The organism is Paenibacillus agri, from assembly GCF_013359945.1.
GTDB lineage: Bacteria > Bacillota > Bacilli > Paenibacillales > Paenibacillaceae > Paenibacillus_AQ > Paenibacillus_AQ agri.
Window position 1 is genome coordinate 115,343 of sequence record NZ_JABWCS010000213.1, and the last position, 85,168, is coordinate 200,510.

General features: G+C 49.4%; 79 protein-coding genes. 65 read left to right on the forward strand and 14 right to left on the reverse strand.

Going from position 1 to position 85,168, the window contains the following annotated elements; translation table 11 throughout:
* Positions 1 to 98: 98 nt before the first annotated feature.
* From HPT30_RS17805 to HPT30_RS17830, 6 genes are all read left to right on the forward strand, one after another.
* Positions 99 to 1,742, forward strand: coding sequence for an AraC family transcriptional regulator (locus HPT30_RS17805; protein ID WP_175372698.1), 1,644 nt, complete (start codon positions 99 to 101; stop codon positions 1,740 to 1,742).
* A gap of 123 nt (positions 1,743 to 1,865) precedes the next feature.
* Positions 1,866 to 2,870 carry a FecCD family ABC transporter permease gene (locus tag HPT30_RS17810; RefSeq protein ID WP_175372699.1) on the forward strand — a complete coding sequence of 335 codons (1,005 nt, stop codon included), beginning with the start codon at positions 1,866 to 1,868 and terminating at the stop codon, positions 2,868 to 2,870.
* A gap of 1 nt (position 2,871) precedes the next feature.
* Positions 2,872 to 3,900, forward strand: a complete 1,029-nt coding sequence (locus tag HPT30_RS17815; RefSeq protein WP_246317231.1) for a FecCD family ABC transporter permease — start codon at positions 2,872 to 2,874, stop codon at positions 3,898 to 3,900.
* A gap of 32 nt (positions 3,901 to 3,932) precedes the next feature.
* Positions 3,933 to 4,886, forward strand: a complete 954-nt coding sequence (locus HPT30_RS17820; protein WP_175372700.1) for an ABC transporter substrate-binding protein — start codon at positions 3,933 to 3,935, stop codon at positions 4,884 to 4,886.
* A 196-nt stretch (positions 4,887 to 5,082) separates the two neighbouring features.
* Positions 5,083 to 5,592: a sigma-70 family RNA polymerase sigma factor gene (locus tag HPT30_RS17825; RefSeq protein ID WP_175372701.1), complete on the forward strand. Its 510-nt coding sequence runs from the start codon at positions 5,083 to 5,085 to the stop codon at positions 5,590 to 5,592.
* A 20-nt stretch (positions 5,593 to 5,612) separates the two neighbouring features.
* Positions 5,613 to 7,085: a DUF4179 domain-containing protein gene (locus HPT30_RS17830; RefSeq protein WP_175372702.1), complete on the forward strand. Its 1,473-nt coding sequence runs from the start codon at positions 5,613 to 5,615 to the stop codon at positions 7,083 to 7,085.
* A 130-nt stretch (positions 7,086 to 7,215) separates the two neighbouring features.
* On the opposite strand, the gene HPT30_RS17835 is transcribed toward HPT30_RS17830, so the two are convergent.
* From HPT30_RS17835 to HPT30_RS17860, 6 genes are all read right to left on the reverse strand, one after another.
* Positions 7,216 to 7,701 (reverse strand): CcdC protein domain-containing protein, encoded by a 486-nt coding sequence (locus HPT30_RS17835; protein WP_175372703.1) that lies wholly within the window; start codon positions 7,699 to 7,701, stop codon positions 7,216 to 7,218.
* A 174-nt stretch (positions 7,702 to 7,875) separates the two neighbouring features.
* Positions 7,876 to 8,667, reverse strand: coding sequence for an energy-coupling factor transporter transmembrane component T family protein (locus tag HPT30_RS17840; protein WP_175372704.1), 792 nt, complete (start codon positions 8,665 to 8,667; stop codon positions 7,876 to 7,878).
* Between the two features lie 18 nt (positions 8,668 to 8,685).
* Positions 8,686 to 9,558: an ATP-binding cassette domain-containing protein gene (locus tag HPT30_RS17845; protein ID WP_175372705.1), complete on the reverse strand. Its 873-nt coding sequence runs from the start codon at positions 9,556 to 9,558 to the stop codon at positions 8,686 to 8,688.
* The gene (locus HPT30_RS17850; RefSeq protein WP_175372706.1) at positions 9,549 to 10,385 is read right to left on the reverse strand and encodes an ATP-binding cassette domain-containing protein; all 837 of its coding nucleotides are present in this window, start codon (positions 10,383 to 10,385) and stop codon (positions 9,549 to 9,551) included. The genes HPT30_RS17845 and HPT30_RS17850 overlap by 10 nt, the downstream gene beginning before the upstream one ends.
* The gene (locus tag HPT30_RS17855; RefSeq protein WP_175372707.1) at positions 10,378 to 10,896 is read right to left on the reverse strand and encodes a CD3072 family TudS-related putative desulfidase; all 519 of its coding nucleotides are present in this window, start codon (positions 10,894 to 10,896) and stop codon (positions 10,378 to 10,380) included. Before HPT30_RS17855 ends, HPT30_RS17850 begins: the two co-directional genes overlap by 8 nt.
* Positions 10,886 to 11,464, reverse strand: a complete 579-nt coding sequence (locus HPT30_RS17860; protein WP_175372708.1) for a CD3073 family putative ECF transporter S component — start codon at positions 11,462 to 11,464, stop codon at positions 10,886 to 10,888. The genes HPT30_RS17855 and HPT30_RS17860 overlap by 11 nt, the downstream gene beginning before the upstream one ends.
* Positions 11,465 to 11,922: 458 nt before the next feature.
* On the opposite strand from HPT30_RS17860, the gene HPT30_RS17865 reads away from it, so the two are divergent.
* The 10 genes from HPT30_RS17865 (at position 11,923) to HPT30_RS17910 (ending at position 23,245) form a co-directional block, all read left to right on the forward strand.
* Positions 11,923 to 12,663: an IclR family transcriptional regulator gene (locus HPT30_RS17865; RefSeq protein WP_175372773.1), complete on the forward strand. Its 741-nt coding sequence runs from the start codon at positions 11,923 to 11,925 to the stop codon at positions 12,661 to 12,663.
* Between the two features lie 237 nt (positions 12,664 to 12,900).
* Positions 12,901 to 14,040 (forward strand): betaine/proline/choline family ABC transporter ATP-binding protein, encoded by a 1,140-nt coding sequence (locus tag HPT30_RS17870; RefSeq protein WP_175372709.1) that lies wholly within the window; start codon positions 12,901 to 12,903, stop codon positions 14,038 to 14,040.
* A complete protein-coding gene (locus HPT30_RS17875) occupies positions 14,037 to 14,687 on the forward strand; it encodes an ABC transporter permease (protein WP_175372710.1) in 651 nt (216 codons plus the stop codon). The genes HPT30_RS17870 and HPT30_RS17875 overlap by 4 nt, the downstream gene beginning before the upstream one ends.
* A gap of 29 nt (positions 14,688 to 14,716) precedes the next feature.
* Positions 14,717 to 15,655: an ABC transporter substrate-binding protein gene (locus HPT30_RS17880; RefSeq protein ID WP_175372711.1), complete on the forward strand. Its 939-nt coding sequence runs from the start codon at positions 14,717 to 14,719 to the stop codon at positions 15,653 to 15,655.
* Positions 15,656 to 15,729: 74 nt separating this feature from the next.
* A complete protein-coding gene (locus tag HPT30_RS17885; protein ID WP_175372712.1) occupies positions 15,730 to 17,085 on the forward strand; it encodes an LLM class flavin-dependent oxidoreductase in 1,356 nt (451 codons plus the stop codon).
* A gap of 25 nt (positions 17,086 to 17,110) precedes the next feature.
* Positions 17,111 to 18,781 carry a thiourocanate hydratase gene (gene ertB, locus HPT30_RS17890; RefSeq protein WP_175372713.1) on the forward strand — a complete coding sequence of 557 codons (1,671 nt, stop codon included), beginning with the start codon at positions 17,111 to 17,113 and terminating at the stop codon, positions 18,779 to 18,781.
* Between the two features lie 77 nt (positions 18,782 to 18,858).
* Positions 18,859 to 20,001 (forward strand): thiohydantoin desulfurase, encoded by a 1,143-nt coding sequence (gene ertC / locus HPT30_RS17895; protein ID WP_175372714.1) that lies wholly within the window; start codon positions 18,859 to 18,861, stop codon positions 19,999 to 20,001.
* On the forward strand, positions 19,994 to 21,598 hold the full coding sequence (locus HPT30_RS17900; protein WP_175372715.1) for an HAL/PAL/TAL family ammonia-lyase: 1,605 nt from the start codon (positions 19,994 to 19,996) through the stop codon (positions 21,596 to 21,598). The genes ertC and HPT30_RS17900 overlap by 8 nt, the downstream gene beginning before the upstream one ends.
* 349 nt (positions 21,599 to 21,947) lie before the next feature.
* A complete protein-coding gene (locus HPT30_RS17905; protein WP_175372716.1) occupies positions 21,948 to 22,271 on the forward strand; it encodes a hypothetical protein in 324 nt (107 codons plus the stop codon).
* A gap of 452 nt (positions 22,272 to 22,723) precedes the next feature.
* Entirely contained in the window at positions 22,724 to 23,245 is a 522-nt protein-coding gene (locus HPT30_RS17910; RefSeq protein WP_175372774.1) for a hypothetical protein, read from the forward strand.
* 81 nt (positions 23,246 to 23,326) lie between these two features.
* Here the strand turns inward: HPT30_RS17910 and HPT30_RS17915 are convergent, their stop codons facing one another.
* Positions 23,327 to 23,761: a DUF4395 domain-containing protein gene (locus HPT30_RS17915; RefSeq protein ID WP_376767048.1), complete on the reverse strand. Its 435-nt coding sequence runs from the start codon at positions 23,759 to 23,761 to the stop codon at positions 23,327 to 23,329.
* A gap of 310 nt (positions 23,762 to 24,071) precedes the next feature.
* On the opposite strand from HPT30_RS17915, the gene HPT30_RS17920 reads away from it, so the two are divergent.
* The 16 genes from HPT30_RS17920 (at position 24,072) to HPT30_RS17995 (ending at position 43,540) form a co-directional block, all read left to right on the forward strand.
* Entirely contained in the window at positions 24,072 to 25,982 is a 1,911-nt protein-coding gene (locus HPT30_RS17920; protein WP_175372717.1) for a beta-N-acetylhexosaminidase, read from the forward strand.
* A gap of 188 nt (positions 25,983 to 26,170) precedes the next feature.
* Positions 26,171 to 27,937, forward strand: coding sequence for a cache domain-containing sensor histidine kinase (locus HPT30_RS17925; protein WP_175372718.1), 1,767 nt, complete (start codon positions 26,171 to 26,173; stop codon positions 27,935 to 27,937).
* Entirely contained in the window at positions 27,934 to 29,499 is a 1,566-nt protein-coding gene (locus tag HPT30_RS17930; RefSeq protein ID WP_175372719.1) for a response regulator, read from the forward strand. Before HPT30_RS17925 ends, HPT30_RS17930 begins: the two co-directional genes overlap by 4 nt.
* Before the next feature lie 175 nt (positions 29,500 to 29,674).
* Complete coding sequence (locus HPT30_RS17935) at positions 29,675 to 31,015, forward strand: extracellular solute-binding protein (protein WP_175372720.1); 1,341 nt, start codon at positions 29,675 to 29,677, stop codon at positions 31,013 to 31,015.
* Positions 31,016 to 31,141: 126 nt separating this feature from the next.
* A complete protein-coding gene (locus HPT30_RS17940) occupies positions 31,142 to 32,020 on the forward strand; it encodes a carbohydrate ABC transporter permease (RefSeq protein ID WP_175372721.1) in 879 nt (292 codons plus the stop codon).
* Positions 32,017 to 32,898, forward strand: a complete 882-nt coding sequence (locus HPT30_RS17945) for a carbohydrate ABC transporter permease (protein WP_175372722.1) — start codon at positions 32,017 to 32,019, stop codon at positions 32,896 to 32,898. The genes HPT30_RS17940 and HPT30_RS17945 overlap by 4 nt, the downstream gene beginning before the upstream one ends.
* A 258-nt stretch (positions 32,899 to 33,156) precedes the next feature.
* Complete coding sequence (locus tag HPT30_RS17950) at positions 33,157 to 33,741, forward strand: TetR/AcrR family transcriptional regulator (protein ID WP_175372723.1); 585 nt, start codon at positions 33,157 to 33,159, stop codon at positions 33,739 to 33,741.
* Between the two features lie 77 nt (positions 33,742 to 33,818).
* Positions 33,819 to 35,231, forward strand: a complete 1,413-nt coding sequence (locus tag HPT30_RS17955) for a DHA2 family efflux MFS transporter permease subunit (RefSeq protein WP_175372776.1) — start codon at positions 33,819 to 33,821, stop codon at positions 35,229 to 35,231.
* Positions 35,232 to 35,344: 113 nt separating this feature from the next.
* Positions 35,345 to 36,157, forward strand: coding sequence for a DUF2935 domain-containing protein (locus HPT30_RS17960; RefSeq protein WP_175372724.1), 813 nt, complete (start codon positions 35,345 to 35,347; stop codon positions 36,155 to 36,157).
* 199 nt (positions 36,158 to 36,356) lie between these two features.
* On the forward strand, positions 36,357 to 36,689 hold the full coding sequence (locus HPT30_RS17965; RefSeq protein WP_175372725.1) for a PadR family transcriptional regulator: 333 nt from the start codon (positions 36,357 to 36,359) through the stop codon (positions 36,687 to 36,689).
* On the forward strand, positions 36,686 to 38,005 hold the full coding sequence (locus HPT30_RS17970) for an FtsW/RodA/SpoVE family cell cycle protein (protein WP_175372726.1): 1,320 nt from the start codon (positions 36,686 to 36,688) through the stop codon (positions 38,003 to 38,005). Before HPT30_RS17965 ends, HPT30_RS17970 begins: the two co-directional genes overlap by 4 nt.
* Positions 38,006 to 38,074: 69 nt before the next feature.
* A complete protein-coding gene (locus HPT30_RS17975; RefSeq protein WP_175372727.1) occupies positions 38,075 to 39,001 on the forward strand; it encodes a hypothetical protein in 927 nt (308 codons plus the stop codon).
* Between the two features lie 108 nt (positions 39,002 to 39,109).
* Positions 39,110 to 39,910, forward strand: a complete 801-nt coding sequence (locus HPT30_RS17980) for a M15 family metallopeptidase (protein ID WP_217622427.1) — start codon at positions 39,110 to 39,112, stop codon at positions 39,908 to 39,910.
* A 33-nt stretch (positions 39,911 to 39,943) separates the two neighbouring features.
* The gene (locus HPT30_RS17985; protein ID WP_175372728.1) at positions 39,944 to 40,759 is read left to right on the forward strand and encodes a GNAT family N-acetyltransferase; all 816 of its coding nucleotides are present in this window, start codon (positions 39,944 to 39,946) and stop codon (positions 40,757 to 40,759) included.
* Positions 40,760 to 41,405: 646 nt separating this feature from the next.
* Positions 41,406 to 42,029 carry a TetR/AcrR family transcriptional regulator gene (locus HPT30_RS17990; protein WP_175372729.1) on the forward strand — a complete coding sequence of 208 codons (624 nt, stop codon included), beginning with the start codon at positions 41,406 to 41,408 and terminating at the stop codon, positions 42,027 to 42,029.
* 20 nt (positions 42,030 to 42,049) lie between these two features.
* A complete protein-coding gene (locus HPT30_RS17995; RefSeq protein ID WP_175372730.1) occupies positions 42,050 to 43,540 on the forward strand; it encodes an MDR family MFS transporter in 1,491 nt (496 codons plus the stop codon).
* A 141-nt stretch (positions 43,541 to 43,681) separates the two neighbouring features.
* Here the strand turns inward: HPT30_RS17995 and HPT30_RS18000 are convergent, their stop codons facing one another.
* Positions 43,682 to 44,575 carry a DMT family transporter gene (locus tag HPT30_RS18000; RefSeq protein ID WP_175372731.1) on the reverse strand — a complete coding sequence of 298 codons (894 nt, stop codon included), beginning with the start codon at positions 44,573 to 44,575 and terminating at the stop codon, positions 43,682 to 43,684.
* A gap of 126 nt (positions 44,576 to 44,701) precedes the next feature.
* On the opposite strand from HPT30_RS18000, the gene HPT30_RS18005 reads away from it, so the two are divergent.
* The 5 genes from HPT30_RS18005 to HPT30_RS18025 are packed head-to-tail and all read left to right on the forward strand — an operon-like array spanning position 44,702 to position 49,729.
* Positions 44,702 to 45,586 carry a LysR family transcriptional regulator gene (locus HPT30_RS18005; RefSeq protein ID WP_175372732.1) on the forward strand — a complete coding sequence of 295 codons (885 nt, stop codon included), beginning with the start codon at positions 44,702 to 44,704 and terminating at the stop codon, positions 45,584 to 45,586.
* A gap of 52 nt (positions 45,587 to 45,638) precedes the next feature.
* Positions 45,639 to 46,670 (forward strand): LacI family DNA-binding transcriptional regulator, encoded by a 1,032-nt coding sequence (locus HPT30_RS18010; protein WP_175372778.1) that lies wholly within the window; start codon positions 45,639 to 45,641, stop codon positions 46,668 to 46,670.
* A 19-nt stretch (positions 46,671 to 46,689) separates the two neighbouring features.
* Complete coding sequence (locus tag HPT30_RS18015; RefSeq protein ID WP_175372733.1) at positions 46,690 to 47,850, forward strand: Gfo/Idh/MocA family protein; 1,161 nt, start codon at positions 46,690 to 46,692, stop codon at positions 47,848 to 47,850.
* A gap of 26 nt (positions 47,851 to 47,876) precedes the next feature.
* On the forward strand, positions 47,877 to 48,608 hold the full coding sequence (locus HPT30_RS18020; RefSeq protein ID WP_175372734.1) for a ThuA domain-containing protein: 732 nt from the start codon (positions 47,877 to 47,879) through the stop codon (positions 48,606 to 48,608).
* A gap of 17 nt (positions 48,609 to 48,625) precedes the next feature.
* Positions 48,626 to 49,729: a Gfo/Idh/MocA family protein gene (locus HPT30_RS18025; protein WP_175372735.1), complete on the forward strand. Its 1,104-nt coding sequence runs from the start codon at positions 48,626 to 48,628 to the stop codon at positions 49,727 to 49,729.
* Between the two features lie 313 nt (positions 49,730 to 50,042).
* Here HPT30_RS18025 and HPT30_RS18030 read toward each other — a convergent pair whose 3' ends face one another.
* On the reverse strand, positions 50,043 to 50,930 hold the full coding sequence (locus HPT30_RS18030; RefSeq protein WP_175372736.1) for a helix-turn-helix transcriptional regulator: 888 nt from the start codon (positions 50,928 to 50,930) through the stop codon (positions 50,043 to 50,045).
* Between the two features lie 126 nt (positions 50,931 to 51,056).
* Here HPT30_RS18030 and HPT30_RS18035 point away from each other — a divergent pair, with 126 nt between their 5' ends.
* The 4 genes from HPT30_RS18035 (at position 51,057) to HPT30_RS18050 (ending at position 54,069) form a co-directional block, all read left to right on the forward strand.
* Positions 51,057 to 51,944 carry a sugar phosphate isomerase/epimerase family protein gene (locus tag HPT30_RS18035; protein WP_175372737.1) on the forward strand — a complete coding sequence of 296 codons (888 nt, stop codon included), beginning with the start codon at positions 51,057 to 51,059 and terminating at the stop codon, positions 51,942 to 51,944.
* A gap of 16 nt (positions 51,945 to 51,960) precedes the next feature.
* Entirely contained in the window at positions 51,961 to 53,001 is a 1,041-nt protein-coding gene (locus tag HPT30_RS18040; RefSeq protein WP_175372738.1) for a Gfo/Idh/MocA family protein, read from the forward strand.
* Between the two features lie 145 nt (positions 53,002 to 53,146).
* Positions 53,147 to 53,701 carry a TetR/AcrR family transcriptional regulator gene (locus HPT30_RS18045; protein WP_175372739.1) on the forward strand — a complete coding sequence of 185 codons (555 nt, stop codon included), beginning with the start codon at positions 53,147 to 53,149 and terminating at the stop codon, positions 53,699 to 53,701.
* Positions 53,701 to 54,069, forward strand: a complete 369-nt coding sequence (locus HPT30_RS18050; protein ID WP_175372740.1) for a DMT family transporter — start codon at positions 53,701 to 53,703, stop codon at positions 54,067 to 54,069. Before HPT30_RS18045 ends, HPT30_RS18050 begins: the two co-directional genes overlap by 1 nt.
* Positions 54,070 to 54,121: 52 nt before the next feature.
* Here HPT30_RS18050 and HPT30_RS18055 read toward each other — a convergent pair whose 3' ends face one another.
* The 3 genes from HPT30_RS18055 to HPT30_RS18065 all read right to left on the reverse strand — a co-directional run bounded on the left by HPT30_RS18055 (position 54,122) and on the right by HPT30_RS18065 (position 55,661).
* Positions 54,122 to 54,751 (reverse strand): LysE family translocator, encoded by a 630-nt coding sequence (locus HPT30_RS18055; protein WP_175372741.1) that lies wholly within the window; start codon positions 54,749 to 54,751, stop codon positions 54,122 to 54,124.
* A gap of 19 nt (positions 54,752 to 54,770) precedes the next feature.
* Positions 54,771 to 55,202, reverse strand: coding sequence for an Lrp/AsnC family transcriptional regulator (locus tag HPT30_RS18060; protein WP_175372742.1), 432 nt, complete (start codon positions 55,200 to 55,202; stop codon positions 54,771 to 54,773).
* A gap of 252 nt (positions 55,203 to 55,454) precedes the next feature.
* Entirely contained in the window at positions 55,455 to 55,661 is a 207-nt protein-coding gene (locus HPT30_RS18065; protein ID WP_066368813.1) for a DUF1657 domain-containing protein, read from the reverse strand.
* A gap of 166 nt (positions 55,662 to 55,827) precedes the next feature.
* On the opposite strand from HPT30_RS18065, the gene HPT30_RS18070 reads away from it, so the two are divergent.
* Positions 55,828 to 56,688 carry a DUF421 domain-containing protein gene (locus HPT30_RS18070; protein WP_175372743.1) on the forward strand — a complete coding sequence of 287 codons (861 nt, stop codon included), beginning with the start codon at positions 55,828 to 55,830 and terminating at the stop codon, positions 56,686 to 56,688.
* 34 nt (positions 56,689 to 56,722) lie between these two features.
* Here HPT30_RS18070 and HPT30_RS18075 read toward each other — a convergent pair whose 3' ends face one another.
* The gene (locus HPT30_RS18075; RefSeq protein WP_175372744.1) at positions 56,723 to 57,844 is read right to left on the reverse strand and encodes a saccharopine dehydrogenase family protein; all 1,122 of its coding nucleotides are present in this window, start codon (positions 57,842 to 57,844) and stop codon (positions 56,723 to 56,725) included.
* A gap of 115 nt (positions 57,845 to 57,959) precedes the next feature.
* On the opposite strand from HPT30_RS18075, the gene HPT30_RS18080 reads away from it, so the two are divergent.
* The 12 genes from HPT30_RS18080 (at position 57,960) to HPT30_RS18135 (ending at position 73,752) form a co-directional block, all read left to right on the forward strand.
* Positions 57,960 to 59,045, forward strand: a complete 1,086-nt coding sequence (locus HPT30_RS18080) for a helix-turn-helix transcriptional regulator (RefSeq protein WP_175372745.1) — start codon at positions 57,960 to 57,962, stop codon at positions 59,043 to 59,045.
* A 180-nt stretch (positions 59,046 to 59,225) separates the two neighbouring features.
* Positions 59,226 to 60,218 (forward strand): aldo/keto reductase, encoded by a 993-nt coding sequence (locus HPT30_RS18085; protein WP_175372746.1) that lies wholly within the window; start codon positions 59,226 to 59,228, stop codon positions 60,216 to 60,218.
* A gap of 191 nt (positions 60,219 to 60,409) precedes the next feature.
* Entirely contained in the window at positions 60,410 to 61,843 is a 1,434-nt protein-coding gene (locus tag HPT30_RS18090; RefSeq protein WP_175372779.1) for a spore germination protein, read from the forward strand.
* The gene (locus HPT30_RS18095) at positions 61,840 to 62,994 is read left to right on the forward strand and encodes a Ger(x)C family spore germination protein (protein ID WP_175372747.1); all 1,155 of its coding nucleotides are present in this window, start codon (positions 61,840 to 61,842) and stop codon (positions 62,992 to 62,994) included. Before HPT30_RS18090 ends, HPT30_RS18095 begins: the two co-directional genes overlap by 4 nt.
* Before the next feature lie 22 nt (positions 62,995 to 63,016).
* On the forward strand, positions 63,017 to 64,105 hold the full coding sequence (locus tag HPT30_RS18100; protein ID WP_175372748.1) for a GerAB/ArcD/ProY family transporter: 1,089 nt from the start codon (positions 63,017 to 63,019) through the stop codon (positions 64,103 to 64,105).
* Positions 64,106 to 64,191: 86 nt separating this feature from the next.
* Positions 64,192 to 65,172 carry an AAA family ATPase gene (locus HPT30_RS18105; RefSeq protein ID WP_175372749.1) on the forward strand — a complete coding sequence of 327 codons (981 nt, stop codon included), beginning with the start codon at positions 64,192 to 64,194 and terminating at the stop codon, positions 65,170 to 65,172.
* A 3-nt stretch (positions 65,173 to 65,175) separates the two neighbouring features.
* Positions 65,176 to 66,264 carry a DUF58 domain-containing protein gene (locus tag HPT30_RS18110; protein ID WP_175372750.1) on the forward strand — a complete coding sequence of 363 codons (1,089 nt, stop codon included), beginning with the start codon at positions 65,176 to 65,178 and terminating at the stop codon, positions 66,262 to 66,264.
* Positions 66,261 to 67,598 carry a DUF4129 domain-containing protein gene (locus tag HPT30_RS18115; RefSeq protein ID WP_175372751.1) on the forward strand — a complete coding sequence of 446 codons (1,338 nt, stop codon included), beginning with the start codon at positions 66,261 to 66,263 and terminating at the stop codon, positions 67,596 to 67,598. The genes HPT30_RS18110 and HPT30_RS18115 overlap by 4 nt, the downstream gene beginning before the upstream one ends.
* 305 nt (positions 67,599 to 67,903) lie before the next feature.
* Complete coding sequence (locus tag HPT30_RS18120; RefSeq protein WP_175372752.1) at positions 67,904 to 70,510, forward strand: hypothetical protein; 2,607 nt, start codon at positions 67,904 to 67,906, stop codon at positions 70,508 to 70,510.
* Between the two features lie 34 nt (positions 70,511 to 70,544).
* Positions 70,545 to 71,264 carry an ABC transporter ATP-binding protein gene (locus HPT30_RS18125; protein WP_175372753.1) on the forward strand — a complete coding sequence of 240 codons (720 nt, stop codon included), beginning with the start codon at positions 70,545 to 70,547 and terminating at the stop codon, positions 71,262 to 71,264.
* Complete coding sequence (locus tag HPT30_RS18130; RefSeq protein WP_175372754.1) at positions 71,254 to 72,633, forward strand: ABC transporter permease; 1,380 nt, start codon at positions 71,254 to 71,256, stop codon at positions 72,631 to 72,633. The genes HPT30_RS18125 and HPT30_RS18130 overlap by 11 nt, the downstream gene beginning before the upstream one ends.
* A gap of 30 nt (positions 72,634 to 72,663) precedes the next feature.
* Positions 72,664 to 73,752, forward strand: coding sequence for an efflux RND transporter periplasmic adaptor subunit (locus HPT30_RS18135; protein WP_175372755.1), 1,089 nt, complete (start codon positions 72,664 to 72,666; stop codon positions 73,750 to 73,752).
* An 8-nt stretch (positions 73,753 to 73,760) separates the two neighbouring features.
* Here the strand turns inward: HPT30_RS18135 and nagZ are convergent, their stop codons facing one another.
* Entirely contained in the window at positions 73,761 to 75,089 is a 1,329-nt protein-coding gene (gene nagZ, locus HPT30_RS18140; RefSeq protein WP_175372756.1) for a beta-N-acetylhexosaminidase, read from the reverse strand.
* Positions 75,090 to 75,347: 258 nt separating this feature from the next.
* On the opposite strand from nagZ, the gene HPT30_RS18145 reads away from it, so the two are divergent.
* The 11 genes from HPT30_RS18145 to HPT30_RS18195 form a co-directional block, all read left to right on the forward strand.
* Complete coding sequence (locus HPT30_RS18145; protein ID WP_175372757.1) at positions 75,348 to 75,851, forward strand: ferritin; 504 nt, start codon at positions 75,348 to 75,350, stop codon at positions 75,849 to 75,851.
* 246 nt (positions 75,852 to 76,097) lie between these two features.
* A complete protein-coding gene (locus HPT30_RS18150; RefSeq protein WP_175372758.1) occupies positions 76,098 to 76,961 on the forward strand; it encodes a cation diffusion facilitator family transporter in 864 nt (287 codons plus the stop codon).
* A gap of 145 nt (positions 76,962 to 77,106) precedes the next feature.
* A complete protein-coding gene (locus HPT30_RS18155) occupies positions 77,107 to 78,012 on the forward strand; it encodes an NUDIX domain-containing protein (protein ID WP_175372759.1) in 906 nt (301 codons plus the stop codon).
* A 127-nt stretch (positions 78,013 to 78,139) separates the two neighbouring features.
* Positions 78,140 to 78,550, forward strand: coding sequence for a bacteriohemerythrin (locus HPT30_RS18160; RefSeq protein ID WP_083205157.1), 411 nt, complete (start codon positions 78,140 to 78,142; stop codon positions 78,548 to 78,550).
* A 209-nt stretch (positions 78,551 to 78,759) separates the two neighbouring features.
* Positions 78,760 to 79,953, forward strand: a complete 1,194-nt coding sequence (locus HPT30_RS18165; RefSeq protein ID WP_246317234.1) for a metallophosphoesterase — start codon at positions 78,760 to 78,762, stop codon at positions 79,951 to 79,953.
* 197 nt (positions 79,954 to 80,150) lie between these two features.
* Positions 80,151 to 80,597, forward strand: coding sequence for a MarR family winged helix-turn-helix transcriptional regulator (locus tag HPT30_RS18170; RefSeq protein WP_175372760.1), 447 nt, complete (start codon positions 80,151 to 80,153; stop codon positions 80,595 to 80,597).
* 78 nt (positions 80,598 to 80,675) lie between these two features.
* Positions 80,676 to 81,497: an SDR family oxidoreductase gene (locus HPT30_RS18175; RefSeq protein WP_175372761.1), complete on the forward strand. Its 822-nt coding sequence runs from the start codon at positions 80,676 to 80,678 to the stop codon at positions 81,495 to 81,497.
* Positions 81,498 to 81,600: 103 nt separating this feature from the next.
* A complete protein-coding gene (locus HPT30_RS18180) occupies positions 81,601 to 82,278 on the forward strand; it encodes a response regulator transcription factor (RefSeq protein WP_175372762.1) in 678 nt (225 codons plus the stop codon).
* Positions 82,275 to 83,651 (forward strand): sensor histidine kinase, encoded by a 1,377-nt coding sequence (locus HPT30_RS18185; RefSeq protein ID WP_175372763.1) that lies wholly within the window; start codon positions 82,275 to 82,277, stop codon positions 83,649 to 83,651. The genes HPT30_RS18180 and HPT30_RS18185 overlap by 4 nt, the downstream gene beginning before the upstream one ends.
* Positions 83,652 to 83,737: 86 nt before the next feature.
* On the forward strand, positions 83,738 to 84,865 hold the full coding sequence (locus HPT30_RS18190; RefSeq protein ID WP_175372764.1) for an ABC transporter permease: 1,128 nt from the start codon (positions 83,738 to 83,740) through the stop codon (positions 84,863 to 84,865).
* The coding region (locus HPT30_RS18195; protein WP_175372765.1) for an ATP-binding cassette domain-containing protein at positions 84,862 to 85,168 on the forward strand (307 nt) is incomplete at its 3' end. The genes HPT30_RS18190 and HPT30_RS18195, both read left to right, overlap by 4 nt.

Here is an 85,168-nt window from a genome sequence, read left to right on the forward strand (position 1 = left end):
ATTGATACTGATTATCATTATCTTTGTGAAATATCTATTACACAAACACTGCCCAATTGGGTAGTGTTTTTTTCTAGAGAGATGGGAGGAGGCTGTCCATGCTAACACCGGTCAAGGCAAATCATTTTCTTAAAGGTGTACTCTACGAAATCGTGGAGGCGCACCAAGATTCTTCAGTACCGGTCTGGGCGAAGAGCGAACCTTTGGCTCATCATATGCTTTTATATATCGCACGCGGTAAAGGACAATTGTACGTTGATGGGCAGCAGCACCAGTTGGAACGGAACACTCTGCACATGCATCGGCCGGGAACCCGATTACAGCTTACGGCCAGCAACGCAGGGGATGAGCTGCAGTTCTACTGGATTGCTTTTGATATCTATCGATTGATGGAAAAGAACTTGAGCCGAAGAGAATATATGCGAGAGCTTGAATTCCCCCTCCAAGGCCAGATCGCAGTTGGTGGCAGCCAGTTCAAGAGACTCTTTTATCTCATGGCTGCGGAAGGTAAGACTGTGAACGACCGGAATCCGTTCATAAGTCAGCAGTATCTGCACGATATGCTGGATGGAATATTACGTTATGCTGAGCCTCAAGCTCTCAATGATATGGATATCCGGCTGAAGCTGACGCTCGATTATTTGCAGAATCATTACAGTGAGGATATTCGGATTGATAAGCTGGCAGAGATGGCGGAGCTGCATCCGTCTTATTATTCCCAGGTATTCAAGCAGGCTATGGATAAATCCCCGGTGGTTTTCCTTACACATCTGCGGATGAATAAAGCCAAAGAAATGCTGCTTCAATCTGACAAGGCGATTAGGGATATCGCTACGGATGTCGGGTATAAGGATGAATTCTATTTCAGTAGACGATTCAAAGAGTCCAGCGGCTATTCTCCAAGGGTTTTCACGAAGAACAAGGACAAAAAAATCATTTCGCTCTCATCGCCTTATACAGATCATTTATTTACGCTCGGCTTAATTCCTAGTGCAGCTCAATTGCATCGTCACATTCCCTTGATTACGAAAGGTCTCACACTTCCTGAGCATGCCAGAGATCCATGGGGGATTAGCCGGGAAGTCTTTCTGTCTGAACATCCGGACCTGATCTTGTGCAAGGATAATGTACTCTCCAAAGCCCGTGAACACATTAATGATGTCGCCCCGATTATAGCCATTCCGTGGGTAAGCCAGGATATATGCGCTCATCTAATGACCATTGCGGAGTTGGTCAACAGGAAGGCAGAGGCTGTGCGGTGGCTGCATAATCATGAACAGAAGGCTGAAAAAATCCGCAAATCGCTTCGCTCTACTGTTGGTGAGGGCACTGTAGCCATATGCGTATGTCGTGAGTCTGAGCTTCGTATGTACGGGGCAAGGAATATCGGACATGTTTTCTACCGCTCGTTGCAGCTTACTCCTCCTGAGAAAATGCAGAAAGAGATGGAGAGACATCCGATCGGCACAGTACATAGCTGGACTGCGATAACCCCTGATGAGCTGGGGGAGTATGAGTCTGATTTCTTATTTTTTGCGGTGGAGACAGAAGGGGACAAGCGCCGGGTCCTTGATTTGCAGAAAAACAACCCTGTCTGGAGACGGCATGCCGCGGTCAGAAATAGACGGGTCTATTTTATCGACTGGGAGAAGTGGATGATCTATGCTCCTTTTGTCATTAACCAGCAGTTGGAGGAAGCCGCTTCATTACTTACCCAATCTGCAAGTCTTGCAGAAATCTAAAAAAAGTCCATGTTCCAATCTTGGATATTGGCATGTACCTATCCGGGAAGTCAGATATAATTAGAAAATGATAATGATTCTCATGATCATTAGGTGAGGGGGAGGCTTTCTAAGCGCAGTCCTATGAGATTAAATCGGAGTATCTGTACGTATCTATGGTTTATCACTGCGATAGCAGGATTATTGCTGACGATTTTCCTGGCGATTTCCTTTGGCGCCAAAGGAATGACACTGGGCACCGTATGGTTGGCTGTCTTTCAATATGATCCTTCGATAACCAACCACCAAATTGTGCATGAACTGCGGCTTCCCCGGGTTCTTGGAGCAGCTATAACGGGAATGGCCTTTGCCGTAGCAGGTGCAATTATGCAGGGGGTGACGCGTAATCCGCTGGCTGATAGCGGCATCCTCGGAGTCAACGCAGGCTCTGCCTTTGCGGTATGTCTATGTTTTGCTTTTATGCCGGGACTCTCCTATTGGGGACTCATTATCTTTTCATTCATGGGCGCAGCTTTAACGACTTCATTTATCGTGCTGCTCGGTTCCTCAACCCGGGGTGGACTGACTTCCATAAGATTAACCATTGCCGGGGCTGTCGTTGCAGCGATCCTTCATTCACTTAGCACAGGCGTCGCGATTTATTTCGAATTGAGCCAGGATTTAGCCTTTTGGTATGCGGGTGGCGTGGCAGGAGTGAATTGGGAGCATTTGCGGATCCTGACACCGATTGTCCTGATCACGATCCTATGGGCGATTAGTATGGGGCGGCCGATTACCTTTATGTCGCTTGGAGACGAAACCGCCGCTAATCTCGGAATACATACGAAACTAATCCGTATCCTGGGGCTGATTGCAGCAGTAATTCTTGCCGGTTCATCCGTAGCTGTAGCAGGTTCTATAAGCTTCGTAGGCTTGGTTGTGCCGCATATTGCCCGGCGTGCTCTCGGAGTGGATTATCGGCTATTGATTCCGTTCTCCGCCCTACTCGGAGGGATATTACTTGTCTGGGCTGATTTTGCCTCGCGAATGGTCAATCCGCCGCAAGAGTTCGCCATAGGTGCAATGGTAGCAATGGTTGGGGTCCCGTTCTTCCTTTACCTGGCCCGTAAAGAAAGGAGAGATCTCTAGCATGGAACCCAATATGACGTCAGTGGAGGCACAAAGGAACAGACGCACGCTCATAGTGAGCAGTAGCCTGATACTGCTTGCTGTAACCGTAATTATGATTAGTCTCAACACCGGAACAGTTTCTTTAACCCCGCTGACGGTGTGGAAAACGCTACTAGGCTATGGCACCAGCGATGAAAAAATGATTTTATTTGACTACCGTATGCCGCGGATTATCATCACGATGCTAGCCGGAATCGGACTGGGGATAGCTGGTGCGGTATTTCAGGGAACGACGCGGAATACGCTTGCCGATCCAGGTATTCTCGGAATTAATACCGGGGCGGCGCTGGGGCTGATCATCTTCGTTTCCTTTTTTCGGACAATGGAAGGTCCAGCTGCCCTTCTGATTCCGCTATTTACCTTTGTTGGGGGCACGCTGAGCGCACTAATTGTTTTTCTGTTCGCGTATGACCGCCACAGGGGGTTAATGCCGATTCGTTTAATCTTGGTTGGGATTGCCGTAGCTGCCGGGATTAGTGCGGTTACCCTTTTACTATCCTTGAAGCTGGATGATAAGACTTATGCCTTCACAGCGCGCTGGTTAGCAGGAAGTGTCTGGGGAAGGGATTGGATACATGTAGGTGCGCTTTTGCCATGGATTCTTGTACTTGTTCCGTTGATCTATAGCCGCTCTAAAGCGCTGGATCTCTTTGTGCTGGGCGATGAGACCGCCTACAGCGTGGGTAGCCATGTTACCCGGGAACGGCTGTCTTTGCTGGGCATGGCTGTTGCACTCTCTTGCGCCAGTGTGTCGGTTGCAGGCGGGATCGGTTTTATCGGTCTGGTCGCACCCCATATCGCCAAGCGTCTGGTCGGCCCGCAGCACCGTTATTTTCTACCGGTAGCTGCGCTTATCGGTCTGGGGATTCTGGTCACAGCGGATACAATCGGCCGATCAATCTTTCGCCCCAATGCCATTCCGGCCGGTGTAGTGGTTGCTGCAATCGGTGGACCATATTTTCTATACTTATTGTTTAAGACAAAATAAAAGATTGAACGTTCTGGAGGAAATGAATCATCATGAAAAAAATCACTTTAGCTATAATCTCAATGATGCTGCTCGCAATATTGGCTGCCTGCGGGAAGTCTAACGAATCGACAAGCTCCACAACAGCAAATCCTGCAGCTACTTCGGATTCAACGCAATCGGAATCGGCTTCACCGACCCATAGTGCGGACGCCAAAATCGCCTCTATGTCCATTCATATCACCAACAATCTGTTGGCTCTGGGTATTACTCCTGCTGGTTCTGTAATCGGCGGTGATCTGAAAGATTTCCTGCCTCATGTGGCTGACCGATTGGAAGGTGTGACCAAGCTCGGGGTGGTAACAGATCCGGATATGGAAGCGGTTCTAGGGTTAAAGCCGGATGTAATCTATATTGATAAGGTCTATTCCGGCGAGGATTTGCCCAAGTTCGAGAAAATCGCTCCAACCCTGACCATTGATATGGATAGCGGAACCTGGCGCGATCATCTCACACGGATTGCTGAGCATGTCGGACGCGAAAAGGAAGCCCAGGATTTCATTCAGGATTACGATGCCAAGGCCGAGCGGGTCAGTGGCTTGATTAAGGAACAGCTGGGTGAGAATGCGAAGGTTATGGCCATCCGAATGACGGCGAAAGAGCTTCGTGTAATGGGAACAAAACGCCCGCTCGGACCGATCATGTTCGAGGATTTGAAGCTGAAAATGGCAGATGGAGTTGAGAAAATTCCAGCCAGTGATCCATACCAGGTAATTTCCAAGGAAGTACTGCCGGACTTTGATGCTGATGCGATCTTTGTGATTATTAGTAAAGGCAATGAGGCGAAGAGCAATTTTGAAGAGCTGGAGAAAAATCCAGTCTGGAAAAATTTAAAGGCTGTTAAAAACAATCATGTCTATATGCTGGACGGTCAAAAGTGGCTAGATTATTCCTCCATCGGCCAAAGTATGGCACTAGATGATGCTGAGCAGCTGTTTCAAAAGTAATTTTTGAAAAAGAAAAGAAGAGACTGTCCTTTCAATTCATTGAAGGGGCAGTCTCTTTTTCATTGAGGAGAAAAGGTATAATTGAGAAAAAGACTATTTCAGAAAATCAGCGCTTGACGATATGCTGGAGCGTAGTCGAAAAAAATAAATCGTTTTTCGACAGAACTGCGTCTTACTTTTAGAACGAGGGGGAGTGATGGTGGAAAATACAATAGATGAGATCAGAAAAACAGATTTTGCACTGTCAGAAGAAGAGGCCTTTTTTGAACGCTTATACGTTGAACGTCGTAAACTGTACGCGATTGCTTACAGCTACCTTGGAAGTGAAGCGGATGCGCTCGAAGTTGTACAGGAAGCCTCTTGCCGGGCTTGGATGAAGCGTAAGAAGCTGAAGGACGAGCAGGCCTTTACACCTTGGGTGATTCGGATCACGATCAATTGCTGTATGGACGAGCTTCGGCGCAAGAAACGCGTATTCCCGGCGGAGAAGCTGGTAGAGAAGGCAGCGCAAGAGATGCAGAGCAACGAACGAATTGATCTGGAGCGGGCGATGAATCGCATGAAGCCCAAATATCGGCATGCCGTGATCCTGAAATACTACCAGGACATGACTACTGTAGAAATTGCCAAGGTGCTTAAAAAACCGGAAGGTACCATCAAGACCTGGGTACGCGAAGGGCTCAAACAGCTTCGGAGATATCTTTAGAGTGCAGGAGGTGAATGATAGTGATCGACAAAGAGAAAGACATTCTGCTCCGGAATGCTTATGAGGTAAACCAGCATGCCGAAGCGTCCCAGGAAAAGCATCTATATAATGCCATGCGAGGTGGAATCATGACAGGGAGAAAACGAGAGCGAAGACGCAAGTATTCATTGGGTATCGGGATGGCGGCTGCGGCCGTAGCGGTTATACTAATCCTTTCAATCGTGAAAGCCCCGGTGAAAGAGGTTGTTCAGGCTACGGTACGGAGTGAAGTGAACAAGCCCTGGAGCGATTCTGAATTGTTCAGATCATCCAGCGTAAGAGATCAATCCTTTGAAAGCTTGCTGGATCGGAATCTTATAGCCCCTGTATACCATAGCGTAGAAAAAAATGGTTTTCGGGCAGAGGTGATGGGAGCTGTTACGGATGGTCGGAAAGTGTACGTCTTGTACAATGTACAGAATGATTCCGTTCACCCGGTAGTTCATGCCGGTTTTACTCTGGATTATGGTGCTGTTAAAGCGCCTTCCATAGGAACTTCACTGGACATAACTAAAGGTACGAGCGAAATTAAGCCGGGCCAAACTAAAAATTTTATATATTCAGCAAATCTATTACCATCAGTGTCCTATCCAAAAGATGTGAAACTCAGTATTATTCTTACCGAGACTTCAGAGAAGGCCCTTCTATCCAGCAGCAAGAAATATCGGACCGAGCTTGATATCCCGTTCGAGCTTGACTCGGATATGCTCAAAGAGCAATCGCATACAGTCACTGCTAACCGCACTTTGATAGTGGATGGACAAAAAATTAATGTGCAGAAGGTACTCTATACGCCACTCGGGACCTATGTTGATATCGAATATGATAAGAATAATGAGAAGCAAATTTTTCAATTGATAAATCCTGTACTGATGGTTGAAAAAGGTGGGAAAACCGAAAAAACGTATTACCCCTCGCTGATTACATCTTACAACTCTGAAATTTACAAGGATAGTTCCAAGGCTACGCTGGTGTTCAAAAGCAGTGAGTATAATGATCCGGACTCCATCTCGTTGAAGGCTTTTGGGATTTCTGCTGTGGAGAAGGATCAGATGAAGATTGTCGTTGATCTTAATAAGAATCAGATTATTGAAGCCCCGGGAAGTAATCTTGAACTTGTCGAGCCTAAGCCAGAAGATTATGCAGAGCCCGGAGAGATCCTGTTGCGGCATAAGTTTGATAATGCACATTACCTAAGCACAGATAACGCCTTCTCGGAAACGTTCACTGACGCGGAAGGTCAAGTGCATAAAAAAGTCAGTGTGAATAAAACCACTCCAGGAGGGAGTTGGGCTGGCTCTAGTGTGTCTAGGGATGGTACGGCAGAAGATCAGCTTCGTTATCGGTTCGGAGAGAACGCTAAGGATTATCCGCAACCGCTGACAATAACCATTGAGAGATATAAGAATCCGATTATGGATACACAGGCTGTAGAGTTGTACTCGAAAAAGTAAGAGAGGGCCTGCCTTTGAACGGCCTCTAAAATGCTAAAAAGCTGCTACGGAACCAGCAGTTCCGAGCAGCTTTTTAATTTACGCTTATGCTGATCATAGCGGAGCGTAGCTACCTATGGAAGAACTGCAATCAAGCGATTTTACCCCAAGATTTGCTAGTTCTAGACTTGGTATTATGAAATTTAATGAAGCTAGCCATTCGCCAAATGGCAATATAGGTTAGGGTGAATACATTATTCAGGAAACCAAGTGTCTTCGGATCAATGCCGGAAATGAACAAGAAGTCAAGTAAGCGGAGCGAGAAGATAACAATAATTAAAACATAAAGAGACACGTTTCTTTTATAATACATCTTGCCATCCGATTTCCGCTCAAATTGTGTCACCAGAATTAATGGGATCGACAGAATCGCACCTATAACAATCGAGCTAATAATTCTGCCAGATGTAAGCACCAACGAAGGGTCGAACAATTCAAACAAAGATGAAGAGATATAGAGAACCGGAATCAAAAGTTTCCGACCAGATTCGTGCAGTGGCTTCTTACTGCCCTGGATAACGCCCCTCAAAATAAGTACGATAATTAGGAATGAGATTGTTAAAGATAATGGATTCATGGTAGCACCTCGTCTGTTTTTTGTGTAACCTAAGTATCGCGGATATTTAAAATTTTTATAAGTGTACAAAGTAATTCGTTAAGGTGACTTTTGTCATCTTCCCGCAAAAAAACAACGTCAGACGAGGATGTGAAATTACACCCCGATCTGACGCTGTTTTAAGATTAATAACTTCTACCACACAAAAATGAACAGCAGGTTAGCCAATGAAAAGGTGAAGACGGCATAATCACTGAGCCGGAATCGATAGATACGGATCGGTGTACGGCCTTCGTCACCCTGGTAACAGCGGGATTCCATCGCTACGGCCAAGTCCTTGGCACGGAGAATGGACATCACGAACAATGGCATCAGCATTGGCAGTACGCCGCTGAAGCGGGAGGTGATCCCCTTTCGGTGGAAACCGCCTCCGCGGGCCAGCTGTGCCTTGCGAATTTTGTCGAATTCTTCCATAAGGATGGGCAGGAAACGCAGAGCGATGGAGAACATCATCACGGCTTCATGTACGGGGAGCCGCCATTTTTTCAAAGGCTTCAGCAAAATCTCCAGCCCCTCTGCGAGCAGAATAGGGGAAGTCGTCCGCACCAGCAGAGAGAGCAGCAGCACGATCCCCGCAATCTGCTCACACATCATGATTCCTTTGATGGCCCCTGGCCTAGAGAAATGAAGCGGTCCCCAGGTGATCATTACATCCCCTGCGCTCGTCACCAGTAAAGCTTGATAAATCATTGTCGAAGCGAAGAAGAGTGACAACGACAAGAGGGTAAAGACCAATACCCGCCAGGATAACTTAGCAACTCCCCACAGTGCAATAAGAATCAGAAGCTGAGCCGTCTTCAGCTCCGGGCTATGGGTCAGCAGAAGCGCAGCCCCGAACAATAGCACAGCTAATATTTTCATCCGCGGGTCCCAGCGCTCCAGCCAGGAATTGCGTTTCTGATAAAGTAAGAAGCTTTTTCCGGACATACTATTCCCTCATTTTCATTAGACTGATATTTGCCGGCTGCTTAGCAGCTTGGTGATGGTATCTGCTGCTTCCTGCGGGGACAGAATCTCATTGCTGGGTACGGATCCCAGCTTCCGCAGCAACCGCGTTACAGCTAAAGCGGGCGGTTCTTCCCATCCAAAGGCTTCTAGTAATAACGGATCTGACAAAAGATCGGTGGGGTGCCCGTCGGCCAGGAATTGTCCTTCCTTCAGGGCGATGAGACGTGAGGCATGCTCCAGAATTTCCTCCAGCTGATGGCTGACCCACATCACAGTCATTCCCCGTTGCCGGTTCATGGAATGCAATAGATCGAAGAGGGAGGTCCGGGACTGAAGATCCAGTCCAGCTGTTGGCTCATCAAGGATCAACACTTCTGGCTCTAACACGACTACACCGGCGATGGCGACCCGACGTTTCTCACCACCGCTCAGCTCGAACGGACTGCGGTCCTTAAATTGCTCGTAATCCAGCTGCACGGCCTCCATGGCTGCGCGTACTTTGACTTCTTTCTCTTCCGCTGTGAGCTTGGCGCTCTGGAGGCCAAAGGCGATGTCCTCGAACACGGTGGTAGAGAAGAGCTGATGCTCTGGATATTGAAAAATAAATCCGACCCGGTCAAACACCTGGGGTCGGCGGCTAAGATGCGGATCTGTGGCGTCCAGTTCTACCGTACCTTCCGAAGGAGCCAGGAATCCTTTTAGAAGCTGGAGAAAGGTAGACTTGCCTGATCCGGATTTCCCAGCAATGGCAAGCATCTCGCCGCTTTCCACGCTCAGACCCAGATGCTGCAGTACGAACGGACCGGCAAGAGGTTTATTCCTACGGCGTTTGCTGTACGTAAAGGTAACGTCATTCAGCTTTATGTGCATAATAAATCCCTCAATTTCTGTTCGTTCATATCTGCCGGAACAGAGATGCCTTGCTGGCGAAGCAGCCCGGCAAGCCTGTGATAATAAGGCAGCTCCAATCCGCAATTCTCCAGTAACACGGTATCCTGTTCCAGTTTGGCAGGTGTACCTTCAGCTATGATTTCGCCGCTGCGGAACAGCACCCAGCGGTCTGCACCAGTAACCTCTTCCAGATGGTGCGTAATGTAAATAAGGGTGAAGGGCACCTGCTTCCTGACTTCGTGCAGGGTCTCAACGAACTGCCGGCGGGCTACAGGATCGAGCATAGAAGTGGCTTCATCCAGAATGAGACAACGTGGGGCCAGAGCGAGAACCGAGGCTAGAGCCAGCTTCTGCTTTTCGCCACCGGACAAGTTGCTGACAGGACGTTCTTCATCTGCTTCCAGACCAACCAGCTGAATGGCCCAGGCAATACGGCTTGCGATTTCTTCCTGTGGCCAACCGATATTAGAGAGCCCAAAGGCGATGTCTTCTCCGACAGTGATGCCCACCTGCTGGTTCTCAGGATTCTGGAACACGATTTGGACGGCCCGGCGGATCGCTGGAAGGGAGGAACGCTCAGACGTATTATGTCCCTCTACCAGAACCGTTCCTTCGGTTGGTAACTCTATGCCATTTAACAGCCGGGACAAGGAAGATTTGCCGGAGCCATTGCGCCCCAGAAACGCAACAAATTCACCGAAGGGAATGTTAAGGGATACATGAGATAATGCCGGCTTGTGGCCGGCATCCTCATCTTCTTCATCAGGTTCATTGTAATAGAAGGTGGCGTTCCGGATATCAATCATTAATGGTCGCCGCCTTCCCTTCGGGTTTGTCTTGATTTACTGGTCCGAAGACGCTTTTGGCATCATCAGGATTGAAGGTGCCGTCAGCTGTATTCGGGATTTGCCAGAAGAAATCAATCTCCACACCGCCCTCGGCGGCCAGCTCCAGAAAGTCACGCATGAACACGCCTTTACCGGGATCGCAGGAAGGACTGCCTGAAATGCCAAGACCGCCTACAATCGTATATCCGTGATCCTGATAAGTCTTGAGCTGCTCGACCACAGGCAGCAGAATTTTGCGGTTGTGTGCGCGAAACTCCGGTGTATCATATTCTTCTACGGTCATTGGAGGCCGTTCAGGCCCGAGAAATGTGAATTCGGGACAAGGTAATTGGAACATCCCGTATCCTTGCTCGTAGGTCCAGTCGACTGCCGCTTTCATGACGCCTGGACTCCGGGCTTCGCCTTCCACAACGGCATTTTGGTTAATGACGCAGTGGGAGGCGACAACGATACGTTTACTACGCTGCACGGGAAGCCTTCTTTTTCAGGGATGGACGTTTGATCAGGGATTGCGGCAGATTTTTAACTACATAGTAGACAAGGAGTGCAGACAGGATTTTATCGATCAGATTCTCGCCAAGCCGAGGCAGGAAAGCAGCCGCGAAGAGACTAGAACCTGCTTGTTTCAACCAAAGTACGGCAACATCCTGGACGCCTCCGGTCAAACCGCCGAACAAACCAATGGCGATCACGGAGCCGACTGCAGGGCAGAGAATACCAAGTAAGATACCGGAAATTAATGCGGAAGAGAAACGGAAGCCGTTCTTACGCGCCGCGTAACCAACAACAAGTCCTACAATTACGTTAACTAGTGCAAACGGGATAGCAGTGTAGCCGGAGGTTACGCCGAGCACAAGGTTGGTCAGCAGACCGACCAGCGCGCCCCATAACGGTCCAAATACAGCAGCAATAAAGATGGTACCAACTGTGTCGAGGAAAAGAAAAGGGATTTTCAGATTACTGACGACGGTGCCTGCGATGACGTTGATCGCAATCGCGAGCGCGCCCAGTGTGATTACAAGTGTCTTTTGATTCATGTACTTGTTCCTCCTAGGGATTCATAATTTGTCTTATGACTTTACAAATAGATGTGCAATGTAAATATGAACCCTACTCCCCCTTTGTACATAGCGAGCTGTTGAAGGAAAGACCTCTAAGCAGAGACAACAGCTACAGACGAATCAATAAATCCAAGTGTGTATATAGGATTAATAAATTATATTCTAAGTCGAATTCCCTAGATGTCAATGGTATTTTTATTCATTTTTAAGAGAGAAATCGTTTTATTCGCATATAATCCGATAATAATACTAGTTGTTAATATTAGGGTGTCATGATATTATCGTGAAAAAATAAAGGCTTCTCTAATAATGAGAACAAAGGAGATGAATCTTTTTAAACAGATCGAACTGTAATTTTTCCGGAAAATAGGCTAAAATCACAATATTACAAGTCTTCTATTGGATAAAAGAGGAGTCGTTGGCTAGTGCAAAAAATGAACGGAACGCAGACGTTAAGCCGTGCGCTGGATATCTTATTCGCTTTGTCGGAAGAGAGCGGGACGCTGACGGTGAGTGAAATCGCGCAGAAAGTGTCCATTCCGGAGAGTACGACCTATCGTTTTCTGCAGACCTTAGAACAGAATGGAATTATCGAAAGGAGGGGGAAGAACCAGATTGGCCTTGGCCTGCGCATTCTTGATTTGGCGCGTAGTCTGAACATGCAGTTCCAACGTGATTTACTGCCGCTGGCCCTCCCCATTATGGAAGAATTGACGGAGAAGGTACAGGAAACTTCGATTCTGTTTGTCCGGACGGGCAACAATGCGGTATGCATTCAGAATGTGAAGAGCCGTGGCCTGATTCAATTCTCCATCGACAACGGACGGATTCTGCCACTACATATGGGGGCTTCGGGCAAATGCATTCTGGCTTTCGAAAGCGCCAAGGTAACGGAGAGAATCTTGCAGCTGCTTAGCAGTGACAAGGAGAGAGAAGGGCTTATAGCTGAGCTTGCGACCATTCGTGAGCAGAACTACAGCATTACCAAAGGTGAGGTAGACCCTGATGTGTATGCCATAGCTGCACCGATTACGGACGGTCAAGGTCCTGTTATTGCAAGCCTAGCCGTAGCTGGACCTAGCTTCCGTTGTAGCAACGAGCAGGATAAGACAAACATCGAAGCAGTAACCAAAGCGGCAGCGGAGTTGTCACGGCGGATGGGTGGGGGGAATTAGTTTTTAATTCCGATTAGAATAGTTTAATTTATGATTGACAAAAGTGTATCGCACCAATATTATTGTCTTACGGTATCTAATTATCACATGACAATAATATGACTGACCATACCTATGGAGGTCTTGTTTTTCGCTCAGACGAAGAATAAGGCCTCTTTTGCTATTTGGAGGTAAGTTTTTGCATCAAAACCAAGTTTACAAATGAGAATAATACATTTTGAAGGGAGAGGAAGCAGTATGGCTGAGGCAGTAGCGGTTGAGTTCAGGAATGTAAGCAAGGATTACGGTTCGGGTAAAGTGCTGCGTGATTTTAACCTCACGGTACCAAAAGGGCAGATAGTAACGATTATAGGACCTTCCGGCTGCGGTAAGACTACACTGCTTAAAATGATCAACCGGCTAGAGGAGCCCAGTGAGGGAAAGGTTCTTGTTGAAGGAAGGGATATCGGTTCTGTGGACGCTGTGAGTCTGCGACGGGATATTGGATATGTCATTCAACAGATCGGCCTCTTTCCCCACATGACCATCGAAGAGAATATCGGGATTGTTCCAAGACTCAAAGGCGCAGGCAAGGGGGAGCGCAGAGAGCAGGTAACCAAGCTTCTTCAGTTGATCGGTCTTTCCCCGGAGCAGTACCGCAAACGTTATCCCCATGAGTTAAGTGGCGGACAGCAGCAGCGGATAGGGGTGGCCCGTGCTCTGGCATCCGATCCTTCAATTATCCTGATGGATGAACCATTCAGTGCGCTAGATCCGATCAGCCGGGTCCAGCTCCAGAAAGAACTGATCAACCTCAACCAGCGTCTGCACAAGACGATAGTCTTCGTGACACATGACATTGATGAAGCGTTGAAGATCGCTGACCGGGTTATTCTGCTGAGCGAAGGTGAAGTGGTGCAGAGCAGTACGCCCGCTGAACTACTGGCTCACCCGGCCAATGAATTTGTGGTTGAATTTCTGGGTCCTGAACGTTTCCCGAAAGACTTGGCGCCAGGGACGGCTCACCATATCATGATCGATGGTCTGTCTATTGATCATCAGGCTCCAATCGAAGAAGCTCTTGAACTTCTGAGAGCAAACAGCGCCGAAGCTTTGGCTGTAACCGGGACATGGGGTGAGCTGCTGGGAATTGTCGGAATTGAAGAAATCAGCCAGCATCTTCTGCATGACAGCACGCTAAAGGTTGGCGCGATCGTCCAGAGTGATACAAGCTCCCTTTTGGCACACACACCGTTGTCCGAAGTTTTTGAGCAGATTCGCAATCACCGGATCCTGCCTGTCGTGGATGACAGCAACCGGCTGATTGGCACCGTCACCCGTTCCAGCGTTATAGAAGCACTAGGACGACATCTACACAGGGAGGAGCATAGCGCATGAATCATGTATGGGATACGTTAGCCGCCGACTGGCCGATGATACTGAGCAAAACGGGAGAGCACATGTATCTGTCTCTGATTTCCGTTCTCATTGCTGGATTTATCGCGGTTCCCCTCGGGATTTTTCTGACCAGTCACAAGCGGATGGCGAACACGATCATTACCGTTGTCTCGGCCATCCAGACCATTCCAAGCCTGGCGCTGTTCGGGTTCATGATTCCACTGGTAGGTATCGGTACTACCCCGGCCATTATCGCGTTGACCTTATATGCTGTGCTTCCAATGCTTCAGAACACCTACGTTGGTATCAATGGGGTTCAGCCTTCTCTCCTTGAGGCGGGTACCGGAATGGGCATGACCAAATGGCAGATGATGAGTATGGTTCAGCTCCCCATTGCACGCAGTGTCATCATGGCAGGTGTAAGGCTGGTCGCTGTACAGACCATCAGTCTTGCGACGATTGCTACTTACATTGCTGCCGGAGGGCTTGGAGACATCATCACCAGAGGAATTGCCATGATCAACACAGTTACCATTATGGAAGGGGCCATTCCGGTCTCACTGCTCGTAATCTCCGTTAACTTCATATTGCTGCTGCTGAACCGGGCGCTTACCCCGAAAGGCCTGCGGCACTTGAATAAATTTTAAGAATTTACCCAGGGAGAGTGGTATGGATCATGACAACTGTAAACCCAACAAGATGGACGGCAACAAAAGGAAGTAAGCTGCTTATCACCCTAGGGTTAGTACTCACCACTGTGCTTACTGCGGCTGGCTGCTCCAATTCCAAGGCTTCTGAGGGCAAGGATACGATTGTTCTGGCTACCAAAGGATTTGCTGAGTCGGATATTTTGGCGAATGCTTTGAAACTTCTGGTTGAGAATGACACGAAGCTGAAGACAGAGATCAAGAAGCTGGACAACACGTTGCTCTGGAATGCCATTGGCTCAGGAGATGTGGATGCATATGTGGAGTACAGCGGGACGGCACTGATCAATATTTTAAAGCTAGAGCCGGAATTTGATCCGGACAAAGCATTTAAGATCGTTGTGACCCAGCTCAAGGAAAAAAACAAGCTGATCGCACTTGATCCGCTTGGCTTCAATAATACCTATGTCTTTGCTGTACGTAGGGAAACCGCTGAAAAGTATGGCTTAAAGACAGCTTCACAGCTTGCTGAGAAATCGGGCGAATTGGTCTTTGGGGCCAGTGAGGAGTTCCTGAACCGTGCGGATGCCTGGCCATACGTAGAAAGTATTTATAAGCCAAAGTTCAAGGAAACGAAGTCCATTCAAGACAGCTCCTTGCGTTACCAAGCGATCAAGCAGAAGCTGATTGATGTGATGCTCCCATATTCGACAGACAGCCAAATCTTGGCGAACGATCTCGTGGCTTTGGAGGACGACAAGCATGTGTTTATTCCGTATGACGCTTTCCCGGTAGTACGTGAACAGACGCTGGATGAGCATCCCGAACTGAAAGAAACGCTCAACAAACTGGCAGGAAAATTGGACGAAACCGCTATGCAGAAGCTGAATGCCGAGGTGGAGCAGGATCAGAAGCCCGCTATCGATGTCGCCCGTGAATGGCTGAAGTCACAAGGGCTGATCAAGTAGGCTTTCTCATTACCGATTGACGGCCTGACAATGACATGACCCAACAATTAACGGATGAGAGGGGATAACACGTTATGAGCAACAATACACGGCAGCTCGCCCTGGGAGCGATGATGTTTTTTCCGGCGGGTGAGCATATTTCAAGCTGGAGACATCCCAGGTCTGAGGCCGAGGGGCTTCTGAGTTTCGATTATTACAAAAGAATTGTGCAAACGGCGGAGCGTGGGCGATTCGACATGTTCTTCTATGCAGATGAGCTCTATGTCTGGGACCGTTTTGAATCGGGAGTTAGCCATTCTAACCATATTCGGCCGGAGCCGTTCACCCTGCTGTCTGCACTGGCGGCGGTAACTAGCCATATTGGGCTGGCTGCAACCATCTCCACAACATATAACGATCCATATCATATTGCGCGCAAGCTCGCAACGCTGGATCATTTCAGCGGCGGGCGGGCCGCATGGAATATTGTGACCTCTCAGACGGACGAGGAGGCCCGGAATTTCGGAAAGGAAAGACATTTGCAGCATGAGCTGCGATATGAACGGGCCAAGGAGTTTGTAGATGTTACTCAGGGACTCTGGGATAGTTGGGATGAGGATGCGCTGCTCTTTGACAAGGAAACTGGCTTTTTCGCAGATAAAGATAAGCTTCATAATCTGGATCATGAGGGCAAGCACTTTAAAGTCAAAGGCCCGTTGAATGTTTCTCGTCCGCCGCAAGGCTATCCGGTATTGATTCAGGCTGGAGCTTCTGAGGCGGGAAAAGAAGTGGCTGCCGCTACAGCTGAAGTTGTGTTCGCTCCTGGCGGCACGCTGGCTGAAGGCCAGGCGTTGTACGCAGATATCAAGGGCAGATTGGCTAAATACGGCCGTTCTCCGGATGATCTCAAAATCATGCCGGCTCTGATGCCCATCCTTGGAGACACCGAGGAGGAGGCGGCGGAACGCCTGGCTGAAGTGGAGAACCAGACCCCTGACCGGCTGGCACTGGATCTGTTGTCCCATTACATTGGGGTGGACGTATCAGGTTATCCACTGGATGAACCACTGCCGTTTCTGCCGGAGGAAGAAGGGTTCAACCAGAGCAAATCTAGACTGCAAAGCATCCGCGAGCTTCTAATCAATGAGGACCTAACACTCATACAAGTCGCAAAAAGGGTCACTACGAAGCGGGTATTCGCCGGCACGCCTGAACAGGTTGCCGATTACATTGAAGCCTGGTTCACCGGTGGTGCTGCCGACGGCTTCAATATCGCTTTCCCGTATTTGCCGGGAGCGCTCGACGATTTCGTGGAGAAAGTCGTACCGATTCTTCAGCAGAGAGGTCTGCTACGCCAGGAGTATGAAGGTACTACACTACGGGAACATCTGGGCTTCAGCAAGCCGGAAAGCCGATATGCTAAAACGCCGGAAACCGTCACACCACAATGACAGAACAGCGAACTGAAAGCGGGGGATGGCAGTGACAAGAATTACTGCGAAGAGAGGCGGAACACTGCGCTGCAAGGGCTGGAGGCAGGAAGCACTCTTGCGTATGCTGGAGAATGTGCTGGAGAACGGTGAGAACCAGAAGGAACTTATTGTGTATGCTTCGCTGGGAAAGGCGGCGCGGAACTGGCCCTCGTACAGGGCAATCGTGGAGACACTGAAGCAGTTGGAAGAGGATGAGACACTCGTCATCCAGTCCGGAAAGCCGATCGGTATCTTCAAAACGCACCGTCAGGCACCGCTGGTTGTCATGGCGAACTGCAATCTCGTGGGACGCTGGGCGACCAGTGAGAACTTCTACGAGCTGCAGGACAAAGGGTTAATCATTTGGGGCGGGCTCACCGCAGCCGCCTGGCAGTACATAGGTTCACAGGGGGTTATCCAGGGAACCTATGAGATCTTTCAAAGTATTGCCCGGCTGCATTTTGGCGGCGATCTGCGTGGACGCTTCATATTGACCGCCGGGCTAGGCGGCATGGGCGGCGCGCAGCCGTTGGCTGGCAATATGGCGAATGCCGCTATTCTTTGTGTAGAGGTGGCGGAGGAGCGAATCGACAAGCGGATCGCGGCCGGTTACCTGCAGAGGAAGACAGACAGCCTCGACGAGGCGCTGTTCTGGATTAAGGAGGCGGTAACCAATGGCACGAGTATATCGGTCGGCCTGCTGGGCAATGCCGCCGATGTCTATCCGGAGCTGCTGCGACGGAGCGTACAGCCTGATGTTGTGACGGACCAGACGTCCGCACATGACCTGCTGTACGGATATATTCCGAGCGGCTATACACCGGCATCGGCTGCCGCGGCCCGCAAGGAGCGGCCGGCTGAGCTGCAAGCCGCAGCCGGAGCCTCCATCGCCAAGGAGGTCCAGGCGATGCTGGCGTTCAAGGAACGGGGGGCGGTTGTCTTTGACAACGGCAACAATATCCGTTCCCAGGCGGTGCAATACGGCGTGGATAACGCGTTTGATATTGATATTTTTACAGAGGCTTTTCTGCGTCCGCTGTTTGCAAGAGCAATTGGACCGTTCCGCTGGGTAGCACTGAGCGGTGAAGCTGACGATATTCGAATCATCGATGATTATATCTTGAAGGAATTCAGCGACAATGAGATCGTCTCCAACTGGATCAAGCTTGCCAATACGTATGTTCCGTTCGAAGGACTGCCAGCCCGGATCGGCTGGTTCGGCCACCAGGATCGCAGCAAGCTGGCACTCGCGGTTAACCAGTTAGTACGCGAAGGTAAGCTTGCTGGTCCAGTGGCCTTCTCGCGTGACCATCTGGATGCTGGTGCTATGACGCATCCCAACATCATGACGGAGCGGATGAAGGATAGTAGCGATGCTATCTCTGATTGGCCGCTGCTGAACGCGATGTTGAACTGTTCGTCAATGGCTGATCTGGTGGCCATTCATTCCGGTGGGGGAGGATACTCCGGATATATGACCAGTGCAGGGGTTACGATTGTAGCTGACGGTACGGAGGCAAGCGATCTGCGTCTTCGTACTGCACTTGACAACGATACAGGGATTGGCGTTCTTCGCTATGCAGATGCCGGTTACGACGAATCACTGGAAGAAGTGCAAGACAAAGGCATCGCCCGGATTGATACGACGCGCTATGAGGCCATTCCAGCGGAATAACACAGTACGCAGTGCGTAGTGCGTAGTCTAATGTCCCAGCGCAGACATTGCATAATTGACACAAGGGGGAAATACACATGCGTGAACTGACAAGAGATGATGTGGAAGCAGCGGTTAAAGGGGGCTCCGTATTCGCCAGCGGCGGCGGCGGGTGGGTCGATCATGGACTGGAGATCGGCCATGCCGCTCTTGGTCTTGGCCGGCCCAAGCTTTTGTCCATAGATGAACTGCCGGATGATGCGATCATTCTGACCTGTACGGCCATAGGTGCTCCGGCAGGCCGGGACTGGCAGATGCTCGGCAAAGATTACATCAAAGCGGTACAGCTTGTGATTGATAAATATGACGGTAAAGTTGCTGGAGTCATGACACCGCAAAATGGTATGTCCAGTACGATTAACGGCTGGCTGCCTGCGGCTGCGCTTGGTCTCGCAGTCATTGATGCCACTGGAGACATTCGCGCGCATCCTACTGGTAAAATGGGCTCGCTCGGCCTTGCGTCTTCCATTGATTACGAGACTATACAGGCTGTGGCCGGGGGCAATCCGGAGAACGGCAGCTACATTGAACTGGTGGTCAAAGGGACGCCAGCTCGAACTTCTAATATTCTGCGGACGGCCTCGGACATGGCGGGTGGATTCATTGCCGCTGCACGTCATCCACTACCAGCCAAGTATATCAAGGAGCATGCCGCAATCGGGGGCATTTCCATTGCTCTAGAGCTGGGCAGAACGATCTTGAAGGCTGAACCAGATGGACCAGAGGCTGTGCTGAAGGCAGTTGTTCGCAAGACGAAGGGCAAAATTCTTGGCAGAGGCACGGTGACTGCGAAGAACGTGCGCTATTCGGGCGCTTTTGACATCGGCACGATTGAAGTCGAAATTCCCAAGAAAACGCTGGTCCTTCATGTCATGAATGAATATATGGCTGTGGACGATCAGAAGGGCAAGCGTCTGACAACCTTCCCGGATGTTATTACTACGTTCGATTTGCAGACGGGATTGCCGGTGAGTGTAGGTGACATAAGAGAGGGGATGGAGGTTGCTGTATTCTCCATCGATAAATCCAAGATTCCACTCAGTTCCAGTGTAAAAGACCCTAGCGTGTATCCTGAGGTTGAAGAAGCGCTCGGTATTGACCTACAAAGCTATGCCTTCGACAAAGAGAAAAAGGAAAGTAAAGTGAAGAAGGAGAGTAAGGAGATAGAGGTTTATGCCTGAGGATACAGCAGTCTTTGGAACAGTAACTACGGGCGATCATGGAGTGGGCAGTCATTCAGTTAATGGGATTAATCACTTGATTCTGGATGGAGACAGCTTGAGTATCGAAGATGTTGACGGTGTAGCACGACAGCGTAGGCCTGTAGTGATTGCAGCAGAGGCCCGGGAGCGGCTGGAAGCAGCCCGTAAAGTGATTTTCGAGCTCGCTGCCGAAGGCGTGCCAGTCTATGGATTGAATCGGGGAGTGGGCTGGAACAAGGACAAGATCATTGACTCTGGTTATTTTGAAGCCTATAACCGCAACTTGCTGCTATCGCACAGTGCTGGCGTGCAGCCGGACGCACCGGAGGAAGTGGTCCGGGCAGTCATGCTGGCCCGGCTCAACGGCCTGCTGGCAGGCGCGACAGGCGCTCAGCCGGAAATTGCCGAGCGGTATGCTGAATTTCTGAACCTGGGGATTCATCCGGTTCTGCCACTGCGTGGATCTGTGGGCGCAGCGGATATCACGACCATTTCGCATATTGGTCTGGCCATGATCGGCGAAGGGGAAGTCGATGTCGCCGGCCGCCGGTTACCTGCTCTTGAAGCACTTGCGGCAGCGGGTCTGGCACCGCTTAGTCTCGGTCCAAAGGACGGACTGGCCATTGTCAGCTCCAATGCACTCTCTGCAGGTAATGGAGCCTTGGCACTGGTCGAAATTCGGGATCTATTGGAGGCCGCAGATTACGTCTACGCGTTGTCCCTGGAAGCCATTCGCGGGAACATCAGCCCGCTGGATGAATCAGTGCACCGCAAGCGACCGTTCCCAGGCCAGCTAGGAAGTCTGTCTCAGGTCCGGGCAGCGCTGAAGAACAGCGATCTGTGGAGCGGATTTAATCCGGAATCACTCCAAGACCCGCTGAGCTTCCGGGATGCCTGCCAGATTCACGGAGCCGCCCGGGATGCTCTGGATTACACGCGTCAGCAATTGGAGATTCATCTGAATAGCTCCGACGATAATCCTTGTGTCTTGACGGAAGAACGGCGCATCTTGTCCTGTGCCAACTATGATCCTGTCACCTGGACGTTGGGGTTTGAAATGCTCGGCAGTGCTCTGCATCATGTGTCCAAAAGCTCTTGCTACCGGATGATCAAGCTTGGTGATCCTGGCTTTACGGGCTTGAGCCGGTTTTTGACTGCTGACCCAAGCCGCTCGATCGGCTTTTGCACAGTACAGAAAACTGCCGCCTCCCTGGATGCGGAGATTCGTCATCTCAGCAACCCGGTCTCTGCCGATTATATGTCGCTTGCTGGAGACATTGAAGATCATGCAGCTAACTCCCCTTATGTCGTCTCCAAGCTTCGGGAGATCGCTGACCGCTTAGCTTACATTCTGGCAATCGAAGCTCTTCATGCCGCTCAAGCCATTGACCTTCGTGGCGGTTTGCGCTTGGGTGAGGGTACCGGAGCTGGCTATGAACTGCTGCGTTCTGAAATACCTTTCCTGTCCGAGGACCGCAATCAGACTGTGGATATCGAACGGGCTTACCACCTGTTTAAGGATGGTAAATGGCTCAATGCAGTGAAAAATAAATTGAGTAATCATATTAATAATTAACTGTATTAATAGATTGATTATTGTTTTGATCTATATTTTTCAAAATGATGATTCAAGGAGATTGAAGTCTTCCTAAATGAATGGCATCAAATGCTCACTTGAGGCAGGCCGGAGCGCCTGCTATAACATCAATCAGCGCTGAATAGAACAACGCCATTTTTCAGGGAAAAAGAATTGTAGGACTGACAGCCGGGCTGCCCTTTTCGGGGAAGTTCCGGTTTTTTGTGTTTATTCTCGTAAACTTAAGAATTTCCCGAATGTTTTGATCGTAACTTTCTTATTTGCTTCCACTAAGATCACTCCGTAACTCTCTATGTCTGTGATATAATCTCAATTCAGAAAATTAGATTTGGAGTTAGAAGAGGTACGATCTCTCAAGCGTTTGGGCTGGGAAAGAAAAATCACTTGGAGTAAGTATCTTCAAACGGGAAGTTTGTCAAAACCGTATAAGCTTCTCGTCATAGGAGATAATAATAAAATTATACAGGGAGCAATCGCGTATAAATACGAAGAGGGATTTGTTTATGGCGAACTTCCCGGAAGCGCTCCTGTCAATCGTCACAACAATCCTTTAAGAGCGTTTACTAATATATTATTAGATAAAGCTTGCCGGAAAAGTTTCGAAGCTGGATTTGATGGTTTTATTTGTTTAAGCCAAGAGGTTCCTCCCTAATTAACAGCATTTTTGTACCTTATTTTTCTTGAAAATAATCAAATAAGGTAAATAAGGTAAATAAGGGTATTTTTGTATCTTACTTTTCGAAAAAGCACGCCGGATGGGGTATTGTGGAGGATTTAAGATACAATATTGCACTTAATCTCCATCACCCCTTAGTTGCGGCGAATATAAGGTACGAAAATGCCGTTAATTACACTTCTATCCTTCTTGTATAAGCTCTCTTTTTTCTGGCTATGTTTGGTTTTATATGTGTTCTATGATAAACTGAAACGGATGTTTCCATGGATGAAGTTAGAATAGGCATGCATGATTTCATCCAAAACTACAACAATCAAATGCTGGTGAAGTAAATATATAGGGATGCGATAAACGCATTCCTTTTTGTTTGGAACAAGAATGATTCATTCTTTAATATCCTCATAACCACATGAAGCAGGAGGTAAATGATGACAAGAAATATTGTTCACGTTCCTTACGGCTACGAGCCTCCAGTCGAGCAGCGTAAAGGCACTCTAATTTTCTACGATTCTTTTGAGCACATCCAAGATTCGGAACTTGCAGCTGCGGCTAAGACCGCTACTGATCGTAAGTTCACCAAACTGGTGCTCTATCCTCTGCATGAGGAGACCGTGCGCCGTTTGTCCAAAGAGCCAGTCCAAGCTTTTTACAAGCGGGAGGATCGTCTGCATGAATGGAAGAGAGAACAGGGCGTGTCCTTCATAACGGTTGAAGGCTGGGAAGGAAAGAGGAAGAAATATACGCCGCTAGATTCCGCGCTTCGTCATTTGACGGAGAGGTATCCGGCTCCGCATTTTTTATATCTGACACCGGATATGGCGAACCAATTCGCCTCGTTTTCCTCTTTTGAAGAGTGGATTGTGAAAGTTCGCCTGCTCTTGGCGGAAGCGCCGGCATTTATCCATCCGCGTCTGGAGAAGTATCGCCATCGCTGGGACGTAGCCGAATAATATACTGAAGTTACATCAAATAAACCCCGGTCAGAATTATGGAATCGTGTCCATAACTCCGTCCGGGGTTTCTGTTATGACTTAATGCGTGCTGCTTTGCTTGCGGCGATAGGTATACATTCTCCATTGATAATGGATGAAGCAGCCGATGCAGAAGCCGAGAATGGCTACAGTTGCGGCAACGGCAACCAGTGCAGTGAATATGTAGGCGGCAACGGTCCAGCCCACTAGGAAGCTGAGCAATCCGGCAGTAAGGCAGCCCACAGCGATGCTCTGGTTGAACTGCTGCTGATCCCAATCCTCAAGAATATACGCAGAGCGTTCTTTTCTAAGAAAAGTGGCAGCCAGCTTGATAACAGGATTATATCCGAAGATCAGGCCCGATAATCCGGCTGCAAGCGGCAGTGCAAGAATCCAGTATTGTCCGGTAAACCAGGTTAGTAGGACAGAAAGCACAATAAAGCTCTGGTTGGTTTTCACAAGTGGGCGCGGAATGCCTTTGGTACCATTGCTCACATTAATCACACCTAACTTATTGGAATAATTATAGTATAACGGTGGCTTAGACGTTTGGGAAGACATCATCTGTTTTTATATAGGTTAAACAATCGTATTCAATGAGATTGCAAGCAGCGTAGGGTTCGCCTAACCTGCCGAAAATTGAAAGTCCGTAAATCAAATTCATGTATTGCGCTTCAACCTAAACATAAGATAGGATAGAAATCAGAAATAAGAATATAACGTTATAATGTTTAAATCTCGAATTCGGCATATTGGAGAGGGAGCAGGGAAGGTTATTAATGGGATTATTGAGGAGGATGAGAAAATGAAGTTATGGTTTGAGGGTGACATATTGGCACTGCTGCCTGGAATCGAGATTCTGGCTGGTGAGCTAGGGATTCAGCTTGAGGAGGGCGGAATGCCTGTCCGGGTAGAGAGTTCCAGTGAAGGCATAGAGGTCGGCTGTGAGAATGGCCGGGGTTATATAAGGTATGCGCACATCCATCAGTTCTTCCGCGGACTTGGTCTACTGGTTCAGCATGCACGAAAGAGCGCGGTATTCCATATCACCGAAAAGCAGCAATTTGATCTCGTCGGCCCGATGTTCGACCTATCCCGCAACGCGGTGCTGACCACGGACAGCTTCAAGAATATGCTGAACAAGATGGCCTTGATGGGACTGAATACCGTCATGCTCTATATGGAGGATACATACGAAATCGCGGGTGAGCCATATTTCGGGTATATGCGGGGCCGTTATTCGCAGCAGGAACTTCGCGAGATCGACGATTATGCGGCCCAGTTTGGCATCGAGGCCTTCCCGAGCATTCAGACGTTGGCGCATCTGGAGGAATTTCTGAAGTGGGAGCCGGTGTCCCATTACAAGGATACAAAAGGTGCGCTGCTGGTAGGTGAGGATCGTACACTGAGTTTAGTCGAACGCATGATTGAGTCGGCTAGTGTACCGTTCCGCAGCCGCAAAATCCATATCGGAATGGATGAGGCTGAGGAGCTGGGCCGGGGCAAATATCTCGACCGAAACGGATACAGTAGCCGATTCGACATCATGACTTCACATCTTGAAAAGGTGCTGGACATTGTACGCGGGCGCGGACTTGAACCGATGATGTGGAGCGACATGTTCCTGAAGCTCGCTTCCGGGAACGGCAGTGAATACTATGACGCGGAAACGTCGATACCAGAAGAGATGCAGCGCCGCATTCCTAAAGATGTAGACATGGTGTATTGGGATTACGTGCACACGGAAGCCGAGGAGTATGAGCAATTAGTCGCGAAGCACCGACCTCTCGGGTCAAAGCTGGCTTTTGCCGGAGCTGTGTGGATCTTTAATACATTCGGGGTTAACTACGGCTTGTCTCTCAAGGCGTCAGATACGGCACTGCAGGTGTGTAAAAGAGAAGGCATCAACGAGGTGTATGCTACAATGTGGGGGGATGACGGCAACGAAGGGAATCCGTTCGCTGCGCTGCTTGGCCTGCAGTTGTATGCAGAGCATGCTTACTCACCGGAACGTCCAGAGTGGGGGCATCTTGCGGAGCGTGTAAAATTCTGCACCGGGATTGAGGCAGATAGCTACCTTCTGATGAAGGATCTGGACGAAACGCCCGGGGCTGAACCGGACAACCGTGTGCAGAGCAACCCTTCGAAGTTTTTGCTGTATCAGGATGTATTGCTTGGACTGTTCGACCATCAGATTGAGGGTCTGGCGCTGACCGCCCATTACGAAGCACTTGAGCGGAACCTGGCGGAGCGCCGTGCTACCGATCCTGCCGCAGCCCCGATGCTGGAGGTTCCAGAGAAGTTGTGCGCTGTGCTGAAACGCAAAAGTCTAATCGGCATCGAATTAAAGCGGGCATATGGCGCCAGCGATAAGGCAGCGCTGGTTCTGATTGCAGAGCGGGAGTTACCGGAGATTGCAAGAGCGGTTAAGGAGCTTCGGGCAGCGCACCGCACCGCATGGCACCACATGTTCAAGCCATTTGGCTGGGAGGTGCTGGACATCCGGTACGGAGGTCTTGTGAACCGTCTTGATTCCGCTGCCTTGCGGCTGCTGGATTACGCAGAGGGGCGAATCGCCAGAATCGAAGAGCTGGAGGAGGAACGGCTGCCGTACAGCTCGGCGAACAGGTTCAATAATAGAGGTGCTGGATGGTGCAGCTATTATTACCGCATGGCATCGCCAAATGTATTTTTTCACGTCTTAAATCCCTTTTAATCTTCTAATATAAGGCGGCATTTCAAGCTGTTCCGACCGGTTAGACCGGATAACCGGAGCAGCTTCTTTACTACTATTCGCAAGGAATTGGAGTATGACGATAACTTTTTTTGATAAACAGGAGACCCGGATGTCGCATGGTGTTGTACAATGATGAGCAACCGAAACAAGGAAAGGGGGAGAGGGAAATGTGGTTCAAGCGTTCTTTGAAAAGGAAGCTATCGCTGCTGCTCCTCATAGCGATCGTATTCCCGCTGCTCGGCGCCGGAGTCGTCACTTACCGGATCGCCTCTAATCTGACAGAAAAAATCGAAAAGCAGTCCGGGATGAATACGCTCCGGCAGCTTTCGGACAAATTGGATTTTATAATCAACGACATCGAGACCATGTCAGTATTCATTATTGGACAGCGTAATATACAATCCTATCTCGGCAGCGATAGGGAGGACATTTCCCTATATTCGCAAAGTGTGGCCTTTTTGCTGAATCTGGCTTCTTCCAAACCTTACATTTCTAATATCACTATCACCTCTGGCAACGGATATCCGGCGCTATCTAACACGACGATACTGCACTCCGGGCTGCACCATTTATTGGATAACTCAGCTGATTATAATCCCACCCAAAAGTGGTGGACTCCGCTCTATGAGAACCAGACGACCGACGACGGCATTAAGCGAGTGTTCTCACTCGTTCGTCCGATTCGCAGTACAGATAAGTTCCAGCCGCTGGGAGAAATGTCGATCAGTGTGGATGTAGACGAAATACAAGAAATGCTTGGGGACGCAGCCTGGAATGAAACAGGCCGGCTGTGGCTCATCAATCAGGATAACCGGATCATGTCTTCTCAGACAGGTGAAGGGCTGAATCGGCCGCTTGCACAGTTGCTTCCGGGGCTGGGCGAGCTGAGCGGAGCCGAGGGTGTCCTTAAACTGGATCAGGGTGGAGAGAGTAATACGCTGCTCTATTACACATTGCCAAGCCTGAATTGGAAGCTGGTCGGCGTCATCCCGACCACAATGTATACTGCGCAGAACGAATACGTGCTTACGAATACAGCGGTTGCCATTGGCGTCGCGGCGGTGCTCGCGGGAGGACTGGTACTGTATTTTACCGCATGGGTTACTCGCCCATTGAGCAAGTTGGCCAGAAAGCTGAAATCGTTAAGTCCTGGAGATCCGGTCAAACAATTCGAGGTCCGGTCTACAGATGAAATAGGGATGGTACTGCATAGCTATAATAAGCTCGGCCAGAGGATCGAACGCCTGAAAAGCCAATTGCAGTTGAACGAAGCGAAGAAGAAAGAGGTGGATATCCAGGCCCTCCAGGCTCAGATCCATCCGCATTTTCTATATAACACGCTGTCATCCATTCACTGGATCGCACTCATGAACAAGGACACGCAGGTAGCAGAGATGGTCGGGGCACTCGGCGACTTTCTGCGGTTCAGCCTTAACGACGGCAAGGAGTTCTGTTCCGTAGGACAGGAGGTGTCGCATGCACAGAACTATGTCCACATTATGTCGAAGCGGTTCCAGGATAAATTCGACTGCACCTTCCTGATTGATCCGGAAATACAAGGGCGGATGATGCTGAAGCTACTGCTGCAGCCGCTGATCGAGAATAGCATCATGCACGGGTTGAAGAAAAAGCAGGGCAAGGGCACGATCTTCGTCCATGCCGAGCTGCGGGGAGAGGGCATGTCCTTTGTTGTTGAGGACACGGGGGTTGGTATGGATGAAGACAAGCTGATTCATCTGCGCAGCATGCTTCTAGTAGGGGAAACCAACGAACAGTCGCGATCTGGCGCCTTGAACTCAGGATATGGCCTGAGCAGTGTACACCGCCGCCTGAAGCTGCATTACGGCAACGGAGCAGGTCTTCATATCGAGAGTACGCCGGGAGGCGGCACTCGAATCTCGTTTACTATACCTGTATTGGAGGGCAAGCTGTGAATATACTGATCGTTGATGACGAGGCCATCATTCGCATGGGACTCTGTACAGTTATTAATTGGGAGGCGCTTGGCATGACGCTGCTTCCACCGGCGGAATCGGCGGAGGAGGTATTGGAGCGTATTCCCGGTGAACGACCTGATGTCGTGTTAACTGACATAAGAATGTCAGGAATGAACGGGATTGAGCTTGCTAAAGAGATCAAGGAGCAGCTGCCGGATGTTGAGATTATTATCTTGACCGGCTACGATGATTTTCGTTACGCCCAGCAGGCGCTGCGTGAGGGAGTGACTGACTATCTGCTGAAGACCAGCGGTCCGGAGGAAGTCATCAAAGCGGTAATGAAGGCCCAGCAGAATTTGAGTATGAAGCGGGAAGCGGCAGAGCATGGAGCGGTTTCAGCAGCAGCGCTGCGAAGTCGTCTGCTTGAAGAATGGTTGACGGGCGGGGGCAGGCGATCCTCGGACACGACAGGCTTTAAGCCGGTAATAGACTGGCTCCAGCAGAATGGTGTCCTCTCAAAAGATGAGATCTGCGGCGCTCAGCCGATGCGGGTGGTGCTGGTCGGCGCTTCTGGCTGGGGAGATGAACGGTTCAGTGAGCTGATCTTGGGAAGCGCGGAGAACCGTCTACAAGAGCTTCTGCCGTGCGTTACGTTGGTTCGTAACCATACAATCATCGTTGTACTCCGTGCTGAAGAAGGCTGGCTCTGTATGCGCATGTTAGAGAAAGCGCTATACCAGGTGCGGGAAATGCTCAAATGCGATCTCTTTGCCGCAGCGGGAGAAATCGTTCATTCGCTCAGCGAGCTGCCACAGTCCTACGAGGAAGCAACTAAGATTTATGCCTATCGCGTCTTGTTCGGAGATCAAGGTCTATACGAGATGAAGGATATTGAGCGGCGCCGGGGAGGTCGAACAGTCTGTTCGGAGAAGGAGGAGCGAGAGCTTCTAGGGCTGCTGATTCAGAATTATGCGACCCAGCTGCATGCCTGGACTCACCGGATCATAGAGGAGCAACTTCAGGACCCTGATGCAACCCCGACAGCGCTGCAGGCTTATCTGCAGTCGATCATTATCGTTGCACACCGCTGGCTGGACCGGAACCGGGAGATTGGCGCTAACGAGCCAACGGCGGTTCCGATCTTCACCTTTGAGGCCGGCGTACGGCTGGAAGATGAGCTTTTCCGTCAGCTACTGAACGTCATGAACGAGTTTCACCAGGGGGCTAGCGACAGCCGCTACGCTTACATCCAGCGTGCCATCGCATATATACGAAATCACCTCAACCAACAACTGAGCCTGCAGCAGGTCGCCGGAGTCGTCCATTTGACCCCCAACCACTTCAGTGAGGTCTTCAAGCGGGAGACCGGTCAGGGCTATATAGAATTCGTGACCAGAGAACGGATGCTCCGGGCGGGCCGCTTGCTTCTCACGACACAGAAGAAAATCGGCGAGATCGCGGGCGAGGTCGGTTATGAGGATATGAAATATTTTAGCCAGCAGTTCAAAAAAATAATGGGCAGCACACCATCTGAATACCGATTATCAAATGTTAATTAATATAACTCAATCGTGTTACGTATAGAGTTATTTCAGAACAATTCCTGAAAATCATGTTCGTTTTCATGCCATAAACCGAATTTTGTCTACCCTGTTCCTGTAGAATGTCTCCTGTTGGCTCCGCCCTCGCACACCTATACTAAATGTATAAATAGAACTTAAGGAGGGCATGGCAATGAAAAAGAAAACACTCGCCATTACGGCCTGTACAACAGCAATGACGTTACTGCTTGCAGCATGCGGAGGAGGTAACACGGGAAACTCAGGTACAGCGGAGGAGGGTAATAAAGCCGGAACAGCCTCTCCAAAAATCAAGCTTTCCATCTGGCATAACTTCTCCGGCGACGACCTAAGAGCCAAGGCAGTACGCGCTCAGATCGACAAGTTCAAGGCCGAGCACCCTGAAATCCAGTTGGATGCCCAAGCCATTCCTCCTGACGGTTACCGCCAGCGTCTGAAGACTGTGGCTGCAGCCGATGAAATGCCGGATGTCTTCTTTACCCAATCAGGGACGTCTATCAAAGAGTTCTACGATGGCGGGTTGATCCAACCGATTACGTCCTTGCTTGATGAGCATCCTGAATGGAAGAATAATTTCATTCCAGGTTCGCTGGATACACTGTCCTTTAACGGAGAAGTGTATGCGACACCGCTAAGTGGCTCTGCAACGTCTTTCCTGTTCTATAACAAATCTCTTTTTGAAAAATACAATGTTAAGGTTCCAACCACGTGGGATGAGATGATGACGGCGGTTAAAACGTTTAACGACAATAAAATCACCCCGATTTCACTTGGTAATAAAGCATCATGGCTGGCACAGTCCAGTATCATTTCATCCCTGGCGGATCGCGTGACTGGAACGGACTGGTTCAAGAAGGCAGTTAATCAGGACGGTGCTAAATTCACCGATCCGGAATTTGTGCAGGCCCTGACTTATTTTAAACAATTATCCGACGCTAAAGCGTTCCAGCCCGGCTTCAACAGCTTGGACAATACGCAGATGGAGCAGTATTTCGTGGAAGGCAAAGCTGCAATGATGATCGATGGCGCATGGGCCCTGACAAATATGGCTGCATCCGGCACGGAAGAACAGCTGAACCAGGTGGACGTAACGATTCTGCCTTCCGTTCCTGGAGGCAAAGGTGATCCAAAATCCATGTCCGGCGGCTCGGGCGGTGGTCTTGCGCTCAGCAAGCGTGCAACAGGCGATCAGCTTAAAGCGGCGCTGGAGCTGATTTATACCGTCAGCGGCCCGGATGCCATGAAAGCAATCGCAGGCAGTAACTCGATCGTGACGTACAATGTGGATCTGGATGAGTCGCAGGTTATGCCGCTGTTCTACAAAGCGTACAACCTGTACAAATCGGTGAAGCTGACGCCAGTCTATGATGCCTATCTAACCTCCTCGGCTACGGAAGCAGTGAATAACGGATTGCAGGAGCTCTCTATGGGCGGCAAGCCGGAAGACATTGCGAAGAAGATTCAAGATGCCCAGGCTCGCGATCTCGGCAAATAAGTTTATCTCAAGCCTAGTTCCGCAACCTGAAACTTCTTGTATGAACAGTGTCCGTCTTCTGAGCGGAGACGGACGTCCGTTCACTTCTTGTATCTTACAACGACACGTAACCAAAGGAGGCCGCCTATGGCATTCACGAACCGACTCAGAAGCTTTATTATCATTGGGCTGCTGCCTGCCTTGACGATCTATTTACTCTTCGTTATTGTTCCTATTCTCTGGTCCGCGTACTACGGTTTTTTTGACTGGAAAGGCATTGGTGCCGCCCGCTTTATTGGTTTAGACAACTACGCGGAGGCGCTCAAGGACCCTATTTTCTGGCGGGCGCTCAAGAACAACCTGATCATCGTCGCCGCCTCGATTCTGGGGCAGCTGCCGATCGCTCTTTTACTGTCTCTCATTCTCAGAAAAAGCACGCTGTTTCACAGGTTTGTCCGCTCGGCAGTTTTTATGCCGATGGTCGTATCGAGCATCGTGATCGGATTGATCTGGGGTTATATCTATCACCCGCAGATCGGGATACTGAATGTACTATTGGAGCAGATTGGGCTTAGCTCCTGGATTCGCGATTGGCTCGGCGACCCGAGCATCAATATGTATTCGGTCAGTGCGCCGGTGATCTGGGCCAACATCGGACCTTACCTGATTATTTTTCTATCCGCGATTCAGAACATCTCTTCGGATGTGGAGGAGGCGGCCAAGATCGATGGGGCTATCAAGGGGAAGTGGCTGTATCTCATAGTCATTCCGATGATCTGGGATACGATTAAGGTAGCTATCGTGTTATGCATATCAGGAAGTCTTAAAGCGTTTGACCTGATTTTTGTCATGACGGGTGGGGGTCCTGCGCAGTCGACGGAACTTCTGGCCACGTACATGTACAACAATACCTTTGAAATCTACCGTTACGGCTACGGGTCGGCGGTTTCTACCTTAATTATTATTATCAGCATGATTCTGGTGCTCGGCAGCCAGGTACTGATGCGGAAAAGGGGGATGGAATGAAAACGATCGCTCCCGGCAGAGTGCCTAAAACCACGACGAACACTTCGTCCAGAGTCTTGAATTTCAGAGCTTCCTGGCTCCTTCATCTCTTTCTTCTCGCTTATGCGCTGGTTACGCTGTACCCGCTGCTGTGGCTATTCATTAGTTCCTTTAAATCAAATCAGGAATTCTTCGGCAGTCCATTCGCGCTACCGTCTGTCTGGCAATTCGAAAACTATACCCGGGCTTGGGAAATCGGTGGCATTGGTAAAGCATTCCTGAATTCGGTTATCGTCTCTGTCTTATCATTGGTACTGACTCTATTTCTGGGAACACTCACGGCCTTTATTGTATCCCGCCTGAATTTCCGCTTCAAAGGCTTCATTATGATGCTATTCGTGCTCGGGATGCTGATTCCCATTCATAGCACATTGGTGCCGCTCTTTATTCTGATGAAGAGTCTCGGTATCCTGGATACTTACGCTTCGCTGATTCTGCCGTATACAGCCTTTGAGCTGCCGATCGCAGTCTTCGTCATTGCCGCCTATCTGACTTCCGTGCCGAAAGAGCTGGAGGAAGCCGCTATGATCGACGGCAACGGATACTGGGGAATTTTCTATCGGATTATCGTTCCGCTGGCAGTTCCCGCCATGGCTACCGTGTCCATTCTCGGCTTTCTCAGATTCTGGAATGATTTTGCGTTCGCGCTCGTTTTTATCAATAAACAGGCCCTGAAGACATTGCCGCTCAGCCTGTCGATGTTCTCGGATGGCTACGGTACGGACTACAGTCTGACGATGGCTGCCATGTCGATCGCCGTCATTCCGACTATCATCATTTATCTGCTATTTCAGAATCAAATTATGAAGGGGATGGTGGCAGGAGCCGTTAAAGGCTGATCCTCATCCATATCCGTAACATAATACGGGAAAGGCAAGGCACTTCAGGGGACTGAAGGCCTTGCCTTTTTTTACTTTGGAATTCCATCGCTATTACGCTGTACTATGCTGAAATTTTTACCTGAATCTACGGATGAATTTTTGCTAATCGCTAGTTGTGTAAAATGTCTTAATCTTAAGAAAATAAAAATTGACACATTTCTTGGGCTGTGGTTTTATTATATAGACCAATTGTTATAATGCAAAGGAAGTGTCGGGTTGTCTATTAAGCCGAATGCACGTGAAGCCATACTGGATACTGCTTCGCGGCTATTTTTCACGCAAGGCTATCATGCAACAGGTCTGAGCCAGATTATCAAAGACAGCGAATCGCCGAAGGGATCTCTCTATTATTATTTTCCCCACGGCAAGGAGGAGCTGGCACTTACTTGTATCAACCGCACTAGTGAGACTGTCGCCTGCAAGCTTAGACATTGTATGGAGACAGGAGAAACTGCTGCGAAGGGGATACAGTGTTTTATTCTGGACATGGCCAGGGAGGCTGTGGATTCTTCATTCGAAGGCGTGGTTCCGTTCAGCTTCTGGCTGGCGGTAGAAACGTCCTGTATCAGCGAAGAGCTGCGCGCCGCATGTCAATCTGTATTTAAAGACTGGCAGGAGGTGATCAAAGAGCGTCTGTTGATAGAGGGTACTGAAGAAGAAATGGCTACGACTCAAGCGTCCGCAGTGGTGTCCTTGTTAGAGGGATCATTGCTTCAGGCGCTGACTTACCGGAATGAGGAACCGCTGCTTGCGGCGGTCCAGATTGTTCCGGCTTTGCTTAGCGTAACAGAGAGAGAATAATAGATTTTCAGGAGGATAAGAGAGTGGACACAACTTTACACAAACAGCAACAGTCAGAAGAGAAAAAATTCAGGACAATGCCGATCCTGATTTCCTTGTTGCTCAGCGGTTTTATCGGGATGTTCAGTGAGACGGCACTCAATGTCGCATTAAGCGATCTGATGAATGTACTGCAAATCACACCGTCAACCGCACAATGGCTGACAACAGCTTACTTGCTTACCCTAGGTATTCTCGTACCGATCTCCGGTTTGCTACTACAATGGTTCACAACAAGACAGTTGTTTGTGGCCGCGTTAATTTTTTCAATCTTAGGTACTTTCCTGGCGGCGATCTCGCCGAACTTTGAGTTTCTGTTGACAGCGAGAGTGGTTCAGGCGATGGGTACGTCGCTGCTGCTGCCGCTAATGTTCAATACGATCCTTGTAATCATTCCAGCTGAAAAAAGAGGCGCTGCAATGGGGATGATCGGACTGGTCATCATGGTTGCCCCAGCGATTGGGCCTACGATTGCCGGTCTATTGATCGAAAGCCTCAGCTGGCACTGGATTTTCTGGTTGTCGCTGCCGTTCCTGGTGATTGCTCTGCTGTTCGGTATCGTGTACATGCAGAACGTTACCGAAGTTACTAAGCCGAAAATTGACGTGCTGTCCATCATCCTGTCTTCACTTGGTTTTGGCGGAATCGTCTTCGGGTTCAGCAGTGCTGGTGAAGCCGAGGGCTGGGGCAGCCCGAAAGTAATCTTTTCTATCATTGTAGGTGTGGTTGCATTGCTGCTCTTCGTTATTCGTCAAAACACAATGAAGAAGCCGATGATTAACCTGCGTGCTTTCAAATATCCGATGTTCGTTGTCGGTGTGGCGATGGTCTTCATTTGTATGATGGTTATTCTGTCATCCATGTTGATTCTGCCGATGTATTTGCAGCAAGGTCAAGGTTATACGGCCTTCAAAGCAGGCTTACTGCTGTTGCCGGGTGGTCTGATCAATGGTCTGATGTCACCAATTATGGGTCGTCTGTTCGATAAGTATGGTCCAAAATGGCTGGTCATTCCGGGTCTCGTGATTGTCGCAGTTACACTGTGGTTCTTCTCCAGCATTAACGCCGCTTCGACGGTTGCTTTCATTATCGTACTGCATAGCGCGCTGATGATCGGAGTATCGATGATCTTCATGCCTGCACAGACGAATGGTATCAACCAGTTGCCGATGGAGCTGTATCCTGACGGTACGGCAATCATGAATACACTGCAGCAAGTAGCGGGTGCCATTGGTACAGCGCTTGCGGTCAGCATCATGACGGCAGGTTCGAAGAATTACCTGAAGGGTGTCGACAATCCCGCCGATCCCGCTAATCTGCTTCCTGCATTCACGCAGGGTGTGCAGAACGCCTTTATCTTTGGTCTGATTATGTCCGTAGTCGGATTGATACTGGCATTCTTCATCAGACGTGTTATTGTTCAGCATAAAGCGCAAGCTCCAATGCACTAATAGTTATTAAAAACAAAGCGCACTCGCTACGGCGGGTGTGTTTTTTCATTTTCACATAAATCCAAGCGTAACCTTCATAACCTTTATTAATCGAATTAAGAGGAGTGAAGTGGATGTCAGACCTGTTCGTAGTTCGTTCTCTGGAAGAGGTTCGCTTTTGGTCGCGGATCATGAAGGAACATTCCTTTTTTTTAAGGCTCGGATTTCGTTGTGAGGATACCACACTGATTAATGAAGCCAATCACTTTTATCGAACCTTCGAAGGAATCGAGCGACGGGCGCTTGCATTCACAGATGACGCAGATCCTGCGACCATTCGTCAGTTCAATATTGAAGTTCATACCTCGGTGTGTCACATCTGGGCTTTTAAGCGTAAGGTGCTTGGGCTAATACTGACCTGCCAGCTTCCGGGAGGAACCAATTTCCCCCTTCTAGTAGATCACGTAAGCAGAGAAGCTAACTATTTTAGAAAACGTTTGGAAGAATTAAACCAGGGCCAATTAGAGCCATTACACGATGCCATTATTGATGAGAACGTGTTTTTCTTACGAATTATGGCAGACCATGCCAAATTTATAGGGCATCTTTTGGACCCCTCTGAACGAAAGCTTGTTGACCAAGCCCGTGATTTTAGTCATGATTTTGATCAATTGCTGTTCCAGGCCAGAGATATTGAATCTATGCGACCCCAATCCCAGACCGGCCCGATTTTAAGTCAATTCCTGGATCAGAACAGAGTATCCGTAAAATCATTGCGTGATTTCAAAAAGACAGCTAGGGATTTGATCGACCAGTGCAAAATAAAAAGCATTATTCATCCCTTGCTTGCAGATCATGTATTCCGTGAAGCTGAAAGATTTTTAGAGATTATAGACATGTTCGAAAAATCACTTACTGGAAAAAATAACACTTGGATTCATCACTAAATACTCCACCTTGGAAATTCTCGACCAATAGCGGCACTGGTATGCGTTCAGTATAGTGAGAGGATTGGATTCAAAGCCTCTCACTATCGTCTGGACTGGACACTTCCAGTGGTTTACAGTATTATATACCTAGATTTACTAAGCATAGATATACAAGGTATACTATTTTTCCAATAACTGTGGAAGGAGTGCATCCCATTTGAAAGTGAGTAAAGAAATGCTGAAGGGCAGCACGACAACGTTGATTTTGACCCTGCTGCTAGACAAGCCTCTGTACGGATATGAATTGATCAAAGAGCTGGAGAACCGATCCCAGGGCGTTTTTTCACTTAAGGAAGGCACGCTGTATCCCATTCTGCACACGATGGAGAGCGAGCGCTGGGTGGAGGCTTATTGGCTGGAGGTAGAAGGGCGCAAGCGCAAGTATTATCGGATACTGGATGAGGGAAAAGCGAAGCTGAAGGAAAAAAGAGCGGAGTGGCTGCTGTTCCGGCGGGCCGTGGACGATGTGCTGGGAGAGGGCGGGGTATGATGAATGAACAGGGTCACCGTAAGCTGTTTCTCGATCAGGTGTGTCTGGAGGTTCGGGCCAAAGACATGCATGACGATATCCGGGAGGAGCTTTCCGGCCATCTGGAAGAGTTAATTCAGGACCGGCAAGCACAAGGCTATCCTCAGGCGGAGTCAGAGGCTTGGGCCGTTGCCCAGATGGGCGATCCTCGGTCGCTCGGCAAAACGCTGAACCGTGTACATAAACCGCGGATGAATTGGGGATTGCTGGGAGTTGTACTGATTTTTGCGGCATTAAGCTTGATCGCAATGTTATCCGTTGATGCCAGTGCGGACGATGCGATGCGAGGGAGGAACCTATTCCAACGTCAGTCGGTCTATGTTGTGATTGGTCTTGTAGTCATGACCGGATTGTATTTTGTTGATTTCCGCAAACTGCAAAGGCTTGCTTGGCCATTGTACCTAATATTATTAAACGCCATGATCATATCCTCTATAACAGGAAGCTCCACAATCAATGGTCGGCTGCAATTCCTAAGCATCGGGATTTTTAATTTAACTTCATGGATTCCTTATCTTTTGGGGATTGCTTTAGCCGGAATATTGACTGGAGAGCGGAGGCCTAGAAGGAGGTCAATTTTAACTCAACATTGGCTGGAATTTGTAGCGGTTTTGCTTCCGATTCCCCTACTGGCTGCTTCCCATTCCTTTCCTGAACTTATCATTTATTCATTTCTTGCCTTGATTATTTATATTTGGTGTACTGGAAAATGGCGCTGGGCCCTAGGAGCTGGAGTATCGTTGCTGGTGCTCGGTAGTATGAAAATCTGGAAATCTGAGTATTTTCAAGAACGAATGATAAGCGCCTTTCAGCCTCAAGCTTATGCAAAGAGTAACGGGTATCTATATATACAGGTTCAAAATACAGTCTCATCCGCCGGCTGGTGGGGACAAGGGTTTGGAAGTACCATGGAAATTCCTCGGTTCATCCATTCAGACATGCTCCCTGTTTATCTCGTCAATTGCTTTGGCTGGGGAGGCGGCCTGCTGCTATTGGGGATGGTGTTGTGGTTTACAGCCAGGCTGGTCAAGGCTCTGCATCTGATTCGAGAGCCTTTTGGCAAAGCACTGGTTCTGACACTCGGTAGTATGCTAGTCATTCGCCTGCTTTATGGATTGTCTATTGTGAGTGGAAAGATGGTACTGAGTAGTATTGCTTTTCCATTTCTTAGTTATGGTGGTCATGTCATAATCGAATTTGCTGCGGTCGGGCTGTTGCTGGGCATTTACCGGAGAAAAGATATGATTCCAACAGCTCCCATTGGTCCAATAAAATAAGTGTAACCTTCTTTATCTGGAGAACGTCTACATTATTATAAGTTGGAACTTATCATGAGGGGGGCATTTATGAATCTGCATCGTTATGTAGGGTATCGATGGAGCAGGGGCATTCTGTTAGGACTGTCTGTGTTGCTTGGGACAGGAACCGGGGCGTCTGTATTTCAGCCTCAAGCGGCCGATGCCGCGGCTGCGCAGCAGACTGCGACTGTGTATAAGCAATTCGAAAAATATGTGAAGAACCCCGACAGCTTGGCCCAAGCACGCAACTATCTAATTAATCACATTAAAGATGTTGGTGTCTGGCAAGCTACGGTAATGACCCTTCATCTGGAGAATGCTCAAGTGGCACAGCTCCCGATCTTTTCAGAGAAAATGTATGGTGAGAAGGTACAGACGACGATTAGGGCTGCTGCCCAGCCAAAGGAACTAACATACACGGGCCTCTTAAGCAAAATTACCGATCCTAACGTTCGGGCTGTACTGATAGAAGCTCGTGACAAAGGCTACAAATTGGATAGCAGTGAAGGCATGTATTATCCGGTTATGCATTATGAAGGATTCAAGATCTTTAAGCCTTTTATTCAAAAGGATATCGCCGAATATATTGATCTCATGGCGGTCGAATCCAACCAGCCCATGACCCGTGATGCCGCGATCGTGATTGGCTGGGATCAGGTCATCTCACGGACGCTTTCCAAAGAAGCTTTTGTTAAGAAATACCCGGCTTCGAACCGGAAGGAGGCTGTGAAGCTGAAACTGTCGCTGTCTCGTGTATTCTTTGGTGCCAGCAATACTCCCGCCTATGATGGTCCTGTAGGAGAACCCCCTAAGCTGAATCCGAAGCTTCGCGCTGCGTATGAGACTGCGTTGAATAACGGTCCGGGCAGCAGCGAGCTGTTGCAGACGATTGCGAAGCTGCTGGAACTTCTGGACAGTTCCAATGACGAATTGACACCGGAGGTGCAGCAGTTCCTCGATAAACACGTGAAATAATGAATTCCGCCCCTTAACGGAAGTTAAGGGGTTATTTTATTGTATTTTTCTAGTAAAATGATCGACAGAGTAGGTACACGTAATGATAGGAAAGAGGAGATTGTAACCATGAAGCAGAAGACAAAGGCAATACTGAGGAGATTTTCATTCATAAGCGCCGCATTCATGCTATTAATAACATCTTTGAATTCGGGACATTATGCATCTGCTGCGAACACTAAAGTAAGCTCCGGGAGTTTTTACAATTCCGAAAGTTCCGACCAATTGAAGCCGTCTCCCACGCCTGAGAAGCAACATAAACTCCCCCAGGGTTTTGCTTATCTGGACGAAATCATTCCTTCTGCACAATACGAGATCCGTTATTACAGTAGCAACAACTTTGTGGGACAACGCATCGATGGCTATAAAGCGCCTTTAGCGATTATGTCAAAGCCCGCAGCTAATGCGCTTAAGACAGTCAGCGATAACCTGGCACGGCAAGGCTATATTCTGAGAATCTATGACACCTACCGTCCGCAAAAGGCCGTTAATCATTTTATCCGATGGTCGAAGGACGCCAGCGACATCCAGATGAAGGCACAGTATTACCCTGCATTGGATAAAAAGAACCTCTTCAAGCTCGGCTTTATCGCCAGTAAATCCGGTCATTCGCGGGGGAGTACGGTGGACCTGACACTGGCTTACCTAAAAAACGGTGCGGTGGTGGACATGGGTAGCCCATATGATTTTTTCGGTCCCATTTCATATTACGACTCAAAGCTGATCAGTAAGTCACAGATGGCCAACCGTAAAATCCTTAAGGATGCCATGATGAAGGAGGGTTTCCAGCCCTACAGCAAAGAATGGTGGCATTTTACTTTAAAGAAGGAACCGTATCCAGGGAAGTATTTTGATTTTGACGTGGAATAGCAATCATTATTGAAAATGAAGGGGAGAATGATTATGAGCTTACCCGTAGTTAACAAGGAACTGGCCAAACGGCTGCAGCAGGCGGAAATTAGCTTCTTTACCTCCAGAATAGCTTCCATCGGCGAACGGTCTGGCAACCCCATGGGTGTGGAGATCCGGCATTTCGGAACGGCTACTGCTTATTACATACAGGAGATGCCATGGGCACTCTTTAACTCCGTAAAAGGGATTACAGACGCTGAGAAAGATGAGCTTGGGGCGATTGCAGATTTCTACCGGGCTAGAGACCGTAGCTTTCAAATCGAGATTGACCCAGTTGAGAGTAGTCCGGCGTTGCTGGGAACATTAGCGTCACTTGGGCTGTACCAGCACAGTTTTCAATCCGTGTTATATGGACTGCCGCTTGCCGAGCCAGCTCAGCTACCCGTGAATATCACCGTTACTGAGGTGGTGGATGAGGACCTCTTTGACACATATGCGGAGGTGCATTGTCTGGCTTCCGGCATGTCATTGGAGGCTAAAGGACACTTTATCAGCAACAATATCGGGCTTCTCCATCGTACAGGCTGGAAGCTATTCCTCGGCCTCTGGGAAGGGCAGGCAGCAGCCGTTGCGGCCATGCATATTTATGAAGGAGTTGCTTCCTGTGCTCTCGCAGCGACCCTGCCAGCCTTCCAGGGGCGCGGGCTCCAGAGCGCTTTGTTACAAAGACGTTTGCACGAAGCCTACAGGGCGGGATGTGAACTGGTAGCCGGACAAGCCGCATACGGTAGTGTCAGCCAAAATAACATGGAGCGCACCGGATTGAGTATCGCCTGGACCCGAGCGTTATGGGGACTGCTATCCTAATAAGGAGGTTGCGGTCAGAACCATCTGAAAGTATGAAAGCTAATTTTTTCATTGGATCAGCATACGAAGTTATAATAAAAAAGTCTCGAAGTGTAATTAACGGCATTTTCGTACCTTAAATCTTCATCAGCTAAGGGTTAATAGGGATTAAGTGCAAAAATGTACCTTAAATCTTCCAGAATACTTGTCCAGCGTGCTTTTTTGGAAAATTAAGATAAAATAATGCCCTTATTTACCTCATTTATCTATATTAAAGAAAAATAAGGTACAAAAATGCTGTTAGTTGGATGCGGGATAATTGTAATTCCATAATAACCAGCCGTAACACTACTCTGTATGTCCAAGTGGAGGGCCTAATATTGGCTATTGACAAAGTCAGGTGTTCGGGTGTAAATTAATGTTCCGTTAAACATTGTTTAAAACAGTGATTACATGCTGAAAGGAGACTATAAATATGAATTATTTATTACGTCTCCAGGGGCAGTATAACGTGTGATGACCAAACTGCCAGACAAGAAGGTGCAGATTACACCCGTTACCTGATGTTGACTATTGACAAGAGTAGGCGTTCGGGAGTACATTAATGTTCGATTAAACAGTGTTTAAAACAATGATTACATGAAGAAAGGAGGTTGTAACGGTAGCGATGAACACACTGGACCAGAGCGCGGACCATTCAGATAAAGATACAAAACAGACGATTTTGGATGCCACGGTGATGTTGATCAAAGAGGAAGGGTTCCAATGTGCGACATTGCGTAAAATTGCCGCCAGAGCGGAAACTAACCTTGCCTTGGTGAATTATTATTACGGCTCCAAGGAAAGTCTAATGAGTGATGCCGTTCGTGTATTGCTTTCAACGTTCGATGATGCCTTCCAGGCACTTGAAGATGCTTCCTTGCTGCCGCAGGAGCGGCTCAAGCAATTCTTAAGTCGGTATGTTGTGAATCTTCTCCGATATCCCGGATTGGCCAGACAGGTGCTGGAGCAGGGACCCCAGATCATGTGCTCACCTACAGAATATGATCGATATGCTAAAATCCTGAGGGTCAAGAAAATGCACAATACATTGAAAGAAATCACTCATGTAGAGGACGATAACAGGCTGCAGCTAATGATGCTTCAGTTGTATGGAGCCGTTGTAATTCCAGCGCTGATTACAAACATGCCTGGCAAGAGGGAACAGATTACCCCGGTGTTTAACCTTCCGGCTCTCGATGAGCAGATTGATACTCTGTTTGAGCATTATTTCAACAAATATACTTTATAGAGAAAAGAGTGGAGAAAAGCATGTCAAATAGTGTGAATGGAAATACGGCAGAGGGACAGCCTTTCTCGCTGAAAGCCATCATTCCGCCATTACTGGCGATTATCGTAGGTATGATCATGGTTATTTTGGACGGTACAGTCGTCAATGTCGCCGTTCCTAAACTTGTCGATTACTTCTCGACAGATCTCAAGACAGTGCAATGGGCTATAACAGGCTATACACTAGCCCTGGCTGCGGTTATTCCGCTGGCTGGCTGGATGACTGACCGTTTTGGCTCTAAGCAGGTCTTTCTGGCAACGGTAATTATGTTCGTACTGGGCTCCGTACTGTGCTCCATAGCCCAAACTTCAGGCCAACTTGTTCTTTTTCGCGTAATTCAAGGCCTTGGCGGCGGGATGGTTGCCCCAATCGGGATGGCCATGGTCTTCAAACTGGCACCGCCGGAACGCAGAGGCTCCATCATGGGGATGCTCGGGATTCCGATGCTGCTTGCCCCAGCCCTTGGACCGATTCTCTCCGGTTGGCTGGTGGAGTACGTGAGCTGGCACTGGATCTTCCTGATCAACCTGCCAATTGGTATCGTAGCTGTTATTCTGGGTATTAAATACTTGCCGACTTCCGAGAAAAAAGGCAGAACACATCTCGATCTGCTGGGCATGATCCTGGCGCCAATCGCCTTCTCCATGCTGGCTTACGGCGTTAACGAAGGCGGTGGTGGCAGTTGGTCATCCACATCGACAATCGTAGGGTTGTCTGTTGGTGGCGTAGCTCTGATCTTGTTCATTATCGTTGAGCTGCTGCATAAGCATCCGCTATTGGAGCTGCGCGTTTTCCGTTCTTCCGACTTTACCCGTGGTATTATCCTGACTTGGGTAACCCAAGCGGCACTATTCGGTACCATGCTGTTCGTTCCGCTTTACCTTCAGCAGATCCGCAATTTCTCACCGCTTGAGACTGGCTTGATTTTGTTACCACAGGCGCTGGCTGCCGGATTCGGTATGCCGATAGGTGGTCGCCTGTTCGACAAGATTGGTGCACGTCCGTTAGCTTTTGTCGGCCTGACGATTATCTCTGTTGCGCTATTCATGCTGTCGGGTATCACAATGGATACCGCGCTCCCACAGATTATGGTATACCTGTTCATGATGGGTCTGGGTATGGGCTTGACCATGATGCCACTGAATACACATGTACTCAATTCCGCACCGCGTGAATGGGTCGGCCGTGTAACACCGCTTACTGCAGCTGCACAACAAGTCGTTGTTTCCTTTGCTGTAGCAGGTATGACCGGCTACCTAACCAGTCAAGTTACAACCCATATGGGTGAAATGGGCAAAGGCGGCAATCCGCTGGCGGCCTCTGTATTGGCTTTCAATGATGTATTCTTCCTGGCCGGCTGTATTGCCGTGGCTGGTGTAGTCATCAGTATCATCCTGCGCAAGCCAAAGGTGGCAACCGCGAACCCTGGAGAGGGCGATAAGGCTGATGCAGCTATGATGATGGGACACTAAGCCACTCATCTCAGGAATGCGTAATGCATAGTTGTAGCATAAAAAACCGCAAGGCTCCGTTAGCTGGAGACTTGCGGTTTTTGCTGTGCATGAAGTATAAGGGGGGCAGACACTGTTGCACGCCCCCTTAAGACTGCGCCATCAACTGGCGCCGCGTTTCCCCTGCATCCAAGCCGGGGCGAAGGATGCCTTACCCAGCAGCTCGGAAGCAACAATGCCGAGCAGCACGAGCGCCGCCCCGGCATACCCCTGGTGCGTCAGCTTCTCACCGACGAACCAGAAGCCGAACAAGGCGGCGAAGACCGGCTCCAGCGAGAAAATGAGTCCGGTGCGTGCTGGCGAAGTGTATTTCTGCGCCACCGGCTGCAAGATGAAGCCGCAAGCACTGAACAGAATGCCCAGTGCCAGAATGGCGGTCCAGCCAGGCAAGGTAGAGGGCAGATGAGGCGTCTCGAAGAGCAGGGATAGCACTAGTGCATAGCCGCCGGCAAAGCCGAGCTGCAGGATGCCGATGCTTAGTGTGTCGTGCTCTTTTACAGCTTTGCCGGTAACGATGATCTGTACGGCATAGAATACCGCCGATAGCGTACAGAGCAGATCGCCGGGCTGTACGGTCAGCGAAGAATTCAGCGTTAGCAGACCGATTCCGCCGATGGCCAGCAGGGAGCCGAAGATTTGCGGGAATCCGACTTTATTTTTAAAGAACAGCATCTGAAGCAATGGAACGAAAATGACGGTCAACGCGACCAGGAACCCGGCATTTGAAGTGGTGGTTGTCTTGAGTCCGAACGTAATACATGTGAACACGCCCAGCAGCAGGAAGCCAAGCAAGGCCCCATATTTCAAGGTCTTGGTATTGATCCTGCGCAGGCGCTTGTGGAAAATCGCGGCAGACAATATAAAAGCAAGTCCGAATCGGAGCGCGATCAGATTAAATTCGCCGAGGGAGTCCAGTCCCATTTTCATAAACAGGTAGGAGGAGCCCCAAAATACAGTTACAATCAGCAGCAAGAGATCAGCCTTAAACGGCTTCATCAATTCATCATCCTTTTAATCATCAAAGTTAGTATAGTATAATATGCCTGATTATATAAGTTAACTGAATGTTTATCATGTAATGCATGAGTAAAACTAATGTAAATGAGTGAGGAGGACACTAGCTTGAGTCTCAGTAAATACGAAGTGTTTTTAAAGGTAGTGGAGCTAGGCAGCCTCACCAAAGCAGCAGAGGTTCTGGGGTTCACCCAATCGGGCATCAGTCATACCATCAACAGTCTGGAGACGGAATTTGGCTTCTCGCTGCTGATCCGCAATCGTTCGGGGGTCAGACTCACTGTTAACGGGGAACAGGTACTTCAGCCGATCCGTGAGATTCTGAACTGGAATGAGCAATTGAAGCAGAAGGTAACGCACATTCATGGGCTGGAGACGGGAACGATTACCATCGGCACATTCACCAGTGTATCTGTCCATTGGCTGCCCGGGATGATCAAGCAATTCCGCAGTCTGTATCCCTACATCGAGTTCAAGCTTATGGAAGGGGATTACCTGGAGATTGAACAATGGATCGAGGCCGGGGTGATTGACTGTGGTTTTATTTCGCTGCCCACGCGGGATAAGTTCGAAGTTTTTCCTTTGAAAAAAGACCGTATGCTCGCCATTGTCTCGCAGGAGCATCCTATCAGCGGGGCGCCTTATTTTCCCCTTCCGCAAATAGCGCATGAGGATTTCATTATCCCTAAGGCCGGCTCGGACTATGATGTTCGGCGGGTGCTGGAGAAGGCTGGCATTGAGCCAAATGTTAAATTTTCGGCAGGGGATGATTACGCGATTATTGCCATGGTGGATAAAGGACTGGGCATGAGTATCCTCCCGGAGCTAGTGCTCAAGCGTCAGAATCATAGCGTGGTAATGCTGGAACTTGAGGAGCCGAGCTTCAGATCGCTTGGAATCGCCGTCCATTCGATGAAACATGCTTCCCCTGCAACTAAAAAATTCGTCCGGCATGTGCAGGAATGGGTGGAGCTTCATGCAGAAAAGAATTGACGAAGCGGGCTTTGCATGAGAGAATGTACGCGTGTACATTTTGAAGAAGGAGTTGATTCCTATCGCCAGCCGAAAAGAGGTGGCCGAGCTGGCCGGCGTATCTGAAGCCACCGTATCCCGTGTGCTGAATGATGTCGGTCCGCTCAAGGAAGAGACGAAGCAGCGGGTGCTGGAAGCAGCCCACAAGCTGGGTTATACGCCAAGCTCGCTGGCCCGCAGCTTTGCCCGTAAACGGAGCGGCAATTTGGGTGTGGTTATGCCGTATTTGCCCAAAGCGCGTCTGTTCTCTGCTTATTATTTCTCTGAGATTCTAAGCGGTATCGGGAACAAAGCCCGGGACGAAGGATATGATCTGCTCATGCTCTTTCGCAACTCGGATGGGACCATGGATTACAGCGGGCTGTTTCGAATGCGCAAGGTGGACGCCTGTATTGTACTGGGTGCCAAGGAGGAGCAGGGAGAGCTTGAGGCGCTGCGCCGCTTGAAGAAGGAAGGATACCCTTTTTGTCTTATTAACCAGCATTTTGAAGGGGAGGACTTCCCCGAAGTGGATGCAGACCATATTCAGGGCAGCACACTGGCTGTGCAGCATCTGCTTCAGCAGGGATTTACGCGAATTGCCTTTCTGAATGGACCGCATGTCTATTCGAACAGTCGCGACCGGATGGAGGGGTACTCTAGTGCACTACGTGAAGCGGGGTTATCTGTGGACGCTTCTTTACTATTTGAAGGGAACTTCAGCCGCAGAAGCGGTGTCCAGGCGGCTACGGAAATTGCAGCCGTTCTAGGAGAGATTGATGCCGTGTTTGCCGCTAATGACCGAATGGCGATCGGTCTGCAGCAAGGCTTATACGAACTGGGTATTACACGGGAACGCATGCCTGCTATTCTCGGTTATGACGATTCCGATGCGGCCGAATTGACCACACCAGCCTTGAGCAGTGTGCGTGTGCCATTTTATCGGCTGGGCGAGCTGGCCGCAGCTCGTGTGCTGGATACGCCGGAGGACGGGACGGCCGAAGACAGGCCTTTTCGGATCAAGCTTCCGACAGAGCTCGTTGTACGTGCTTCAACCCTCAATTGAATTCCCTAGGAGGCATTAAATGAAACAACTGCGCATTGGAATGATCGGGTATAAATTTATGGGCAAGGCCCACAGTAATGCCTACAAGACGCTGCCGATGTTTTTTCCACAGGCGCTGAAACCGGAAATGTCCGTGCTTTGTGGACGTAATGCTGAATATTTGCAGGAAGCGGCAACCCGGCTCGGATGGCAGGATACCGAGACAGACTGGAAGGAGCTAGTGACCCGCGACGATATTGACCTGGTGGATATCAATGCGCCAAGCAATGTGCATAAGGAAATTGCGCTGGCTGCAGCCAAAGCTGGCAAGCATCTGTTCTGCGAGAAGCCGCTGGCGTTGTCGCTGGCGGATTCCAGGGAGATGCTTCAGGCGGCCGAGGAGGCCGGCGTTCTCCATATGGTAGGCTTCAATTACCGCTTTTCCCCAGCCGTACGGCTGGCGAAGAAGCTGGTGGAGAGTGGACGCCTGGGCAAAATCCATCACTTCCGGGCCTGGTTCCTGCAGGACTGGATTCTCGATCCGGAATTCCCGCTGGTCTGGAGACTACAGAAGGAAATTGCCGGTTCCGGCTCTCTTGGGGATCTGGGGGCGCATCTTATTGATTTGGCGCATTTCCTTGTAGGTGATGTGGAGGAAGTGATCGGTATGAGCGAGACCTTCATTAAGGAGCGCCCGCTAGCTGCCGAGATGACAGGCCTTACTGCTAAAGGAAGCGGAGGGGGACCTAGGGGTGAAGTTACAGTAGATGATGCTACGCTCTTCATGGCTCGTTTTGCAAACGGTGCCATTGGCAGCTTCGAGGCTACACGCTTTGCTGCGGGACACCGCTCCACCAATTCTTTTGAGATCAACGGAAGTCTTGGCAGTATTAGGTTCGACTTTGAGCGCATGAATGAACTGGAAGTCTTCCTGACTTCGGATGATGAGGATATACAAGGCTTCCGCCGCGTGCTGGCCACCGATCCTGTTCATGAATATGCAGCAGCCTGGTGGCCGACCGGGCATACTATCGGCTTTGAGCATACGTTCATTCATGAAGTGTTGGAATTATCGAATGCCATCGAAGAAGGCCGTCAGCCGGAACCCAATTTCCGGGACGGTGTGAAATGCCAGGCTGTGCTTGAAGCCGTGGAACGTTCGATTGAAGAGCGACGCTGGGTCAGCCTGTCCGAAATGTAGCTTACAGACCTGAGAGGAGATTTCTAATGAGCGCAAAAAAGGCATTGATCGTATGGGGGGGCTGGGATGGCCATGAACCGCAGCAAGTAAGCGAAGTATTCGCTGGTGTTCTGCGGCAGGAAGGCTTCGAGGTGGAAGTGTCGGATACTCTGGAGGCGTTTGCAGACCGCGAGAAATTGTTAGGACTGGATCTGATTGTTCCGGTATGGACGATGGGCGAGATCTCGCAGGAGCTTGTAGATAATGTGTCGGCTGCGGTGCAGAATGGCACGGGACTAGCGGGCTGTCACGGCGGCATGTGCGATTCCTTCCGTAACAATGTGGATTGGCAGTTCATGACGGGCGGGCAATGGGTAGCTCATCCTGGCAATGACGGGGTGGAATATACGGTGAATGTCCGCCAAAGCTCCAGCCCGCTGGTACAGGACATTCCCGACTTCAGTGTTACTTCTGAGCAATATTATTTGCATATTGATCCGGCTATCGAAGTTCTGGCGACCACCCGTTTCCCTGTAGCAGAAGGGCCTCATGCTGCCAACGGAGCGGTGGATATGCCAGTGGTCTGGACGAAGCGCTGGGGAGCAGGACGTGTGTACTACAATTCGCTCGGTCATCATGCCGACATTGTGGAACTACCGCCAGTTAAGGAACTGATGAGAAGAGGGCTACTTTGGGCAGCTGAAGGAAAGCAGAACGGCGGACGAACCACGGCAGGTGCAGGGATCAGCTATAGCGGCATGGCAGACAGTCAACTATAATTCGGGAGAGAAGACCAATGGATAAAGTAAAAGTTGGCATCATCGGTTGCGGAAAAATCAGCGGCATCTATATGGAGAACTGCAACAAGTTCGAGATTCTGGAGTTAGTTGCCTGTGCAGATATGAATCTTGAGAGAGCGCGGGAACAGGCGCAGCAATATAATATTCCACGGGTATATACGACAGATGAGCTGCTTGCAGATCCTGAAATCGAGATTGTAATCAATCTCACGATCCCGGCTGCTCATGCCGAGATTTGCCTCCGGGCACTGGAAGCCGGAAAGCATGTTTATGTCGAGAAACCTCTCGCGGTTACAAGGGAAGAGGGACGCAAGGTGCTGGAAACAGCCAAAGCCAAGGGGCTGCTGGTGGGCAGTGCGCCGGAGACGTTCTTCGGCTCGGGCATCCAGACCTCGCTTAAGTTAATAGAGGATGGTGTAATAGGCCGGCCTATGGCAGCCACTTCGTTCATGATGTCGAGAGGCCATGAGAACTGGCATCCCGATCCGGAATTCTACTATGCCGCAGGTGGCGGACCGATGTTCGACATGGGGCCTTATTATCTCACTGCGTTAGTTCAGCTGCTAGGGCCAATCTCTGCCGTAGCCGGGATGACCGGCAAAGCACTCGCAGAACGAACCATCACCAGCGAGAAAAAAGCCGGGCAGAAGATTCCTGTGGATATTCCTACCCATGTGGCCGGAACCTTGCAATTCGCAGAGGGCGCCATTGCGACCCTCATCACCAGCTTCGATGTCTTCGGGGGCAGTGATCTGCCTCATATTGAAATATACGGGACAGAGGGAACAATTCAGGTTCCTGATCCTAATAACTTTGGCGGACCGGTTAAATTCCGGCGCATAGGTGAGAGTGAATGGAGCGAGCAGCCGCTGCTGCCTGGCTATGACCAGAATACGCGTGGTATCGGTCCAGCGGATATGGCGTATGCCATTCGCACCGGGCGACCGCACCGGGCTAACGGAGAACTGGCCTATCACGTGCTGGAAGCGATGTGGGCGTTCCACGACTCCTCTGATTCCCGCAGTTTCTATGCCATGGAGAGCACCTGTAATCGTCCTGCAGCCCTTCCAGTTGGTTTGGCGCCATATACACTGGACTAAATGGTGATTCAGTCATACTAAAAGAAGCCCGCCCCTACGAATGGTTGTTTATGACTTTCATTCTTATAAGGGCGGGCTTTTTTGAGCAATCCAGGTAACAACATCGCTTTCTAGGCGTACTTTTCTTTCGTCCCTCATGATTTCCAGAACGTATCTGTTCACATTCTCACGCAGGATTGACCAATTTGCATATCTGTTCTAGCCGGCTTAATGACATCAATATCTCTCCTTATTTATGGAAACAGATATGAAGATACTATCACACTTTTTATTCAAACCGCGCAATATCGTTCTCAGACAGGGTAGTTAATTATCAAACTTTACGAACCCCTGACGGAGTCATGCCCTTATATTGTTTGAACAGCTTCGTAAAATAATTGGGATTATCACAGCCAACCCGCCCGGCGATCTCGGTAATGCTAAGATTGCTCTCCAGCAACAGCCGCTCGGCTTCATTAACTCGGCACAGGTTCACATAATCAATGAAGGTACGCCCGGTTAGCTTCTTGAAGGTTTTGCAGAAATGATACGGATTGAGATTGACGGTTTTGGCTGCCTGCTCAATGGTAATTTTATCAGCAAAATGTTCCTCTACATGGGTCAGCAGCGGCTTAAAACGTTCCCGGTTGAATGAGTGATGTTCTTTGGGACTGCCAACAAGCTGTTGAGGTAAAAAATTCCGTGACAGCAGGGTAAACAGCAGGTGAAGGTAATTTTTGATCGCCAGCTGATAAGCCGGACCCTTGACCTGATCCTCTTCAATAATGGATTGAAGCAGTGCCGATTGTGCGGCAAAAGACGGCATATGCTCAGCAGGCCTGACCGGGAACTGATATCGGTTGCTCACATATGGTTCAACGAATTGCTCATGTTGCGGGTCCTGCTTCCAGTCTTCGAAGAGAGACCCGTGAAACACAATCGAGGTATAACGAAGAGGCCCATCCTTAAGGCAGTAGCCGACATGAAGCCCGCCCGATGGAACGAACAGGACTTCGCCTGCTTCAACTTCATAAGGGTGACTGTCCACATGGAAAATAGCGCTGCCGCGCTGCATCACAATGATCTCGAAATGCTCATGCCAGTGTATAAAGAGAATATTCTCACCCGCTTTTGCCTCCTGGCGGTCGTTAATGAACAAGCGGAACGGGTACGTCTTTTGTTCCAGTTGCGGGTATTCTTTAAGCTCCTTCGGGTAAGTCAACGGAATCCATCCTTCACCACAAGATTGAACTAAAACATCACAATATAATCAGAGATTTAGTTAATAATGACGAATATACTTGAAACGTTGAATTTAATATAAACCAATATTGGAGTGGTATACAAGATGCAAGATACACTTAGAATCGGTACTTTGGTGGGCGGCGGCGATGCCGTTCGTGTGATTCCGCAAATCGTAGGTCATGGCTTCGAATCCTTCAGCTTAACCTTTTGGCAAACAACCGGGGAGACAGATCTGGCGGAGACAGCCAAGCGTGTGCGTGAATTAGCGGTCCAATATAACTTTGTTATTTCTTCGGTCGGTATTTTCGGCAATCCGCTCACGAATGCTAACGGCAACGAAGATACATTGGCAAGCTGGGAGCGCCTGATCGACACAGCCCACTTGTTCGGTACGGATATGGTATCCGGCTTCACCGGACGTCTACCGGGTCAATCCATTGATGACTCCCTGCCGAAGTTCGCTGAAGTATTCGGTGAATTATCCAAGAAAGCGGCTGACCGTGGTCTGCGCATTGCCTTTGAGAACTGCTCCATGGGTGGCAACTGGCAATCTGGCGATTGGAACATTGCTCACAACCCGCAGGCTTGGGAGAAAATGTTCAACGTCGTGCCTGCAGACAACCTGGGACTGGAATGGGAACCTTGTCACCAAATGGTGGCTCTGATTGATCCAATCCCGCAGCTGCGCAAATGGACGGATAAAGTATTCCATGTGCACGGCAAGGACGCAACCATCGCTTGGGATATCGTTAAGGAATATGGTATTCACGGCTCCAAGGAGTATGTATGGCACCGTACGCCGGGCTTTGGGGATACAAACTGGGCGGACATCATCACCATTCTGCGCCAAGCAGGTTATAAAGGCACGATTGACATTGAAGGCTGGCATGATCCGGTCTACAAAGATGAGCTGGAAATGACCGGGCAAGTTCATGCTCTGAACTACCTTAAGCATTGCCGCGGCGGAAGCTTCGTGCCGAATCCGACCTAATCAAAGGAGGCGCACCATGACAGTATCATATCGCATTGCTTTAGCTGGCTGCGGGGGAATGGCGAATGCCTGGGTAGAATATGCACTCGGGCGGAAGGATACGGAAATTGTTGCACTGGTTGATCTGTACCCCTCGGCTGCACAAGCAATGGCTGCCCGTTATAATTTAACCTGCCCAACGTTCACCGATCTGAAGCAGGCTATTGCCGAGACCGGTGCTACCCTTGTATTTGACGTGACGATTCCGGAAAGCCATTTCACAATTGCCCGGACGGCACTGGAAATGGGTTGTCAGGTCTTCGGAGAGAAACCGCTCGCTGGCACAATGGCAGAATGTAATGAGATTGTGGCCTTAACGGAGCGGACGGGTAAGACGCATGCTGTGATGCAGAACCGTCGCTTTGATCATCGGATTCGTTCACTACGGAGCTTGATGGAACAGGGGACTATCGGCAGAACCGGGTATATCGGCGCAAGCTTCTTCCTGGCTCCCCATTTCGGTGGCTTTCGTGATGCGATGGAGAGTCCATTGTTGCTGGACATGGCGGTACATACCTTTGATCAGGCCCGATACATCAGCGGAGCCAATCCGGTGACGGTATATTGCCAGGAATTTAATCCTCCGGGATCATGGTATGCTGGGAATGCCGCGGCCATATGTATTTTTGAAATGTCCGACGGTTCTGTGTTTAGTTACCAAGGTTCCTGGTGTGCGGAAGGCGCGCCGACGTCATGGGAAGCTTCCTGGCGAATTACCGGAGAGAAGGGGACTGCGCTTTGGGATGGCAATGGTATGCCTTATGCCGAGGTGGTGACATCCGGCGACCAGACCGGCAAATTCCTCTATGATTATGAAACCGTTCAAGGCCCGGAAGTGGAAATGAAGAATACATTCCATCCAGGTTGTCTGGATGAAATGTTCTTGTCACTGGAAGAGCAGCGTCCGGCAGAGACAGACTGCAGGGATAATCGTTACAGTATGGCCATGGTGTTCGGAGCACTGGAGAGTGCTCGAACCGGGCAGAAGATCGTTATTGCAGATCTAATCAACGTTTAAAGAAATTTAACAGGGCCAGCAAAGCGGTTACAACCGTTTTTGCTGGCTTTTTCGTATATATTGATAAAAAGTTCTCTCCAGTATCAATTTTATATTGACCTACAAACCGTCCAGACGGTACACTAAATATAAAGAGGTGATGTTATTGACAGCTCATAATGTCAATTCCAAACGGGAAGCGATTCTGAATGCAGCCTCAACAATTGTACAGCGGGACGGAATGGGTCAGCTGACGCTGGATGCGGTTGCGAAGGAAGCAGGAGTCAGCAAGGGCGGACTGTTGTATCATTTTTCAAGTAAAGATGCCCTGATTACCGGCATGGTGGATAAGAGCAATGAAGAATACGGGCAGAATGTCCAGCTGAAGGCAGAGGCTGATCCTACTGTACAAGGGTCGTGGAGTCGTGCATATGTGGGAACCGCCTTTGAGGAGGTGGAGCAGGGCCTCGACAGGAGTTCAGCGCTGTTCGCTGCTGCTTTTGCAAATCCCAAGCTGCTGGACGGAATGAGGGAGCAGTTCAAGAACTGGCAGAATAACATTATCCATGATGGTATCGATCCTGTACAAGCTACCATTATCAGGCTGGCCGCCGATGGGCTATGGTTTACGGAGCTGTTCGGAATGGCCCAACTGGACGAGAAGCTGCGGGATCAAGTGTTTGAACAATTAATTTCATGGTCTGGAGGAAATAAAGAATAATGGGTTACTTGTATCTAGCTGTATCTATCTTATTTGAGTTGTTCGGGACGTCGATGCTTAAGGCATCACAAGGATTCAGCAAGCCGCTGCCAGTTATCGGGGTTGTTGTTGGTTTTGTTGTAGCCTTCTTCTTCTTATCGCTTACATTGAAAACAATTCCGCTGAATGCCGCTTATGCTATCTGGTCAGGGGTCGGTTCGGTGGCTACCGTCATTATTTCTGTACTGATCTGGAAGGAAAAAATATCGACCGGCAGTCTTGTCGGCATCGCTCTGATCGTAATCGGTGTAGTCGTCCTGAATCTGTTCGGCCCGGGTCACGGGGATACAACGAGTTCCGCACAAACCGAAGTGGTCTCCGCTAAATAACAAATGCGGGTGTCCTAATTGCCAATGGCTGTTTGGGACACCCGCATTTGTTTTAAAGACCCAGAGATTGAATGAGGGCGAGTATACCGAAAGATAACATCACCAATCCAGACAGTTTGTTGAACAAGGTCTGCTTCGAGCCTCCTGCCGTCATTTTGCTCCGGAACAAAGTAGTGCTGCCTACCAAACAGATCCACCATATAACGGAACCCAGAAAAACACCGCCTATCAAAAACGGCATGTCGGAGTTGTTATGCGACAACTGAACACCGGAAGCGCTGAAAACGCCGAGAAAGAAAACAATCGTCATAGGATTGGATAACGTCAAAAGCAGCGTTACTATGTATGTATTTAGTAAATTTTTTGGAGAATAAGATTCGGTGCTGCTTCTCATCCGGGGAGTAGATAGTAAAGATTTCATGCCAAGATAACAAATAAACAGTCCGCCTAGGGCTTGTAGCAACGTTTTGTAGTCAACCAGAAAAGTAGTGAGAGTGGATAAACCTAACCCTGCGATACAACCATAGATTGCGTCCGCTGTGGCTGCTCCCAAACCACAGGATAGTCCGTTTTTGAAACCTGAGGTCAGGGTCTCTTTGATACATAATATGCTGATAGGACCTACAGGAGCTGCGATAGAAACTCCTAATAGGATTCCTTTTGCGAGCCATTCCCAAGTCATAGGGATGCACTCCTTTTCTCTATTCTTCTTTCAGCGTAGATAATATAAAAATCGTATTGGAACGAACAACGTCATGATTCGCCTTTAGCGTATGCGTTATAAAGCTCTCCATTTCGGATAGGTCCGGTAATCCAACTTTTAGGAGATAGTCATATTCACCCGAAATATGGTGACATTCTAGTACTAACGGTGACTGAGTAATGTTCTTGCGGAATTGCTCAGTTTTGGCTGAGCCATTCAGTTGTACAAAAATAAAAACCACGAAGTTGTACCCTATAGCTTTACGGTTCAATTTGACTGTGAATTGATCAATCACTCCGTTTTTCTCTAGTTTTCGTATTCTTTCCGTGACGGCAGGCACGGATAAGTGTATGGCTTTACTAATTTCGGAACTTGTGATGCGACCGTTGGCCTTGAGCATTTCCAAAATCTGAAGATCGATGTCGTCCATTGCTTTCACTCCTTTAGGCTAATTATACAAAAAACGAAATAAATGAAAATGTATGTACTAAAAATGAAAATTTATTTAAGTGTTTATCTAATTGGGTTTAAAATAATTAAATTGAGCTTGGCTGAAAGTGGATTGAACTTTAAAACTTTAACCGCAAAAATAGTGAGATCGTAAGGGAGTTATGCACAAACGGATGTTTCTCCTCTAAATAAGAAATGCCCTGCTCCTCTAAAGGAACAGGGCATTTCTTATTTAGAAGCCTTTATATTGAGGCTCTTCTTTTTCCAATTCTTGAACCCGGCTCTCTACTTGCTGTACGATTTGCTGTGTTTGTGCTGCAGCGTTGGTAAACAGTGTTTTGGCATCCTGATTTTGTGTTGAAAGAGCGAATTGTTCCAAGCTAGCCTGAGCGCCTTTTAGAGAAGAGAGACATGTTTTTACCTGCGAAGCTACCGTCATTTGTAAGTTCCTCCTTCGGGTGATTGATACTGATTAACGTTGAATATGATTCACTCCGGTTTGCGTCATTATTCAGGGGAAAAAATCCCTGTTTTCTTCCGGTTCAATTAACAAATAATGAATGTGTTAAGCAACATGGACACTTAAATCAGAGGAGGAGTTACAGTTGCCGTTATGGTTGGAGGTTATTGTGCGGACGCTATGCGCCGTCGTGGTTCTTTTCTTTTTAACCAGATTGCTCGGGAAGAGACAGGTGTCTCAGCTCTCGTTATTCGAATACATTACAGGCATTACCATCGGGAGCTTGGCGGCCTATATATCCATGGATACAGAGAAGAATTGGTTTCTTGGCCTCATTGCCCTTGCGGTCTGGGTTGCCGTCTCGCTTGGCTCTGAATGGTTGCAGATCAAGAGTAAGAAAGCAAGAGATTTCATGGACTTCAAATCTGCGGTCCTTGTTAAGGATGGTAAAATTCTCGAAGAAAATCTGAAGAAGGAGCGCTTGTCTTCGGATGAATTGCTGGCTGAACTGCGTAAGAAGGATGTCTTCAGGCTCGCTGATGTTGAGTTTGCGATGATGGAATCCTCCGGTACAATTAACGTCCTGCTGAAAAAGGAGAACCAGCCGTTAACTGCCAAGGATCTTGGGATTATCGTTCCTCAGCAAAAAGAGCCGCTGGCTGTCATCATGGACGGGAAGGTGCTGGATGAGCCGCTGGATAATCTGGGCCAGACCCGGGGCTGGCTGCAAGGCAAGCTCGAACTGCTGGGATTGAATACCGAAGATGTGTTTCTGGGACAGGTAGATTCCTACGGTGATCTGACCGTGGATCTCTATGCGGACAAAATCAAGGTGCCGGAGTTACAGGAGAAGCCGCAGCTCTACGCCACCCTCAAAAAAGCCGAAGCAGACATGGAATTGTTCAGCCTTTCTACACAGAACAAGGAAGCTAAACAAATGTACGAGGACGCTTCTAAGCAGCTGCTGGAGATGGTGCAGACCTTAAAGCCTTATCTTCAGGGCTAGAGAAGCGTCGCTCGTAGTGTCAGATTTTTTTGCGCTATTGAAACACCTCACGATCCCAACAGCGGATCTCGTCAATAGTAAAGGACTGGCCATTCTCCGCGGAGTTTGTCAGCCTGAGTGAGAGACGATCGCTGGCAAGTTCCATAGTAAACAGCTCCTCAATATGAAAAATACCGGGAGGCAGTGTTGCACCATAGATCGCCCCCGCCACAGCGGCGGCAGCCCGGGCCGTGATCTGGGCCTCATTTCTCCCTTGAAGTCCATATTCCGCAGTAAAGGGAAGACCGTTCTTCGTGCCACAAGCATCTACCTTAATAGCAAATTGATCACTACCATAGCGGAGCTTGCCAAAAGACCATACTGCCGCTTTACGCATTCGTTCGCTACGTAGCATTTTTTTCAGTCCGAGTTTTTGTAGCCAAGCTACAGCACCGGTAGCGATTCGGGAATCGAAGCACAGGCGGGTGGAGACAGAAGGGATGCCGAGTGTCCGGGGCAAGGTCTGCTGGTCGGAAAAAGGAAATCGGTAGGCTGTGCGGCGCCCCAGACCCTCCCCAAGATCACTTATCTTACCGCTTGTAAAACTGGTCGCTGCCACAAGGCTTCCGTTCTCAACAATATTGAAGTCTGCCCTTAGATTGTCCACGGTCCATTCAATGGCTGCTTTTCCATGACTATCACCAAGTCCAAGCATAATGGTGATGTCCGCGCGGTTGGCATGATCCATGGCTTCACTGGCTTGGCGAGCCAGCATGTTGGTCAAGCCGGGGGCTAGTCCGACACTCAATACAGCTGTTCCAGGGAGTGGTCTAGAGGGGGATGCCAGCGCTTCAAGGCGGGTAAGAAAAGCGCCGTTAGCAGAAACATCCACATAATACACTCCGTTTTGCAAGCAAGCTTCAGCGAAAGTAGTATCTTGCTGATCCATACACATCACTATAAGTTTCGCCCGTTTTAGCAGCTTTGGGTCTGCTTTTTCTGTGAGATCCAGGCGCAGCGGTTTCACCTTGCCGCCTGTGGTCTTGCTGAACTGCTCAGCACGTTCCAGGCTGCGGCCTGCAGCATAGACATGCCCAGGAAAGTGTTTGCTGAGCAGGGTGCAGATTTGTGAGCCGACATGGCCGTAACCGCCGATGACGATAATATCCTTGTTCATTGTGTGTTGCCTCTCCTGACTTGATGATATAATGTGCTGCTATATAATTAGTAATTATCATCGTGAAGTCAGAATGAAACCATCCCATATTTGTGGGATTCAGAAGGAGAAGGGCATGTCACAGAGTCTGGAAGCGTTCAAGAAAGAGCTGGAGCGACTGGAGAGAAGAACGTCATCATCGCATGAATACAGGGAGGCGATGATTAGCAGGCTGAAGGACTGGATTCCGTTCGATGCTGCTTGCTGCACAACGGTTGATCCATACACGCTCTTGTCCACGGGAGCCATTGCGGGAGAAGGTATTGAAGCCATTCATGCCCGGCTGTTTGAATATGAATATTTGCATGAAGATTTCAACAAATACGACGATTTGGTCCACCGGCCGGTCCCTGTGGCAACACTTAGTGGTGCCACAGAAGGAGAACTGGGGCGAAGCGGACGTTATCTTGCTGTGCTCCAGCCTGCGGGACTAGGGGATGAAATCCGTGCAGCTTTGCTGGCCGGAGGGGCCTGCTGGGGATACCTGACATTGTTCAGGGCAGCGGAAGGATCTTTCTTTTTCCAGGCAGCGGAGGAAGCCTTTCTGGCGGCTGCCGCGCCATGGATCGCCCAGACCTTGCGAAGGTACACATTAAGCACGCCACCAGAGGATATTCAGGGTCTGCAGGAGGAAGTTGGCATCCTTGTGTTGTCTCATGAATTGAACCCGATCGCGTCCAATGGTCAAGCCAGGAAATGGCTGTCCATGCTTGGGGAGTGGGAACAGCTTGAGCCGGAGATCCTGCCAAGTCCGGTGCGGGCAGTATGCTCGCGCGCGCTTGCAGAGCTGACTGCTGAGCATCAGCCCTCTAAGGCCAAGATTTGTCTGCGATTGCCATCAGGCCATTATTTGGGCATTGCTGCCAGCATACTGGACGAGTCTTCTGGTCAGGTTCAGCTGGCTGTTACCTTTGAGCCAGCCCAGATCGCCGACATTTTGCCGCTAATTGCCGAGTCATATGGATTGTCGTCACGAGAGAAAGAAATCGTGGAGCAAATCTCTAAAGGGCTATCCACCAAGGAACTAGCTCACAATCTACATATCTCTACGTACACCGTTCAGGATCATCTCAAGTCGATTTTCACCAAGACGCGTGTCACGAGTCGCAGAGAACTAATCTGGCGTTTGTTTTCTCGTTACAGCAGTGATAAGAAAGCGTGAGATGCTGATCCGGAAAAATCGGCTTTGTGTACAGGTTGATACTAGTTGACCGCTAATTTCGCCAAGGCGAAGAACTCCCCGCTGTACGGAATGTTGCTACATTTTTATTTCTCTACTGCGGGAGCTATACTAGTAACGTAAAGCATTCGTCATAACTTCTGGTTGAGAGGATGATGTTCAATGGATTATGCAAAGCTAGGTTCCACAGGACTTGAAGTTTCACGTATTTGCCTGGGCTGCATGAGCTATGGGATACCCGAGCGGGGGAGCCATGCCTGGACACTGGGAGAAGAAGAGAGCCGGCCGTTCATCCGCCGCGCGCTTGAGCTGGGCATTAACTTCTTTGATACGGCCAATGTATACTCCGATGGGACAAGCGAAGAGATTGTCGGACGGGCATTGAAGGATTTTGCAGCCCGTGATGATGTGGTCATCGCAACGAAGGTTCATGGCCGGATGCGACCGGGTCCTAATGGCGGCGGACTTTCGCGCAAAGTCATTATGAGTGAAATCGACCACAGTCTGAAGCGTCTGGGTACGGATTATGTTGACCTATACCAGATTCACCGCTGGGACAGTGAGACGCCGATTGAAGAGACCATGGAGGCGCTCCATGATGTCGTCAAAGCGGGTAAAGCCCGCTATATCGGGGCTTCCTCGATGTATGCCTGGCAGTTTCTTAAAGCGCTGCATGTAGCGGAAAGCCATGGCTGGACGCGTTTTGTCTCCATGCAGAACTATCTCAACTTGTTGTACCGTGAAGAAGAACGGGAGATGCTGCCGCTCTGCGAAGCTGAGGGCATTGGTGTCATCCCGTGGAGTCCGCTGGCCCGCGGCCGGCTGACACGGGACTTCGAAGAGTCGAGTGCGCGTTCCCTGACCGATGAATTCGGGAAGCAATTATACGCCAAGACCGACGAAGCCGATCACCGTGTGGCCACACAGGTGAAGGAGATTGCCGAAGAGCGTGGCATTCCGCGCGCGCAGGTGGCTCTGGCTTGGGTGCTGCAGAAGAAGCCGGTAACTGCGCCGATTATCGGCGCGACCAAGATGCAGCACCTGGAGGATGCGGTGGCAGCCGTTGACATCCGGCTGACCCCGGATGAAGTGCAGCGGCTGGAATCCGCCTATGTGCCGCACGAAGTCAGCGGTGGACTCGGCCGTACTTTTTAGCAGAGCTTATAGCGACAGCTACAGATTACACATATTCATAAAGTCAGTTCCGGGACAAGCGGGGCTGGCTTTTTTTGCATTCTGGCTTAATCAGCCGCCGTACCTCGTATCGCATAACTTATTGTTAAATTGGCAAACTAAAGCAGATTTCCATCAACTTATGACCGGAGGCGAAGACCGTGGATGCACAGATGCTCGAGACTATCAAGAAGCAGTTAGCTGGGAGCAGCGACATCGTCTATCAGGTCTTTCAGGTGCATGGGCATGCCTGTACGCTAATCTATATTCCTTCTATTGTAGACCCCCGGAGTCTTCAGGTAGGCATTAGCGAAATATTGAAAAAGGAGAGTAACTCCGGACTGGATTGGCCGCAATTTCTCGAACGGCTGGAACGAGGCTCGGCGTTCTCCATCCCCAGTCTGAAATGCTTTGATATTACTGCAGCAGCAGATCTGGTCGTCATGGGGAATGTGGTGCTGGGAATGGAGGGCTTTCCGTTCCTTTACTATTTCGATATCACCAAATATCAGAAGCGCGCAGTCAGCGAATCACAGAATGAGCTGGTGGTTATCGGCCCGCAGGAAGCTTTCATTGAGGATATAGAGACGAATTTATCGCTGCTGCGCCATAAAATCAAGCATCCTGACTTGAAAATGAAGCATTATAGCATCGGTAAATATACGAAGACCGACGTGTATGTACTGTACATAGAGGGACTCTATAAACCAGAAGTGCTGGAGGAGATTGACCGTAAGCTCCAGGACTTGTCCATCGATGGCATCCTCGGCATCAGCTATCTGGCGGAGCATATTACATATGATGTGCTAACGCCATTTCCGTTGTTCCAGTATACGGAACGCCCGGATTCCGTGGCAGCCTCCCTCATGGAGGGCCGCATCGGCCTGCTGCAGGATGGTACACCATCTGCGCTGCTAACCCCGGTAACTCTTTTTTCCCTGCTGCAATCTTCCGAGGATTATTATCAGAGCTATTTCGCGGGCAGCTGGATACGGATTGTAAGATTCGTATTCTCCATTATCGCCTTGCTTCTTCCTTCACTATATGTGGCCATCACTACCTTTCATGCCCAGATCATACCTTCCAATTTACTGCTCACCATTGCAGCAGCACGGGAGAACATTCCTTTCTCTGCGTTGACTGAGGCTCTGATCATGGAGCTGACCTTTGAAGCGCTGCGTGAAGCGGGAACGCGTATTCCGAAGCCTGTCGGGCAGACCGTATCAATTATTGGGGCGATCGTCATTGGACAGGCGGCAGTAATGGCAGGCATTGTATCGGCTCCAATGGTCATTGTCGTATCCATAACAGGTATTGCTTCCTACATCATTCCGCATCTGGAGCTTGGATTAACGTTCAGGCTCCTGCGTTTTCCGCTGCTGATTCTCGGGGGGACCATGGGCTTGATCGGTGTGTTCACGGCAGCCTTTGTCCTTTATGGTCACCTGGCCAATCTTCGTTCCTTCGGAACGCCATATATGCAGCCGATTGCGCCCTTTGTCTTTCAGGATTGGAAGGATACGCTGCTGCGGGTACCCTCTACTAAGATGAACAAGCGTAGTGATGCCTTTTCCAAGCGGGACCAAAGGAGGCAGCGAAAAAAATGAACCTGCTAAAGCTGGGAATCGCCCTAATGCTTATGCTGAATTTGACGGGCTGCTGGTCCAAGGTGGAACTGGATGAATTAAGCTTCGTCTACGCGGTTTACCTCGATACGGGCAAGAAGCCAGGTACAGTCGAGCTGTCGATCAGTTCCCCCCTGACCAACCGTTTGATGAATGGGCAGCAGTCGGGCGGCGGCGATGGCGGCGGCAGCAACAAGACTTATGCGAAAGTCACCAAAACGGCGGAGACTGTCACTGACGCACTGATGCTGATCCAGAAGGATTTAACGAGAAACATCAGCCTGGCAAAGATCAAAGCGGTGGTGGTTGGTAAGGAATATGCCAGCAGCCGGATGGCCGAACTCCTGGAATGGATGAAAAGAGAACCAAGCTTGCCGCTTGGTACCTACGTTTTCGCCGCTCCGGGAAGGGCGCAGATGATCTCAAAACTTACACCAACCTTCGAGACACTTCCGGGCGAGGTCCTGATGAAGTTTGGGCAAAACAACTACGTACTGGGCACAACCATCAAGCAGTGTCTGATTGCGGAGGCTAGCGGGATGGGCTATGCCATCAATTACTTATCCTTTGGTAATAATCCGAATGATACGGTTCCGGCTATGCCTGAATATTGGGTCGGGATGCAGGGCGCCATGCTTTTCCAAAAGGATAAAATGAGGGGCACAGTCGGCCTGCAGGACGCGAGGTCCCTGGCATGGGCACTAGGGCATCCTCAGGATCCGGTGATGACGGTAACCTGGGATGAGGGAAAAAGCCGTGTGAGTGCCGTTTTCTTCACTTCCAAGGGGTCCAGAACTGTACGAATGACGGAGAACGGGCCTGTGTTCTATGTCAAGCTCAAAGGGCGGGCCAGTCTGGTCTACAAGAAGGACATCGAGAGGCGAAGCAAGACTGTGTTCAGTCGCATCGTAATAGAAGCGTTGGAAAAGAAGGCCGTTCAAGATTTGAACGAAGCGCTGCAAAAGACGAAGACAGCTGGAGCGGATGTGCTGGAACTAGGCCTGCTCATGGAATGGAACTATCCAAAGGAATGGCGGAAGATACGTGACCGTTGGGAAGATTACTATAAGAATCATGCCGAAATCCGAGTAAAGGCGAACTTCCAGATTGCCGATTATGGCACCGAGGTGTGATTCAATGTGAAGGGAGTACCGCATGCGCACAACAAAATGGCAGCTTACCCGGTTCGCGTTTATTTATCTGAATTCACAAGCGTCCATTTTTCTCGTGCCCACTCTGATTTCAAGTCCAACCTATCAATCCTGGATGGCGGTGATGGGTGGCACGTTGCTTAGCATCGGGATGATGTTCTGTGCGGTTTATGTAGGGCGGCTGAAACCGGGACAGGCTTGGGTGGATTTTGGCAGCAGTATTGTCGGCAAATGGGTTCATAAGGTTGTCATTGTGTTGCTGTTGTGCTGGTGTATATATTATGTGTCTTTGGATCTGGAGAATTTCGTGTTGTTCTTCGGCTCCAATTACTTGCGGGGAACCCCTCCATGGTTTATTCAGCTGCTCATAGGGCTGGTCATTATGTATACGGCGAAGCTTCGGTTCTCAAGTTTGATTTATATGACGGATGGGTTGTTTCTGCTGATTATTTCGGCATCGCTCTTCACAGTTTTTTTGTTCGTGCAGGAAGTCGACCTTAATATGCTGCCCGCGTTATTGCACTATCATGACCCGTTCGTAGCCGCTAAGGATTCCTGGATTGTGACTTCCTGGGTCTCGGAATGGATCGTCTTTCTATTCCTTGTGCCGGAACTCAAACTCGATAAACATGTTTATAAAAAGCTGACGATGGCCTCTCTATTGGTTATGGTATCGATACTTACAGGGTGGCTGCTCACTTTGCTGAGCCTGGGAGCCTATCTTGGTCCCCAAATTCAGTATCCATTTCTTGAGATGATCCGCAGCTCTACACATGACAATATTATAGGGAATATAGACCCGCTTCTAATCGGGATATGGTCTTCCTCGCTGTTTATCCACAGTGCATTTCTCATTTATGTCGCTGTCCGTTGCTTGTCGAGTCTGACCAACAACAAAGGGAAGAAGTACATGGTACAGACCCTGACGCTGATTGCCTTAGTGATTGCCTTCCTCTATTCGCAAAATGTAGCGGTGTACGACCGGGACTATAACTCCGCGGTTGCTATTTGGATTTGGTTCGGAGTGGACTGCCTTCCTGTGTTTTATTTTATCGTTGCCCTTATCCGTTTTCGAAAAAGACCGTTGGAATAGACATTATCCGGACATTTATAATGTATACGCTTTCTGGTATGATTATCCTATAGTAGATACCTTTAATCAGATAGGAAGTGTTATCCATGATAGATATCCTTGAAGGTAAGAGACTTATCGGTGATATTCGCCAGAATCTGGCCAAAGTTATTGTTGGGAAAATAGATGGAGTGGATCTGCTGCTGACCGCATTGCTGGCTAATGGCCACGTGCTGCTGGAGGATGTGCCTGGAACGGGCAAGACCTTGCTTGCCAAGGCCCTGGCAAAGTCGCTGGACTGTCACTTCAAACGAATTCAGTTCACACCGGATCTTTTGCCCTCCGATTTGAGCGGCATTAATTACTATAATCAGAAGACCGGAGAGTTTCAGTTCCGTCCGGGCCCTGTATTCGCCAGCATTTTGCTGGCCGACGAAATTAACCGCGCTACACCGCGGACACAATCCAGTTTGCTGGAATGTATGGAGGAGCGCCAAATCACTATTGACGGGGTTACGCATGGACTGGAGTCACCGTTTCTTGTAATTGCGACCCAGAATCCTGTAGACAATCAGGGTACGTTTCCGCTGCCGGAGGCGCAGCTCGACCGCTTCCTGATGCGGATCAAGACCGGCTATCCATCCCTGGAAGAAGGGGTACATATTCTCCAAAGGTTCCGGCTCGGCAATCCGCTTGAGAACCTGACAGCGGTGGCATCGGGTGAGGAGATCCGTGCAGTACAGCAGCTGGCAGCAGAGATTAGCGTTAGTGATGATCTTCTGAATTATATCGTCCGCATCACTGAAGCTACGCGCAGTTCTACGGCGGTAAGGCTGGGTGCGAGTCCGCGGGCCAGCGGTGCACTGTTAAGATCTGCCCAAGGGTATGCACTCATTCAAGGGCGTTCATTCGTAACACCGGATGATATTAAGGCCGTTGCTGTGCCGGTGCTGGCACACCGTCTGCTACTGCATCAGGGCATGAAGGCTCGGGAGGGGCAGGCTGCAGAAGTTGTAGAACAGGTTCTGCGCGAAGTGGAAGTACCTGCTGAACCGCTACTGGCTGCCAAAGGCGGAAGGGCGGACTAAGCCATGGCTTTAGTGTGGTTCATCCTCTTCGCTGCAGCGTTGCTGCTAATCTTATCCTTCATTTATCAGAAGAATGCGCTGAAGGCGTTAAGCTACGACCGTTATTTCTCCAGAAAAGCCGTCTATGCAGGCGAGGAGCTGGAGATGGTTGAAGAGATAGTGAATGCCAAGCTGTTGCCGCTTCCTTGGTTGCGGATGGAATCCAGTATCGCTACAGGGCTGGAATTCGGCAGACAGGAGAATCTGGGTATCAGTTCGGGTGACATCTACCAGAATCATGTCAGCCTGTTCTATTTACGCTCCTACCGTCACATCAAACGTCGCCATACCTTGGTTGGTGAACGGAGGGGCTTCTATACACTGGAATCGGTGACCATGACTACTGGAGACCTGTTCGGCTTTAGTCGGGTCGTTAAGACCTTTCCTCTTCAGCTGGAACTGCTGGTTTATCCCGAACTTATCAGCTTTGATGAGATCCCTCTGCCGGTGCACAGCTGGCTGGGCGAATTGGCCATCAAGCGCTGGATTGTAGAAGACCCATTTCTGACTGCAGGCATCCGTGAGTACAGCACAGGAGATTCCATGGGCATGGTCAACTGGAAGGCTACGGCGCGTACCGGAGTGATGCAGGTTCACAAGAATGATTATTCAGCTGATTCCCGGCTGATGATCTGTCTCAATGTAGAGGTTAGCGAATCCATGTGGAGGAACATAACGGATGTGGAACGAATAGAACTTGGCATTCGTTATGCAGCGGCTGTTGCCGGCTATGCACTGGATCATGGCATTGAGACCGGGTTCATCTGCAACGGGAGGCTAGTAGATGGCGATGCCCGTGAGCCTGTCCTGTCCGGCCCCATAGCTCAGCAAGAGGAGATGTTGGGGCTTCTCGCGCGATTGACACTTGACCGGACACTGCCAATGAACCGCCTCTTGGAGCTGCAGGCCGAGAACGGTACCAGAGATACAGACTATCTGATCATAACCTGTCATCAGGGCGCGGATCTGCTGGAAGCGGCCGGCCAGCTTATGCAGGAAGGCAATGGTGTGGAGTGGCTGACCATTCCGGAGCAAGGGAGGGAGAGCGCATGAAGCACCCTTCCTGGAAATTTTTGCAATATTCATTGATGTTTTGGGCTCATGTGCTGATGGAGCTGCTGTTATTTTTGCCTCTTCTGATGCTGTATGCCACATACCTTCTTCCTGAGCATATGACACCGCTATGGATGATATTATTTGCACTGTTGTCATTGTCTGGCGTGCTGCTGCGATCTCTTTGCGATATCAGGTGGAAACAGTTAGGAGTGTCCTTACTGCTGGGAGCGGTGGCCGGGCTTCTGTTTTCTGGAGTATCATTATCAGGTATTTCTTTGGCTGTTGCTTGTCTTATCTGTACCTATCTCGGTCTGACTACCGAGTCTAGAATTGGCCGGAATAAAACGTATTACAGCGGAATCGGTCTCTATTTTTTAGCCGCTATAGTGTTTCCAAAAGTTTCACAGCTTGAGCCATGGACGACACTCCTTACCTGGTGCGGTAGTCTGAGTGTCATAATTGTTCTCCTGGCATCGAACAGCGATCATTTGCGTTATACCTCACTTTCCGGCCGGACTTCATCCTTGCCGACAGGCTTGCGACTCCATAACCGTATTTCTGTACTCCTCATCGTGGTTGCAGCGGTAGCACTGGCGTCAGGAGCGGGGCGAATGATCGGTGGTCTGCTCTTCAGCGGACTTCGCCAGCTATTGTCCTGGATCGCCCGATTGTTATCCGGCTCGGAAGAAACTCCTCTGCAGCCGAATGAACCAGCACGTGCTACACCAGAAATGCCGCCGGCGGAAGCCAATGACCCTGGTCTTATAGCGCATATCTTCAACGTACTGTCCTATGTTATCGTAGCAGCTGTGATCGCAATAGTTGCCTTTTACATTTTGCGCTGGCTCTACAAAAACACTGGCGGCCTGCTGCACAAAGCCATTGCCGCTGTTCTAGCTTTATTGATGCGTAAGCAGCCGAGCCGTGGCAATGAGACTTATCAGGATGAAGAGAGTAGTGTTTTTGCCTGGGAGAAAACGTTGCAGAATTTCAAACAATTCTGGACCACGGCTGTTAGCGGGGGAAGTCGGGATCGCTGGGAGCATATGCAGGGCAACAGGGATCGGGTGAGATGGCTGTACCGCCAGTGGCTGCGTTCCAAGCAGGAGAACGGCTATGAGATCAAGAAGCATCTGACCCCGCAAGAAACAGGAGCCGACGCGGCGTTGTGGAGCGCTGGCAGAAACCGGAAACGCAAAGGAAGCAGTGACACTGCCACCATGCCGGAAGAGAGGTTGCTTGATCTGTATGATCAGGCCAGGTACGGTCAGGAAGAACCTACCGATGCAGATGTGGCACAGATCACGGTGTTTCATAAATCGAAATCCTGAATTTCCTATAGATAGTCCCAAAAAAAGCAGCAGCCCGTTTACGGCTGCTGCTTTTTTCTCGAATATTAATTTCCAATTGAAACCCAATTAGAACAAGAAGCGTAAACTCATAAGTGAGACTATTCTAGCAATGACGGTGCCCCGCAGGCTGCGGTTTTGATAGCAATCGCCGTCCCCGGCATCATAGAAATGACCTCCTCGTCTATTCTTTTGTACAACTCTAACATAAGGGTTACAACTTGGACACAATTCCCATAGTGTTAGCCTCTATAATAATCTTTGTAAATACGTTTGGAGGGAAATCAATGAGAAAACATAGACGTACATATGTAGCCATGCTGCTTAGCACTTTTATTATCAGTCAACTATCGGCTTACTCAGCGTCTGCAGCTCCAGTCAAAACTACTAATAATGTCAATTCACCGACCAAAGTAGCGGCTCTGGAACCAAGTACAACAACCAATCTAGGCAGTGTACAGCTGGGAGCAGGGGTTAATGCTACCCTTGAGGATATCAGGCTGTGGCCTCAAGCGGGAGGGAACATCCTCACGTATACCCTGAATTATGCCAACGGGGGCGGCAGCAAAGCCGGTCTGATCAATTATTTTTCACGGGTGGTCACTTCTGGAGGCACGGTTATCCCCGGCACTCCGGTAACGGCAGATGCACTGAAGAAAAGTATCGATTCCAAGCAAAATCTGCGTGTAACCTATTATGTTAACGTTGGCAAGACCAACTCCCTGAACGGCATCAAGATCGCTATGTATGTCTGGGACGCCAAAGCCAAGGGCTATTTGCGGCAAGCGGGATCCATAGGCGTTCCTGCAAGCTATTCCCAGTCGACACTTCATGGGAAAATCCTGAATACCACTATGAGCGACATTCCTGTTGCTGCGTCTTCAGAATCTTTCCAAATCTATAAATATAGCAGTAAAGTCTACGCCAAGATTGGCCTGAATGTAACTAATAAAGGGAACAAAGTACTCAGCGATCCCGGTTATAAGGCTTACCTGGTATCGGCAAGCGGAACCGCTTTTGAGCTGGCTTTAGACAGTTCGCAGGCCGGGTACAAAATACAACCGCAAGAGAAGAAAACGATCTATTATTTGACCGAAATTCCATCCTACCTAAAGACCGATAATATGAGACTGCAATTCGTACAGAGGGACGAGACACTGAAGGTGGACCTTCCACAGTCCGCTTATAAGCTTCCGGCTGCTACAACACCTGATTTGACGGTCGCCAAGGGTGTTACTAAAAAAATCATTATTAACAATAACTCTGTAGAAACCCAGCTGAGTAATGCAGCGGTCTATGCTGAGAATGAAACCGGTATGTGGACCTTCCAACTCCGTTTCAAGAATACCGGGAACAAGGCCGTCACCTTGCCGAGTTATGAGCTGGCCGTGAAATCTGCCAAAGGAACCTCATTCCCGGTAAACGCAAATGGAATTAACGGACTTCTCTTGAAGCCGCTTGAGGAGAAAGTGATCTCGCTTAAGGCCCAAATTCCGCTGTCGGTTGAACAGAACACGTTACAGCTGCAAATGATTGAATCCGTTGGTTCTGCGCCAGATAAATCAATCTCACCGGACAATACCGGAAGTGGTGGCAGCGATGCCGGAACAGGTTCGGGAGCTGGCAGTAATACGGCCAAGCTGACCGTTCCAGTGGCATATTTCACCATCCCTTATACGTTAAGACCGGATACACAGAAGGGGCTGGATTATAGAACAACGAATGATTACGGGACTTTCAATTACCGTCTGCTTTCTGTGCAGCGTTTTCCGTGGAAAGACGACGATATCATCGTTGCGAAGCTGAATATCAATAACACTCAGTCTGTAAACCTGTCTCTGCCTGATCTAAAAGGCGCCGTCAAACTGGACAACAATGATCTTACCGGTTCGACTGAATTGTTCATGGACAAGGAGTTCCAATCGCTGGCACCTGGTAAATCGGCGGACATATACGTGATGGCCAAAGTTCCGTATACACAGAGGTTCGATAAACTAAGTGTTAACCTGTATACAACCGTCAAAGAAGAGACTGTCTCTTTCCTGTCGTTCACTACAGACAGTATGATCAATGCTGTGGCGCAGATTGAGCGTGGAGGAAGCTACGATATCATTGCTAAAGGCAAGAATGCCAAGGTTCAGGAGAATAAGACTACGATCTATGAAGGCGTTAACTCCAACATTGTATACTCCGAATTATTGCTGAGTAGCGAAGAGAAGAGACAGAGTAAGATGGCCCGTCTCCAAGGCTACTTTGCGACGCCGAACGGTGAACTGTACGAAGCGGTATCCAACCAGCCGGACACCTCCGCAACACCAGGTGGCAAGCAGTTAGTCACATTTTGGGCAAAGGTTCCTAAGTCGGTGAATTTGTCCGATGTTGCGCTATACTTGGGACCTGGCATCACTGGCAACAAGCTCAGTGAACCGGGACAGGAGCCGACCGGATTCATTAACATTGCCTCACTGGATCTCAATCCAGTGGAGACTCCGCCGGAGAACAATCTGTTGAAAGTCACACTGTACCCTTATACCTTGTCCATGCTCAGTTCCGAGGGTCGGAACCTGCAGGGAACAGATACGATCAATATCGTGATGAGCTATAATCTGTTGCGTGATGTCAGCTATGATATGGGGACCTTTAACCACAAGCTGGTTCTCAAAATGACAGATCCTTATGGCCAATCCCAGGAAAAGAGTCTGGCTATCGGCACAGATCTTAATGAAGGCAGTAACAATATAATTAATCTCTCCTTCAGTAACCCGGTTTACAAGAAACTGGCCGGAGGAGCTTACCGGATCACGCTCTATGACGAGTTCCAGGGCGAACGGATTGAGCTGGCCAGCCAGGCGTACTCGTTGTTCATTGACAGAGCGCCGACGCCAGACAAATAGGACCCTCTATTAAAGTACAGAAGGAGCAGCTTGTATGTTGCGAGTGGAAAAAGTAACCCATTCTTTCAAGAACGGCAATGAAACAACCGCCGTGCTGCATGATATCAACTTCTCGGTTCAGAAGGGCGAGATGGTCGCGCTGCTGGGCAGCTCAGGCTCCGGGAAGTCGACCATGCTCAACCTGATGGCAGGGCTGATGAAGCCTACGGAAGGACATATTTACATTGCCGACCATGATATTGTGAAAATGAGCGAGAACAAACTGTCTGAATTCAGACGAAAAAATATCGGATTCATTTTTCAGGCGTATGAGCTTATCACTAGCCTGACAGTACGTGAGAACGTGGAGCTGCCGCTGGTTTTCCAGTCTGTGGCTCCATCCGTGCGCAAGAAGAAGGCGCTGGAGCTGTTGGAGGCGGTAGGCATTCCAGATAAAGCCGATCTATTCCCTGCCCAGCTGTCTGGTGGTCAGCAGCAGCGTGTAAGTATCGCACGGTCCCTGATCACGGAGCCATCCGTTATTTTCGCGGATGAACCGACCGGGAACCTGGATTCCAAAACAGAGGAAGAGATCATCACGATTCTGCTTGATTTGAACAAAAAAATGAATACAACCTTTATAGTTGTTACGCATGAAATCGAGGTCGCAGAGCAGATGCAGCGCATCTTCACACTGCGGGACGGATTTATGATCACCGGAGAACAGCCTCCTACCGAAGTGGAGTCCAAAGGAGGAGAGCAGGATGAGAGTTAGGGATATTTCGCGTCTGGCCTGGGATCAGATCAAACGGCGCAAGGTGGTTACAGGTCTCTGTATGGCAGGGATATCTATCGGATGTGCTGCCATTATCGTTGCACTCAGTCTCGGAGATTCGGCGCAGGCATACACAGAGAAAGAGATCAACAGCCGATTCAAAATGGATGAGATCACTGTAACCCCCAACAGTGGCGTACCCAACCAAGGGAAGAATGGGAGCCAGGGGGAAGGGGATAACGAGAAGCTCGATCCCGGTAAGCTGACCCGCCAGAAGCTGGAGATCATCTCTGGACTGAAGCATGTGAATGCGGCAGCGCCTTTCCAGGAAATTGGCTGGCTTCAGATGCTCACGATTGATAACAAAATATCTGATATTCAGGTCATAGGTACCAATCTTAGCCTGCTAACAAAGTACGATAATACCTTCAAGCAGGGAGGACCTTCTGAGCTAGCAGGAATGGCCGTGCTGAATTACGGAGCGACACTGGGTCTGATTGATAATGAGACAAGGCAAAGTCTGTATGAGGCGATGGGGAATGATCCATACAACAATGATCTCAGGCTACAATATGATAATCTTAGCCGTATGCCAACGGATCTGTATCAGCAGCAGATACAGTTTCAATCGACCGATTATAGCAATGGCAAGTCCATTGTCAGCTCCTCCATTCGAGTCATGGGGATTCTCGCCAAGCCCAAAGGAATGGATGAGAATATGGCGATGTATGACAAGAAGATCTACGTGTCTTTGGAAACGGCTGAGCGACTGCGGGATGAACTCAATCTGAACAATGATTCGAATGGACAAGCAGGTGTCTATAACAATGCGATTATTAAGGTAGATAGTATCGATAATATCGTAGCGTTGGAGAAGCTCATTCAGAAGCTTACCCTGAACACCAGCACGAATCTGTACCAGAAGGAAATGCTTGCAGAGCAGTTTAGTATGATCAAAAAAGTAGCACTCGGGGTCGGGATATTCATTCTGATTATTGCCTCCATCTCCATTATTGTTGCCATGACCATGTCTTCCCATCAACGCCGTCGACAAATTGGAATCATGAAGGTACTGGGAGCTAATATGCGGCAAATACGCAATATGTTTATTACGGAAGCTGCATTGCTTGGTTTTCTGGGCGGACTGCTGGGCGTGGTATTCTCATATTTGATCGTTACCGGCATGAACAAAATAATCGGCTCCGCTGGCGGTATGGGTGGAAGTGAGGGAGGTCTTGTCATCGCCATTCCGCTGATGACGATTCCGATCGGCATCGCATTCGCCATTATGACAGGTGTTTTATCAGGGATTTATCCGGCCATCAGTGCATCGAGAACCAATGCGCTCACGGCTATCAAACGGGATTAGTATTTTTGTGGCAGAAAGGAAGCCGAGGGAATGAAAAGGATTATAAAGTGGGTCATCATCCTAGCGATTGTAGCCGTAGCCGGTTATTTCGCTTATGACAAAATGTTCAAGCCGCAGGAAGCACCGCCGATGGAGGAGCCTGTGCAAAGTATCACCTTCCCGGTTACCCAAGAGACAATTAACAAGACGATTCAGGTTAAAGGGAAATCTCAGTATGAACATGAAACGCTCGTCTATGCGCCGTTTGCTTCTAAAGTAACTTCCTGGAAGGTAGAGAATGGCGGACAGGTTAAGAAAGGCGATATCCTGTATACGCTGGATCAGGAGACGCTAAAGAACGATATTGCGACACAGGAAGCGACCATCCGTAAAGGCAAGCTGGAAGCGGAGCTGAATGCTTTCGTGAGTCAGCAGGACGAGGAGAGTGCCGCGCTGGGTGCCACCGAAGCAGATCGATTGAAGGTGCTGGCTTCCCAGGAAGCCAAGCGGATCGGCGATGAACTGAACGAGGTGACTGCGGAGATTCAGGCCCGGGAGCTTGCCAGCAAGAAGGAAAGGCTGAATACAGCGATTTACCGTGCTCCGGCAGGTGGGATTTTCCTCTTCGACAGCACTAGTGAACGTCCACAGACGGTGTCTGACAACCAGTACATCGGCAAGATTGTCGATCTTAGCAAGGTTGAATTTGTCGCACTGGTGGGAGAGCAGGATGTATTCCGGATCAAAACCGGCATGAAGGTAGACGTGAAAATGACTGCACTCAAAGAAGAGAAGCTGTCCGGCGAAGTGACCAAGGTAGCTAAATTTGCCACTACCGCCTCGGGACAGACGAATAACACCAGTCAAGTGCCGCAATTTGAAGTCATTATTAAGCTTGATGCCAATGAGCATCTCATCGGCGGTCTAAGTCTGAATGGCGAGATTGAAGCTATCCGAAAAGAAAATGCAACAGTAGTCTCCAGCATGGCCGTAATTCATGATGGCGATGCTGCTTATGTCATGCTGGACAAGGGCAATGGTGAGGTTGAGCGGAGAGACATCAAGATTGGCCTGGAGACAACCGACAAGACAGAGATTCTGACCGGACTTAAGCCCGGTGATACGGTTGTTCTCCAGTAGCAACACAGTTATTTAGCAATTGTTGAACGCCAAGCTTTAACATCTTTATTGAGGACGGTAAGATCAGGAACGGGGACAGGGTTGTCAGTCAATCCGTATTTATGCTTCAACGCTAAAATACGGTAGACACTCTCGTCAATTCGCGATTCCTTGAGCTTACCGTTCTTTACGTTCTGCAGAATCGCCTCGCGGACACGTTTCTCATTGTCATATTCGTGAGCGACCAGAAGTATATCGCTGCCGGCATTGACGCTGTCAAGCGCAGCTTGGCCCAGATCGAAATGCTTCATGATTGCGCCCATTGTCAGGTCATCGGTGATAACGACACCCTTGTAGCCCATCTCTTCCCGAAGCAAGTCGCCAATGATCGTACGGGACAAGGAGGCAGGTCTGTCGGGATCCAGATTGGGAAACAGAATATGGGCCACCATGACCGCATCGGCATTCTCCTTAATGGCAGCCTGGAAGGGGAGCCATTCTAGCCCGGCCAGCTGATCTCTGGTTTTATTCACAACAGGCAGCTCCAGATGAGAGTCTACGGAGGTAGCGCCATGCCCAGGGAAATGCTTCACTACCGGAACAACGCTTTCGCTCTCGATGCCTTTCATCTCAGCAATGCCCAGTTTCACAACGGTGTCCGCCGAATTGCCGAAAGAACGGTCGCCGATGACAGGGTTCTTGGGATTGCTGTTAATGTCCAGTACCGGAGCGAAGTTCATATTGAATCCGGCGGACCGCACCTCCCGGGCCAGCAGCGTGCCCATGGTTCGTGCAGCATTCGCATCATTGCGGAGCCCCACTTTGGCGTTAGAAGGGATGGTAGCGTACTCCGCAGGCATACGGCTGACTTTGCCACCCTCCTGATCGACACTCATGAACAGGGGAGCAGGATTGGCTGCATTACTTTTCTTCATGGCATTAACCAATTTGACCATCCCTTGCAAATTATCAATGTTGTTACTATAGAGGATAATACCGCCTACCTTATCCTCTGTGATCATCCGTTTGGCCCCCGCATCCAGGGTAGTGCCGTTAATTCCGACCAGCAGCATTTGTCCGATCTTCTCCTCCAGGGTTAGGGACTGAAGCTGAAGGGCTACAGGATCAGGATCTGCCGTAGGCGTTGCGGGATTAGGCTTTGAGGTGTTAGCTTCTGTTGTGGACGGCCCTGCTGCTGACACGGTTGGTGCCGCGGCTGGCGTCGGAATGGATACTGTGGATGAGGACTTACTGCTGCCACAGCCGCTGAGAAGTGGAATCAGGAGCAGAACTGAAGCAAGGGGAGCAAAGCGTTTTTTATATAAGGGAAATATCGTTAGGCGTTCTATTACTTTCATCAGTTAGAATCTTCCTTTCCTCTATGCAAAGTAATGTCAGGTGGTATCATTCAGACCTGCTTTAGTGTATCCACCTTTAAATTCCATAATACCATTCTCCGTCTATCTCTCCCAAGGAGAAGCGTAGCGGAAAGCAGCTCTGAGAAGTGATTTTGAGAAGTAGGGTGGAGGGCGGACTTGCCCCATTATCAGTCTGAGTGATAAGATATACAGGAATCGATACATATTTTGAAATATAAAATTTGAGGTGACGTGTCCATGAAAGACGAATTATTTAATGCACTTAATGAACAGATGAACTTTGAGTTCTATTCCGCTCACGTTTACCTTGCTATGGCTGCTTATTGTTCCGGTGAGAGTCTCGACGGATTTGCTAATTTCTTCTTGGTTCAGGCCGAAGAGGAAAGATTTCATGCAATGAAAATATACAGATTCCTCAATGACCGCGACAAACGGGCAACACTGGCTGCGCTCAAAGAGCCGAAGAATGAATACAGTTCGATGCTTGATGCGTTTGAACATGCGTATGCTCATGAGCAACAGAACACCAAGAAGTTCTACCATCTTGCAGACATTGCCTTGGACGAGCGCGAGCATGCGACCATTTACTTCCTGAAATGGTTCATTGACGAGCAAGTGGAAGAAGAAGCGTTGTTCAGCAACATTATCTCAAAACTGAAACGTATCGAAAAAGACAGCAACGCCTTCTATATGCTGGATGCTGAGTTTGCTGCCCGTAGCTTTACTGCTCCAGCAGAGTAACATCAGATAGCACATACTAATCCCTGCAGCCCTTTGGCTGTGGGGATTTTTCATGTTTGTTAGCGCCCGTTTAGCCTAAAAAGTTGAAGAGAGTCAAATTATGTTGCATAAGACAACAAAATTCATGTGTTCCAACTCTATTTGGCAGGGGTAACTCTTGCGCCACTCGGCAACACTGTTTCTCTAGACCCACCCGATTAGCTGCGTGTAATATAGAACAATACTATTGCTTGGGGGTTACTGGTTTTGGATAATTACAAAGACATCAAACAGGGTGAAAGAGGTGCCTGGCTAAGCATAGCAACGTATATTTTGTTATCCGCCGTCAAGCTGTTCATAGGAACGATCTCGGGTTCCCAGGCGCTGCTTGCCGACGGATTGAACAATACTACGGATATTATAGCGTCTATAGCTGTCCTGACGGGGCTGAAAATATCGCGCAGGCCGCCGGATTCCAATCACCGGTACGGACATTTCCGTGCAGAGACGATTGCGGCAATGATCGCCTCTTTTATTATGATCGCGGTCGGACTTCAGGTCCTGTACCAGGGTGTGAACAAATTCATGGAGCCGTCACTTGCGACACCCGATCTGATCGCTGCCTGGACAGCGGCGGGAAGTGCAGTCATCATGATGGCAGTCTACATGTACAACATAAAGCTGGCGCGGCGTATCAACAGTAATGCTATCGAAGCTGTGGCGCAGGACAACCGCTCAGATGCGCTGGTGAGTATAGGTGCTTTTATCGGAATTATCGGCTCCCAGTTCGGGATTCCTTGGCTAGACCCGCTCACAGCGACCATCGTCGGCCTGGTGATCTGCAAGACCGCATTCGATATCTTCCGTAAGGCTACACATGACCTCACTGACGGGTTTGACGCGGCGGAACTTGAACGGATGAAGAATACGGTAGCCGAAATTGACGGCGTGCAGTCGATCAAGGATATTAAAGCCCGTGTACACGGCAATAACGTCTTGGTGGATACAACCGTGCTGGTAGATGCCAAGCTGAATGTGGTTCAGAGTCACGACATTACCGAAGAAATTGAAGATCAACTGAAAGATCGTCACCAGGTTTCTTACGTGCTTGTCCATATTGAGCCTGTTTAATAAAACCAGGGATATTCCTCTTATGAGGATGTTCCTGGTTTTTCTGCGTTATTGACTGGGCACAGGGAGATGTGTGTATAATTACAATATGATATTAACAACTGGATAATATTAATGTTTTTATAGAAAAGGAGCACTGTAACCTATGTCTGATCACCCTCTTACTAATGCCAATGGTTTAACTGAAGCACAATTTCTGGCGACTTATGATGCTGATGCGTATGAACATCCTTCGGTGACAGTGGATATGCTGATTTTTACCGTGATGGACCTGGAACAAAACAATTACCGCAAGCTTCCCCAGAAATCTCTCCAGCTATTGTTGATCAAACGGGGCGAGCATCCGTACCTAGGCCAGTGGGCACTGCCGGGCGGCTTCGTAGCTGTAGATGAAAGTATTGAGGATGCGGCACGACGAGAGCTATACAGCGAAACGAATATAGAGGATCTGTATATGGAGCAGTTGTTTACATGGGGAGCTGTGCACCGTGACCCGCGTACACGGGTTATTAGCTGTTCGTACATGGCGCTCGTTGACCGAACCACGCTGGATGTGCGGGCCGGGGACGATGCTGCGGATGCAGCCTGGTTCGATGTCTCTTATACAATTGAGGCTGAACACACAACAACCACCGAGCAGGGGATGGAGACAGAGAAGCGGGTTCGCATCAAACTTCAGAATGAGCAAGAGACTCTATCTGCAGTTGTGAGGATTGTAGAGTCCGTACAGGGACGTGTCAAAAAGCTGTCACGTGAAATTGTAGAGAGCGAGGGAATAGCGTTTGACCATTCCATCATGATTGAGTATGCGATTGAACGTCTGAGAGGCAAGGCTGAGTATACCGATATTGTGTTTAACCTGATGCCACCATTATTCACATTGTCTGAATTACAGCGGGTATATGAGATTATTCTTGGAAAAGAGCTGCTGGCCGCGGCTTTCCGCCGTAAAATGGCCGATGCCGTTACCGAAACGGACGAGTACACCAAGGATGCTGGGCATCGTCCATCGAAGCTGTATCGATATAACCCGGAGTGGAGTCATAAATAGCTCATATCGATAATTTTTCATGTAGAAAATTGTCGTGTGATGTTGTTAACTGAATTTTCATGCAAAAAGGTGGAGAATATACCTTATTTCCCATTCGAATGGTTTGGGATAACGAAGGGATGAGGCCATGATTGCCTGGAAGGATTCTTATGATATTGGGGTAGAAAAGATTGACTGTCAGCACCGGCAGCTGCTGGCGAAGCTCAATGAGTTTTTCGAAGCTTGCTCGAATCAGCAGGGCCGGGACAAGATTATGGAAACACTGAAATTCCTGAAAGAGTACACACTCGAGCATTTCGGCGACGAAGAAGAGCTGATGGGAGAGATTGATTTTCCGGAGCTGACGGAGCACCGCAAGACCCATGCGGATTTTGTGAAAACAGTGCTTGAGCTTGAAGAAATGATCAACGCCAAGGGCGTATCCGTTCTGTCTACGATCAAATTGAACCGTACTTTGACGGATTGGCTTGTTAATCACATTAACAAATGTGACAAGCTCATTGGTGAATACATGGCCAGCCGCGGCAAGGCTGTATAAATCTGTACATAGGACCGGCAGGGAACTGCCGGTTTTTTGCGTTGTCTAAGTGAGTTGATCATCTGATGCCTATGCTTGGATGGAATGCATGAATTTACAATTTTTCAGGGCTGATTTGCTGATTCTCTGTGTGGATTTTATACTGTGTTAACGGTTTGTGTTATGATTTGAGTTAGATACAGAAGAACGCGGTAAAGGGGAGAAACATATTGAAGACTTTGCAAAGAATAGCCTCAGGAGTATTGATGCTGCTTGGGTTGGTTCTAGTGAATTATTACATCGGCTATCACCTGTGGCTATTGGTACAGGAGTGGGTGCCAGGATCGTCTCCGGTCTTGTTCTGGAGTCTTTTTACAGTTGTCGCTCTGGCATACGTCATCGGAATGATTCCATGGCCGCAGGCGCTTAAACCAGCTGGGAGACTGCTTAAGGTCATAGGCTCATATTACTTGGCTTGTATGGAATTTGCTATTCTCCTGCTGCCTTTGACAGATTTGGTGTATCTGTTGCTCTACTGGAGCGGTAAGGTGCCTGATTCCTTTGTCAGTGATGCTGGCGGGGTACTGCTGGTGTTGTTGGCTCTGTTCCTGATTTGGGGGTCCAGAAATGCCTGGAGTACGGTTGTGCGAAATCATTCGCTGCCTATCGCCAAATCGCGTGGAACCCGGAAGCCGCTTACCGTTGCCGTAGCATCTGACCTGCATCTGGGGAACATCGTTGGCAATCGTCATCTGAAAAAAATGGTGGCAGAGATCAATCGCATGCAGCCGGATATTGTCCTGCTGGCCGGGGATGTGCTGGATGATAGCATCGAGCCGTTCGTTCGTAATAAGATGAGCGAGCAGTTAAAACTGCTTAAAGCCCGTTATGGCGTATATGCTGTGCTGGGTAACCATGAATACTACGGTGGCTCCATCGAGGAATATACTCAAGTGATGAAGAGCATCGGGATCAGGGTGCTGCAGGACGAAGTTGTGGAGACAGCCGGTGTTTATATCGTAGGTCGTAAAGACAAAACTGCGGAAACAATGGAAGCCGGCGGCAGATTGAGCGTACCTGCGCTGCTTGAGGGAATTGACCATTCCAAGCCTGTCATCATGATGGACCACCAGCCGACCGGCTTTGGAGCTGCAGCTCAGGCAGGTGTGGACGTTCTGCTCTCGGGTCATACGCACCGCGGCCAGATCGCACCCAACCACTGGATAACCAAACGATTATTTGAGCTTGATTGGGGATATCTGCAAAAAGAAAACCTCCATGTAGTAGTCTCTTCTGGCTACGGAACGTGGGGGCCGCCAATCCGCTTGGCCAGCCGTTCCGAGCTAATTAAGCTGGAGGTTTTGCCGGAAGGTAGAACGAGATACAGTGAAGAGCCGGTAACTGCGAAGACTGTGCTGGTTTAATCAGCGAAAACTATCACCGAAATCAAATGATCTGGAGTCTGATTGAACCGATGATTGTGTGCCCTGAAGCTATGGCTTCGGGGCTTTTTTGTGTAATGGTTGGAGGAGCAGACAAAATTCAGTTTTGACAAGTCTGAGGTGGTAGTGTATTTTAAATATAGTTAAGTTATTAACTAATTGGAGCTGACAACGAAGTTATGGATGATTTGCAGAAATATGTACTGAACCAGCCGCTGCCTACAGAGGCGTTCTTTACCCTGGTGGAGACGACTGCTAAGCTGGTGGCTGTTTCCGAGAAATACTGGCAATCCAAGGGCCTGAATGGAGCGAGAATTCGCATTCTGGTAGAGATCGCCAAACAGGGCGGCAGTATCCTGCCCTCCGAGCTGGCGTCGATCATCGGCGTTACCAAGGCAAATATTAGCCTGCTGCTGACCCCAATCGAAAAGGACGGCTATATCAGCCGGGCCAGTGATGCAGCCGATGGCAGGAAGACGGTGATTTCTTTGACTGGTAAAGGTGAAGCGTTGCTGGAGGAGCATTTACCAGAGAATCGGCAAGGGGTGGGCGAGCGGATGCAGCGGCTGGAGCCGCAGGAAATCCATCAGCTGATGGGATTGTTGCGGAAGTTGACCAGAGAGTAGCTGATTGGATCAGCGTACTCTTTTTAATCATATAGTTAATAACTTAACTAAATTCAGGAGATGGAAAGGACGTTATTCATGTCGATACTTATTACCGGAGCAACCGGACAGCTTGGCACTAAAATTATCGAAAGACTCGCAGAGATTATTCCCCCGGAACAGTTGATTGCAGGTGTCCGGGACCCGCAAAAAGCAGAGTATTTGCAGTCCCTGGGAGTACAGATCCGAATTGTGGATTATGATCAGCCGGAGACCCTTGAGGAAGCTTTCACCGGGGTTTCCAGGCTACTGCTCATCTCCAGCTCAAATACGGATGATGGTATCCGCTATGTTCAGCATAGTCATGTTATCGAGGCGGCCAAGAAAGCGAAGGTCGAACATCTTCTGTATACAAGCTTTGCCTTTCCAAAGCCGGGTGCCGATCCGCAGCATAATGTACATTTGCGCACCGAGCAGGCGATTCTCGATGCCGGCCTAAAGTACACTTTTCTGCGCAATGCCTTATACACAGATTTTGTCGGGGTGATTGGTTTAAATAAAGCTCTTGTCAGTGGGGAGCTGGTTACCGCTTCGGGAGACTGGGTGTTCAACACCGTTACACGCCGCGATCTCGCCCTTGGAACGGCCAGCATATTGGCTTCATCCGATCATAAGAATGCCATTTATGAATTGACTGCCTCGGAGACGTGGGATTTCCGTCAGCTGGCAGTGGTACTGTCGGAGATAGCCGGTCAGCCAGTGGTTCATAAGCAGGACGCAGGGGTGCAGCACTGGATCTACCCGTTTCTGTCCAGACTCGATACCGCATCCACTTCACAGGATCTGGAGCGTTTTGTTGGAGGGCCGTTGCTTTCTCTAAAAGAGAGCATAATTCCCTTCGTCCGTTCCACAGCTGACTGAGCGAACGCATTACAGATTAGATAAAGTTGTTGAAACGCTCTAATGTTGATACTATGGGAGCATTATATGATGTCCAGGTATGGCAGAGAGTGAGTGAGAAGCAATGAAGAAGATTCTAGTGACCGATGATGATATGAACATCCGCACCTTATTGAAGCATGTGCTGACAAGAGAAGGGTATCAGGTGCTTGAGGCAGGGGATGGCCGGGAAGGGATTACGGTGTTAAAAGAGCACACGGTGGACATGGCGATTGTCGATGTGATGATGCCCCATGTCGATGGGCTGGAGCTATGCCAACATATCCGTGAGACGTATGATATCCCGATCATTCTTCTGACAGCAAGGCAGCAGCTCAGTGACAAAGAGCAGGGATACCTGCGGGGAACTGACGATTATTTGACCAAGCCTTTTGAGCCGGAGGAGCTGATCTTTCGGATGAAGGCGTTGTTCCGGCGTTATTCGGTGGCTTCCAACGATAAGATTCGCCTGAATTCCCTTGTCATTGACCGCAAAAATTATGAGATCAACGATGGGGATGATGTCCTGCTGCTTCCTGTAAAGGAATTCGAGCTGCTGGCGCAGCTGGCTCAATATCCGGGCCGGCTGTTCTCGCGCTCTGAACTGATTGAGCTGGTCTGGGGAGCCGGGTACGAGGGGGATGAGCGGACGGTCGATGTACATATTAAGCGGCTGCGGCAGCGGTTTGCCGGGTATCAAGATGATTTTGTAATCCGGACGGTGCGCGGCATCGGCTACAAGGTGGAGATGATCAACGCATGAAGTCCTTGTATGTTCGGATGTGCCTTGTATTTTGCTCTGTCATTATTGTGAGCAGTTTGCTCGGCTTCCTGATCTCTAATCTCTACTATCAGTCGCAGGTCAAGCCGGAGAACGATGCCAAGCTGACCGGGATGGCTGTACAAATCCAGCAGTTTATTGCCACGCACCCGGAGTCGCAGGAGGATTATCTGCAAAGCACGGCAGCTCTTGGTTATCGACTCTACCTGACGAACGGGAAAGGCGACGAGCGAAACTATGGCGAGCCATTCCGGGTCATGGATCTGGAGAAAGAGCAGATTGACACGGTGCTGGGAGGACAGGTATACCACGGAATTGCCGAGTTTCCAAGCAAGCCGTTTATCACCGGTTTTTTTGACAACCAGCTGCGGAATTCGATAGGCGTGCCGATCCAGACGGCGGAAGGTACATATGCGCTGTTCCTGCGGCCGGATGCTCAGGTTCAGTTCGGAGAGCTGCGGATCTTTTTTGCGATGATTATCGGGTTCACGCTTCTAATCAGTCTGGGCTTTGTGATGATCGGTGTACTTCATATTGTTCGGCCAATCACACGGCTGACTACAGCCACGAAGCGGATATCCAAGGGCCGGTACGATATCAGGCTGAACACGTGGCGGAAGGACGAGATCGGTCAGCTGGCTTCTCATTTTATGGTGATGAGCCGGGAGCTGGAACGGACGAACCGGGCACGACAGGAGTTTGTCGCTAATGTCTCGCATGAGATTGAATCCCCGCTTACGTCCATTCAAGGGTTTGCGCATGCGCTCAGAGAAACCTCACTGCCGGAAGAACAGCGGCTGGAGTACCTCACCATTATTGACGGAGAGAGCCGCCGTCTGTCGCTGCTTAGCAAGCAATTGCTTACGTTGTCTTCGCTGGATTATGATGCCGAAGCGCTGACCAAGAAAGACTTCGATCTCAAGGCCCAATTGCGTCAGGTTGTGCAGATTATGGAGTGGAGACTGACCGAGAAGCAACTCGCTGTGCGTCTGAATCTGGCGGACATCAGTATCCATGCTGATTCTAATTTGCTCTATCAGGTGTGGATGAATCTGGTGTCCAATGCCATAAAATACACGCCTGTCGGCGGTTCCATTGCCATCACCTCCAAGATAGCCGGAGGAAATTGTATCGTATCGGTCAAAGATACTGGCGAAGGCATCGCCGAAGAAGAATTGCCGATGATCTTCGACCGTTTCTACAAAGTCGACCGGGCGCGTACCCATGAGACGCATAGCAGCGGCCTCGGGCTCGCCATTGTGCAAAAGATTGTTGAAGCACATGCCGGAACCGTGGAGGTCTCCAGCAGTGTAGGTGAAGGGACGATCTTCACCGTGACCCTCCCACTATTGTAAATAGTGGGTTTTTGTAATTCTTTATTCATACTCCGTTCATTTTCACTTTCTACACTGTAGCTATACAGAGTAGAAGGAGTGGTACTATGTTTTTAGCCCTGAGAGAGATGAGGCATTCCAAAGCCAGATATTCGTTGATTATGGTGATTATGCTCTTGGTCTCATTTCTGGTCTTGTTTGTTACGGGACTAGCAAGAGGCTTGGCTTATGCCAATATTTCCGCCGTGGAGAACATGCCTGCGAATTATTTCGCGGTTCAAAGCGACGCGGAGCATACCTTCAGACGTTCCGTGCTGGGCGGTACAGAGCTTGAGGCGGTTCGGGCTGTCACCGGAGAGGCCAATGCAACTCCGCTTGCAGTTCAGATGAGCACGGTTACGGCAGGGACTGGCAACGCGGATGACGTGAAGGCTGACATTACTTATTTTGCAGTGGATATGAACGGAATGCTGGCTCCTAAGGTGGTACAGGGGGATAAGCTCACCAATGACACCACAGGCAGCGTGCTCGTAGATAAGAAGCTGGAGCAGTCAGGCATTACAATCGGGAGTACGCTCCGTGATCAGGCGACTGGCAAAAGTTTTACCGTAGCCGGATTCGTGAAGGATAGCTCCTATAGCCATACCCCAGTGGTCTATATCAATCAACAAGAATGGCAAGAGATGAAGCAAGGTGCCAGCCAAGGAGGGGGCTCTCCGCAAGAGGCATCCTTTAATGTTATTGCACTGAACATCACCGCTGATCAGGCCGCCGAGCTTAATGGCAAGCTCGATCATGTGGAGATCATTACCCAGAAGCAGGCTATTGAGAGCATTCCGGGATATTCCGCGGAGCAAGGCTCTCTGCTCATGATGATCGTTTTCCTATTTGTTATTGCCGCTTTCGTGCTGGCCGTCTTCTTCTATGTCATTACCATTCAGAAAACAAGCCAGTTCGGTATCCTCAAAGCCATGGGCACCAAGATGTCTTACCTTGCCTGGAGTGTTGTAGGTCAGGTCATGATTCTGTCCATTGCGAGCTTGGTTGTCAGTCTGGCACTGACCTTTGGGATGAACATGGCGCTGCCGGATTCGATGCCGTTCCAGCTTGAACCGATGACGATTCTGTGGACCAGCTTATTATTCATAGGCATGTCCTTGTGCGGATCGCTCATATCAGTGGTAAGAGTAGCGAAAGTCGATGCATTGGAAGCGATAGGGAGGGCTTACGCATGAGTGCGAAACTAACAATGAAGCAAGTGACCAAAACTTATGGTGACGGGGATACGACCATCTCGGTGCTGCACAACCTGAACCTGGAAGTTCAGGCGGGGGAATTCGTAGCGGTGCTGGGACCCTCGGGTTCCGGGAAAAGTACCTTTTTGTCTACAGCAGGTGCGCTGCTCTCGCCAACCAGCGGAGAAGTTCTGATTGACGGGGAATCGTTAAAAGACAAGGATAAAAGCGCGCTGACCCAGCTACGACTGGAGAAAATCGGCTTTATGTTCCAAAGCGCTCAGCTGCTCCCATACCTGAAGG

Coding starts and splice junctions, on each gene's coding strand:
- HPT30_RS18035 (WP_175372737.1), top strand. CDS start 51,057: ATGCAAGATACACTTAGAATCGGTACTTTGGTGGGCGGCGGCGATGCC.
- HPT30_RS18170 (WP_175372760.1), top strand. CDS start 80,151: ATGGATGATTTGCAGAAATATGTACTGAACCAGCCGCTGCCTACAGAG.
- HPT30_RS18095 (WP_175372747.1), top strand. CDS start 61,840: ATGAACCTGCTAAAGCTGGGAATCGCCCTAATGCTTATGCTGAATTTG.
- HPT30_RS18145 (WP_175372757.1), top strand. CDS start 75,348: ATGAAAGACGAATTATTTAATGCACTTAATGAACAGATGAACTTTGAG.
- HPT30_RS18175 (WP_175372761.1), top strand. CDS start 80,676: ATGTCGATACTTATTACCGGAGCAACCGGACAGCTTGGCACTAAAATT.
- HPT30_RS18190 (WP_175372764.1), top strand. CDS start 83,738: ATGTTTTTAGCCCTGAGAGAGATGAGGCATTCCAAAGCCAGATATTCG.
- HPT30_RS18000 (WP_175372731.1), bottom strand. CDS start 44,575: ATGAAGCCGTTTAAGGCTGATCTCTTGCTGCTGATTGTAACTGTATTT.
- HPT30_RS18135 (WP_175372755.1), top strand. CDS start 72,664: ATGAAAAGGATTATAAAGTGGGTCATCATCCTAGCGATTGTAGCCGTA.
- ertC (WP_175372714.1), top strand. CDS start 18,859: ATGCGTGAACTGACAAGAGATGATGTGGAAGCAGCGGTTAAAGGGGGC.
- HPT30_RS17985 (WP_175372728.1), top strand. CDS start 39,944: ATGAGCTTACCCGTAGTTAACAAGGAACTGGCCAAACGGCTGCAGCAG.
- HPT30_RS18060 (WP_175372742.1), bottom strand. CDS start 55,202: ATGGACGACATCGATCTTCAGATTTTGGAAATGCTCAAGGCCAACGGT.
- HPT30_RS17870 (WP_175372709.1), top strand. CDS start 12,901: ATGGCTGAGGCAGTAGCGGTTGAGTTCAGGAATGTAAGCAAGGATTAC.
- HPT30_RS18155 (WP_175372759.1), top strand. CDS start 77,107: ATGTCTGATCACCCTCTTACTAATGCCAATGGTTTAACTGAAGCACAA.
- HPT30_RS17815 (WP_246317231.1), top strand. CDS start 2,872: ATGGAACCCAATATGACGTCAGTGGAGGCACAAAGGAACAGACGCACG.
- HPT30_RS18055 (WP_175372741.1), bottom strand. CDS start 54,751: ATGACTTGGGAATGGCTCGCAAAAGGAATCCTATTAGGAGTTTCTATC.
- HPT30_RS17835 (WP_175372703.1), bottom strand. CDS start 7,701: ATGAATCCATTATCTTTAACAATCTCATTCCTAATTATCGTACTTATT.
- nagZ (WP_175372756.1), bottom strand. CDS start 75,089: ATGAAAGTAATAGAACGCCTAACGATATTTCCCTTATATAAAAAACGC.
- HPT30_RS18120 (WP_175372752.1), top strand. CDS start 67,904: ATGAGAAAACATAGACGTACATATGTAGCCATGCTGCTTAGCACTTTT.
- HPT30_RS17945 (WP_175372722.1), top strand. CDS start 32,017: ATGAAAACGATCGCTCCCGGCAGAGTGCCTAAAACCACGACGAACACT.
- ertB (WP_175372713.1), top strand. CDS start 17,111: ATGGCAGTGACAAGAATTACTGCGAAGAGAGGCGGAACACTGCGCTGC.
- HPT30_RS17840 (WP_175372704.1), bottom strand. CDS start 8,667: ATGTCCGGAAAAAGCTTCTTACTTTATCAGAAACGCAATTCCTGGCTG.
- HPT30_RS18105 (WP_175372749.1), top strand. CDS start 64,192: ATGATAGATATCCTTGAAGGTAAGAGACTTATCGGTGATATTCGCCAG.
- HPT30_RS18065 (WP_066368813.1), bottom strand. CDS start 55,661: ATGACGGTAGCTTCGCAGGTAAAAACATGTCTCTCTTCTCTAAAAGGC.
- HPT30_RS17940 (WP_175372721.1), top strand. CDS start 31,142: ATGGCATTCACGAACCGACTCAGAAGCTTTATTATCATTGGGCTGCTG.
- HPT30_RS18020 (WP_175372734.1), top strand. CDS start 47,877: ATGAGCGCAAAAAAGGCATTGATCGTATGGGGGGGCTGGGATGGCCAT.
- HPT30_RS17810 (WP_175372699.1), top strand. CDS start 1,866: ATGAGATTAAATCGGAGTATCTGTACGTATCTATGGTTTATCACTGCG.
- HPT30_RS18180 (WP_175372762.1), top strand. CDS start 81,601: ATGAAGAAGATTCTAGTGACCGATGATGATATGAACATCCGCACCTTA.
- HPT30_RS17910 (WP_175372774.1), top strand. CDS start 22,724: ATGACAAGAAATATTGTTCACGTTCCTTACGGCTACGAGCCTCCAGTC.
- HPT30_RS17925 (WP_175372718.1), top strand. CDS start 26,171: ATGTGGTTCAAGCGTTCTTTGAAAAGGAAGCTATCGCTGCTGCTCCTC.
- HPT30_RS18050 (WP_175372740.1), top strand. CDS start 53,701: ATGGGTTACTTGTATCTAGCTGTATCTATCTTATTTGAGTTGTTCGGG.
- HPT30_RS17995 (WP_175372730.1), top strand. CDS start 42,050: ATGTCAAATAGTGTGAATGGAAATACGGCAGAGGGACAGCCTTTCTCG.
- HPT30_RS18110 (WP_175372750.1), top strand. CDS start 65,176: ATGGCTTTAGTGTGGTTCATCCTCTTCGCTGCAGCGTTGCTGCTAATC.
- HPT30_RS18080 (WP_175372745.1), top strand. CDS start 57,960: ATGTCACAGAGTCTGGAAGCGTTCAAGAAAGAGCTGGAGCGACTGGAG.
- HPT30_RS17935 (WP_175372720.1), top strand. CDS start 29,675: ATGAAAAAGAAAACACTCGCCATTACGGCCTGTACAACAGCAATGACG.
- HPT30_RS17970 (WP_175372726.1), top strand. CDS start 36,686: ATGATGAATGAACAGGGTCACCGTAAGCTGTTTCTCGATCAGGTGTGT.
- HPT30_RS17960 (WP_175372724.1), top strand. CDS start 35,345: ATGTCAGACCTGTTCGTAGTTCGTTCTCTGGAAGAGGTTCGCTTTTGG.
- HPT30_RS18015 (WP_175372733.1), top strand. CDS start 46,690: ATGAAACAACTGCGCATTGGAATGATCGGGTATAAATTTATGGGCAAG.
- HPT30_RS17920 (WP_175372717.1), top strand. CDS start 24,072: ATGAAGTTATGGTTTGAGGGTGACATATTGGCACTGCTGCCTGGAATC.
- HPT30_RS17975 (WP_175372727.1), top strand. CDS start 38,075: ATGAATCTGCATCGTTATGTAGGGTATCGATGGAGCAGGGGCATTCTG.
- HPT30_RS18185 (WP_175372763.1), top strand. CDS start 82,275: ATGAAGTCCTTGTATGTTCGGATGTGCCTTGTATTTTGCTCTGTCATT.
- HPT30_RS18115 (WP_175372751.1), top strand. CDS start 66,261: ATGAAGCACCCTTCCTGGAAATTTTTGCAATATTCATTGATGTTTTGG.
- HPT30_RS18130 (WP_175372754.1), top strand. CDS start 71,254: ATGAGAGTTAGGGATATTTCGCGTCTGGCCTGGGATCAGATCAAACGG.
- HPT30_RS18085 (WP_175372746.1), top strand. CDS start 59,226: ATGGATTATGCAAAGCTAGGTTCCACAGGACTTGAAGTTTCACGTATT.
- HPT30_RS17955 (WP_175372776.1), top strand. CDS start 33,819: ATGCCGATCCTGATTTCCTTGTTGCTCAGCGGTTTTATCGGGATGTTC.
- HPT30_RS18040 (WP_175372738.1), top strand. CDS start 51,961: ATGACAGTATCATATCGCATTGCTTTAGCTGGCTGCGGGGGAATGGCG.
- HPT30_RS17805 (WP_175372698.1), top strand. CDS start 99: ATGCTAACACCGGTCAAGGCAAATCATTTTCTTAAAGGTGTACTCTAC.
- HPT30_RS17860 (WP_175372708.1), bottom strand. CDS start 11,464: ATGAATCAAAAGACACTTGTAATCACACTGGGCGCGCTCGCGATTGCG.
- HPT30_RS18160 (WP_083205157.1), top strand. CDS start 78,140: ATGATTGCCTGGAAGGATTCTTATGATATTGGGGTAGAAAAGATTGAC.
- HPT30_RS17880 (WP_175372711.1), top strand. CDS start 14,717: ATGACAACTGTAAACCCAACAAGATGGACGGCAACAAAAGGAAGTAAG.
- HPT30_RS17820 (WP_175372700.1), top strand. CDS start 3,933: ATGAAAAAAATCACTTTAGCTATAATCTCAATGATGCTGCTCGCAATA.
- HPT30_RS17885 (WP_175372712.1), top strand. CDS start 15,730: ATGAGCAACAATACACGGCAGCTCGCCCTGGGAGCGATGATGTTTTTT.
- HPT30_RS17980 (WP_217622427.1), top strand. CDS start 39,110: ATGAAGCAGAAGACAAAGGCAATACTGAGGAGATTTTCATTCATAAGC.
- HPT30_RS17845 (WP_175372705.1), bottom strand. CDS start 9,558: ATGCACATAAAGCTGAATGACGTTACCTTTACGTACAGCAAACGCCGT.
- HPT30_RS17865 (WP_175372773.1), top strand. CDS start 11,923: ATGAACGGAACGCAGACGTTAAGCCGTGCGCTGGATATCTTATTCGCT.
- HPT30_RS17825 (WP_175372701.1), top strand. CDS start 5,083: ATGGTGGAAAATACAATAGATGAGATCAGAAAAACAGATTTTGCACTG.
- HPT30_RS17990 (WP_175372729.1), top strand. CDS start 41,406: ATGAACACACTGGACCAGAGCGCGGACCATTCAGATAAAGATACAAAA.
- HPT30_RS17850 (WP_175372706.1), bottom strand. CDS start 10,385: ATGATTGATATCCGGAACGCCACCTTCTATTACAATGAACCTGATGAA.
- HPT30_RS18075 (WP_175372744.1), bottom strand. CDS start 57,844: ATGAACAAGGATATTATCGTCATCGGCGGTTACGGCCATGTCGGCTCA.
- HPT30_RS18100 (WP_175372748.1), top strand. CDS start 63,017: ATGCGCACAACAAAATGGCAGCTTACCCGGTTCGCGTTTATTTATCTG.
- HPT30_RS17875 (WP_175372710.1), top strand. CDS start 14,037: ATGAATCATGTATGGGATACGTTAGCCGCCGACTGGCCGATGATACTG.
- HPT30_RS18125 (WP_175372753.1), top strand. CDS start 70,545: ATGTTGCGAGTGGAAAAAGTAACCCATTCTTTCAAGAACGGCAATGAA.
- HPT30_RS18090 (WP_175372779.1), top strand. CDS start 60,410: ATGCTCGAGACTATCAAGAAGCAGTTAGCTGGGAGCAGCGACATCGTC.
- HPT30_RS18025 (WP_175372735.1), top strand. CDS start 48,626: ATGGATAAAGTAAAAGTTGGCATCATCGGTTGCGGAAAAATCAGCGGC.
- HPT30_RS17900 (WP_175372715.1), top strand. CDS start 19,994: ATGCCTGAGGATACAGCAGTCTTTGGAACAGTAACTACGGGCGATCAT.